This window comes from Paenibacillus residui (genome assembly GCF_042677205.1).
Classification (GTDB): domain Bacteria; phylum Bacillota; class Bacilli; order Paenibacillales; family NBRC-103111; genus Paenibacillus_L; species Paenibacillus_L residui.
In genome coordinates, this window is the sequence record NZ_JBHTIU010000008.1 from 15,365 (window position 1) to 130,707 (window position 115,343).

At 49.7% G+C, this 115,343-nt stretch carries 102 protein-coding genes and 2 pseudogenes (1 of these 104 cut by a window edge); 85 read left to right on the plus strand and 19 right to left on the minus strand.

The window, feature by feature from the left end; all coding sequences use genetic code 11:
- Window positions 1-95 precede the first annotated feature (95 nt).
- From ACFQ03_RS02090 to ACFQ03_RS02100, 3 genes are read left to right on the plus strand one after another with little or no spacing between them, the layout of a single operon-like run.
- Window positions 96-1,412 (plus strand): sugar ABC transporter substrate-binding protein, encoded by a 1,317-nt coding sequence (locus tag ACFQ03_RS02090; protein WP_144938581.1) that lies wholly within the window; start codon window positions 96-98, stop codon window positions 1,410-1,412.
- Between the two features lie 20 nt (window positions 1,413-1,432).
- Window positions 1,433-2,740, plus strand: a complete 1,308-nt coding sequence (locus tag ACFQ03_RS02095) for a sugar ABC transporter permease (protein ID WP_144938578.1) — start codon at window positions 1,433-1,435, stop codon at window positions 2,738-2,740.
- On the plus strand, window positions 2,737-3,573 hold the full coding sequence (locus tag ACFQ03_RS02100) for a sugar ABC transporter permease (RefSeq protein WP_144938575.1): 837 nt from the start codon (window positions 2,737-2,739) through the stop codon (window positions 3,571-3,573). Before ACFQ03_RS02095 ends, ACFQ03_RS02100 begins: the two co-directional genes overlap by 4 nt.
- A gap of 165 nt (window positions 3,574-3,738) precedes the next feature.
- Here ACFQ03_RS02100 and ACFQ03_RS02105 read toward each other — a convergent pair whose 3' ends face one another.
- Window positions 3,739-4,830, minus strand: a complete 1,092-nt coding sequence (locus ACFQ03_RS02105; protein WP_144938572.1) for a Cfr family 23S rRNA (adenine(2503)-C(8))-methyltransferase — start codon at window positions 4,828-4,830, stop codon at window positions 3,739-3,741.
- Between the two features lie 1,319 nt (window positions 4,831-6,149).
- Between ACFQ03_RS02105 and ACFQ03_RS02110 the strand changes: the two genes are divergently transcribed.
- Window positions 6,150-6,620 (plus strand): SRPBCC family protein, encoded by a 471-nt coding sequence (locus ACFQ03_RS02110; protein WP_379285732.1) that lies wholly within the window; start codon window positions 6,150-6,152, stop codon window positions 6,618-6,620.
- A 196-nt stretch (window positions 6,621-6,816) separates the two neighbouring features.
- Here the strand turns inward: ACFQ03_RS02110 and ACFQ03_RS02115 are convergent, their stop codons facing one another.
- The gene (locus ACFQ03_RS02115) at window positions 6,817-7,329 is read right to left on the minus strand and encodes a hypothetical protein (protein WP_379285734.1); all 513 of its coding nucleotides are present in this window, start codon (window positions 7,327-7,329) and stop codon (window positions 6,817-6,819) included.
- Between the two features lie 496 nt (window positions 7,330-7,825).
- On the opposite strand from ACFQ03_RS02115, the gene ACFQ03_RS02120 reads away from it, so the two are divergent.
- The 5 genes and pseudogenes from ACFQ03_RS02120 to ACFQ03_RS02140 all read left to right on the plus strand — a co-directional run bounded on the left by ACFQ03_RS02120 (window position 7,826) and on the right by ACFQ03_RS02140 (window position 13,741).
- The gene (locus ACFQ03_RS02120) at window positions 7,826-8,083 is read left to right on the plus strand and encodes an SDR family NAD(P)-dependent oxidoreductase (protein ID WP_379285736.1); all 258 of its coding nucleotides are present in this window, start codon (window positions 7,826-7,828) and stop codon (window positions 8,081-8,083) included.
- Window positions 8,084-8,964: 881 nt separating this feature from the next.
- Window positions 8,965-10,557 (plus strand): phosphoglycerate dehydrogenase, encoded by a 1,593-nt coding sequence (gene serA, locus ACFQ03_RS02125; protein WP_379285738.1) that lies wholly within the window; start codon window positions 8,965-8,967, stop codon window positions 10,555-10,557.
- Between the two features lie 86 nt (window positions 10,558-10,643).
- Window positions 10,644-11,265, plus strand: a pseudogene (locus ACFQ03_RS02130) (YggS family pyridoxal phosphate-dependent enzyme).
- 21 nt (window positions 11,266-11,286) lie between these two features.
- Window positions 11,287-12,516, plus strand: a complete 1,230-nt coding sequence (locus tag ACFQ03_RS02135; protein WP_379285740.1) for a benzoate/H(+) symporter BenE family transporter — start codon at window positions 11,287-11,289, stop codon at window positions 12,514-12,516.
- Window positions 12,517-12,550: 34 nt separating this feature from the next.
- A complete protein-coding gene (locus tag ACFQ03_RS02140; protein ID WP_379285742.1) occupies window positions 12,551-13,741 on the plus strand; it encodes an acetylornithine transaminase in 1,191 nt (396 codons plus the stop codon).
- Window positions 13,742-13,799: 58 nt separating this feature from the next.
- On the opposite strand, the gene pdxR is transcribed toward ACFQ03_RS02140, so the two are convergent.
- On the minus strand, window positions 13,800-15,230 hold the full coding sequence (gene pdxR, locus ACFQ03_RS02145) for a MocR-like pyridoxine biosynthesis transcription factor PdxR (protein ID WP_379285744.1): 1,431 nt from the start codon (window positions 15,228-15,230) through the stop codon (window positions 13,800-13,802).
- A gap of 229 nt (window positions 15,231-15,459) precedes the next feature.
- Between pdxR and ACFQ03_RS02150 the strand changes: the two genes are divergently transcribed.
- Both ACFQ03_RS02150 and serC read left to right on the plus strand, forming a co-directional pair.
- Window positions 15,460-15,618 carry a hypothetical protein gene (locus ACFQ03_RS02150; protein WP_379285985.1) on the plus strand — a complete coding sequence of 53 codons (159 nt, stop codon included), beginning with the start codon at window positions 15,460-15,462 and terminating at the stop codon, window positions 15,616-15,618.
- Window positions 15,619-15,698: 80 nt separating this feature from the next.
- Window positions 15,699-16,784, plus strand: a complete 1,086-nt coding sequence (gene serC, locus ACFQ03_RS02155; RefSeq protein ID WP_379285746.1) for a 3-phosphoserine/phosphohydroxythreonine transaminase — start codon at window positions 15,699-15,701, stop codon at window positions 16,782-16,784.
- 27 nt (window positions 16,785-16,811) lie between these two features.
- On the opposite strand, the pseudogene ACFQ03_RS02160 reads toward serC, so the two are convergent.
- Window positions 16,812-17,039: pseudogene (locus ACFQ03_RS02160) on the minus strand (RidA family protein); the annotation flags it as partial.
- Window positions 17,040-17,215: 176 nt separating this feature from the next.
- Here ACFQ03_RS02160 and ACFQ03_RS02165 point away from each other — a divergent pair.
- The 6 genes from ACFQ03_RS02165 (at window position 17,216) to ACFQ03_RS02190 (ending at window position 22,304) form a co-directional block, all read left to right on the plus strand.
- Window positions 17,216-17,812: a DUF2268 domain-containing protein gene (locus ACFQ03_RS02165; protein ID WP_379285748.1), complete on the plus strand. Its 597-nt coding sequence runs from the start codon at window positions 17,216-17,218 to the stop codon at window positions 17,810-17,812.
- A gap of 223 nt (window positions 17,813-18,035) precedes the next feature.
- Window positions 18,036-18,185, plus strand: a complete 150-nt coding sequence (gene rpmG, locus ACFQ03_RS02170; RefSeq protein ID WP_379285750.1) for a 50S ribosomal protein L33 — start codon at window positions 18,036-18,038, stop codon at window positions 18,183-18,185.
- A 75-nt stretch (window positions 18,186-18,260) separates the two neighbouring features.
- On the plus strand, window positions 18,261-19,493 hold the full coding sequence (locus ACFQ03_RS02175; RefSeq protein WP_379285752.1) for an ABC transporter substrate-binding protein: 1,233 nt from the start codon (window positions 18,261-18,263) through the stop codon (window positions 19,491-19,493).
- Entirely contained in the window at window positions 19,493-20,608 is a 1,116-nt protein-coding gene (locus ACFQ03_RS02180) for a FecCD family ABC transporter permease (protein WP_379285754.1), read from the plus strand. Before ACFQ03_RS02175 ends, ACFQ03_RS02180 begins: the two co-directional genes overlap by 1 nt.
- Before the next feature lie 12 nt (window positions 20,609-20,620).
- Window positions 20,621-21,433 carry an ABC transporter ATP-binding protein gene (locus tag ACFQ03_RS02185; RefSeq protein WP_379285756.1) on the plus strand — a complete coding sequence of 271 codons (813 nt, stop codon included), beginning with the start codon at window positions 20,621-20,623 and terminating at the stop codon, window positions 21,431-21,433.
- Complete coding sequence (locus tag ACFQ03_RS02190) at window positions 21,411-22,304, plus strand: class I SAM-dependent methyltransferase (RefSeq protein ID WP_379285758.1); 894 nt, start codon at window positions 21,411-21,413, stop codon at window positions 22,302-22,304. Before ACFQ03_RS02185 ends, ACFQ03_RS02190 begins: the two co-directional genes overlap by 23 nt.
- A 130-nt stretch (window positions 22,305-22,434) precedes the next feature.
- Here ACFQ03_RS02190 and ACFQ03_RS02195 read toward each other — a convergent pair whose 3' ends face one another.
- Window positions 22,435-23,442 (minus strand): CobW family GTP-binding protein, encoded by a 1,008-nt coding sequence (locus ACFQ03_RS02195; protein WP_379285760.1) that lies wholly within the window; start codon window positions 23,440-23,442, stop codon window positions 22,435-22,437.
- A 219-nt stretch (window positions 23,443-23,661) separates the two neighbouring features.
- Between ACFQ03_RS02195 and ACFQ03_RS02200 the strand changes: the two genes are divergently transcribed.
- Complete coding sequence (locus ACFQ03_RS02200) at window positions 23,662-24,081, plus strand: (2Fe-2S) ferredoxin domain-containing protein (protein WP_379285762.1); 420 nt, start codon at window positions 23,662-23,664, stop codon at window positions 24,079-24,081.
- Window position 24,082: 1 nt separating this feature from the next.
- A complete protein-coding gene (locus ACFQ03_RS02205) occupies window positions 24,083-25,087 on the plus strand; it encodes a CobW family GTP-binding protein (RefSeq protein WP_379285764.1) in 1,005 nt (334 codons plus the stop codon).
- A 321-nt stretch (window positions 25,088-25,408) separates the two neighbouring features.
- Here the strand turns inward: ACFQ03_RS02205 and ACFQ03_RS02210 are convergent, their stop codons facing one another.
- Window positions 25,409-25,966, minus strand: coding sequence for a hypothetical protein (locus ACFQ03_RS02210; protein WP_379285765.1), 558 nt, complete (start codon window positions 25,964-25,966; stop codon window positions 25,409-25,411).
- A gap of 186 nt (window positions 25,967-26,152) precedes the next feature.
- Between ACFQ03_RS02210 and ACFQ03_RS02215 the strand changes: the two genes are divergently transcribed.
- The 10 genes from ACFQ03_RS02215 to ACFQ03_RS02260 all read left to right on the plus strand — a co-directional run bounded on the left by ACFQ03_RS02215 (window position 26,153) and on the right by ACFQ03_RS02260 (window position 35,696).
- Window positions 26,153-26,746 carry a TetR/AcrR family transcriptional regulator gene (locus ACFQ03_RS02215; protein WP_379285767.1) on the plus strand — a complete coding sequence of 198 codons (594 nt, stop codon included), beginning with the start codon at window positions 26,153-26,155 and terminating at the stop codon, window positions 26,744-26,746.
- Between the two features lie 144 nt (window positions 26,747-26,890).
- Window positions 26,891-27,871 carry a LacI family DNA-binding transcriptional regulator gene (locus ACFQ03_RS02220; protein WP_379285769.1) on the plus strand — a complete coding sequence of 327 codons (981 nt, stop codon included), beginning with the start codon at window positions 26,891-26,893 and terminating at the stop codon, window positions 27,869-27,871.
- Window positions 27,872-27,886: 15 nt separating this feature from the next.
- On the plus strand, window positions 27,887-28,774 hold the full coding sequence (rbsK, locus tag ACFQ03_RS02225; RefSeq protein ID WP_379285771.1) for a ribokinase: 888 nt from the start codon (window positions 27,887-27,889) through the stop codon (window positions 28,772-28,774).
- Entirely contained in the window at window positions 28,771-29,691 is a 921-nt protein-coding gene (gene rihC / locus ACFQ03_RS02230) for a ribonucleoside hydrolase RihC (protein WP_379285773.1), read from the plus strand. Before rbsK ends, rihC begins: the two co-directional genes overlap by 4 nt.
- A gap of 89 nt (window positions 29,692-29,780) precedes the next feature.
- Window positions 29,781-31,208: a C4-dicarboxylate transporter DcuC gene (gene dcuC, locus ACFQ03_RS02235; RefSeq protein ID WP_379285775.1), complete on the plus strand. Its 1,428-nt coding sequence runs from the start codon at window positions 29,781-29,783 to the stop codon at window positions 31,206-31,208.
- Window positions 31,209-31,556: 348 nt separating this feature from the next.
- Window positions 31,557-32,180 carry a PadR family transcriptional regulator gene (locus tag ACFQ03_RS02240; RefSeq protein ID WP_379285777.1) on the plus strand — a complete coding sequence of 208 codons (624 nt, stop codon included), beginning with the start codon at window positions 31,557-31,559 and terminating at the stop codon, window positions 32,178-32,180.
- A gap of 33 nt (window positions 32,181-32,213) precedes the next feature.
- Window positions 32,214-33,851 carry an FAD-dependent monooxygenase gene (locus ACFQ03_RS02245; protein ID WP_379285779.1) on the plus strand — a complete coding sequence of 546 codons (1,638 nt, stop codon included), beginning with the start codon at window positions 32,214-32,216 and terminating at the stop codon, window positions 33,849-33,851.
- 30 nt (window positions 33,852-33,881) lie between these two features.
- Entirely contained in the window at window positions 33,882-34,313 is a 432-nt protein-coding gene (locus ACFQ03_RS02250; protein ID WP_379285781.1) for an SRPBCC family protein, read from the plus strand.
- 115 nt (window positions 34,314-34,428) lie between these two features.
- Window positions 34,429-35,028, plus strand: coding sequence for a hypothetical protein (locus ACFQ03_RS02255; RefSeq protein ID WP_379285783.1), 600 nt, complete (start codon window positions 34,429-34,431; stop codon window positions 35,026-35,028).
- A gap of 32 nt (window positions 35,029-35,060) precedes the next feature.
- On the plus strand, window positions 35,061-35,696 hold the full coding sequence (locus tag ACFQ03_RS02260; RefSeq protein WP_379285785.1) for a LysE family translocator: 636 nt from the start codon (window positions 35,061-35,063) through the stop codon (window positions 35,694-35,696).
- A 228-nt stretch (window positions 35,697-35,924) separates the two neighbouring features.
- Here ACFQ03_RS02260 and ACFQ03_RS02265 read toward each other — a convergent pair whose 3' ends face one another.
- On the minus strand, window positions 35,925-36,278 hold the full coding sequence (locus ACFQ03_RS02265; protein ID WP_379285787.1) for a winged helix-turn-helix transcriptional regulator: 354 nt from the start codon (window positions 36,276-36,278) through the stop codon (window positions 35,925-35,927).
- 134 nt (window positions 36,279-36,412) lie between these two features.
- On the opposite strand from ACFQ03_RS02265, the gene solA reads away from it, so the two are divergent.
- The 5 genes from solA to ACFQ03_RS02290 are packed head-to-tail and all read left to right on the plus strand — an operon-like array spanning window position 36,413 to window position 41,364.
- The gene (gene solA, locus ACFQ03_RS02270; protein WP_379285789.1) at window positions 36,413-37,582 is read left to right on the plus strand and encodes an N-methyl-L-tryptophan oxidase; all 1,170 of its coding nucleotides are present in this window, start codon (window positions 36,413-36,415) and stop codon (window positions 37,580-37,582) included.
- A complete protein-coding gene (locus ACFQ03_RS02275; protein ID WP_379285791.1) occupies window positions 37,582-38,571 on the plus strand; it encodes a sulfonate ABC transporter substrate-binding protein in 990 nt (329 codons plus the stop codon). Before solA ends, ACFQ03_RS02275 begins: the two co-directional genes overlap by 1 nt.
- Window positions 38,568-39,341 (plus strand): ABC transporter permease subunit, encoded by a 774-nt coding sequence (locus tag ACFQ03_RS02280; protein ID WP_222126682.1) that lies wholly within the window; start codon window positions 38,568-38,570, stop codon window positions 39,339-39,341. Before ACFQ03_RS02275 ends, ACFQ03_RS02280 begins: the two co-directional genes overlap by 4 nt.
- A gap of 25 nt (window positions 39,342-39,366) precedes the next feature.
- Window positions 39,367-40,119: an ATP-binding cassette domain-containing protein gene (locus tag ACFQ03_RS02285; RefSeq protein WP_379285794.1), complete on the plus strand. Its 753-nt coding sequence runs from the start codon at window positions 39,367-39,369 to the stop codon at window positions 40,117-40,119.
- 30 nt (window positions 40,120-40,149) lie between these two features.
- Window positions 40,150-41,364 (plus strand): acyl-CoA dehydrogenase family protein, encoded by a 1,215-nt coding sequence (locus ACFQ03_RS02290; RefSeq protein WP_144938542.1) that lies wholly within the window; start codon window positions 40,150-40,152, stop codon window positions 41,362-41,364.
- 84 nt (window positions 41,365-41,448) lie between these two features.
- Here ACFQ03_RS02290 and ACFQ03_RS02295 read toward each other — a convergent pair whose 3' ends face one another.
- Window positions 41,449-43,089 carry a family 10 glycosylhydrolase gene (locus ACFQ03_RS02295; RefSeq protein WP_379285797.1) on the minus strand — a complete coding sequence of 547 codons (1,641 nt, stop codon included), beginning with the start codon at window positions 43,087-43,089 and terminating at the stop codon, window positions 41,449-41,451.
- Between the two features lie 739 nt (window positions 43,090-43,828).
- Between ACFQ03_RS02295 and ACFQ03_RS02300 the strand changes: the two genes are divergently transcribed.
- Window positions 43,829-44,296 carry a hypothetical protein gene (locus tag ACFQ03_RS02300; protein ID WP_379285799.1) on the plus strand — a complete coding sequence of 156 codons (468 nt, stop codon included), beginning with the start codon at window positions 43,829-43,831 and terminating at the stop codon, window positions 44,294-44,296.
- A 74-nt stretch (window positions 44,297-44,370) separates the two neighbouring features.
- Here ACFQ03_RS02300 and ACFQ03_RS02305 read toward each other — a convergent pair whose 3' ends face one another.
- Complete coding sequence (locus ACFQ03_RS02305; protein ID WP_379285801.1) at window positions 44,371-44,748, minus strand: SDR family NAD(P)-dependent oxidoreductase; 378 nt, start codon at window positions 44,746-44,748, stop codon at window positions 44,371-44,373.
- 4 nt (window positions 44,749-44,752) lie between these two features.
- Window positions 44,753-45,532, minus strand: a complete 780-nt coding sequence (locus ACFQ03_RS02310; protein ID WP_379285803.1) for an acetoin reductase — start codon at window positions 45,530-45,532, stop codon at window positions 44,753-44,755.
- A gap of 584 nt (window positions 45,533-46,116) precedes the next feature.
- Between ACFQ03_RS02310 and ACFQ03_RS02315 the strand changes: the two genes are divergently transcribed.
- From ACFQ03_RS02315 to ACFQ03_RS02325, 3 genes are all read left to right on the plus strand, one after another.
- The gene (locus ACFQ03_RS02315; protein WP_379285805.1) at window positions 46,117-46,566 is read left to right on the plus strand and encodes a hypothetical protein; all 450 of its coding nucleotides are present in this window, start codon (window positions 46,117-46,119) and stop codon (window positions 46,564-46,566) included.
- Window positions 46,556-47,152 carry a DUF5050 domain-containing protein gene (locus ACFQ03_RS02320; RefSeq protein WP_379285807.1) on the plus strand — a complete coding sequence of 199 codons (597 nt, stop codon included), beginning with the start codon at window positions 46,556-46,558 and terminating at the stop codon, window positions 47,150-47,152. Before ACFQ03_RS02315 ends, ACFQ03_RS02320 begins: the two co-directional genes overlap by 11 nt.
- A 238-nt stretch (window positions 47,153-47,390) precedes the next feature.
- Window positions 47,391-50,426 (plus strand): hybrid sensor histidine kinase/response regulator, encoded by a 3,036-nt coding sequence (locus ACFQ03_RS02325; protein WP_379285809.1) that lies wholly within the window; start codon window positions 47,391-47,393, stop codon window positions 50,424-50,426.
- 22 nt (window positions 50,427-50,448) lie between these two features.
- On the opposite strand, the gene ACFQ03_RS02330 is transcribed toward ACFQ03_RS02325, so the two are convergent.
- Window positions 50,449-51,963 carry an FAD-dependent oxidoreductase gene (locus ACFQ03_RS02330; protein WP_379285812.1) on the minus strand — a complete coding sequence of 505 codons (1,515 nt, stop codon included), beginning with the start codon at window positions 51,961-51,963 and terminating at the stop codon, window positions 50,449-50,451.
- Between the two features lie 177 nt (window positions 51,964-52,140).
- Between ACFQ03_RS02330 and ACFQ03_RS02335 the strand changes: the two genes are divergently transcribed.
- The 11 genes from ACFQ03_RS02335 to ACFQ03_RS02385 all read left to right on the plus strand — a co-directional run bounded on the left by ACFQ03_RS02335 (window position 52,141) and on the right by ACFQ03_RS02385 (window position 69,529).
- Window positions 52,141-54,624 (plus strand): GH39 family glycosyl hydrolase, encoded by a 2,484-nt coding sequence (locus tag ACFQ03_RS02335; protein ID WP_379285814.1) that lies wholly within the window; start codon window positions 52,141-52,143, stop codon window positions 54,622-54,624.
- Window positions 54,625-54,843: 219 nt separating this feature from the next.
- Window positions 54,844-56,091: a PTS sugar transporter subunit IIC gene (locus ACFQ03_RS02340; RefSeq protein ID WP_379285816.1), complete on the plus strand. Its 1,248-nt coding sequence runs from the start codon at window positions 54,844-54,846 to the stop codon at window positions 56,089-56,091.
- A gap of 27 nt (window positions 56,092-56,118) precedes the next feature.
- Window positions 56,119-58,392: a beta-glucosidase family protein gene (locus ACFQ03_RS02345; RefSeq protein ID WP_379285818.1), complete on the plus strand. Its 2,274-nt coding sequence runs from the start codon at window positions 56,119-56,121 to the stop codon at window positions 58,390-58,392.
- 940 nt (window positions 58,393-59,332) lie between these two features.
- Window positions 59,333-60,304, plus strand: coding sequence for a sugar-binding transcriptional regulator (locus ACFQ03_RS02350; RefSeq protein WP_379285820.1), 972 nt, complete (start codon window positions 59,333-59,335; stop codon window positions 60,302-60,304).
- A 52-nt stretch (window positions 60,305-60,356) separates the two neighbouring features.
- Entirely contained in the window at window positions 60,357-61,295 is a 939-nt protein-coding gene (locus ACFQ03_RS02355; protein ID WP_144932505.1) for a sugar ABC transporter substrate-binding protein, read from the plus strand.
- A gap of 126 nt (window positions 61,296-61,421) precedes the next feature.
- The gene (locus ACFQ03_RS02360; RefSeq protein ID WP_144932503.1) at window positions 61,422-62,933 is read left to right on the plus strand and encodes a sugar ABC transporter ATP-binding protein; all 1,512 of its coding nucleotides are present in this window, start codon (window positions 61,422-61,424) and stop codon (window positions 62,931-62,933) included.
- 5 nt (window positions 62,934-62,938) lie between these two features.
- Window positions 62,939-63,877 (plus strand): ABC transporter permease, encoded by a 939-nt coding sequence (locus ACFQ03_RS02365; RefSeq protein WP_144932501.1) that lies wholly within the window; start codon window positions 62,939-62,941, stop codon window positions 63,875-63,877.
- The gene (gene trpA / locus ACFQ03_RS02370) at window positions 63,874-64,680 is read left to right on the plus strand and encodes a tryptophan synthase subunit alpha (protein WP_379285824.1); all 807 of its coding nucleotides are present in this window, start codon (window positions 63,874-63,876) and stop codon (window positions 64,678-64,680) included. Before ACFQ03_RS02365 ends, trpA begins: the two co-directional genes overlap by 4 nt.
- Entirely contained in the window at window positions 64,680-66,248 is a 1,569-nt protein-coding gene (locus ACFQ03_RS02375; RefSeq protein WP_379285826.1) for a xylulokinase, read from the plus strand. The genes trpA and ACFQ03_RS02375 overlap by 1 nt, the downstream gene beginning before the upstream one ends.
- A gap of 433 nt (window positions 66,249-66,681) precedes the next feature.
- A complete protein-coding gene (recQ, locus tag ACFQ03_RS02380) occupies window positions 66,682-68,829 on the plus strand; it encodes a DNA helicase RecQ (RefSeq protein ID WP_144932496.1) in 2,148 nt (715 codons plus the stop codon).
- Between the two features lie 157 nt (window positions 68,830-68,986).
- Window positions 68,987-69,529 (plus strand): hypothetical protein, encoded by a 543-nt coding sequence (locus ACFQ03_RS02385; RefSeq protein WP_379285828.1) that lies wholly within the window; start codon window positions 68,987-68,989, stop codon window positions 69,527-69,529.
- On the opposite strand, the gene ACFQ03_RS02390 is transcribed toward ACFQ03_RS02385, so the two are convergent.
- Window positions 69,526-70,908, minus strand: a complete 1,383-nt coding sequence (locus ACFQ03_RS02390; RefSeq protein ID WP_144932495.1) for a glycine--tRNA ligase — start codon at window positions 70,906-70,908, stop codon at window positions 69,526-69,528. The genes ACFQ03_RS02385 and ACFQ03_RS02390 overlap by 4 nt on opposite strands.
- A 463-nt stretch (window positions 70,909-71,371) precedes the next feature.
- Here ACFQ03_RS02390 and ACFQ03_RS02395 point away from each other — a divergent pair, with 463 nt between their 5' ends.
- From ACFQ03_RS02395 to ACFQ03_RS02410, 4 genes are read left to right on the plus strand one after another with little or no spacing between them, the layout of a single operon-like run.
- A complete protein-coding gene (locus ACFQ03_RS02395; RefSeq protein WP_144932494.1) occupies window positions 71,372-71,695 on the plus strand; it encodes a winged helix-turn-helix transcriptional regulator in 324 nt (107 codons plus the stop codon).
- Window positions 71,659-72,090 (plus strand): fluoride efflux transporter CrcB, encoded by a 432-nt coding sequence (crcB, locus tag ACFQ03_RS02400; RefSeq protein ID WP_379285831.1) that lies wholly within the window; start codon window positions 71,659-71,661, stop codon window positions 72,088-72,090. Before ACFQ03_RS02395 ends, crcB (ACFQ03_RS02400) begins: the two co-directional genes overlap by 37 nt.
- 2 nt (window positions 72,091-72,092) lie before the next feature.
- Window positions 72,093-72,458 (plus strand): fluoride efflux transporter CrcB, encoded by a 366-nt coding sequence (gene crcB / locus ACFQ03_RS02405; RefSeq protein WP_379285833.1) that lies wholly within the window; start codon window positions 72,093-72,095, stop codon window positions 72,456-72,458.
- Window positions 72,459-72,501: 43 nt separating this feature from the next.
- Complete coding sequence (locus ACFQ03_RS02410; RefSeq protein WP_379285835.1) at window positions 72,502-73,080, plus strand: histidine phosphatase family protein; 579 nt, start codon at window positions 72,502-72,504, stop codon at window positions 73,078-73,080.
- A 117-nt stretch (window positions 73,081-73,197) separates the two neighbouring features.
- Here ACFQ03_RS02410 and ACFQ03_RS02415 read toward each other — a convergent pair whose 3' ends face one another.
- Window positions 73,198-73,983 carry a C40 family peptidase gene (locus ACFQ03_RS02415; RefSeq protein WP_379285837.1) on the minus strand — a complete coding sequence of 262 codons (786 nt, stop codon included), beginning with the start codon at window positions 73,981-73,983 and terminating at the stop codon, window positions 73,198-73,200.
- A gap of 803 nt (window positions 73,984-74,786) precedes the next feature.
- Here ACFQ03_RS02415 and ACFQ03_RS02420 point away from each other — a divergent pair.
- A complete protein-coding gene (locus tag ACFQ03_RS02420) occupies window positions 74,787-75,983 on the plus strand; it encodes a GNAT family N-acetyltransferase (RefSeq protein ID WP_379285839.1) in 1,197 nt (398 codons plus the stop codon).
- Window positions 75,984-76,228: 245 nt separating this feature from the next.
- Here the strand turns inward: ACFQ03_RS02420 and ACFQ03_RS02425 are convergent, their stop codons facing one another.
- Window positions 76,229-77,329 carry a M24 family metallopeptidase gene (locus tag ACFQ03_RS02425; RefSeq protein ID WP_144932486.1) on the minus strand — a complete coding sequence of 367 codons (1,101 nt, stop codon included), beginning with the start codon at window positions 77,327-77,329 and terminating at the stop codon, window positions 76,229-76,231.
- A 227-nt stretch (window positions 77,330-77,556) separates the two neighbouring features.
- Here ACFQ03_RS02425 and ACFQ03_RS02430 point away from each other — a divergent pair, with 227 nt between their 5' ends.
- From ACFQ03_RS02430 to ACFQ03_RS02475, 10 genes are all read left to right on the plus strand, one after another.
- Entirely contained in the window at window positions 77,557-78,690 is a 1,134-nt protein-coding gene (locus ACFQ03_RS02430; RefSeq protein ID WP_379285841.1) for an acyltransferase, read from the plus strand.
- 426 nt (window positions 78,691-79,116) lie between these two features.
- Window positions 79,117-80,034: an ABC transporter ATP-binding protein gene (locus ACFQ03_RS02435; protein ID WP_379285843.1), complete on the plus strand. Its 918-nt coding sequence runs from the start codon at window positions 79,117-79,119 to the stop codon at window positions 80,032-80,034.
- On the plus strand, window positions 80,031-80,810 hold the full coding sequence (locus ACFQ03_RS02440) for an ABC transporter permease (protein ID WP_260981935.1): 780 nt from the start codon (window positions 80,031-80,033) through the stop codon (window positions 80,808-80,810). Before ACFQ03_RS02435 ends, ACFQ03_RS02440 begins: the two co-directional genes overlap by 4 nt.
- A 229-nt stretch (window positions 80,811-81,039) precedes the next feature.
- Window positions 81,040-81,339 carry a LiaF transmembrane domain-containing protein gene (locus tag ACFQ03_RS02445; protein ID WP_144932480.1) on the plus strand — a complete coding sequence of 100 codons (300 nt, stop codon included), beginning with the start codon at window positions 81,040-81,042 and terminating at the stop codon, window positions 81,337-81,339.
- A gap of 43 nt (window positions 81,340-81,382) precedes the next feature.
- Window positions 81,383-82,066 carry a PspA/IM30 family protein gene (locus ACFQ03_RS02450; RefSeq protein WP_144932478.1) on the plus strand — a complete coding sequence of 228 codons (684 nt, stop codon included), beginning with the start codon at window positions 81,383-81,385 and terminating at the stop codon, window positions 82,064-82,066.
- Window positions 82,063-82,461, plus strand: a complete 399-nt coding sequence (locus tag ACFQ03_RS02455; RefSeq protein WP_144932475.1) for a PspC domain-containing protein — start codon at window positions 82,063-82,065, stop codon at window positions 82,459-82,461. The genes ACFQ03_RS02450 and ACFQ03_RS02455 overlap by 4 nt, the downstream gene beginning before the upstream one ends.
- 2 nt (window positions 82,462-82,463) lie before the next feature.
- Window positions 82,464-83,198, plus strand: coding sequence for a PspA/IM30 family protein (locus ACFQ03_RS02460; RefSeq protein WP_144932473.1), 735 nt, complete (start codon window positions 82,464-82,466; stop codon window positions 83,196-83,198).
- 132 nt (window positions 83,199-83,330) lie between these two features.
- A complete protein-coding gene (gene liaF, locus ACFQ03_RS02465) occupies window positions 83,331-83,990 on the plus strand; it encodes a cell wall-active antibiotics response protein LiaF (RefSeq protein WP_144932472.1) in 660 nt (219 codons plus the stop codon).
- Between the two features lie 61 nt (window positions 83,991-84,051).
- Window positions 84,052-85,101, plus strand: a complete 1,050-nt coding sequence (locus tag ACFQ03_RS02470) for a sensor histidine kinase (protein ID WP_144932550.1) — start codon at window positions 84,052-84,054, stop codon at window positions 85,099-85,101.
- Complete coding sequence (locus ACFQ03_RS02475) at window positions 85,085-85,729, plus strand: response regulator (protein ID WP_379285847.1); 645 nt, start codon at window positions 85,085-85,087, stop codon at window positions 85,727-85,729. Before ACFQ03_RS02470 ends, ACFQ03_RS02475 begins: the two co-directional genes overlap by 17 nt.
- A gap of 635 nt (window positions 85,730-86,364) precedes the next feature.
- Here the strand turns inward: ACFQ03_RS02475 and ACFQ03_RS02480 are convergent.
- Window positions 86,365-87,339 (minus strand): cation diffusion facilitator family transporter, encoded by a 975-nt coding sequence (locus ACFQ03_RS02480; RefSeq protein ID WP_144932470.1) that lies wholly within the window; start codon window positions 87,337-87,339, stop codon window positions 86,365-86,367.
- Between the two features lie 956 nt (window positions 87,340-88,295).
- Here ACFQ03_RS02480 and ACFQ03_RS02485 point away from each other — a divergent pair.
- Window positions 88,296-88,742, plus strand: a complete 447-nt coding sequence (locus ACFQ03_RS02485; protein ID WP_379285850.1) for a GNAT family N-acetyltransferase — start codon at window positions 88,296-88,298, stop codon at window positions 88,740-88,742.
- A gap of 500 nt (window positions 88,743-89,242) precedes the next feature.
- Here the strand turns inward: ACFQ03_RS02485 and ACFQ03_RS02490 are convergent, their stop codons facing one another.
- A complete protein-coding gene (locus tag ACFQ03_RS02490; RefSeq protein ID WP_379285852.1) occupies window positions 89,243-89,632 on the minus strand; it encodes a hypothetical protein in 390 nt (129 codons plus the stop codon).
- Window positions 89,633-89,823: 191 nt separating this feature from the next.
- Here ACFQ03_RS02490 and zwf point away from each other — a divergent pair, with 191 nt between their 5' ends.
- The 14 genes from zwf (at window position 89,824) to ACFQ03_RS02560 (ending at window position 107,517) form a co-directional block, all read left to right on the plus strand.
- The gene (gene zwf, locus ACFQ03_RS02495; protein ID WP_379285854.1) at window positions 89,824-91,380 is read left to right on the plus strand and encodes a glucose-6-phosphate dehydrogenase; all 1,557 of its coding nucleotides are present in this window, start codon (window positions 89,824-89,826) and stop codon (window positions 91,378-91,380) included.
- Between the two features lie 222 nt (window positions 91,381-91,602).
- Window positions 91,603-92,667, plus strand: coding sequence for a metallophosphoesterase family protein (locus tag ACFQ03_RS02500; RefSeq protein WP_379285856.1), 1,065 nt, complete (start codon window positions 91,603-91,605; stop codon window positions 92,665-92,667).
- 159 nt (window positions 92,668-92,826) lie between these two features.
- Window positions 92,827-94,410, plus strand: coding sequence for a peptide chain release factor 3 (locus ACFQ03_RS02505; protein WP_379285858.1), 1,584 nt, complete (start codon window positions 92,827-92,829; stop codon window positions 94,408-94,410).
- Between the two features lie 219 nt (window positions 94,411-94,629).
- Window positions 94,630-96,921, plus strand: coding sequence for a helix-turn-helix domain-containing protein (locus ACFQ03_RS02510; RefSeq protein WP_379285860.1), 2,292 nt, complete (start codon window positions 94,630-94,632; stop codon window positions 96,919-96,921).
- Window positions 96,922-97,107: 186 nt separating this feature from the next.
- A complete protein-coding gene (locus ACFQ03_RS02515) occupies window positions 97,108-98,073 on the plus strand; it encodes an ABC transporter permease (protein ID WP_379285862.1) in 966 nt (321 codons plus the stop codon).
- A gap of 25 nt (window positions 98,074-98,098) precedes the next feature.
- Complete coding sequence (locus ACFQ03_RS02520; RefSeq protein WP_379285864.1) at window positions 98,099-98,968, plus strand: carbohydrate ABC transporter permease; 870 nt, start codon at window positions 98,099-98,101, stop codon at window positions 98,966-98,968.
- 111 nt (window positions 98,969-99,079) lie between these two features.
- Window positions 99,080-100,672, plus strand: a complete 1,593-nt coding sequence (locus ACFQ03_RS02525; RefSeq protein WP_379285866.1) for an extracellular solute-binding protein — start codon at window positions 99,080-99,082, stop codon at window positions 100,670-100,672.
- A 201-nt stretch (window positions 100,673-100,873) separates the two neighbouring features.
- Window positions 100,874-101,650, plus strand: coding sequence for a gluconate 2-dehydrogenase subunit 3 family protein (locus tag ACFQ03_RS02530; RefSeq protein WP_144932456.1), 777 nt, complete (start codon window positions 100,874-100,876; stop codon window positions 101,648-101,650).
- A gap of 20 nt (window positions 101,651-101,670) precedes the next feature.
- On the plus strand, window positions 101,671-103,392 hold the full coding sequence (locus tag ACFQ03_RS02535; protein ID WP_379285869.1) for a GMC family oxidoreductase: 1,722 nt from the start codon (window positions 101,671-101,673) through the stop codon (window positions 103,390-103,392).
- Window positions 103,393-103,422: 30 nt separating this feature from the next.
- Entirely contained in the window at window positions 103,423-104,157 is a 735-nt protein-coding gene (tatC, locus tag ACFQ03_RS02540; RefSeq protein WP_144932454.1) for a twin-arginine translocase subunit TatC, read from the plus strand.
- 16 nt (window positions 104,158-104,173) lie between these two features.
- A complete protein-coding gene (locus ACFQ03_RS02545; protein WP_144932453.1) occupies window positions 104,174-104,377 on the plus strand; it encodes a twin-arginine translocase TatA/TatE family subunit in 204 nt (67 codons plus the stop codon).
- A gap of 370 nt (window positions 104,378-104,747) precedes the next feature.
- Window positions 104,748-105,902, plus strand: coding sequence for a glycosyltransferase family 4 protein (locus tag ACFQ03_RS02550; RefSeq protein ID WP_144932452.1), 1,155 nt, complete (start codon window positions 104,748-104,750; stop codon window positions 105,900-105,902).
- Window positions 105,899-106,651, plus strand: a complete 753-nt coding sequence (locus tag ACFQ03_RS02555) for a YheC/YheD family protein (protein WP_379285872.1) — start codon at window positions 105,899-105,901, stop codon at window positions 106,649-106,651. The genes ACFQ03_RS02550 and ACFQ03_RS02555 overlap by 4 nt, the downstream gene beginning before the upstream one ends.
- 143 nt (window positions 106,652-106,794) lie before the next feature.
- Window positions 106,795-107,517 carry an MtnX-like HAD-IB family phosphatase gene (locus ACFQ03_RS02560; protein WP_379285874.1) on the plus strand — a complete coding sequence of 241 codons (723 nt, stop codon included), beginning with the start codon at window positions 106,795-106,797 and terminating at the stop codon, window positions 107,515-107,517.
- Between the two features lie 181 nt (window positions 107,518-107,698).
- On the opposite strand, the gene sspI is transcribed toward ACFQ03_RS02560, so the two are convergent.
- Window positions 107,699-107,905, minus strand: coding sequence for a small acid-soluble spore protein SspI (gene sspI / locus ACFQ03_RS02565; protein ID WP_144932443.1), 207 nt, complete (start codon window positions 107,903-107,905; stop codon window positions 107,699-107,701).
- Between the two features lie 222 nt (window positions 107,906-108,127).
- Between sspI and ACFQ03_RS02570 the strand changes: the two genes are divergently transcribed.
- Together ACFQ03_RS02570 and ACFQ03_RS02575 are read left to right on the plus strand one after the other, a co-directional pair.
- Window positions 108,128-108,787 (plus strand): potassium channel family protein, encoded by a 660-nt coding sequence (locus tag ACFQ03_RS02570; RefSeq protein ID WP_144932440.1) that lies wholly within the window; start codon window positions 108,128-108,130, stop codon window positions 108,785-108,787.
- A gap of 10 nt (window positions 108,788-108,797) precedes the next feature.
- Entirely contained in the window at window positions 108,798-109,598 is an 801-nt protein-coding gene (locus tag ACFQ03_RS02575) for a TrmH family RNA methyltransferase (protein ID WP_379285876.1), read from the plus strand.
- 377 nt (window positions 109,599-109,975) lie between these two features.
- Here the strand turns inward: ACFQ03_RS02575 and ACFQ03_RS02580 are convergent, their stop codons facing one another.
- Window positions 109,976-110,545, minus strand: coding sequence for a hypothetical protein (locus ACFQ03_RS02580; protein WP_379285878.1), 570 nt, complete (start codon window positions 110,543-110,545; stop codon window positions 109,976-109,978).
- A gap of 548 nt (window positions 110,546-111,093) precedes the next feature.
- Between ACFQ03_RS02580 and ACFQ03_RS02585 the strand changes: the two genes are divergently transcribed.
- Window positions 111,094-111,552, plus strand: a complete 459-nt coding sequence (locus tag ACFQ03_RS02585; protein WP_144932546.1) for a MarR family winged helix-turn-helix transcriptional regulator — start codon at window positions 111,094-111,096, stop codon at window positions 111,550-111,552.
- 195 nt (window positions 111,553-111,747) lie between these two features.
- Here ACFQ03_RS02585 and ACFQ03_RS02590 read toward each other — a convergent pair whose 3' ends face one another.
- Window positions 111,748-112,941, minus strand: coding sequence for an MFS transporter (locus ACFQ03_RS02590; RefSeq protein WP_222126571.1), 1,194 nt, complete (start codon window positions 112,939-112,941; stop codon window positions 111,748-111,750).
- Window positions 112,942-113,126: 185 nt separating this feature from the next.
- Between ACFQ03_RS02590 and yunB the strand changes: the two genes are divergently transcribed.
- From yunB to ACFQ03_RS02605, 3 genes are all read left to right on the plus strand, one after another.
- Window positions 113,127-113,906 (plus strand): sporulation protein YunB, encoded by a 780-nt coding sequence (yunB, locus tag ACFQ03_RS02595; RefSeq protein ID WP_379285881.1) that lies wholly within the window; start codon window positions 113,127-113,129, stop codon window positions 113,904-113,906.
- Window positions 113,907-114,261: 355 nt separating this feature from the next.
- Window positions 114,262-114,741, plus strand: a complete 480-nt coding sequence (gene larC / locus ACFQ03_RS02600; protein ID WP_379285883.1) for a nickel insertion protein — start codon at window positions 114,262-114,264, stop codon at window positions 114,739-114,741.
- 89 nt (window positions 114,742-114,830) lie between these two features.
- Window positions 114,831-115,343, plus strand: partial view of a GNAT family N-acetyltransferase gene (locus ACFQ03_RS02605; RefSeq protein ID WP_379285885.1) — the beginning only. The gene runs 2,607 nt beyond the window's last position; 513 of the gene's 3,120 nt are visible here — the first part of the coding sequence; its start codon is at window positions 114,831-114,833; its stop codon lies off the right edge, out of view.

The window sequence follows — 115,343 nt, forward strand, 5'->3', positions numbered from 1 at the left end:
GTTTGCGAAAGAAGCGGCGCATCCTGCCCGTTCAGGAGTCACGTGCGCATAAACACCACATGTAACACCAAATGTAAAAGAATGGGGGTTGTACGATGATTAAAGCACCAAAAGAAAGATGGACATTCATGCTGATCTGTCTGGCTCTGCTGCTGGTGATGACAGCCTGCGGCGGCAATGGAGGGGGCAATCCGCCGGGGAATACGCCTGGGGATACAGGTCCCGGGAACGGGGAAGGCCCTAATGTAGAAGCAGTAGGGGAAGAGGAGATTGCTCCTGAGGAGGGAGCGAAGCTGGTCGTATGGGAAGCAAAGGAGCAGTTGGAGTATATGCAGCAGCTTGCGCAGGCTTTTGAAGCTGAATATGGCATCCCGGTTACGGTCGAGGAACTGGCCGGCGGGCAGCAGGGCGGACGCCTGGCAACCGACGGCCCGTCCAAGCTGGCCGCGGATGTACTGACGCTGCCGCATGATCAGATCGGCCAGGCGGTTAAGGCGGGACTGCTGCTGCCAAACGATCTGTTCGAAGAGGAAACGCGCGCATCCATGGTTGAAGCGGCGCTGGAGGCCTCGTCCTATGAAGGGGTGCTGTACGGCTACCCCAAATCGGTAGAAACCTATGGCTTGTTTTATAATAAGGACCTGATGCCTGAAGCGCCGAAGACATGGGATGATGTGATCGAGTTTGCCAAAACCTATAATGATCCGAAGACGAATAAATACGCGGTCATGTGGGAGTTCGTCGGCTATTACACGTATCCGTTCATCGGCAGCTTCGGCGGATATATCTTTGGCGACAACAATACGAATCCTGAAGATATCGGGCTCAACAAGGAAGGAGCGATCGAAGGCTTCACCTTCTTGCGGAGTCTGCGCGACATTTTGCCAATGAAGGCGGGGGATGTGACCTATGATGTGAAGACCCAGCTGTTCCAGGAAGGCAAGCTGGCTCTGAATATCGATGGCCCATGGTCGGTTGCGGCCTTCAAGGATAAGGTCAACTTTGGCGTCGCACCGCTGCCTGCAACGCCTGACGGCCAGCCTTCGCTCTCCTTCTCCGGGGTGAAGGCGTATTATGTCAATTCGTATAGCCGTTATCCGATCGCTGCGAGGATGTTTGCGCATTTTGCCAGCAGCAAGGAAAATCAGCTGAAAAACTATGAGATGACCGGTGCGATTCCGGCCCATATCGAAGCCGGGGAGGCGCCCGAGCTGCAGAACGATCCAATTATGAGCGGGTTCTTCCAGCAGTTCCAGCAGTCCGTCCCGATGCCGTCGGTAGCCGAGATCAATTCGGTATGGGACCCGCTCAAGGCAGCGTTCATCTCTGTATGGGATGATCCGAACCTTGATGTGAAGCAGACGCTTGATCAGACAGTAAGGACGATTCAGGCGGATATCGATGCGAAATAACATGGAAGGTGGTTAACGGAATGCAGAGCAGAACAAAAGCCGTTATCCTTTCCATCCTCATGATGGGTCTGGGGCAGATCTATAATCGCCAGTATGTCAAAGGACTGCTGCTGCTATGCGGTAATGCGGCCGGGGTATACGGCATAGTGTTTCATCTGAAGGATTACGTATACGGCCTGATTACACTGGGGGTTGAGCCGAGCAGAATGGTCAAGACAGGCAAGCTGACCAAGATGGTGGAGGGCGACCATTCGATCTTCATGATGGTGGACGGCCTGATGGCGGTGCTGGCCCTTCTGCTCTTCGCAGTGGTCTATCTGCTTAATATCAGGGATGCTTACCTGGTCGGGCGCTCGCGCGACCAGGGGGAGCAGCCCCATCATTTCATTGAGTCGCTGCGGGAGCTTAACCGCAAGCACTTTGCCTATCTTGTGCTGGCGCTGCCGGCAGTGTCTGTGCTGTTCCTGACGATTTTGCCGATTATCTTTTCCATCCTGCTGGCTTTTACGAATTATGCCGATCCGATCCTGCCGCCGGCCAATCTGATCGATTGGGTAGGCTTTGACAATTTTGCCAAGATGGTCAATCTGAAGGTATGGAGCACGACCTTCGTCGGTGTGCTGACCTGGACGCTCACCTGGGCCGTAATTGCCACCTTCACCACCTATGTCGGCGGTGTCCTAGTGGCGGTGCTCATTCAACAGCCGGGCATCCGGTTCAAGAAGCTGTGGCGTACAATGCTGGTCATTCCGTTTGCAATCCCGAACATGATTTCGCTGCTTGTGATGCGCAATATGTTCAACAGCCAGTTCGGTCCGGTGAACGGTTATTTGCGGTCGATGGGACTGGAGGGGCTGCCGTGGCTGACGGACCCGTTCTGGGCCAAGGTGACGGTCATTCTGGCCAATATGTGGCTGGGCATTCCGGTCACGATGATTCTGGCGATCGGGGTGCTGACGACGATCCCCAAAGATATGTACGAAGCGGCGGAGGTGGATGGCGCAGGGTCATTCCAAAAGTTCCGCATGATCACGCTGCCGATGGTGCTGTTTGCAACAGCGCCCATTCTGATTATGCAATTTGCCGGCAATATTAACAGCTTCAACGTTATTTATCTGCTGACGAGCGGCGATCCGGTCAACTCCAATTACCAGTATGCCGGCCATACCGACCTGCTCGTTACCTGGCTCTACAAGCTGGCGCTTAACCAGTCACAGTACAGCTTCGCATCAGTGATCGGCATCGTTATTTTCCTGCTCGTAGCGACGTTCTCCATCTGGAGCTACCGCAGAACCAGATCCTATAAAGAGGAGGACATGATCGCATGAACAGACGGGCGGTCGCCAAGGCAAAATTATCAATCAGCTACGCTTTGCTGGTGCTTCTCAGCTGCATCAGCCTGTTTCCGGCCCTCTGGATTATTATGTCCTCGCTCAAGACGGGCAACAGCTTGTTCAGCGATACGCTGATTCCGCGGGAATTCACTCTGGAGCATTACCGCAATCTGTTTCAAAATACGCGTTACCCGTTATGGTTCATCAATACGCTCAAGATTGCCTCGCTGTCCACGGTGCTCGGCACCTTCTTGCTGCTGCTTTCCTCCTACGCCATCTCCCGGTACCGGTTTGCCGGCCGCAAAGCGACCCTGTCCACACTGCTGGTGCTGCAGATGTTCCCGGGCTTTATGGCAATGATCGCGATCTATGTGCTGCTTAATACGATGAATCTGCTCAATTCTCACTGGGCGCTTGTGCTCGTCTACAGCAGCGGAGCAATTATTACGAACGTATTTGTCGCCAAAGGCTTCTTCGATACGATCCCCCGCAGCCTGGAGGATGCGGCGCGCATCGACGGTGCAAGCCATATGAGATTGTTTTTCTCAATCATGATTCCGCTGTCGCGGCCAATGCTGACCTATGCCAGCCTGATGATCTTCAATGGCAGCTTCGTCGATTTTATTTTTGCCGATCTGGTGCTGCGCACAGAGGAGCAGCGCACGCTCGCCGTCGGCCTGTATCAGATGGTAAGCCAGCGGAATTCGACTGAATTTACATTGTTTGCCGCAGGGGCGGTGTTGGTCGCTCTCCCGGTGACGCTGCTGTTTCTGTTCCTGCAGCGCTTCCTGGTCGAGGGCTTGACTGCAGGAGCCTCCAAAGGGTAGCCTCCGCCCAGCTTCTTGGCGTCAGACAGCAACAAGCCTTCCGATCCACCGCAGCGGTGGGCCGGAAGGCTTGTTGGAGTGCGCCCGGCATGGGCTATACTTGGCGGCGAAAGTCCGCTGCAGGCTATTGAATGTGGCTTTCTTCTTTAAGTACGAGCATGGTCGCTAGTTGTCGGAAAAACGCTTGTTCGCTTCATACTGGCCGTACAATTGTCCGCAGGCGGCGTCAATCTCCACACCGAAAGATTGACGTATGGTTGCCTTGAATCCCGCTTGCTTGATTTGCTGGTAAAAAGAACGGATATCATGCTCTTCAGGACGCTTGTAATCGTCCGCTACACCCAAGGCCGGATTGTAACGAATAAGATTTAGGTGATAAAGCTGCTTCAGGTCCATTCTTTTCCTTAAAATCGAAATCAGCTTCTTGGCATGATCCGGCGAATCATTCACCCCGGGAAGCAGGACGTAAGCAATGTATACTTTTCTCCCCGTCATTTTCACATGCTCATCTAATACTTCCAGCACGTCTGCCAGGGGATATTTTTTGTTGATCGGCATCAATTCGCTTCTTTGATCGTCAAAAGGAGAGTGGAGCGAGAAGGTGAGATGAATTTGCGGAAATTGCCGCGTCAGCTTCTGAATTCCCGGAATGATGCCGATGGTGGAAACCGTAAGTCTCCTTTGACTTAATCCGAATAATTCCGGTTCGGTCAATGTTCGGATGGCGGTAAAAGTATGCGGATTAGCCAGCGCTTCTCCCATCCCCATGAAGGAGATGCTGTCCAGGGAACGATTCTTTAATGTGAAATATAAAATTTGATCGGTGATCTCGTCGGCCGTCAGGTTTCGCTTCAATCCGATCGTACCGGTAGCGCAAAAACGGCAGCCGAAGCCGCAACCGGATTGGGAAGAGATGCAAAACGATTCCCAGCCTGCACGGTATTTCATTGCCACAGTTTCTACTTTATCTCCCCCGGACAGTTCAAAGAGCACCTTGTCCGCCTGTGGCGACGATGTTTGCGCAACAGGTTTAATTCCAAGAATGCTGCTGCCGAATTGTTCGACGATTTTCTCGCGCAACCTTTTTGGCAATACGGTCATGTTTTCGAATTGATGTATTTTTTGTTTGAATATCGCTTGCGCGATTTGGGTAAACCTGAATTTCGGCTCGTTCTCGGCATGCAGCAATTGCTGCAATTGCCCATATTTTGTTGCAATCTTTTCACTAGATAACTGATGGAATGTACCTTTGGTCATGAAAACTCCTCCTTATAATCCGCTTCATTTCCCGGATAGGAGGAGGCTCCATACGCCAATAAGATACACCCCTCATGCAAGGGGAATCTAAAGGAGTATCTGAAAAAGCCCATACGTATCCTATCCGGAAAAAAGCGTAAATTAGTTACGAATTTTTTCGTCTGGATAGGATTAGTTGTACATCGTCTTGGGGCTCACCCTTTCTGTTGCTGATGAACGTCAAAAAAGCCTCTTGTCCGCATCATTCCCGGACAGGAGGCTTCATACGCGAAATAGAGACCGCCCCTCATTAAAGGGGGGAGAAATCTCGCAAATGTATACAAAAGCCCATACTTATCCTGTCCGGAAAATATACCTATTCACGAAGCATTCGTGTGGACAGGATTAGTTGTACATTGGCCTGAGTTCATCCTTTCAGTTTGAATTACTAGTCTAATTTATCATAAATCCGGTATGGATTCAAGCTCATAAAACGGTGTCAAAATGGCTATGAAACTCCCGAATCATTCGCCAAAGCTGTTCGCAAACAGCATGGTGTTACTCCAAGTGAAGCCTTAAAAGGGATCAGTGCAAGTTATATTAAACAAAAATCAATCCGAAAAGCTGCTTCTCCTTACATTAGAATTGATTAAACAAAAACACGGAGAACTCAAGATCAACTAAGAACGGAACCACCTAATTATTTGTCGTTAATGGTGGTGACGTTCAGCAAATTACAATTAAACTAATCTGCCCGTTAGCTAAATAAGGCGACGGATCTGTATCCTGGGTTTGGAGTGGGAACGGGGATCTAACTGGATTTCATGCAGCTAGTTTGTGAGCTAGAGGTTAGTTTCGAAAACTACCTTGGAAATCCGTCTATTCCACCGTCTGCTGGTGCCGTTGCAAGTGGAATGGCGCGTCTAACTGTATTTTGTACAGGTAGATTCAAGCGAATGGGCGAAAACGATCAAACTAACTGGATAAACTACAGTTAAAATGGGCAACTTTGGGCGAAACGGCTGTTTTGGCGCAAACTAGCTGTAGGTTTTCCAGTTAGTTTCCATATTTCTTCCGAATATAGAAATCTAACTGTATGAAATCCACTTAGAATATATGGGAGAGTCTAAAAGTTTCATTCATTTTCCATTAAATGTAAGTTTAATGCAGGCAAATCCCTATTAACCACAACAGGAGTGGACGATGGACGAAAGTTAAGTCGGAGGAGCGGATCAGTGACGGAATAGCAATCGATAAGAAATGTAATCTGTTGATCTTGTATAATATAGAGCTAAATAGAGAGTCTCTTCGATTCATTATAATGAAAAGGAACGATGAAGATGAATGACAAATCGAAAAGAACGGACACTGCTTCGAGAAACATTCAGGTGCCTCCGCAAGCAATCTATCGGGCATATATGGACCCGAAGGCGCTCGTTGCCTGGCTTCCTCCGAAAGGAATGGAAGGCCGAATCGATGCGTTCGAAGCTCGGGTAGGCGGGATATATCGCATGACGCTTACCTATATCGGCTCGGACCATCCGACGGGCAAATCTTCGGAAAATGCGGATGTGGCGCAGGGAGAATTCCTCGAGCTCGTCCCGGATAAGCGGATCGTGCAACGGATCGTGTTCGATTCAGAGGATCCTGCGTTCGCCGGAGCCATGATCATGACCTGGCATCTGGACGAGGTTCCGGGCGGCACCGAAGTGACGATTGTGTGCGAGAATGTGCCCGAAGGCATCCGTCAAGAAGATCATGAAGCCGGGATGAGTTCCACGCTGGCCAATCTTGCCGCATTTCTCGAGTGAATATATGGAATGTAAGACGTCTGGTAATCGAAACAAGAGGAAATAGCAGTGTTGAAGGGGAGTTTTTTACGCAGCGTATCGGAGGAGAAGAGTGGAATACCTCGGGCATCATGAATATTTCCAGAGTGATCGCCCTCGCCTCCGATGAATGCGTTGATTACAAAGTTTGGGAAGGCTGTTTATTTTTAATCCGTTGCTAGAACGACAGGGTCGCTATAAATACAGTTACTCCCCATAAGAACAATCCTCCGTAAGTTACCACATACACCCAAACGGCTAACCCCTCAGCGTAGCCTTTTGGAAGCACTCCGAAAAATTGAAGAGCTGTCATGAAACTAATTAGAACTGTCACGATCCCAACTGACCATCCTGATATGATTAATAACCATTTGGGCAGTTTCTCCCCCCAGGAAGTCACGAAAGCTAAAGCAAATAAAGAGGCCAGTATCGCCAAAATAGCTGTGAAGTCTATTCCGACGGTATATAACGTGTATAGAAAAGCAGGTCCTTCCTTTAAAGTATCACCAAACCCCGCCACATCTTGTACAGCTTGTTCTGTAGTAAGTCCTATCGTAAATCCCCATGCCCAAAGCGATTTTAAAATCGCATACGGCAGCAGCGCAAAAGCTGCGACATAGCCCCATCTTTTAGACAAATAAGTTTTATCAGCTATATCTGACTTCATATCTTTCTCATTTGTTATGCTCAAAAGACAATCTCCCTTCTAAACTAAGAAATGAAACCTATCAGTTTTCAATACTACTCAAAAAAACGAGTTTTCAAAATTCTCTATTTTGACACGCTTGATGATCTTGTTTTCTGTTTCAAAAGACCAGCTATCCAGGTTTAGTTCCCTTCCGATAGCTTTCTATATAATGAAGCCCTCGACACTATCTGTCTATTACACTTGTATAAAATAGCATACACTTTATTGAAATATAATTGAACTAAATTAATTGAATAATTGCGGAAATGAGATGATGCTGTATGAAAAAGGGGGATCTGAATGTTCAAAATTGGGGATTCGCCAAATTGAGCGGTATCTTATGTTTGCGAGACGTTGCCAATAAACAAACCGCTCCAAGAAGCGCAGAACATCCGTTAACGATTTGGTGCTAATGTTACCTAAGTCTCTCTTTAGTACATTGAATCGTCGAGGAGCTGTAGCAAGTGCACCGATGAAAATCGTTGAGGGGAAAATCACAATGCGTACGATTGTAATAGCCGGAGGAACCGATGGGATTGGAAGAGAATTAGCCTTACAACTTTTACGTAATGGGGAGCATGTCATTATTATCGGTCGCAGTTCTGAGAAAGGCGAAGAATTGCGACTAGAGGCTGCCCGCTTAGATGGGGAAGACAGATTCTTATTTCTCCAAGCAGATTTAAGCCTCGTCTCTGAAAATATCCGGATAGTCAACGAAGTACAAGCTGTTGAAAATATTGGTCAAGCTCATTTATAAAATAACTGGTCTGCCTGTCCACAAAGCAGTAGAACCCGTTCTTCATTTCATAAAGTCGCCGCCTAAAGGTCCGCTAACTGCTTATAAACAAAACAAGAAATTAGATATGGCTCAAGTTATATTAAACAAAAATCAATCCGAAAGGCTGCTTCGCCTCACATTAGAATTGATTAATCAAAAACACGGAGAACTTAAGATCAACTAAGTATGGGACAGCCTAAATATTTGCCGTTACTAGCGGTACGGCTCAGCAAATTCCAAATAATTTAAGAAGCATGATGGGAGTCCCTTCGCGGACTCTTTTCTCTTTTTACATTTTCGCAACGCCTGGGTTTGGAGTGGGCATGGGATCTAACTGGATTTCATCAGATTGTTGAAAAAGCATCTACGCTCTCGTATCCATCTCTTGAGTAATCAAAATAAAGATACAGATGCGCGAAGGTTGGCGCGAACGAGTGCGTTTTTGTACGAAAAATCGTACAGATAGACATGCGTTGCCGCGAATGTCCTGCATTTGTATGAAATATCGTCCAAACAGCCGTGCACAGCCGTGAATGTCTTGCTTTTGTATGAAATATCGTACAAATGACGAAAATTTCCGCGACCGATTTTTTCAACAGTCTGAGTAGTTCCATCTATTCTAGTCCATCTGCCCCATTCGCTCCAATTTACCTACACAAAATACAGTTAGCCTCATTCATGGATTCTTTTGGATTGCTCGAAAACACCGTTTTTGGATATATATAACCAATCCATCTATTGATATACTAGCATAGTGTTCTTCATCCATGCAATGTGACACAGGCTGAACAATTCCTAAGTACAAGCCCGCAATTTAACTGACGTACAGTCTGTTTGTACATAGAGAAGGAGGAATGTCGATGTTTAAAGTTTTGGTATCGGATCCGATCAGTGATTTTGGATTGCAGCAACTGACGCGTGCTGCGGATGTGGAAGTCGACAAAATAACAGGACTCGGCGAGGAAGAGCTTATTTCCATTATCCGTCCCTATGATGCGCTGCTCGTCCGTTCTCAAACGAAAGTCACTCGGCGTATCGTGGAAGCCGGTGTTCAATTGAAAGTCATTGGCCGGGCAGGGGTTGGTGTGGATAACATTGATTTGGATGCTGCAACGAGCCAAGGAATTGTCGTGGTCAATGCACCCGATGGCAATACGGTCACAACGTGCGAGCATACCTTTGCGATGATGATGGCATTGGCCCGGCATATTCCGCAGGCCTATGCCCAAACCGTTGCCGGGCATTGGGACCGCAAATCATTCCTTGGCGTTGAATTGCGACACAAGATACTCGGTGTGCTCGGGCTTGGCCGAATTGGGATCGAAGTGGCCAAACGCGCAGCGGCTTTTGGGATGACCGTTATCGGCTACGATCCCTTTCTACCTGAAGAAAAGGCAAACAAACTGGGCATCAAGCTGACGACAGTAGATGAAGTCATACGGACAGCTGATTTCATGACCGTTCATACGCCGCTAACGAATGAAACGCATCATATGATTGCGGGACCGCAATTTGACGTCATGAAACGGGGAATGCGGATCGTCAACTGCGCCCGCGGGGGGATTATTGACGAGGCGGCTCTTGTTGAGGCGCTCGACGAAGGGATTGTGGCAGGCGCCGCTTTTGATGTATTTGAACACGAGCCTCCGGCGCCGGATCACCCGTTCTTAAGGCATCCCAAAATAATTGTTACCCCGCACTTGGGCGCGTCTACTTTGGAAGCACAAGAGAATGTAGCCGTTGATGTCTCCGAGCAAGTCATCCATATCCTGCGGCATGAACCGTTTAAAAATGCAGTCAATATGCCGGCCGTTCCGACCGACTTGCTGAACAAATTACAACCCTACTTCACATTGTGCGAACAATTGGGAAAAGCGATTGCCCAGATGACCGATGGCGCCGTATGTCAAGTCACAGTCGAATGTTCAGGCGAACTTGCTGATCTGGATATATCGCCACTAACCCCTTATGTGATTAAAGGTATACTTTCTCACCATCTCGGTGCGGAACAAGTCAATGTCGTCAATGCCATTCACTTGGCGAAGTTTCGTGACATTCATCTTGTGGAGCGCAAATCTCTGTTAACCCAAAGCTCGTCCAGCGAGATTACGATTCGATTAAAGACGGCAATCGAGGAGAGATGGGTGACAGGGTCTGCGCTGCCCAGCGTCGGGGAACGTCTTGTCCGAATCGGTCCCTATCCGGTTGAAATTTCACCTGATGGATTTGTTTTGTTAATTTCACAGAAGGATAGGCCGGGCATCATTGGGCGTGTTGGAACATTGCTCGGGGATAGCGGCATTAATATTGCCACGATGCAAGTGGGCCGCAACGAAGCTGGCGGTTCGGCGGTCATGATATTAAAAATCGATAAAAAAGCACCCAAGAACGTGATGGAATCGTTATACGCAATACCGGAAATTAAGCGCGTACGGGAGATCGCCTTTGATTAATTTAACAATGTGGCGGATAAAGGGATGCAGGGAGCCTAAATTAACAGGATCATTTACAAACGTGGAGTAGAAAGAGGGTAAGAGACATGGGGAATCCAGTTGAAGAGAATCTCAAAACCGTGAAACAGCAGATGAAATTGGCATGCCGAGCTTCCGGGCGCAAGATCGAGGACGTGCAATTGTTGTTGGCGACCAAAACCGTACCGCTTGAAAAGCTGCAAATGGCCATGCAAGCGGGTGCAGCTCTCTTTGGAGAAAACAAAGCGCAGGAACTGCGGGGGAAATTTCCACTTATGCAGCAGTATAATCAGGTGGAATGGCATTTTATCGGACATCTGCAAACGAATAAAGTAAAGGACGTTATCAAATATGTTACGCTCATTCATTCTGTGGACCGTTTGAAATTGGGGCAGGTTTTGCACAATCAGCTCGTTAAAGAAAACAAGACTATGGATATTCTGATACAAATCAATACGTCCTACGAAGAAAGCAAATTTGGCGCTCCGCCGGAATCGGCATTGGAATTGGCTTAGGGAGAAGAAGCTTCCACGGGTAGAAATGGATATCCTCTCCATGGGCATGTCTGGTGATTTTAAGGTAGCCATCGAAGAAGGAGCTACCATCATTCGCGTAGGAACAAGTGTATTCGGCCAACGTTACTTGCCGGACAGTTATTACTGGAATGAAGACGCGAGTCAGGTCGATTAGGGGAGAGGCAGGAGAAAAGATATGAACACAACATCACCTTCGCTGCGCGGCCGTGATTGGATATCGCCGACCATAGCCGCTTTAATATCTGTCATTGTCAACTATGGGGGCACCTTTATTCTCGTGTTTCAGGCAGCAAAAGTCGCAGGCCTAAGTCCCGAAATGACCGCCTCATGGATATGGTCGATCTCCATTGGTGTAGGTATAACCGGGATATGGCTAAGTTATCGATACCGGGAACCAATTATTACGGCTTGGTCAACACCAGGTGTGGCATTTCTCGTTTCGGCATTAGCGGTAACCCCTTATCCGGAAGCCATTGGCGCTTACATTATCTCGGCTCTAGCATTTATTGTTCTAGGGTTATCGGGCATGTTTGAACGTTTCGTCCGGCTTATTCCTTCGGGTATCGCTTCCGGGCTGCTAGCAGGCATTTTACTGCAGTTTGGCATTTCGGCCTTCGGAGGGGTGCAAGTTGACCCATTGCTTGTCGTTATACTGTTTGCCGCTTATGTCGTGCTGAGACGGTTTACATCCCGCTATGCGATTGTAGGCATACTGGCCATCGGACTGGTGCATTTGATCAGTACGGGGAAAGCGGATTTCAGCACGATCCGATTGGCGATTGCCTCACCCGTATTTGTCGTTCCGGAGTTTTCGTTACATGCCATACTGGGCGTTGCATTGCCGTTGTTTATTATTACATTGACGGGACAATACATGCCTGGAATGCTCGTATTGCGGAATGATGGGTTTAAGACGAGCGCGAATCCGATTTTGACCATAACGGGTTTGGGCTCGCTTCTTGCAGCGCCATTCGGCTCGCACGCTTTTAATGTAGCAGCTATTACAGCAGCGATTTGCACAGGGAAGGATGCGCATGAGGATTCGACAAAACGTTATATTGCAGGCATTGCCTGTGGCATTTTCTATATTGTTGTCGGCATTTTTGGCGTGACATTGGCCGCTTTATTTCTGATCCTTCCTGCAACCTTTATTGCAACGTTAGCGGGATTGGCATTGCTTGGCACCATTGGCGGCAGCCTTGCGGGCGCTTTAACGGATCCGAAGGGACGCGAGACCGCATTGATTACATTTTTAGCAACAGCCGCGAATGTGACCTTGCTTGGTGTCGGCGGCGCATTTTGGGGACTTGTCGCGGGTTTGGCAGCACATCTGTTTATTCATGGGAAATTTCACAAAAAGCAATACAGACCGAGTGGAGTGCAACAAGCCGAACAAAAACAATAGGAGTCGGGAAATAATTTATAAGAAAGTGGTGGTTATGCTGAGGAAGAGTTATTTATTTCCTACCTATAATAAATTCCCGCTCACACTGGTGAAGGGAAATCAAACGACACTGTGGGATGATGAAGGGAAATCCTATTTGGATTTTATGACGGGCCTCGCCGTTTGTAATTTGGGTCACGTCCCGGATCGGGTAAAGGCGCGAATTCAGGAACAACTGGAGCAATTATGGCATGTATCCAATTTGTTTCATATCCCGACGCAGGAAGAGCTTGCCGAGAAACTTGCGGCAATCAGCTGTGCGGATCTCGTTTTTTTCTGTAATAGCGGCGCTGAAGCAAACGAAGCGGCTATCAAATGTGCTCGCAGGTATCACCAACGTGTGCTTGGGAATGAGAGATACGAAATTATTACGTTTGAACAATCGTTCCATGGCCGTACACTTGCGACCTTGACTGCTACAGGACAAGAGAAAGTCAAGGATGGCTATCTTCCACTTCCGGAAGGGTTTGTGCATGCCCGCTTTAATGATATCCAGAGTGTAAGAAGCAGGATTACGCAGAAAACGGCTGCTGTCATGCTGGAACTGGTGCAGGGAGAGAGCGGCGTTCATCTTGCGGAACGAGAATTCGTGCTTGAACTGGCCAAGTTGTGCGAGGAAAAGGGAATTCTCCTGATCGTCGATGAAGTGCAAACCGGAATAGGAAGAACGGGGAGCATGTTTGCCTACGAGCATTATGGAATCGAGCCGGATATTATCACGCTGGCGAAGGGATTGGCTAGCGGTCTGCCGATTGGGGCTATGATGGGAAAGGCAAAACTAGAGGGTGCCTTTTCAGCCGGAAGCCATGCATCCACGTTTGGCGGTTCACCTCTTCCCACGGCAGCCGGGCTGGCGACTATTGAAACATTGATGGAGGACGGGTTGTTCGAACGGGCAAAAAAAGCGGGGGCGTATGCCTTGGACAAGCTGGAAAATGATTTAAAAGTTTATCCTGTCATTCGTGCAGTACGGGGGTTAGGACTGCTCATTGGTATTGAGTGTTCGGAACCTGTTGCGCCAATCATTCAGAAATTACATCAGAACGGACTGCTTGTCTTGCCGGGAGGAACCCACGTGATCCGATTGATGCCAAGTTTATACGTAACCAGCGACGAAATAGATCAAGCGGTCCATATATTAGGTCATGTTCTGAAGGAACCGGACGGCAGCACGAATGGACTATAAGTAAGGGTGAAATCGGGCGTATGATGGAAACATGAATGCTTCCGCGGGGATGCCTGTATCATAAAAGCATCCCCGCCAGACGAAAAATGCCTTCTTCAATGGCGGTTTCATCTACTTTAGCAAAACCGAGTACCCATCCTTTTCGATCGCTTTCCAAACAATACTTGCTAAGCGGATAAACCCGGATTCCTTGTTCGAGCGCTAAGTTAGTCGCGGCTTCTTCGTCAAACGATGATTCAGCCTCAAGAAGCATATGCAATCCCGTTTCTACGCCGCTTAATGTGAAGCGTTCACTCAGGCCTGACGTGATGATGGCCTTCGTCATGGCCTCGTGTCTGCGCCGATATACATTTCGAACTCGTCTCATATGACGCATGAAATGACCATGCTCGATAAAATGAGCAAGCGTTAATTGCTCCATAATCGGAAGATGACGATAGGTTAATTCATGGACCTTAGCTAACTGTCGAATGGCCTCTTTGGGACCGATGATTGCCGATATCCGAATACCGGGAGCAATCATTTTGGAAAAACTCATCATATACAACGTGTTCTGAGGTTGCTGGCTGAACAAGGTTGGAAGCGGATCGCCGCGATATCGAAATTCGCTGTCGTAATCATCCTCCACAATCCAAAACCGATGCTCGGCGGCCATGTGCAACAATTGTTGTCTGCGAGGCTCCGACATAATGACTCCGACCGCACATTGGTGCGATGGCGTAACAAACACAAGTTTGGACCCAGTCGGAAGGCGGTCTACGCAAAGCCCGTACTCGTCGACCGGAACGGGGACAACTTGCATACGCCGATACTTCATCGCCATCCAGGCAGCAGGGAAGCCGGGATCTTCAACCGAAACCGTTTCTCCTTCATGTAAAAGGGCTTGGGCGATCAAATCGATGCTATGTTGTGCGCCCGAGGTTAATAGGATTTGATCGGTATTCACATGAACGCCTCGTTCAAGTGACAAATAACGTTGAATCTGTTCTCGGAGCGGCAGGAATCCATAGGCGTCGCCGTAAGCCCAACTGTCCAGGTCTGTTTCTGCGGAGGCCTGTAAAAAGGATTGCCTCCAGTTTCTTTGAAAATGTTCATCCAAATACGGCTCATGAGGACTGAAATCGATCTCTGCTTTTTGATTGTCTTTATCTCCGAACCAACTGTGCAAATGGCCGACTGCAGCGTTTAATAAAGGCAATTCGGGAGGGACGAGTTCTTCGATAATAGCATCCTCTGAAGGGCGGGCCGCATAGGTCCACTCGCTAACTCTCGTCCCGCCGCGGCGAGAGGTTACGGTATACCCGCGGCTGAATAATTCCTCGTAAACAGTCTGTATGGTGGAACGGGAAACGCCAATCAATTGAGCGAGTTCGCGGGAGGGGAGCAGTAATTCGCCGGGCGGCCATTTCCCGGTTGTAATATTATGGATCGCTTGGTCCAGCAGCTGCTGCCAAATGGGACGTTTATCATCCCGGTTCACTTTTAGCATTCGATTCACCTCCAGTATTTCTACTGAAATTATGGATTGTTGAAATCACGTATATATGGATGGTTTATATCAATCCATTGATTGATATACTATCATGACAATCGTCGCTTTAGCAACACGATAGGATTAGATATAACGAATTTTGCATATCTAATCAGAAATTTTTGCAATCGGGAGAATTAACCGATCCCTTCCTCCGTAGGACAAGAATTAACAATTAGGCAACGAAATAACTGATAGAGAGGAACATAATCATGCCGAGTTCAAATCATATGTGGAGAAAACTATTAACAATTCCCTAATATTGGAAGTAGCGCTAATGGATGAAGGGCTGACTGTTGCATCGGGAGGTACAGATAATCATATTGTTTTGGTTGATTTACGCTGATGACGTCCCGTTTTTCTCAATATGAAGAACTTTAATTGTCTGATAGCACGAAAATTCGGTTAATTACGGGGGTGCAATCGATGACTTACGCGTATAATTTCAATGCTGGTCCGGGAGCCTTGCCATCGGAAGTATTGCAAGAAGCACAGGAAGAATTACACAATTTTCAAGGGATCGGTGCATCGATACTGGAAATGTCCCATCGAAGTAAACCGTACGAAGCCATTCATAATGAAGCGCAGCAATTGATTAAAGAACTGCTCGAGCTCTCTTCTGATTACGACGTTTTATTGTTACCGGGGGGAGCAAGCGCGCAATTTTGTATGGTGCCGATCAATTTTTTGACCAAAGGAAAGACAGCAGGGTATGTAAACAGCGGAACATGGTCGGGAAAGGCGTGGAAAGAAGCGCAGAAAATAGGGAAGACCCTCGTTCTGGCAAGCGGGGAAAAAGAATATTTCAAACGGTTGCCTGATCTAAACAACCTGGGTATTCCGAGGGAATTGGCTTATGTCCACCTCACTTCAAACGAAACGATTGGCGGCATACAATACAAGAGCTTCCCTGATACCGGGGATGTTCCGCTTTTTGCGGATATGTCCAGCGACATCATGTCTCGACCCATCGAAGCATCGAAATTTGCACTTATATACGCAGGCGCACAGAAAAATATAGGGCCAGCAGGCGTCACCATTGTCATTGTCCACCGTCCTTTATTGGAGCGTATTCCCGAAGCTATCCCTGATATGTTAAGTTATAACGTACATGCCAAACATAATTCGTTGTTTAACACGCCGCCAGTTTTTTCAGTATATATGGTGAACCTCGTGTTGAAGTGGATTGTGAATCAGGGTGGATTACCGGAGATGGCCGCGCGCAATCGGCAGAAGGCGGATTTGCTTTATCATGTGATTGATACTAGTGGCGGTTTTTATAGAGGATTGGCTCATAAGGACAGCAGATCCATGATGAATATTACTTTCGGTATATCCAGCCCGGAAATCGAAAATAAACTGCTTGTTGAACTGGAACAAGAAGGATTCATGGGATTAAAAGGACATCGAGATGCAGGGCATTTACGTGCTTCCGTTTATAATGCTGTACCTTACGAGCATTGCAAAACATTAGCGGAATTTCTTGCTGATTTCCAAAAGCGGAATGGTTGAGTTTAAATAATGGGAAAAGAGGCTGTAGTGCTCTGACGTTAATTTCTCTGAGTGTAAAACGGTTTGGATATTGTCAAAAGTATTCTTGATTTGTTCGTTCATGTTCTCGGGAATGTTACCGTTTCGATCCGCTCCGATTTGACCAGAAGTAACATACAGCTCGGAATTTCTTGGAATTTTGGTAACATGAGTGTAGCTGCCTACCGGACCATGCATACCTTCAGGGTTTTTTCTTGTAATTTTGGAATTTTCCATTATAAAACATACCTCCGCAATATAAGAATGTTCTGCCGTTTTTGACAATTCATTTTTGGACACACTTCACCCGTAATCATGAATTCTAGAAAAAAACAGCAGTAGAGTATCCATATCCACAAGAAATAAACGCTAAAGATCTTTTCTTCATGGATTGAACACTCCTTTCTTATTGAATGCGAAGAGAAAAAATTTACAGAATTATAAATATATATAGAGGAAATAAGCTTGGATGTCAATATCAATCGGACGCTCCTCCCTATACGGGGATTCCCGGTTACATTATATGCACGCTGGTTCCCAATGCATATACGCTGCCCCGTTTGAAGGCGGCTCTGGCACATGAAGTCAATCACAATGTTCGTTACCAGTACATCCAATGGGACCATACCGTCACCTTGGGCGAGCTGATTGTCAGCGAAGGGCTGGCGGAAAATTTTGCGACTCAACTGTACGGGAAGGAGCTTCTCGGCCCTTGGGTTTCAAAGACGGATGCGGAAACACTGAATAGCCGGATCAAGCCCGTGTTGAAGGAACGGCTGCATATAACGGGTTTTGATCAAATAGCACCGTATCTATACGGCGACGAATTGACCAAACTCCAGAGCTCCACGCCGGTCGGTATGCCGTATTGCGCGGGCTATGCCTGCGGATATTATTTAGTACAATACTATTTACAAAAGACGGGAAAATCGATCATAGAAGCGACCATAACCCCAGCGAATCAAATCCTGGACGAAGTCAGGGAATACTGGAATGAAACTTTGAATTGACAGCATGAGGGATTGTTGTTAAACTAATTAAAACGTAATTATTACGAATAATACAAGCCCATTTTCTGACGAATAGTCAACTGATTCCGCAATGACTCAGGACTGGGTCCAGTTTCCAGGCGAGTTTCCCAATCTAGCAGCGACGGAAGAGTTGCAAACTGCGGCATCCATGAACTGGATGTTTTGACGAATTTCACTTCAATAAAAAGCGGAGGTGTTTGCTATGAGAGTTATTGTTACATTAGCATGTACGGAGACGGGAGACCGTAACTATACGACCACGAAGAACAAGAGAACTCATCCGGATCGGTTGGAGCTTCGCAAGTATAGCCCGCGTTTGAGACGGATAACCTTGCATCGGGAAACGAGGTAATCTTGCCCGGACTTTGGTCCGGGTATTTCATTCTTCATTAATCGTAAAAATTACATATAACGGAGGAGAGGCAAGTTGTTCACCCGAAAATTAGTCAAGACAGGCGGCTTCACAGGCTTGGTCTGCGCAATCATTATCGCACTTTCGGTTACAGGCTGCTCAGCCGACAAGAACGCTCCCGAGCCAGATGTGGTGGGGGAACAGTCCGGGCAATCTGAAGCAGGGGGGCAAGCTGAGCAATCTGCAGCGGGAGAGCAATACGGGCAATCCAATCCGCCAGCAGAGACTGAGCCAACTACTTGGACATTCACGGACACAAGCGGCAAGCAAATTACACTGGGTATTCCGATTGAAAAGGCGGTCGTCATCAATCGAAATACGGCAGAAGCGATCACCCTTCTCGGAGCGGGCGATCGTATTATCGCTACTGGCGACAATACGGTCAAAAACAACCCGTATCTCGGTCTCGACAGCTTGCCGGAAGTCGGGGAAACCGGACAGGTTAATCTCGAAACGATCCTCAGCCTGAGGCCACAGGTCGTATTCGCTTATACGAACCGGCCTGATGAGCGGTTGGAAGAAAAACTGGAGCCTGCCGGTATTAAGGTCATCCGAATGAACAATTTCTTGCCAGATCAGGTCGATGAAGAATGGAAAATGCTCGGCAAACTGTTCGCTCAAGAAGAGAGGGCTGCTCAGTTTCTGGAATGGAAGCACCAAATCGAAAGCATCCCGGCAGAACGGATCCAGTCGATAGATGAAGGCGATAAAAAGAGTGTCATGGCGCTGTCCGCAGGTTTTCTGAATTCCAATGGGGGCTATCGCGTTTTTCCGAGCGAATCGTTAGGCGGCGAGCCTGGAGTAGGTGAAGGCTATGCCACGATTTTGGCTGGGGGTAAAGATGCGGCCGATTTGCAGTGGAATCCGGCTGAAGCCTCTACGACGATCATGGTCGATGAAGAATATGTGCTTACGCGAAATCCGGACGTCATTACGCTGCATGGCACCTGGCTTGGCGGATATGAGGCAGTGGATGCGGAGCCGCTCGAAGAGGCATTTTCCAATATTGTATCGATCTCTTCTATTGACCAGCTAAATGCCGGAAAAAATCGGGAAGTCTATTTCTTCCATACGAATTTTATCGGGTCGGATAAACGATATATCGGGGTGCTGCAGCTTGCCAAATGGCTGTATCCCGACCGCTTTGAGGATGTTGACCCGGGCGCTTACGCCAAAGAGTATTTTGAACAATGGCTTGGCGTTCCTTATCAAGGGATTTGGTATTATTCGTTCAAGGAGAATCATTGATGGAGAAATCAATCCGCCATAACGAGACGCAGTCACTGGAATCGTTAGAGCCCGTATCGCCAGCTCGCCCTATGGCATTCCTGTATCGCAGCAGCTCAATGCGCAAGCTTCTCCTGCTTGCCCTGCTTCTTGTTTTGCTGGTGCTTGTAGCGGCAGCAGCGGTCATGAAAGGCTCGGCAGATGTACCGCTACAGGAACTGTGGGCAATGCTGACGGGAGGCGCTGTAGATGAAATGAACGCGTATATCATGCGTGAAGTCCGCCTTCCGCGAATTGTGATGGCGGTGGTGACCGGCATAGCTCTTGCTGCAGCAGGAGCGATTATGCAGGCGCTGCTGCGCAACCCGCTGGCGGACCCGTTCACGCTGGGCGTTTCCAGCGGGGCTTCGTTCGGCGCAGCGCTCGCCATTGTGGCGGGTGCCAGCGCTTTTGGCATCAATCTTGTCCGTAGCGGTCAATGGCTGATCGCTTTCAATGCTTTTGTATTCGGTTGTTTAGCAGTAGGGGTCGTCTACGGTATCTCGCGCTTGAGAAGCAGCTCCACTACGGTGCTGCTGCTTGCAGGCGTGGCGATCGGCCAATTGTTCGCGGCTGGTGTATCGGCGCTCAAGTATTTTTCCAATAACGAGGCACTCAAAGACTTGATCGTCTGGCTCATGGGAGGCTTTTGGGGAGCTGAATGGGGGGTGCTGCACATTCTTTTGCCGTTATTTACCGTATCGCTGTTCGTACTGATGAAGTATGCGTGGGATTTGAACGCTCTCGTATCCGGTGAGGAAGTAGCGAAGACGCTTGGCGTTAAAGTGAAGAGAATGCGCTGGATCTGTCTGCTTGTGGTGACGCTGATGGCGTCGACCACGATAGCTTTTACCGGAATTATCGGGTTCATCGGGCTGGTGGCCCCCCATATCAGCCGGATGATGATCGGCACGGATTACCGCTATCTGCTGCCATGCTCATGCCTAACCGGTGCGTTGCTTCTGCTGCTGTCGGATACCGTTGCCCGGCTGCTGCTGTCTCCGATTGAGATTCCGGTCGGGATCGTGACTGCCTTTTTCGGCGCCCCCTTTTTCGTTTACTTGCTAATCAAAAAACGTCGGGAGTACTGGACGTAAGGGGGGAGAGCCTTGTTCGTAAACATTGAGGGCTTATCGTTGGGCTACCGTTCCAATATCATCCTGCACAATATTCATATGAGCCTCGGCAAGGGAGAGGTGACCAGCATCGTTGGGCCAAACGGGGCGGGGAAGACAACGCTGCTCAAAAGTATGGCCTCTATCCTTCCGCCACAGAAGGGAGTAGTGAAGATTGACGGTGTGGATGTTCGTTCGATCAGGTCAACGGATTTAGCAAAAATTCAGGCCTACGTTCCGCAGCAAGCTTCATCCGGATTCCCGCTTACGGTCCTGGAAACGGTGATGCTTGGACGCAAGCCCTACATTCGTTGGGGAGTTAAGCGGCAGGATTTGCATATTGTCGAAACATTGCTTGCCGAGCTTCGATTGGAGCACTATGCCGAGCGTTATATGGATGAGCTGAGCGGAGGCGAACGGCAGAAAGTGTTGATCGCCCGCGCGTTGGCTCAACAGCCAAACATGCTGCTGCTCGACGAGCCGACTTCGGCGCTAGACATCCGTCATCAGCTTGAAGTGCTAGAAATCGTCCGCGGTCTGGCGAAGCGTTCCGGAATTCTTGTTGTACTGATTCTGCACGATCTGGAGCTGGCCGCCCGCTATTCGGATGTCGTCTATATGCTCAAGGACGGCACTGTATTTGCCAACGGCACACCGGAAGAAGTGTTTACCGCTCCCAATATGGAGGCTGTTTACGGGGTGCGGATGGAGATTGAACAGGCGGCTCACGGGATGAAAATGACCGCCGTAGAGCCGCTTCAGGTATATCAGAAGGAGGAATTTTATGTATCACGGTGTACGATTTGACATGAATTTCAAACAGCTTTGGCAGGAAGGAATGAAGGACTGGAATGGCGAACTGCCGGAACGAATGACGGATGATAGCAAGGAAGAAGCGTTCTGGGAAACGTTTATTCCGAAAAAAGCGAATGCGCTGGATGACTATGCGGCAGCTATTCGGACTGAGCTTCTCCGTCTCATTGAGCCTGGTGACAGCGTGCTGGAAGTCGGTCCGGGCTGGGGCAATTACACGTTTGCTGCCGCGGAGAAAGCATCTGCGCTGACTTGTGTGGACAGTTCCCGCAGTGTGCTCGATTATTTGCAGGAGGAGACGAGGCGGCAAGGTCTTCCGCATACCCGGTTCATTCACGCCAAGTGGGAAGAGTATATGCCGCCTGCCGAATCCTTTGACGTTGTCTTTGGGATCAACTGTTACTACAGGATGCAGCAGATTGACCGGGCGCTTCTGAATATGAACCATGCAGCTAAACGGCTGGCGATCATTGGACTGACTAGCGGGCCGGAAAAACCGCATTTGTATGAAATCCATCGTCAGCTCGGCTGCAAAATCAAATTTCAGCGGCGGGATTACATCTATTTAACTAACATGCTGTATGAGTTAGGTATCGATGCCAACTGCAAGATTATTGATATACAGCGGACCTATCGCTACGACAGCGAAGAGCAGCTGATTAAGGCCAATCTCGCCGCCATTCAGGATGCAGATTATGACCGCAAAGCTGCGGAAGCCATCCTCCATCAATATGTGATTGAACACGATGGAGGGTATCTGTACACACACCAGTTCAAAGCGGCGCTCTTGTATTGGAGACCGCAAAAGCTCTATGCAAGCGGAGCATTAAAAGTCGAGGGAGCATTAGAAGCTAAAGAAGCCTAGAAGTAGAAAGGGACCGGAATTCGGAGAAACATAGAAGATAAAGGAGCCTGGAAGTTGAAGAGCCAGAACCTCGCAGCCAGTAATGAATAATTACTCGACTGCGAGGTCTCTTCTTTGCTTTGAAGACCGATTAGCCGGCCACACAACCGGCAAACTGTTTGCGGAACCATTCCTCATCCAGATTGCGGCCGATAATCACAAATTCGCTGATTGGTACTTCATTCGGCTGCCAGTCGCGGTCGGGATAAGAGCCAAACAGCATATGAATCCCCTGGAACACAACACGCTTCTTGACTCCCTTGATATTCAGAACGCCTTTGTAGCGGAATGTATCAACACCGTGATCGACAAGCCACTCGTTAATGAATCGCTCCACCTTGTCCAAGTTAAGCGGACGCGTCTCGCGGAAGAAGATCGAGGTGACCTCATCATCATGGTCATGATCATGCGCTTCCTCTTCAAGAAATCCGGGTTCGATCTCCAGTTTCTTCTCCAGATCGAAGGCGCCGATTCCGAGAATTTGTTTGATGTCTATTTGTGCCTGTTGGGTACGGTAAAGCTTGGCAGCCGAATTCATCGTATGTAGGCGCTGTTCCAGCTTTTGGAGCTCTTCTTCGGAAACGAGGTCCGTTTTGTTCAGAAGTAGAACGTCCGCGAAGGCGACTTGTTCCTGTGCCTCGTGGCCTTCGTCGAGATGCTGTCCGACATGCTTTGCATCTACGACTGTGACGATGGCGTCGAGCTTGAAAAATTGGGAGATCTCAGGATCGACAAAAAAGGTTTGGGCCACCGGAGCCGGATCGGCGAGTCCTGTCGTTTCGATAAGCACGCGGTCAAAATCCGCTTTGCGGCCGCCGCCTTTGCCGAGCTTCGCTTCCATGAGCTGGCCGAGAATGCGAATGAGGTCGCCGCGTACGGTGCAGCAGATACAACCGTTATTCATTTCGAAGATTTCCTCATCCGCACCAACGACCAGTTGATTATCGATGCCGACTTCTCCAAATTCGTTAACGATGACCGCGACTTTTTCGCCATGATCGGCAGTAAGTACATGGTTCAGCAGCGTCGTTTTGCCGGCACCCAGAAATCCGGTGAGCACCGTAACGGGAACGCGGGGATCGGCTTGCAAATTTGACATAAGGTTCACTCCCTAATATTATGTTATTAAATCGTAATATTTACTATTAATTGAGTATAATCCCTCCTCATGTCATTTGTCAAACGTTGTAGCGACATGTGATGCTTATATGGTTGAACACAATATGTTTTGCGTATATAATCGTAATAATTACAATTAGAATATTGAGAAACGCTGCCACTCTGTTTGATCATTATTGCTTGAAAGGAGAACATACCCATGTCAACGTGGAATTTGCAAGAGACCCGCTGCCACCTGCTCATCTGCAACGGCGGCAGCTGTACGAAACGGCGAGCTGAAGAGGTGACGCAAGCAATCCGGGATGAAATTTCCCTGCTCGGAGCAGATAAACTGATTCATACGACGAGAACCCGTTGCAATGGTCGTTGTACCGATGCCTGTGTGGTAATCGCCTATCCGGACGGGGTTTGGTACAAGGATATTTCTCCGGAGCTGGGAAGGGAGCTTGTCCGCAAGCACCTTTCGGGAGATCGACTGGACGAACGGCTGGTCTATTCGTTCGATCGCCGATTTATCGCCTCCGGTCTCTCTGTCACTGGTAAAGAAAAGGCTTCGTGGCAGGCAGTAGACCTTTTAAACGATGGAAAAATTTTAGCTGAAAGAAAGAGAGGGTTATAGATTGATAGACAAGGTGCCGGTCATCATTCTATCGGGTTTTCTGGGAAGCGGAAAAACAACGCTGCTTACGAAGATCCTGGAATATTACGCCAAAGGGCGTTTGCGCCCCGCTGTTATTATGAATGAAGTAGGAGATGTCAATCTCGATGGTCAGCTAGTGGATGAAACTATCCCCATGCGGGAAATGCTGAGCGGCTGCATTTGCTGTACGATCCGCGGCGATTTGGGAATGGAGATCCGGAACCTGGTTATGGAATCTTCACCTGATCTGATCCTTATAGAAGCGACAGGTGTTGCCAACCCGTTGGAAATTTTTGAAGCGGTGACGGAAGCGGCCCTGCTAGTGCCTATTGATATCCGGACGATGATTTCGGTGGTGGATGCGGGACACTTTCTCGAGTGGCGGCGGAAGGGGACTGGAAAGACCTATCATCTGATAGAAGATCAAATTCGGTGTGCTTCGCTGCTTTTACTGAACAAAGCTGATCTTGTCAGCGCTGCAGAGCGGGATGAGTCGAAACGTCTGATGGCAGAAATCAACCCAAAAGCATCCATACATCCGACCGTTCATTGTGAAATCAGCGAAGAAGCGCTTAATCAGGTGCTGCTTGAGAATAACAGGCTTTGTTTCGAGGAGGCTCAACAGAAGGATCCCTGCAGCCATTCCGCACATCATCATGATAATGAAGGACATTGTGAACATCACGGTGGCTATGATCATAATCATTCTTACGATCACGTTATGGTTTATACGCATTACTTCGATCGGCCTTTGGACAGCACCCGCTTCGAGCAGATTATAAGCGAACTGCCGGATAATGTATATCGGGCCAAAGGTATTTTTACGGAGGCAGAAACTGGAGAGCGGAAGATGTTTCAATACGCTTACAGACAGTTGGATATTTTTCACATTAAACCGCAAGGCAGTGTTCAGGACGTTGCTGTTTTTCTAGGTGAACAGTTCCCAAAGCTAGAGCTTAAAAGGAAGCTGGAAGCTGCGCTTTGACTTTTGGCTGCAAGGAAAAAGGGACTCATTATTTTCTCAATGGAAGAATGGACAACGAAGGAACTGCTGAAGCGGCAGCTAATCAGCTCTAAGATGATTCTGAACTGATCTATATAGAAAGTAAAATATTATATAGTAATTATTACAGTTAATATATTACTAATCTATTTTTATGAAAAAAACAAGATTGAAGGAGTCTGCACCCAACAAATACATGCCCGTATTATTGAGGACCCCGAAGGAAGCAAGCCGTATTTTATTCCTCATAGTGTAGCAAGAGGAACGAATATCTGAATATCCGGACGAACCGCCTAAATCATTCTAACGACCGGTTGTTGTTTGAGTATAGTGATCGACGGCGAAGCCAAATAGCACTTTTAACATAAATAATTGGCAAGTGATTAACATATACGGCTCGATATTGGGCAGCAGGGGGATACAACCTATGCCGACGGACAGAAGCAAGGCTGCAACAAACCGCTGCGACTGCTTCCCGATCAGCGCGTTCACGATAAACGCTCCTGCTATTGTATACGCCCATACCGCAATAGAATACCCGATTGCAGCGTTTAACAAAACTGCAATAATGACGATGTGAAAATGAATGGCGATGAACACGAGCCGGTTCTTCTTTCTTGCTGCATAAAAATTGCTTGTTGAAGCCGTGAAATTAGCTATACAGCCTGAAAAAATATCGAAAATGAACAATAAAGCCAGGATGCTTCGCCATACCGGCAAATGGGCGGTCATTTCAGGGTACAGGAAATATAACAGTGCAGTCAGCCCTCCGCCAAATAATAGAACGGCGGCAATGGATAAGATATGCTGTTCTTCGCCGAAAATATCATGCAGGATCGATGGAATCCGTATTGGTTTCATTTCTCCACACTCCTCTCAGTATTATGTTTGAGCACGGTACTCCCAAATTACACTAAAGTTTTGTAGTAAATATACTAAAATGCTACATAATTATTATAACTATTCAAAATTGATTTTCAATAGTTTTGTACTGAATTTATTGAATTACTCTAAAATTTAAGTTACACTTCAAATGAGGTGGGGAAGATGAACGGCTTCGAACGAAGAAAGCAGAAAAAAATGGAGCAAATCTTCAATGTCTCCGTGCAGCTTTTTTTCAAATACGGGTTTCAAAAGGTAAGCGTGAATGAAATCGCCCGGATGGCAAACGTTTCGCCCGCCACCATATACAATTACTTTGGAACCAAGGAGCGGCTCTATGCCGATATGCTTGTGAACTGGATGGACAAGCAGTTGGAGCAATATGAAAGCATTCTTGATTCCGAGCTGTCCTTTCTGGAGAAAACGAGGAAAATCATGCTGCTGGAGGCCAAGAACTTAAAGATCTTATCCGGCGAATTTCCTAAACTCCCTGAATCTGACGTAGAAGGGCTGGCGCAAATGCTGGAAAGCTATACAGAGGAAAAGGTAAAGGGGTTTTTCATAAAGTTCGTCGCGGCGGGAAAGCAGGCGGGGCATATTCATCCGGATCTGACGGAAGAGGTAACGATGCTGTACTTCACGATGTTCAAGAACGAGCTCGGCAAGTATTGGGGAGCGGCAGGTGAAGACGGCCAAGCCCTAAATATCGATCAATTAATCGAGTTGTTTTTCTATGGATTGGCCGGGCGGGATGCGTAAAAGATGAAGCCGAATGATATGGAACGATAGCGTTCATTGCATCGCCGCATGCTTCAGTGCCTGTTGGAATGAAATACTTATTGACATATTTAAGAGCATACAGTATATTGTGTGTAACCGGTTACCTATAAGTGGAGTGAAAATATGATTTCTATCAAAGATGTTGCCAAGCATGCAGGCGTATCTGTAGCAACTGTGTCTAGAGTCTTGAACAATAGCGGTTATGTAGGCCAGGATACGAGGATTAAGGTAGAAAAGGCAATTAAAGAGCTTAATTACAAGCCGAACGAGGTAGCGAGAAGCCTGTTCAAGAAGCAGTCCAGCGCTATCGGCTTGATCGTGCCCGATATTACTAATCCTTTCTTCCCCGAGCTTGCGAGAGCTGTTGAAGATACAGCCATTCAGTTAGGATATAATGTAATTCTTTGCAATTCCGATGAAGATGAAAACAAGGAACAAAACTACCTGGACGTGCTGCAGCAGCAATATGTCAAAGGTATTATTGTATCCTCAAATACGATGACAGCGAAACAAATCGAACAGTTGAATATTCCCGTAGTTAGTATCGACCGTGTGATCAGCAAAGGCTTGCCGACGATTGTCGTAGAGAATAAGAAAGGGGCAATGATGGCGACGCGCTTTTTGCAGAGCAAAGGCTGCCGCAGGATCGGCCATATCAAAGGAACCAGCGGCGTAGTCAATGCTGAGGAACGCTGCGAAGGCTACAAGGAAATCGTCGGTGGGGAACCTTGGTTTAAAGAGACATACATCACGGAAGGCCAATATGATATGCAATCGTCCATTCAAGCGACACTGGAGCTTCTGCAAAGGCATCCGGATATTGACGGAATCTTTGCGGCGAATGACATTATGGCGATCGGCGCGATTAAGGCCGCGTATCAGCTCGGTAGAAAGGTACCCCAGGACATAGCTATCATCGGTTTTGACGGCATCAGCCTGTCCAAGGCGACGACGCCCGAGCTGACTACGATACAGCAGCCCATTTATGAAATGGGTGAGAAGGCAACCAAGATGCTGGCGAGCTTAATGGAGCGTCAGCAGACCGTGGAACAGGAGAATTATAAAATATTGGACGTATCGCTTATAGAGAGAGAATCGACCTAAGAAGGAGAGATAGGGATGGAGCGGAAACCCAAAATTACTGTTGTTGGCAGCATCAACATGGACCTAGTCACCATAACAACTCAAATGCCTCAAATGGGAGAGACGCTCCTTGGCAAGCAGTTTCAGATGAATCCCGGCGGCAAAGGAGCCAATCAAGCGGTAGCGGCAGCACGGCTTGGTGCGGATGTTCGTTTGATTGGCTGCGTCGGCAATGACCTTTTTGGTCAGGACATCTTACAGCACCTTAGAAATGAAGGGATTGATGTGTCCGATGTGGAACCGGTTACAGATCGTACGGCCACGGCTACGATAACGGTTTACAACGCAGACAACAGTATTATTGTCGTACCGGCGGCCAACCATCATGTAACCGCATCTTTTGTCGAGTCCAAGCGAGAAGTGATCGCAGATAGTGATGTTCTTCTCGTGCAGTTGGAAATACTACTGGAAGGTGTGCAAAAAGCGGTAGAAATTGCCAAAGAGAACGGAGTTACCGTCATTCTTAACCCGGCTCCCATTCAGGAACTGCCTGCGGAATTAATACGGCAAGTGGACTATCTTACGCCGAACGAACATGAGCAAATGGTATTGATGCAGCAGCTTGGCGAGGACATCAGAGAGAAGCTGATCGTTACGAAGGGAAGCCAGGGCCTGTCGTTTTGGCAGGAGGGCCGGGAACTGAACGTTCCCGCCTATAAAATCGATGTCGTGGATACGACCGGAGCCGGGGATTCCTTTAATGGCGGGTTAGCCGTTGCCCTAAGCCAGGGTATGTCGCTCAAAGCTGCTTGTGATTACGGCAATGCGGTTGCTGCCTTGTCAACCACGAAGCTCGGGGCGCAGACCGGAATGCCGACCGCAGAAGAGGTAGCACAGTTTATTCAAGGAGGAAGAAACCAATGAACAAAAGACCGATTATTATTGACACCGATCCGGGAATCGACGATGCAGTTGCCTTAGCGATTGCCTTGTACAGCGAAAAGCTGGATGTACGCTTAATCACTACCATAGCCGGGAATGTGGGCTTGGATAAGGTTACGTTGAACGCCTTGAAATTGCTGAAGTTTTTCAAGAAAGAAATTCCGGTGGCGATGGGCGCCGATAGACCCTTGATCAAAGAACCGATTGATGCGAGCAATGTACACGGATCAACGGGGATGGACGGCTACGATTTTGAAGAGCCGACGAAGGAACTGCTCTTGAAGGAGAATGCGGTCAATGCCATGTACCGGGTCATCATGGAAAGCGAGCAGCCGATTACTTTGGTTCCGATCGGTCCTTTGACAAATATTGCGCTGCTGCTCAAAGTGTATCCGGAAGTGAAAGAGAAAATTGCCGAGATTGTACTCATGGGCGGTTCAACGGGACGCGGCAATGCCGGAGTTATGGCGGAATTCAACATATATGCCGATCCGGAAGCGGCCAAAATTGTGTTCCAGAGCAATCTGCCTGTCGTCATGGCCGGGCTTGACGTTGGATGGAAGGCGCTCGTGTACCCGGAAGACAGCGAGCAGCTGAAAGACATGAACGAAACCGGAAGAATGATCTATCAACTATTCCAAAAATATAGAGGCGGCAGCATGAAGACGGGATTGAAGATGTACGACAGCTGCGCGATCGCCTATCTCCTGCAGCCTGAAATGTTCACGGTGGCGGACACATTCGTGGATGTTGAGATTCACGGCTCATTAACATCAGGCTGTACCGTCGTTGACTTGAAAGGATATTTGGGACAGGCCGCCAACGCCAAAGTATGTGTCGATATCGATCCGCAAATGTTCAAAAAGTGGTTCATGGAAAGCTTAAGCAAGTGCAACTAAGCTGAACCTTGCTCTGCCGGTTCTTTTTTACCAATGACTACCTGATCTGATCTGTTACACCCAATCTGCATCTTAGGAGGAAACCAGCTATGGGCTCTAATGTAGTCATGTACGGCTCAGCGATTATTTCTGTACTTATCGTGATTTATATGCTAATCAAGAAAATGGATATCAAGATTACGCTTTTTCTGATGGGGATCATTTTGATTCTGGTCGCCACAGCTATGGGCAACGATATCGCCGTCAAGGGTTTCGAATCGACGGGCTCTATATGGCTGGATCCGCTGCAGGTCATCGTTACTCAGTTCAAGCAGACATTCGCGGCTGCGGGCTTCATCATTCTTCTGCTTGGAGGTTACACCGCCTACATGTCCTCCATCGGAGCGAACGAAGTGACGGTCAGCGCTTTAACGAAGCCTATTTCCAAAATAAAGTCGCCTTATATTCTGGTGCCGATCGTATTTTTGTTAGGAAATTTATTGTCTCTCGTTATTCCGAGTGCGTCTAACTTGGCGATCATTTTGCTGGCAACCTTGTATCCGATTTTAAGAAAAGCGGGCATGTCGGCGCTTTCCGCGGCAGCAGTCATCGCTACATCCGCCACGATCGTTCCTACGCCGCTGGGAAGCGACAACGTCGCCATCGCCGAAGAATTGGCCAAGCATGCGCTGTTCGCCAACTTGACGGTAACGGACTATGCGTTCAGATATCATGCTGTCGTATCCATTCCGACCTTAATCTTTATCGCTCTGGTTCATTATTACTGGCAGAAGCGCATGGACAAGAAAGCAAGCCATTTGCAGGCCGACGCCGAAGTGAACCATGAATCCAAGGAAGACATCGAGATCAAAGGCGGCAAGCTGTTCAAAACGGTTTATGCGATCCTGCCGATCTTCCCGATCATTCTTCTGCTGGGTACTTACGCGGTTAAGCTTACGACAGGCAATGCCATAGAGCTCAGCGTAGAGTCGGCGACCTTGGTATCGCTCGTGCTGGCCATCCTCTGCGAACTCATTCGCCACAAAGGCGACAAAAGCGTGCTGGAAAAAACGGAATCCTTCTTTAAAGGAATGGGCGGAGCGGTTCCGATCGTCGCCCTGCTGGTTGCCGCTTCCGTCTTTGTTACAGGGCTGAAATCCATCGGCTTGGTGGATGCGCTGCAGCAATCGATGCAGAACATCCAAGGAAACGGAATGGACTTCGTTCTGCCGCTTATCCTGGTAGCCATTACTGCGCTAATCGTTATTCTTAGCGGCAGCGGCACGGCCTTGATCTTCGCCATGGTGCCGCTGATGGTTCCATTAGCCGATGCAGCGGGCATTAGCCCGATAGCGATCTCGGTGCCGATGGGACTTGCGGGCAACTTGTTCCGTGCGGTGTCCCCGGTTGCTGCCGTCGTGCTGATCGTTGCCGGTACGGTGAAGACGGATCCGATCGCTATTGTAAAAAGAACGTCGGTTCCTATGATCGCAGGCGTGATCTTTATGTTCGTCCTGTCGATGGTTCTCTTTCTCTAAACTGAAATTCATCATAGTGCCATAGTCACTCATTTTCCCTTCATGGATTCGTATGATCGTTAACGAAAACGAAGGGGATGGAGTGATTATGGCATTTTTTTTAAAAAATACAAGAAAGTATAAGTTTTCATCTATACTTGTTCTTATATTTCATCGGTAAACGCGCCCGTCCTAAGGACGGCGATAGCCGTTTATCCTTGCCACATATAGAATTTACAAGTTTTTGCTTCCTTAATCCCATCAAACTCTATTTGGCGATATAAACAACCTTTAAAAGCGGTCGCTCATCCTCGATGAACTAAGATAATTATTTTTTTATTGACACGTCATATTATTAATAGTAATATTATGACTATGAAAAACACGATTAAAAAATCACCCGTCGCTCTAGCCGTACTTTGTTTTCTGATTGAAGAGCCTATGCATCCTTATCGAATGCAGCAGCTTATTAAGGAGAGGGGGAAAGACGAAGTTATAAACGTTCGCCACCGAACGAGTATTTACCAGACGATCGAACGCTTGCATCGGGACGGAGCCATTGCCATCCAAGGCAAGAAGAAAAATGAAGGGAGACCGGATTTAATTGTTTATGAAATCACGGATCTGGGACGAAATGCCGCATATTCATGGATCCGGGAAATGATCTCCAAGCCGGCTCAGGAGTTTTTAGAGTTTCCAGCTGCGGTTTCATTCCTGGCCATGTTAACGCCTGAAGATGTCGCATTGCTCTTCAAACAAAGAATAGACGCCCTTGAAAATACACTTGCCCGACTTCAAGATCAGTTTGAGATAGGGGCATCACTGGGTCTGCCGCGCTTATTTTTACTTGAGGCCGAATATCAACGAACATTGCTTGTCGCTGAAGTGGAATGGCTCCAATCCGTAATCGCCGATATACAATCGCACAAGCTGACATGGAGCATGGAAGAGCTGCGGGAGAAAGCCGAGCAAATAGATAACCGTATGGAGTGAAAAATAAACTAATTTACGAAAGGGCGTAATTAGATGAACAAGACACTAAATAACTCTTCATCATTCGATGAATCGGTTCCTATCCTCGTAGTAGGAGGAAGTTTGGTAGGTCTATCCTTCTCCCTATTTCTGGCCAGGCAAGGAATTAAACCGTTAGTCGTCGAACGCCATCCGGGGACGGCGATTCACCCGCGCGTGTCGAGCCTGACTGCCCGAACAATGGAAATATTCCGTTCGGCCGGCATCGAGGACGAAATTCGCCGTGAAGAGCCCCCTTTCCCTAGGGAATTCGGCGTTATGTTTGTAGAGAGCTTGGCCGGGGAAATGTTTGATAACCTGATGGAAGATATGAGTGCTTACTTTACGGATGCCAGCCCTGTTGAAGGAAACGGCATCGCACAAGATCTGCTTGAGCCGGTCCTCCGGGAACAGGCTGAGAAAGCCGGTGTCGATTTGCGCTACAACACGGAGTTGATCGAATTCGAAACGGATGCGGACGGCATCTCGGCTACGATTCGCGATCGAATCAGCGGCGAAACGCGCCGTGTTCGGTCCGGGTATATGGTCGGAGCGGATGGCAGTAAAAGTGGAACCCGCGCACAATTAGGGATTGGTCAGCATGGAGAAGGTACGCTCTGCCACCTGATCAGCATCGTTTTCGATGCGGACATTCATGACCTGTTTGGTAGACAAAACGCTCATATGTGTTTTCTCGCCAATGATACCGTAAGCGGAAGTCTCGTTCTGTACCCCGGAACTTTCAGGCGGCCTCATATATACCGGTTGGACGTTGTATTTGATCCTGAAGAGGAAACTATCGACGATTATCCGGAGGAGCGCTGCATTGAATTAGTTAGGGCCGCCATCGGAATTCCTGACATCCCGGTTACAATCAGAAAGATATTGACTTGGGAAATGGCCGGCCGTGTAGCTGATCGCTTCCAAGAAGGGCGCATCTTTTTGGTTGGCGATTCCGCACGGGTTCAACCTCCAAGCGGCGGCTTGGGAGGCAATACCGGTATCGCCGAAGCGCAGAACCTCGCCTGGAAGCTGGCCGCCGTCCTGCGCGGTGAAGCCGGTCCGGCTTTGCTTGCTACTTATGATGCTGAGCGGCGGCCCATCGCGGATTATACGGTAGAGCAGGTCATTATGCTTTCCCAGCAGCGCGAACATGAAGGATCGGAAGGGATTACGGTAAACACCCTGCATGTCAATATGGGTTATCGTTATCAAGCCGGCGCAATCGTACCGGAAGCCGACGGGATGAACCTCCCCATGGTACAGCCGCCCGAGTTATGGACGGGACAGCCGGGAACCCGCGCTGCGCACATCGTTCTCGAACGGGACGGCCAACCTATTTCAACGTTGGATCTATTTGGTTCCCGCTTTGTCCTGCTCGTTGGCCCTGACGGACAGAACGCGTTGAAGGCTGCTCAACATGTTAAAGATGCACTCCGTCTTCCGATGGATATTTATCAGATTGGCGGTCATAGGGCTGACTTCAGCAATCCCGGGAACGATTTTCTTGACGCATACGGAATCACTTCCACGGGGGCTATCCTCGTGCGGCCGGACGGGTACATCGGATGGCGAACACCGGCTGCCGAGGGGAATAAGGAAGAATTGGAACAAGTTATCACCCATGCGCTGTCAACCATCCTCTCTCGTTAAATACATTCTAAAAAGGAAAGGAAGATCATCATGCTTACTTTTGAATATTCCGAAAGCTATGAGTATCCGGCCTCTATCGTTTTTGCACGCCTCATCGATCTAAAGGGGCGAGCTTCCTGGATGAAAGGCATTATTGAGAATCGAGTCACTCCTGAAGAACCTGCCCGGTTGGGGACCAACTATTTCGAAAGCGGAAAATATTCAGGCTTTAAGAGCGAAAAAAATATGGTCGTGACCGAGCTTGTTCAGGATCAATTGTTGACCATAGAGACGGTTCCCGGCGAAAAACAATTTTTTCGTGAAACCTACCGTATTGAGCCGATCTCCGAAAAAGCCTGCCGTGTTCATTTCACCATTCAGGTTGACAATGTTCCGAAGGTAGCCGAATTTTTCATGCGCCAATCGATGAAGAAGGAGCAGCCGAAAACAGCGGCCGGCTTGAAGGCCGTGCTTAATAGCTAACCTTAAAGCAGCAGCTTGATCATTGCCTCGATGCCAAGCGATAACGGCTGTGACGGCTCTCGATCGTTGCCATATGAAAATCTCCGTATGATTCACTAAATGGAAGGAGCAAAAAATGAAACAACAAGAAGATCTGCTGGCCTGCCAACTTCAACTGCAGACTGAAGCATCTGCGATTGTGGAAGAGTTGAACCTTGATCAATTGCTGAAGGCAGCCGGTACACCCGTGAAAGTAGGGAGTGCGGCACTTGGTTTAATGGCTTGGAGAGACCTCGATATGACGGTCGTTTGCTCCAAGTTGAACATCGCTGCAATTACCGGAATAGCTTCACAATTGATGTCCAATCCCGGTATCCGGGATTTGAAATTCATTAACGATACCGGGAAATGGAACACCGACCCGGCCTACCCTGACGGTTATTTTCTCGGAATGACGTATGAGTCCGAGAACGGAAACAAATGGGAGCTGGATATTTGGTTCGTAGATGAACCGGAAAAACAACCCGATCTGCAGCATATTCGCACGATGCCCGATCGTCTTACTCCCGCAGCAATTATTTCTATTTTAAGTATTAAAACCGTATGGGCATCACGGGCCGAGTATGGGGAACAAGTGAAAAGCTTCGATATCTATACCGCCGTTTTAGACCATAATGTGCGCACGCCTGCCGAATTCGAGCAATGGCTGCAAGGCCGTAACGATATATCTCTTTGAACGGCCATTAATGCAGAGAAGGGGGAAACCAGATGCCCGATTTTTCTACCTTAATTACGTATGTGATTGTTGTTATAGGTCTATTTTTGATTCCAGGCCCGGCCGTTCTTCTTACAATTACCCGTACCGTTCAGAACGGGCGCAAAGGAGGCATTATGGCGGGGCTCGGCATCGCAACCGGGGATTTCCTTCACACGTTATTTGCTGCCGTGGGGCTTTCCGCCATACTGATGACCTCGGCTCTCGCTTTCAATGTCGTCAAATATGCGGGGGTGGCGTACTTGTTATATCTAGGGATTTGCGAAATGATAAGGAAGCCCTCCGAACCGCAGCTTCCAAAGGTTGAGTCGGCAGGAGCCTTAAAGTCATATGTATCGGCTACTTTGGCAGAGGTTCTTAATCCGAAGACGGCGCTGTTCTTTCTAGCGTTCCTGCCTCAATTTGTTCATCATGAACGAGGTGAAGCCGTAATGCAGTTTTTGATATTTGGATTCATCTTCGTCATACTAAGTATATTGTATACAACCACGATTGTATTAAGTGTCTCTACGCTTGGTAAAATGGTTAAACGGACGGCATGGATAAACCGTTTAAGCCGTTGGAGCGGCAAGCTCGTCGGAACGATCTATATCGGGTTGGGCTTGAAGGTTGCGTTCCAAAGACAGTAATGACGAGAATGGTCTGCAGCTCTTCCGGTTGGTACTTCGAATATAGCTCAAGCATGGCATCGTTCAGCGGCGCAACCGTTCACTCTAACTATAATCAGGGCTATCACCATTTCGGCCGATAGCCTTATTGCGTTGCCCTTCTTGCGACCGTCATTGACGAATTCCGGACAGACTGCCGCACCCCACCCTACAGATCCATCTTGCTGCCGTGAACCTTCCCCAAGCTCTCTATCCTTGCTCTCCTTGAATTTCCTGGCATTTCAGCAACTGCTTGTAGCTCTTGTTCCATTCTATCATGCACTCGATGATCGGGATTAACTGCCGGCCATGCGGGGTCAAGGAATATTCCACCTTCGCGGGGAACACGGGATAGACCTCGCGGTGTACCAGAAGATCATCCTCCAGCTCCCGTAACTGGGTGGTCAGCGTTTTTTGCGTGATGGGCTGCAGCATTTTCTTGAGCTCGCAAAAGCGGATGGTGTCGTTGCGCAAATGCCACAAAATCATTGCCTTCCATTTCCCGCTTATAATCGAAAAGTCAAAATCCTTTTGACATATTGACATTTTTCTGGCCGGGTCCATAGTTTATCCTCCTCCTGTAGTATCCTTTTGCATACCTGGTATCCTAAATGTGCGCTATTCCCAAGTTTACTTATAGGAATTATAATAAAATTAATGTTCAGAAAAATCAAACCGGAATTGAGGTGAAGACCCCTTTGCTCCAGAAATTTGATGTCATCATTGTAGGGGCGGGCTCCTTCGGCATGAGCACGGGCTATCAGTTGGCCAAGCGGGGAGTCTCTGTACTGCTGATCGATGCGCACGATCCGCCCCACAGCTATGGGAGCCATCATGGAACGACACGCATAGTGAGAGGGGCCTATACGATGGGTGAAAGCTACGTAAAGCTTGCCCTGCGTTCGATAGAGCTGTGGAAGAAGCTGGAGCGGGAAGCGGCGGAGGTGCCGGGGACTTTAGGCCATGACCATGCCACTCTCTATGATCCTATTGGTGTAATCAGCATCGGTCCGCGCGGGTCCCGCTTTATCCGGAGCAAAACAGAGAGCTGCATAGCTTTCGGTATACCGTATGAAGCGCTCAATGCACAGCAAATCCAGGAGCGCTGGCCGGGATTTTCCGTGCCTTCTCATATGGAAGGCCTTTATGAGCCGGAGGGCGGCATTCTGTACAGCGAACAGATTATTGCAAGCTATAGAGCGTTGGCCGTTCATTATGGAGCGAAGCTGCTGCCCAACACCAAGGTGCTGCAACTGGTCTCGGAAGCCGGGGAGCCCTTAGTGGTTACAGAGCGCGGCAGCTTCACCGCAGGCAGCGTCCTCGTCAGCGCAGGTGCGTGGTCGGCACGGGTGCTGCCGGAGCTGCACAACATCATTAAGCCGTACCGCAAACCCATTGCCTGGTTCAAAGCACCGAAGGAACGATACGGGAGAGGTCGGCTCCCCGCTTTTATTTTCAATAACGGGGGGGCTGAAGAATACTTTGGTTTCCCGGCGCTTGACGAATCGGGTTTGAAAATAGGCCGGCATGATGGCGGATATCCCGCTTTGCCGGGTCAGCCCGTACCGCCTTTCGGGGCATATGAGGAGGATGAGGCAGAGCTTCGGCATGCGTTGAATCTATTTTTGCCGGAGGCCGGAGAGCTGCTGGCCGGACAGACCTGCTTGTACGAAAATGCTCCCGGTGAAGAGTTTATTATTGATGAGCTGCCGGGCAGAAGCCGTGTCTGGTTTGCGGGAGGAGGCTCCGGCCATGGCTTTAAATTCGCCAGCGGCATAGGAGAAGCGTTAAGCGTTGCAATGCTGAAAGGAAAGGAACACTACCCTCTCGATTGGGACGCTTTTACATTAAAAGGAGTGAATCTATAATGGCAGTGTCAAAATCCGGATCTTCTTTACTTCTTTCCATTATACTTGTTTGTTCTGTTCTATTTTCCGCCTGCTCCAGTTCCAAAGCCTCCGAAGGCCAGCTTGAAGTTGTGCGAATTGGTTACCAGAAAGGCAATACGCTCAACATTTTGAAGGTAAAGGGAAATCTGGATGAGCGCCTGAAGAAGCAGGGAATCAAGATTGAGTGGAACGTGTTTCCGAGCGGCGGCACGGTGCTTGAGGCGCTGGCTGCAGGCAAAATCGACTACGGCAACGCAGCGGATGGATCGGGTGTATTTGCTCAAGCGAGCGGACAAAGCTTTGTTTACGTCGGAAGCGATCTGCCAAACCCCGAAGGCATGGGCATTATGGTGCATAAGGATTCCGGTATTGCCGGCATTGGCGATCTGAAGGGGAAGAAGGTTGCCGTTGTAAAGGGCGGCAATCATCATTATTTGACTGTGCTTGCCTTGGAAAGCTCGGGGCTTCAATATGATGATGTTGAATATGTGTATGTTAAGGATGCATCGGAGGGCAGAGCACTGTTTGAAACGAAGCAGGTGGATGCGCTGGGCTCCTGGGATCCGTTTTTTGCCACGGTGCAAATGGATTTGCAGCCTGTAACGCTTACGGATGGAAGCCATTATTCGCCAAACCGGACCTTCTATTATGCGACCAAAGAGTTTGCAGAAGCGCATCCGGAAATCGTCAAGGCGATTCTTGAGGAAACCGATGTCTCCGACCAGTGGGCCAATGAAAATAAAGGCGAGGTTGTAAAAATGCTCGCCGGGGAGCTCGGCATAGACGAGGAAAGCCTGGCTAAAATGGTCGAACGCAGAACCTATGGCGTAGAAGCCATTACGAAGGAAATTATTGCTCCGCAGCAGCAGTTGGCAGATACATTTCACAAAATCGGTTTGATCGAACATTCCATTGATGTAAGTTCCTATATGCCTGTCGGGAAAGAATGGGTGCCGGATTTGAAATGATGAAGAAGCGTACGATCGTTAATTTTATGCTGCCATGGCTCCTTCCTCTTCTGATTATCGTTATATGGCAGTGGACGGCCTCTATGGAAATTGTATCCGCGAAAATTTTCCCGACTCCTGTTACGATTGCTGAAACCGGCTGGAAAATGATTGCCAATGGAGTATTGGCGGAGCATATGCTGATCAGTCTGCAGCGCGCCCTGATTGGTCTGCTGATCGGGGGAGGAATAGGATTGGCGATGGGGATACTGAACGCCAGTTTTCATTTATCCTATCGCTTGTTCGATACAACTATCCAGATGGTGCGGAATATACCGCATCTTGCTTTAGTCCCGCTAGTTATTATATGGATCGGAATCGGAGAGTCTTCGAAAATCTTTCTGGTGGCGCTTGGCGTTATGTTTCCGGTTTATGTTAACACTTATCACGGGATAAGGAACGTCAGCAATGATTTGGTGGAAATGGGCAAAGTATACGGCTTGAAGCGGCGGGAAATTTTCAGGCATATTCTACTGCCTGGCGCGCTGCCTTCCATTTTTGTCGGCCTGCGCTATGCGCTCGGTGTGATGTGGCTCACGCTCATTGTGGCAGAGACCATTGCGACCAATTCCGGCATTGGCTATTTGGCGATGAATGCCAGAGAGTTTATGCAAGCAGACATTATCATACTGAGCATCATTATATACGCATGCTTTGGTAAAATCGCAGATTTGCTGGCCAAATGGCTGGAAAAAGGGCTGCTTAAATGGAACCAGACTTATCATCCGTAAACATTGGTGGGAAAGGAGTTTCTCTATGACCCGTTCTGCGGTTATCCCGGAAGGAAAAAACGGAGTGCTTATTCAAATTAAGGCCGTAACCAAGTCATTCCAGCAGCATGACGTGCTCAAAAGGCTTGACATCACTTTATATCCCGGGCAATTCACCAGTATCATTGGAAAAAGCGGAAGCGGAAAAAGCACGCTGCTAAAGCTGATTTCCGGGCTGGATGCGCCGTCGGAAGGCGATATTCTGCTGGATGGAGAAGCGCTTAATGGCATTAGCGGCAGCACGACGATGATGTTTCAGGATTCGCGTCTGCTGCCGTGGAAAAGTGTGATAGATAACGTAGGAATCGGTCTGCAGGGCGAATGGAGACCTAAAGCGCTCCATTTTCTGCAGCAGGTAGGACTAGAGAATAAAGCAGATCAGTGGCCTTCTACACTGTCGGGCGGCCAAAAGCAGCGGGTCGCCCTGGCACGCGCATTGGTGCGCAATCCCCGGATGCTGCTGCTCGATGAGCCGCTCGGCGCGCTGGATGCTCTTACCCGGCTTGAAATGCAGCAGCTCATCGAACGGCTGTGGCTGGAGCAGCGGTTTACCGCTCTATTGGTTACCCATGATGTCAATGAGGCCATTACTTTATCCGATCGCATTCTATTGCTTGAGGATGGAGACATTGCTCTTGACATGGACATTGATCTGCCGCGTCCCCGCTCTAGAACGGACTCTCAGGTTGGGAAGTGGGAGAGACAAATTTTGGACCGCATTATGCGGAACTCTTCATAAAAAATGCAGTAAAGTTGAGGACATCAGACTATGGACCGATTAGACAATATGTTTGTGTTGAGCGCGGAACAAGAACGGCGCTTGAAGGCAATCGGCGAGCTTGCGGACGGCTTTGCAGAGGAAGCCCACCGTGTGGATGCCGAGCATGATTTTGCCTATGCGCATATCGAGGCGCTGCGCAGGCTTGGTTATTTCTCGTATACTGTACCGGCTGACGAAGGGGGAGAAGGCATATCCCTGTATGAGTTTGTCCTGTATCAGGAGCGGCTGGCACAGGGGGATGCCTCGATTGCCTTAGGCGTCGGCTGGCATTTGGGGGTTGTTTATGATCTGAATCATAAGAAGCAGTGGACGGAGGCTGCGTTGACCGATTTGAATGAGAAGATTGTCAAAGATCAGCACTTGGTGAATCGCGCAGCGACCGAGAAGGCTTCAGGGAGCCCGACACGCGGAGGCAAGCCGCTGACAACCGCCAAACGGCGGCAGGACGGTTCTTATGTGTTAAATGGCAGAAAAACGTTCACTACGCTTTCTCCTGTGCTGGATCATTTTATTGTTACGGCGAGTGTTGAAGAGGACACGGCCGAATTTCTCATTCCGCGAAATACGGCAGGTCTTCGCATCGAAGAAACCTGGCATACGCTAGGCATGCGCGGAACAGCCAGCCATGATCTGGTGCTGGAGGACGTTGTATTGCCCGAGTCTGCACTGGCCTGTCTGCTTCCCAAGAAATCAGCCTCGGCGGCAACGCCATATTTGCTTCATATACCTGCATGCTACCTTGGCATTGCGCTTGCCGCCAGGAAGGAAGCGATCAAATTTGCTTACAGCTATCATCCCAATTCCTTGCCCGCTCCGATTATCCATTTGCCGAATATCGTTCAGCAGCTTGGCCAAATCGAACTGGAGCTGCATGCAGCCAGACATTTTCTGTATAGTGTGGCGGCAAGATGGGATCGGCAGGTGCTGCCGCCTGAGCGGTTAAATGCAGAGCTGAATGCGGTGAAAGTGACCGCCGTTCAGACGGCCATGTCTGTCGTTGATAAAGCGATGCGCATCGCAGGCGCACATAGTCTTGCATTGGACCATCCGCTGCAGCGGTTGTACCGCGATGTACGATTTGGCTTGCATAACCCGCCTATGGAGGATGCTGTGCTTTCCATGCTCGGCAAGCTGGCCATTTCCGATTACGAGGACGCGTACGGGCGCGGCAATGCCCCCTCAACACGCTCTGAAGGAAGATAGTTCCCGAGATTTTTAAAGAAAGCGCCCGTTGACCGGACCGTGGGTTATACAGTCCGGCAGCGGGCGCTGCCATGGATAAAATGATTAAGGATAATAAGAGCGGAGCGCTTCTTTAATGCCCAGAGGATTTCTGCGAAGATCCTTCGCGCTGAAGAAGATATCCCCTTTAATCTCGGAATAGCGCTTGTTGTATTCCAACTGATTAATAATTTCCTGCGCACTCTGCCAGCCGGCTTCCTTCGTCCCCAGCTTATACGGAGAATGGCCGATGTACAGGTCCACTCCGGTTCCCTTCACCTCTTGCACCCACCAATCCACCAGCTTGTCATATCTGGCGGCCGGAAAGGAAAGGCTCCAGTACAGCTGCGGATTGATATAGTCGATCCATCCTTCCTTGATCCAGGTGCGAACATCGGCATACATACTGTCATATGCCGTCAGCGAGGCCTTCGTATCCGAACCGGTCTTGTCCGTCGACTGGTTGCGCCATACGCCGAACGGGCTGATTCCAAAGCGGACCTGAGGCTTGGCGCTGTTGATCGCTTGTCCGAGATCACGCACAAATGCATTGATATTGCTGCGTCTCCAGTCGGCCTTCGAGGCGATTTTGTCCGGATTATATGTCAGGAAAGTCTGGTCATCCGCAAATTCTGTATTCGACGGATAAAAATAATCATCCAGATGGACCCCGTCAATATTATAATGGTTTACCACTTCCATGATCGCGTCGATAATGTGTTGGCGCGCTTGCGGAATGCCCGGATTGATGTACAGCTTGCCGCCTGCATTGACGATCCAGTCCGGCTGCTGCTTCACAATATGGCTGGAGGCAAGCTGCTCGGTGTTGGTGTCAACGGCGGCGCGGAACGGATTGAACCAGGCATGAAACTCCATATTCCGCTTGTGGGTTTCCTCTATCATGAAGGATAGCGGATCATAATCGGGGGCAAGACCTTGAGTGCCCGTCAAATATTTGGACCAGGGGACAAGCTCCGATGGATACAAGGCGTCTGCGGCAGGACGAACCTGCACGAATACCGCGTTCATCCCTAACTCCTGCAGCTCGTCGAGCAGCTCGCGGAATTCCTCCATCTGCTGAACAGACTTGCCGTAAGAGGCTTGCGACGGCCAGTCGAGATTATAGACGGTTGATATCCATACTCCGCGCAGCTCGCTCTTCTCGCCCTTGCCATCGCTGTCCGGGGCTGCCTTCTCTGATCCCGGTAAGCCCTCTCCGGCCCCGGCAGCGGGGACAGGCGCTTCACTATCGTCCGTAGTCAATGTAATACGCTGATCCTGCTGGTTCCAGCCGACCTTCAGGCCGAGCTGCTCCGCGATAAAGCGAATCGGCACCATCGTATAACCGGATTTGTTTGCGACGGGAGCATCAAGCGCTGCGCTTTGCCCATTGACTATAGCATTCGACAATCCTTGCTTCATAATAATCAGCTTGCCGTCTCCTCCTCTGATCGTTGCTTGCCGCTCCTGCTGATTCCAGCTTACCTCTGCGCCCAATGCTTCGCTTATAAGGCGCAACGGCACCATCGTTACGTACACTTCGGGGACGATGTAGGGAGAGACGTCGCTCTCCAGTCTTTTACCGTCCAATACTATTTCGATTTCCCGGGCAGCGCCGGAAGCTGCGGCGGCTTCAGCGGCCGGTGTTACCCATGTAAGAAGCATAACTGCGACCATTATCCAAACGAACCGGTTCCTTCCTCCCATCCTGCTGGCTTCCTCCTGTTTTCATTTAATCTAGTAAACTTTTCCTCTAACATTAGACGCCGGAATGTAGTATTTGTTGCACATGCAATTGATTTCGTTTGGAGAGTTGTAGAAATCTTAGTGGATTTAGCCCCCGAGGGGACTTATCGCATGGATCGGATTTGGTGCTGCGCAGCGGCATGGGGGGATAATCGTATTCCCGCCTAGTTGCCATTTTGGCCTGGGAGAAGGAAAGCGTCTAGCTTGAAAATCCGTCTATGTTTACTATCTGCCGGTGCCGCGGTCAGAGACATGGGGATCTAACTGTATTTTATGCAGGTAGATTGAAGCGAAAGGGGCGAGGGGACTTGACTAGATGGAAAAACTACATTTAAAATGGAGTATTTTTGCTGATATTCTTCTTTTTGTACGAAATAGATGGAGTTTTTCCATTTAGTGTTCATTTTTTGCCCTGAAGAAGCAAAACTAGCTGTATGAAATCCATTTAGACGCGCTATTCCGCTTGTATGACTCCAGCAGAAAATGGAAATAAATCCATTTTCGAGGTATCTGTCTTATTTTGCGACTATTTAGCCATTGCCGGGAATACGTACAAGGTTGTTCTTCGGTGATGATCTTTTTTATGGGAGCGGATTTTTCCTTTTTTGTATATAATTGGTTTTGGAACCGAATAGCGGGTATGCTGATCCCATTAAGGATATGGAGAGATAATAAGTATCGTCAAAAGGGGTGGGTGTTGTTGAGCAAAAAAAGCATAGGGGAATCCTTGAAAATATTGCTTGTTCTGGCTGGAATTATACTCGTTCTGATCGTTATCCTAGGATTTTCAGTCTACTCGTTACTAAGCTTCAATTTTATCCATATCCGGATTTCATCGATCGGTTCGGTGTTCGCTTTTATGGGGTTAGTCCTGCTGGGGACGGGGGTTTTGGGTATCGTAGGCACCTTGCTGGACAGCTTGAGAAGGCATTTGCTTAAGGAACGCTTCCAATTATCCGTTAAGATCCTGCAGGAGCTCGTGCTGATTGCCGTTTTTGGAGTGATCATTCATACAATTGACCAATGGATCGATGGAATAGAGATCGGGAATGTACTAACGGAAATTTTGTTGACTCTTTTCTTATACGGGCTTATCGCCCTTCTTGGAAAACTGGGCAAGCAAATTCGGAAGCAGGATGCCGAAGAGATAGCCAGGCGCCGCTTATGAACGATAAGCCGACATGCAAAAAAACCGAGGGCTCCCCTCGGTCTATAGTATTCGCGGGAAGAAAACAGATTCCGCTAATGCGCGGTTTGTCCGCCGTCCACGGTGAAGGTTTGACCGGCCGCGAAGCTGGCGGACGGCGAGGACAAGAAAACAACCATTTCCGCGATCTCTTCCGGTTTCGCAGGCCGTCCTGCCGGTACATTGCCGACTACCGTCTTCCGAAATTCGGGGTCGTCCATCCATCCTTTGGTCATCGGAGTCTCCGTTAGTCCCGGCGCAACCGCGTTCACCCGAATGCCCTGCGACGCATATTCGATCCCTGCCGCTTTGGTCAATCCGACCACGCCATGTTTCGCGGCAACGTAAGGAGCCATGAACGGATCTGCAATCAGCCCGGCTACGGAAGCCGTATTCACAATCGTACCGGCAATATTGAGCCGCAGAGTCGGCATTTCGCTAATTGTATACTATGCCGCCGTCAATCATCACCGATTGTCCGGTCATATAATCCGAGTCCGGGGATGCTAGATAGGAAACGAAGTTCGCCACATCTTCCGGCTCTTGAGTGCGGCCTAATGCAATATCTTCTGCAAATTTTTTGAAGGCTTCTCCTTTTTGTAATCCCATGTATCCGACCATCGCCGCATCAATGCGATCCCACATGCCTGTTCCGACAATTCCGGGACAATAGGCGTTGACGGTGATTTTATTTTTGGCAAGCTCCTGCGCGGCGACCTGGGTCAATGCGCGGACAGCAAATTTGGAAGCCGAATAGATCCCGAGCATGGCAAAGCCCCGGTGTCCTGCAATGCTGCAGGCGTTGATTATTTTCCCGCCGGTTTCTTGTTTTTTCATTTGTTCGGCCGCCGCTTGAATGCCGTATAATACACCGAATACGTTCACTTGAAAAAGCTTTTCCAGCTTGGCCGGCTCGACATCCGTCAGCGGCGATACCTGGTCAATTCCCGCGTTATTGACAAAAACATCGACTCTTCCAAAGTGATCGACCGCCGTCTTGACTAAAGTTTTTTGATCTTGCTGCTTGGAAACATCGCCAACGAATGAAGCTGCATTAATATTCTGTTCTTTAAATTCATTGACAGTAGCGTTAAGCACTTCTTCGTTCATATCACTTAAGACGATGGCGAAACCGTCATGTGCCAAACGTTTGGCAATACCTTTCCCGATTCCTTGCCCTGCACCCGTAATGACTGCTACTTTTTGGCTGTTCTCCATTTATCATCATCTCCTGAACCATGGTTACTTATTTCCGTCTAGAATCTGGATGGAATAAACGTATTATGTTCCATTCATCCATCGATTAGTCGTCAATTTCTCTGGAGTGATCGACCGTTCTGACGTCAGGAATGCAGCACAATGAGCAGTAAACGCAGTTGCTTTGATGAGGGACAAAATTGCACCATTGAATAACGGCGTAGCGCGGATTCTCAAGATTCAAGTGGATTCAGGGTTCGACTATGTGTTGATATTATGGATTTTAAACAGCGGGTCAAAACACAAGAAGCAAGTGAATTGTTCGGAATGCGATTGGAAAATTGACATGGTATCGATGGTTTGCTATGACGACGTGATGCCGGGAAAGAATAAACAGACTGATTTAATTCCGAGTAGCCGCTATCGGATTTCTAGTATTTTTCTTAGTACAAGCAATGATATAATCAGGTCATGGACTTGAATAGCGGTGGATCGTGACCACGGCGCAGCTTCCCGTTAGATAGGGGGTGAGCCTTAAGGCCCCCTTTCTTTATGGTGCAACTATTTGATGGAAAACATCGTTTTGAAGGTAGGGGGTGGCGGGTTTGCTTAAAGCAAGGATTCCTATATATATGAGTATGTTGCTTGTACTGATCGCATTGTTCGTTGTTGGGTGCGACGGCCCAAACAACGATGACACGAAGGGGAAGGTTATGAGTTTAACCGGCGTGTTAAAAAGTGATTTTTCAAATGTAAATGAAATCGATGTACAATTCAGTGATGGAAACAAGTTTTCAGTTACTGATTCGAAAACAATCCAAGATATTGTTTCCCGGATCAAGAGCATTGAGGTTCGAGAAACAGATAGTAAAGGCGTCGGGTATTTGTATTTTTTTGATTTGAAAGACGGAAATCAAACGTATCGTTTGGATAGTAATTTGACATTTGGCGGAAAGAATTACGAATCCACTAACGATAATTCAAAAAAACTAAATGATTTTATTCTAAAATTAGGTAGAGACAGAATTCCTGGGTTGCTTCCAGGTGTGCAGTAAGGGCGGGGATGGCACCATACCCTACGTACGCACTACCGCCACCACTGTCCTCGGAGATGATGTCTATGTTCTGTGCTCAGAACTCCAATACGACCAGAATTTCATTTACAGAATAAACCTGAAAACGAATAAGGCCGAGAGGATCGTGAGCTCGGGAGTCAGATGGTTCAAGATTAGCGATAACAAATTGTACTATGTAAAAGACGAGGATAACATGTTATATTCTTCTGCACTAGACGGGACGGGTGAAATGAAACTGTCCGACCATGCCGTGTCATGGTTTGACAGCATCGCCGGCAAAGTATTTTATACAACCGAGAAGGATACGAACCGATTCGAGCTGTACCAGGCCGATCCGAACGGGAAAGATCCGCTTGTATGGAAAACGCCAATAGCCGGCGTGCAAGTGTTGAACGACCGGCTCATCTGCCATGTTGGCGAAAATGATGATTACGGCGTCGTACTGCTGGATGGTTCAGGTCAACTGGTGCTGAAAGTGGCGGATCCGATCTCTCGTGTGCTTACTTCGGATGAAGGGGTTTTACTTAAATCTGCTCGAGATTCCTCGGTCAAATTCATTCGTTGAACGAAAAAACCGGACGAAAAGGCGCTCCTGCCTTTCCCGTCCGGTTTCTTCCATATATGCTCTTCCCCGTATCCACTAGAAAAACGATTCGCGATTCCGAATCCTAAAAATGTACGTCCAAGTTGCGGCTTTCTTACGAATCGTAAAGAATCCCTCGAAAAATCTTTGCTTTCATTGTAACATAGGCGAGAGGAATAGCCGCAAGGAAAGCCCTACGAAAGGAAAGAGGGGGAGGGGTATGAGTAGAACGAAAATTGCAATATACCTCTTTATATTCGTCTTAATTCTAACCGGTATACGACTCGCCTGGTTACAAATACAGGGTTCATCGAGAGCCGTAGCAGTTTCCGGAGGTGTGCTGGATTTAAGCGAGTGGAACAAAGAGCAAGCTCCGCTATTGCTACTGAACGGAGAATGGGTTTTTTATCCCAACGAACTGATCCATTCCAAAATGGAACCCATAACGGAACAAAAACTCGTACAACTGCCGTCAAGCTGGGAAGATGAGCTTCCGGAAGGATTGGGTTATGCGACGTATCGGTTAAGGCTCATGTTAAACCCGGCGTACTCAGGTGCTTACAGCATACGCGTCCCTTCCATTCCGTCATCGTCCGCATTGTACGTGAACGGAGAACGGATTGCCGGGTCCGGCAATCCTGCGGCACGAGAGGAAGATTTCATACCCGGCAACCTTCCGTATATAGGGACGTTTATCCCGGATCAAGGCATTGTCGATATCGTCATTCATGTAGCCAATTACGATAATCACGCTATTAACGGAATTATGCAGCCGATCAAGTTTGGGACGGAAGAGGCGATTCGCAAGGCGTATTCGGTATCAGCAGGGCTTCAAGCTGCGATATTTCTGTTTCTGTTCATGCATGCCGCATATGCTGTCGCCCTATTCGCTATGGGAGCCCGTCATAAAGCGCTGCTTTCTTTCTCTATGCTGATGCTTAGCGCAATGCTGTCTATTATTACGGATGATGACCGCATTTTGTTGGACTGGTTTGGAATTGGTTATCTTTGGGGGTGGAAGCTGTACTACCTATCGTTTCTCGGTGTATCTGTTTTCCTGTTGAAGTTTACCAATGATCTGCTGACATCCTTCGTGCGGCTTGCTCTCTTTACACGCTGGTACGGTATAATTTGTACGATTTATGCAGCTTGCGTCGTGATTTTGCCTCCCGACATATTGAGCTATACGGACCTGCTTCATACCTTGCTGACTCTGGTGCCTTTTGTCCTGGTGCCGCTATATGTTTATCGTGCAATACGGCAAGGCTATCAGGATATGATCTATATTTTGTTCGCAATGACGGCTTTCACCGCAAGTACCCTGTGGGGGGTTCTCAAGACAGCCGGTCTGGTCAGCAGCGACTACTACCCTTTCGATTTGTTGGCCGGGTTTTCTTGTTTGGCCTTGTTTTGGTTCAAGGATTATTTTCGCCATTCTGAGAAAACGGCTAAGCTTACACGGCAATTGCAGGCACAGGACAAACAGAAAGACGAATTTCTGGTCGCTACTTCCCATGAACTGAGAAATCCGCTGCACGGTATAATGAATATGGCACAAGCCGTTATGGACAGCGGGGGAAGTATAGATAATGGGAGCAACCGGGCGCGAATGGAGCTGCTTCTTGCGGTTGGCAAGCGAATGTCCGTGCTGTTGGACGATCTGATGGATCTGAAGCGATTTAAGGAAGGACGCGTACGAATTTATCCGGCCAAACTCCATCTGTCCAATGTAACGGCAGGTGTATTGGATATGATTCGCTACCTCGCCGAAGGGAAGCCGATTGAGCTTAAGAGCGAAGTTTCGGCTTCGTTACCTCCCGTATATGCAGACGAGAATCGGCTCATCCAGATATTGTTCAATCTAATTCACAATGCAGTCAAATTTACGAATGAAGGCATAATCCGAGTTCGTGCTTTCGACAAGGATGGAAAAGTACATATCGAAATATCCGATACTGGAATCGGGATGGATGAGCAGACGGTAAGCCGCATTTTCCTGCCCTACGAACAAGGGCCTTCCGATGAGTCCAGTAAAGCGACGGGGTTAGGCTTGGGGCTGGCAATTACAAAGCAGCTAGTCGAGCTGCATGGAGGTTCACTATCAGTAACATCGACGCCTGGTCAGGGGTCGGTATTCGTATTTACACTGCCGGTCGCTGACATCGAGAATGAGATTCCGGACAGCATGATCGAAGAAAATCCCGCCAGTTCCGTCGCCGCTTCGGCTGAAGCAGCCGCTGCCATGCCGGATTACAAGGGCAGCGACAGGCCGCGTATCCTGGCTGTGGATGACGATCCCGTCAATTTGCGTGTCCTCCAAAGTGTTCTGCCGTCAGAAAGCTATGAACTCGCGACGGCAGTAAGTGGAGCCGAAGCGCTCTCCCTTCTGGAACAAGGAAATTGGGATTTACTGATCGCTGATGTCATGATGCCGGGCATGTCGGGATATGAATTGGCCCGGCGCGTCAGAGAACTTTTCTCGCTTACAGAGCTGCCGATTCTGCTGCTTACGGCACGCAGCCGTACCGAGGATATCGAAGCCGGCTTCCGCGCCGGGGCGAACGACTACGTTACGAAACCGGTCGATTCGCTTGAATTGAAGTCGCGGGTTCGCGCTTTGACGGAGGTCGTCCGCGCCGCGCGCAACCAGGCACGTATGGAGGCTGCATGGCTGCAAGCACAGATCAGACCGCATTTTCTGTTTAATGCACTTAACTCTATTTCTGCATTAAGTGAAATCGACATCCGCCAAATGCAGGCTTTGCTCGAAAGCTTCGGACAATACTTGAGAACCAGCTTCGATTTTCAAAATACGGATCAGCTTGTCCCATTGCAAAAGGAGCTCGAACTCGTCCGTGCTTATTTATATATTGAGAAGGTGCGCTTCGGGAGCCGTATTCACGTCGAATGGAATGTAGATGACAATCTGAAGCTATCGATTCCTCCGCTCACACTCCAGCCGCTGGTTGAAAATGCGGTTCGTCACGGAGTGCTTGCCCGCAAGCAAGGGGGGAGGATTGCGATTACCGTTGCTGACATGGGAACGCATGCTGTTGTGTCGGTACGGGACGACGGCGTCGGCATGGACGAGGACGTCATTCGGCAAGTGCTGCAGAAGAAAGACATGGATGGCAGGAGAAAAGGAATCGGACTCTACAACACCAATTACCGGCTGAAGCAGCTTTATGGCGAAGGATTGCAAATTGTCAGCAATCCAGGCCAAGGAACGACCATCACCTTCTCCGTACATAAATAAAAATGTATTATCACAGCAATTTCTACATTTTAGAGATGGAAACCACATGCTGATCCGGCCGGACTAGTGCAAATACGAAATCGTTGGATAGTTTACGGTAAGAAGAGTTTACGTTCGGATGAACAAGCTTCCTGCCGGCCGGGAAGCTGAACTCTTTCATTATGTTTTCGAACAGCCTCTGCTCTTGTTCAGGGTGATGCTTTCCAATGGAGATAAGCGTATGGGAGCGATCCATGCCGGAAAGAGGGTGGGGGCCCTTATCCGCTGCGATGTAAGGAACCCTTTTGCCCAACTGCCATGGGCCATAGGAGCTTAAGGAAAGAACTCCACTCGGAACATATTGATCGGAAGCCCCCGAAACGGGCAATGCTTGGCTTAATAATGCCTCCTTCTCCAGCGCGGATCTTCCGAATGAAGAAATGCGGCCAAAGTTCCTTAAGACGAATGCCCGTCCTGCTGCCAGAAGCGGATGGGTTATCGCCATGTTTCTAAAAATCATCGCATTGTTGTTTTGGATTTCATTCGCTCCCTCTCTTTGTTCTTTGGAATAATCTTCAAGCAATTTATCGGAATCGGGATGATTCTGCATAGCCAGCGCCAGCCTCCAAGCCAGTCTCCAGGCTCCGAGCACTCCGACCATCATCCCCGCACCGGCCGAAGGGCCCATGGCATGTGCCGCATCTCCCGCCAACAGCCATCTTCCTTTTCGATAATGATCGCTCTGCCCTTGCCCCAATCGGAACGCGCTTGCCCAAAGCAGACGTTTGACTTTGGCATCCGGCAATTTTTCCTTTAATAATCGATGGATAAATTCCGGGCTTGTAGCTTCGCTTCTGCTTTCTTCTTTATTGATTCGGTAAATGAGTCTCCAGCGGCCGGGAGCAAAGTAGAAGAACCCATAGGGACGTTGGGGATCCAATACAATATTTGAGATGTCCTGCGAAAGCCCGCATTTCAATTCAAAATCTGCAACGGCCGAATCCATGCCGTAATCCCTCCATGTTTTTCCGATGTTCAGTTTCTCCCGAATGAGCGACTTGGCCCCGTCACATCCAACCCCCCATGGGGATTCCAGCTCGTAAATCCGATCATGACATTGAACTTTGACCGTTATGGCGTGCTCCGTTTGCCCGATATCGATTACTTTATGCCCTCTGTTAATTTCAACATAACCCGTGGACCGTGCCGCTTCTTCCAAAATCATTTCCGTATCATGCTGCGGCAACTGCAGGGAGAAAGGGTAGGGGGACGCTATGCCTTCGAAAGACCAGCTAAGCAATTTTCCACGGCGGCTTTCAAACTGATGACAAGTGCGAAGAACCCCTTTCTTATAAAAAGGGTGATAAATCCCCAGCCATTCCAACAATTCCAGTCCTCTCGGCATCCATGTGATCGCTCTGGATTCGTCCGGCGAAGTAGCCTTGTCCCGAGCTTCCAGAACGATAGAAGGAATCCCGTAACGAGACAGGGCAATGGATAATGTCAGTCCGACCGGTCCTCCGCCTATGATGATCACTTTGTTTATTGAAGCATTCATTCTGTTCACCCTTCATTTATTTATTAAGTACTTACTAAGTGAAATTTATCAGGGAATGTTCGAGTTGTCAAATCCGCCTTATAGGGTTGACTGTTTTCCAATCGGTCTTATGGTTACAATGAGAATATCAGACTGCTCTATAAAGTTTCGCAGAAGGGGGAGACGATCATTCGTTATTTGTACGAATTTATCAAGCATCCCGACGATTTGCCCGTCAAGCTGTTCGTCAACAGCGTCAATCATGTCCGCTTCCATTGGCATAAAGAAGTCGAAATGATCTATGTGCTTCAGGGCTCGGTTCTGGTCTACGTCGATCAGCGCCAATTCATTCTGCATCAGGACGATATCATCGTAATTAACAGCATGTCGGTTCATCAGATCGAGCGAACGCAGGAGGATAATGTGCTGTTGACCTGGCAGTTTAATCCGGAATGGCTGGGCGGAGATGCTCTGATCGAATGCAATTCCACGGTTCAGAGCGAACGCAACCGCTCGAAGTATGACAGAATTCGCCGCGATCTGGCCCGAATCGTGCAAGAAATGAATAAGAAAGCGCCGGGCTATCGCAGTTACGCAATCGGCCGCATGCAATTGCTCTGCGGTCACCTCGTTCGTTATTTCTCGATCGGAACAATAGAGACCAGCCCGACGGCTTCCGACGATTACAAACGGCTGAACCGCATCCTGCAATATGTTGATCGAAACTACAGCCAGAAGATTACGCTGCAGACCATTGCGGATCAGGAGCATCTGAGCCTGCATTATTTCTCCCATTTTTTCAGCGATAAGATCGGCATACCGTTTCAGAAATATTTGACGCTTGTCCGGCTGGAGAAGGCGCAGGAGCAGCTGATCAACAGCACGAACAGCATTACGCAAATCGCGCTGGATTGCGGTTTCGCCAATGTGAAATTGTTCAACAAATATTTCAAGGAAAAATACGGCTGCACGCCGGGGGCGTTCCGGGAGGCCGCAGCCAAATCCAAGCTACCGGAGACCGCGCGGAAGCCGCAGACGTACGAGGAATCGGAGAACGGCGATTACTATGAAACGGACACGATTCAGGCGATGGAATCGCTGTATCGATATCTGGACAGTCATGACGGCGGCGAAGCCTCTCGCGGTTCGCTGCAGGATGCGGCTGTGACTGTGGCAGAAGTGTCGCTGCATGCCGATGCGCGGGGGACAACGTACGAGAAGCACTGGAACCGGATGACTGCAGCGGGCCGGGCGGTCGAGGGGCTGCGTGAGGATTGGCGCCGGCAGTTCGCGGATATGCAGCGCAGGTTTCCGTTTCGGCATATCCGGTTTCATGGCATTTTCAACGACGAAATGATGGTCTACAACGAAACGCCTGACGGAAAGCCGGTGTACAATTGGTCGTATGTGGACAAGCTGTATGATTTTCTGCTGAAGCATGGCGCCAAACCATATGTCGAACTGGGGTTTATGCCTTCCTTGCTGCGAAGATCCGGCGAGACGATCTTCTGGTGGAAAGGGAATATCGCTCCGCCGGCCGATCAAGCCAAATGGGATGCGCTGGTCCGCGAATTCGTGCGCCACTGCCTTAACCGCTACGGAGCGGAAGAAGTGCGGCAGTGGTATTTCGAAGTCTGGAACGAGCCGAATTTGCCGGGCGTATGTTGGGCGGGGTCGAAGGAAGAGTATTTTGCCTTCTATGAATCGACGGCGCGTGCGATCAAGTCGGTGTCTGCGGAATTGAAGGTCGGCGGGCCGGCCCTCGGTTATGGCTCGCTCTGGAACGACCGATGGACGGAACAGTTCCTGGCTTATTGCAGAGATCGCGATGTGCCGCTTGATTTCTTCTCGTTCCATGTCTATTCCGATTATCCGTACCGCAAGGGGGAAGCGAATCCGCTCACGACAATGATGCCCCCCTCTTTTTATATGGACAACATCAGAAGTGTGAAACAGAAGCTGGAAGCGGAAGGCCGGTCGCATCTTGAGCTTCATATAACGGAATGGAATTTCTCTATGTACGACCGCAACCTGGTCCACGATACGATGTTTATGGCGCCGTTCGTCATTTATCATGCCTTGACGACCTTGGGCAGCATCCACGCGCTGGCGTTCTGGACTTTTACGGATGTGTTCGAGGAAAGTCCGGTGCCGCCTGCGCATTTTTACGGCGGGTTCGGACTGGTCAATCGCGACGGGCTGCGGAAGCCGGGCTATTACGCTTTTCAACTGCTTCATCAGTTGGGAGACCGGATCGTGGCGCAGGGAGATGGATATATCGCAACGACAAGCGATGACGGCCGCCTGCGGATATTGCTGTACCATTATGTCCATGTGGATCATCTGTATACCAGCGGAGACTGGTCGGGCTTATCGGAGACGAACCGGTATTCCGTATTTGAAGAGAGAGGGGATAAAGCCTTTCGCATCACAATCGAAGGACTGGCCGGCCGTTATAAATTGACGAGCTACACGCTTGATCGGGAGCATGGTTCTGTGTTCGATGAATGGGTTCGGCTCGGGGCGCCGGCAGCGATGACCGAAGAGGAGATCGAATATCTCCGCGGGAGAAGCGGTCCGGAAATGACAACGGAATGGATAGACGGACAGGAGCTTTGGCAGAAGGAGCTGGTTTTGCCTCCCCACGGCGTTCTGCTGCTGGCATTCGACAGGCAATATTGAACATAACGCGGTGCCGGCAGGCACCCCGGATACTACCCCCGGATTCGGGGGTTTTTTCTTGCTGTATTAGTCCCATATGCAGGCAATAAGCGGACCGTTGAACAGAAACGGAGAACAAAAAATGCCCCCCAAGAAGGCAAATAAGGACGCGAAAGCGTTCCCAAGGAGGGGTATACTAACGGTAAGTTTTACAGATCATAGTTGCAAAGGGGGATGCTTATGGATCGTTTTATGAAATGGATGACGGAGAAGTTCGCTCCGCGCCTGGAGGCATTTACGAAGAACGTCTGGGTCGATTCGATCCAGGAAGCGATAATGGTTACCTTGCCGATGATTTTCATCGGTTCGCTGATTACCCTGATCTCGATCGTTAAAGATTTTGTTCCGGCCATGCCGGATTTGACTCCGATCACGACATTCAGCTTCGGCCTATTGGGCATGTTTATCGCTTTTCTGACGCCGTATACGGTCATGCACAAAAAAGGAAGAGAGAAAGTGAAGCTGATTGCCGGAGCGACGGGGCTATCGTTATTCCTGATGCTGCTCAAGCCCGACATTAATGAGGACGGGACGATTCAATTTGTTCTGGAGCGCTTCGGCCCTTCCGGGATGATCACTGCGCTGCTTGTAGGTGTCGTCGTAGCCGTCATGATGAATATGTTCAACAACTTCTCGCTGTTCAAGAAAGACACGAAATTACCGGAATTTATCGTTGATTGGTTTGATTTTCTGGTGCCGATCGCCATCGTTCTGACGGGCGGGTGGCTGCTTGTATACCAATTGCATTTTGACATTTTTGCGTTGATAGTAAGTGCGTTCGAGCCGATTCAAGCGGTCGGTCAAAGTCTTCTCGGTATCATTCTGTTCAATTTCCTCGGCGTAGTGCTCTTTTCTTTCGGGGTCAGTCCGTGGGTGATGACGCCGATCTGGTATGCCATCTGGATACCGGCTATCGAGCAGAACGCATCGCTTGTAGCACAGGGCTTGGAACCGGTCAACATCAATACATTCGAAACCTTCTTCTCCGGCTGGATCGGCGTAGGGGGACTCGGAGCAACACTTCCGCTTGTCGTCTGGTTTTTGTTCGCGAAATCGACGAAATTGAAATCGATAGGCAAGGCGACGATCGTTCCGTCTTTGTTCAACATCAACGAACCGGTCATTTACGGAGCGCCGGTTGTTTTTAACCCGATTCTGATGATTCCGATGTGGATCATCGGGCTGGTGACGCCGATCATCGTTTATTTCGCGCTTGATCTCGGTCTCGTGCCTATTCCGAGCCAGGTATTCCAGTTGTGGTATACCCCGATGGGGCTGTCGACGTACATGATGGCGGGCATTCGAGGCGTTATCTTGCTGGCTATTATCCTGCTTCTGGTATTCGCTATCTGGTTTCCGTTCTTCAAATTGTATGATGCGCAAGAATTGAAGAAAGAGCGGGATGAGGCGAAACAACAGCAAAGCTAGAAAAAGAAAGGGATTGGAGAGATAAAGATGAAAGAACAAATTGACCAATGGCTGCAAGCTTTGACTTTGGAAGAGAAGGCGTCGTTATGCGCCGGAGAGAATATGTGGATGACCAAAGGGATTGATCGCCTGAACCTGCCGCCGATTCATATGTATGACGGGACGAACGGCATCCGCAAGACGAACAGCGACGAGGAGATGGGGATTACGACCGAAAATATGCCGGCCACCTGCTACCCTACCGGGTCGGCGATCGGCTCTTCCTGGAATACCGAACTGCTCCGTGAAATCGGCGTCGCCCTCGGCGTGGAGGGAAGATCGATGGGAGTCGAGCTTCTTCTCGGTCCCGGGATCAACATGAAACGGACCCCGCTCGGCGGCCGGAATTTCGAATATTATTCCGAAGACCCCTGCTTATCCGGGGAATTGGGGGCCGCATTCATCCAAGGGCTGCAAAGCCAAGGAGTCGGGGCATCCGTCAAGCATTTCGCCTGTAATAATCAGGAGAATGAAAAGATGGTGACTAGCTCCGAGGTCGACGAGCGCACACTGCGGGAAATTTATTTGAGCGCCTTCGAACGTATTATTAAAAAAGCCGATCCGTGGACGGTAATGTGCTCCTACAATCTGTTGAACGGGACGTATGCGAGCGAGAACGAGCATCTGCTGAATGATATTCTTCGCGAAGAGTGGGGCTATGACGGCGTCGTACTGTCGGATTGGACGGCTGTCAACGACCGGATCCGCGGGCTTAAGGCCGGCCTTGATATTGAAATGCCGGGACCGGCGCATTACAACACGAAGGCTATCGTGGAAGCGGTGCGTCAAGGGTCTGTGAGCGAGGAGCAGCTGAACCGCAGCGTGCGGCGCATTCTCGAACTGGTCTATAAAACTACGCGCGCACAAGCGGAGAATACCGCAAGCGGCATCGATTATCATGCGCTGGCGCGGAAAGCGGCTGCGGAAAGCATCGTGCTGCTGAAGAACGATAACAGCATCCTTCCGATCGATCCGAACCGGACCCGGTCGATTGCCGTCATCGGACGTTTCGCCAAGAAGCCGCGGATTCAGGGAGCGGGCAGCGCGGAAGTGACTCCGACACGGGTGGATACCCCTTGGGAAGAAATGCGGGATGTGGCCGGTTCGACCGTCGACTTCCGCTACGCCGAAGGATATCCGCAGGACGACCGCATCGACGATTCGCTCATCGAAGAGAGCGTGAAGCTGGCAGCGAATTCCGAGCTGGCTCTGCTGTTCGTCGGGCAGCCCGAATATGCGGAATCGGAAATGCATGACCTCAAGGGAATTGAGCTGCCGGAACAGCAAGTGAAGCTGATTCAGGCGATCGCGGCGGTACAGCCGAGATGTGTCGTGGTGACCAGCAGCGGAACAGCGCTCGTCATGCGGCCGTGGATCGAGCATGTGCCCGGCGTCGTTCATGCCTGGCTGTCCGGACAGGGCGCGGGCAGGGCGATCGCCGAGATTTTGTTCGGCCGGATCAATCCTTCGGGCAAGCTGTCGGAGACGTTCCCCGTGAAGCTCTCCGACAATCCGGCCCATATGCGCATTCTCGGCGAGAATGGAAAATTGTACTACCGCGAAGGGCTGTTTATCGGCTACCGGTACTACGACCGCAAAGAAATGGCCCCGCAATTCCCGTTCGGGCACGGCTTGTCCTACACATCGTTCCCCTACTCCGGTTTGAAGGTGGAGCAGCGAGGCCGTGGCGCGCGCGTGTCGTTCAGCCTGGAGAATACGGGGGCTATGGCAGGCAAGGAAGTCATTCAATTGTATGTCCATGACGAGGAATGCAAATGGGTGCGGCCTGTCAACGAATTGAAAGCATTCGCGAAGGTGGAGCTTCAGCCGGGTGAGAAGAAGGAGATCGTCCTCGAGCTGGAGGAGCGGGATTTCGCTTACTACAATACGAAGGACAATCGTTGGACGGCCGAGAGCGGTTATTTCCAGATTGCTGTCGGAAGCTCGTCTAGGGATATTCGCATTAGGGAGCGGCTGTATTTAGATTTCGGACAGGAAGAGACGGCCTTCCACAAATTCAGTCTGCTGAACGATTGGATGGCTGATCCCAAAGCAAGGAAAGTATTGGAGAGCACCCTCGAGGAAATGAACCGGCATGTGACGGAGAAAGTCGAGCTGGACGACGTGTTCCTCGGATTTTGGGGGGATTTTCCGACGATCAAGATTTTTCAAATGTTCGGGCAGCAGTGGCTTTACGAAAAATCTCCGGATCAATTGATCCAAGAGATGATCGAGCGGGTCGAACAGGAGCGTCATTCTTAATAACCAGGGTACTATAACCGATCCCCGTCCCTTTGCGAATGCAAGGGGGCGGGGATTTTTTTCGCGAAAAAGCATCTGCTTGATTGAGCAGAGTCCGTTCCGGCATGGCGAGTGCCTGCCCGGCGGTGGCAACCGTTAGAAAGCGGATCAGACGGCCGATATCCTGCCCGGTAAACAAAGGCAGGAAGCGTGACCGCGTTTAGGAAGGTACCGTTTAGAGCAGGCACAAATTGCTGCGAATCTGCATCAATTTTGAAGCGTTGCGACCACTTTTGGAAAAAAGCCTGCGATAATATAGCAATTTCGGTAAAAAATGCTCCGGTCTCCCACGGAACGAGAAAAAAGATGCATTTTCGCAGGCTTTGCCACGGACAGGAAACCAAACGGCCAAAAGCATGCAGATTTGCAGGCTTTTTAAAATTCCAGGGCTCCCCGCAAAGAGCAAAATAATCTGCTAATCGGAGCCAGGTTCATGAAGAGCGAGCGTGCTTAATGGAAGGTTTAGACGCCGGCTCCGTTGGGGTTGGGGTGCGGACGGAATGCGCTTCGATGGCCAAACGTCACTTTGCTCGGGATATTCCGAGAGGTTGTGCAGAACTTACGCCTAAGATTGAACAGCTTTTCAGCCGATATATTTTTGTGCATGGTTTGTTCCGTATTCCGTTAGTGGAAATGCGACAATCATCCCTGGTCTCGCTTCACCGTAGTTCGAAAGCTGTCCGGCTACCATGCTTCTCCAAAGCGCCCGGAAGAGCCCGCGTCCACTCTTCATTGGGCGGTCTTTCCTGCTTCTAAATCTGTCAGGACACGATAGAAGCGGAAGAAGATGCTTTTAACCGAATCCATAAAAAACATCTTGCACTCCAGATGAAAACGTTCTATAATTCACTTGAACCAAATTTCAGAGTATGAAAATATGTTCAAGGAAGGGGGAGTTGCCATGGTAGCCAAACAAGACGAACGGATTCGGCTGCTGGTCAAAGTAAGTACTATGTATTATTTGGACGGGCTGAATCAGCAGGAAATCTCCGCCCGTCTTGGCATATCCAGACCACAGATAAGCCGGATGCTCAGTGCGGCCAAAGCGGAAGGGATCGTGCAGATTAGAGTACGAAACCCTTTTTCCAAGGAGCAGCAGTATGAGAAGGCTCTTTCGGAAACGTTCGGTATTTCGGACGTGACGGTTCTGCAAACCCACGATAATGCAAATCGGGCGCAAATCGAAGCTCAATTGGGACAAGCGGCTGCGGCCTTGATGGAAACCGTTTTGCGCGATCGGGATACCGTCGGGGTAATGGCCGGGAAAGCCGTCGCTTCCATCGCTGACGCCTTGTCTTATTTTGCGAAGAAGGACCTGGTATTTGTGCCCATGGTAGGCAGCTGGGGAACGGACGGCACGACGTGGCATGCGAATTCTAACGTTCAAACAATGGGAGAGAAGCTGCGGTCCAAATATATGTTCCTCAACGCACCGACGATAGTCGGCAGTCCGGAGACGCGGGAAGCTTTGGTTAAGGAGAAAGAAATCAGCGAAGTATTGCAGAGAGCAGAGAACGCCTCCGTGGCCGTGATCGGGATCGGGCAAATATCGGAAGATGCGACTATGGTGCGGTCCGGGCATTTCAACGAAGAGGAGTTAGCCTCCGTCCGCAATAAAGGTGCGGTGGCCAACATTTGTACGTCGTTCCTGGATGCCAAGGGGAATGTGCTGGATGTGCCGGCCAAGGACAGAATGATCGGAGTGACCGCCGAGCAATTGCGGAATATTCCCAAGGTCATAGCCATGGCCTACGGGGAAGAGAAGGTGGCAGCCATTACGGCCGTGCTTAGAGGCAGATGGATCGATTGTCTAATCACGGACATGAATACGGCAGACCGTGTGCTGGAATATCATCGCCAGCATCGTGCTTAGGTTGCACCAAGCACCGGACAATTAATACATTTCATAAAAAGGGGATATTTCAATGAAACGAATAGTGACATTAGCAACTGTCGTTTTAATGGTTATGGTTTTGGCCGTCGGCTGTGCAGGAAAATCCGGTGATGACGGAACAAAGACGAAAACGATCTCCATCCTGACTCCATATCTGTCTTCCGTTACTACTAATGAAATGGTAGAGTCGCTGAAAAATCAGGCCAAAGAGAAAGGCTGGAAGACCGAGGTTATTGACACGAAAAGCGATATCGGCCAATTGGCCAGCCGCATGGAAGATGTCATCATGAAGAAGGTCGACGCCATTGTTCTGGTCAGCACAGACCCTAATCAGCTGAAAGAGCAAATCGAGCGTGCGGCATCCAAGAACATTCCGGTATTCGGCTGTGATTCCGGATACATTGAAGGAATGGCCATGAATGCAACAAGCGATAACGCTGCCATGTCCAAGATGATGAGCGATTATTTGTTTGAGAAGATCGGGGATAAAGGAAACATTGTCGTCCTGACGCACCGTCCGCATCCTGGCGTGCTGAAGCGGAGTCAGACCTTGGACGAAATTCTCAAGGAGCACAAGGACATCAACGTACTGACCGAGCAGCAGGTTCAGGTTCCGGGACCGATTGAAAATGCGCGTAAGCAAATGGAAAGCATTTTGCTGGCCAACAAGGATGAAAACTCCATTACCGCCGTATGGGCCGGCTGGGATGAACCCGCCATCGGCGCTGCTCAAGCGATTGAAGCGGCAGGACGCAGCAACATTATCGTAGCGGGTATCGATGGAAATAGCCAAGCTATCGAAATGATCAAGCAAGGAACTCCTCTGAAAGCAACCGTTAAGCAAAACTTTAGCGGCATGGCGGAAATCGTCATCGGGCAAATCGACCGTGTATTTGGCGGAGGAGAAGTAGAAAAGACGGAAATGTATGCTCAAGCTACACTTATTACTCAAGAGAACGCCGGCCAATAATCCGATCAGCTTCCTTGGGGAAGGGTTTATACGGTCTTAAACATTTGACAATGGAATGGGGAAATACAGAGCTCTGTATTTCCCCCGCCTTTTGACCGTCGAGAAGTGAAGGAGGGGGAAACTTCGATGGAATTGCTGCGAACGGAACGATTGGGGAAGCAGTTCGGTCAGCATAAAGCTCTGTCGGACATTACGTTCGAAATTCGGCCGGGCGAGGTACATGCTTTAGTGGGCGAGAACGGCGCAGGCAAATCAACCTTTATCAAAATGGTTACGGGCGTCTACAGCATAGATGAAGGAAAGCTGTTCTGGGAAGACAAGCCGGTTGTCATTCAAACTCCTCAAGATGCGGTGAATCTGGGAATTAGCGTTATTCACCAGGATCGTCAACTGATCCCTTCGTTTAAAGGATACGAGAACTTGTTCCTGGGCAAGGCTTATCCCGCTAACGGCCTGTCCCGGAGCGTCAAATGGTCCCAGATGAAGGAAACGGGAGAAACGCTGAAGAAGCGGCTGGGGATCGATCTGGATCTTAATAAAACGGCGCAGGAAATGTCTCCTCCGGAAAAAACGATGCTGGAAATTCTCAGGGCGATGATGCAGGATTGCAAGCTTCTGATTCTGGACGAGCCGACAGCCTCATTGACGGACCGGGAGGCGGAGCTTCTCTTCGAATTAATCGGACGCTTGATCAAGCAAGGCACCTCGATCTTGTATGTGTCCCACCGTATGGAGGAAATCTTCCGTCTATCCCACCGTATCACTGTATTCCGTAATGGACGATATATCGGCACCGTAGCCAAGGAAGAGGCCACTCATGAAAGTCTGGTTCAAATGATGACGGACCAGGATGCCCCGGAACGCACAAGCCGTCCAGTGAAAAAAATGGATGGAGCGAACAAGCTGCTGTCGGTATCGGGGTTGGCTACGGCGGACGGTAAAGTCAAGCAAGCCTCCTTTGACGTTCACGCGGGAGAAGTGCTGGGAATCTTCGGACTCGCCGGAGCCGGCCGCACGGAATTGCTGGAAGCGGTGTACGGCCTTCGTAAGATAGTAGCAGGCACTGTAGCCGGAGCCAATAATGAAGCGGTTCGTCCGGCTCCGAAAACGTCTTTGCAAAGAGGCATCGTCCTCATCCCTGAGGACCGCCGTTCCCATGCGATGATCGGAAGCATGACGATCCGTGAAAATATGACATTACCTGTTATTAAGCGTTTTGCCACCTGGTTGAAGATAAAACACAGGCAGGAAAAACAGACCGTTAAGCAATATATGGAGTCGCTGCAGGTGAAAGCGACCGGGATGGAGCAGGAAATCGGCCAGTTGAGCGGAGGCAATCAGCAGAAGGTAGTTTTTGCGAAAGCGCTGCTTTCCGATCCGAAAGTGTTCCTGTGCGATGAGCCGACCCAGGCGGTGGACGTCATGACCCGGGAAGAGATTCATCGGCTGCTTCAACGCAAAGCTTCCGAAGGATGCGGAGTCGTTTTTGTATCCTCCGATCTTCAGGAAGTGCTGGATATAGCGGACCGCATCGTAGTTATGCATGAAGGAAAGACGATTGCGGAGCTTCCCAATGTGGGAGTGACTCCGGAGCAGGTCTTGCAGATTTGTTATCGACATGGTGAGAAAGGGGCTTGAATGAGATGACATTTGTTAAAGTGATGCGCACTTACGGAACAGTGATAGCAGGTCTTCTCATTGTTCTTGTTTTTAGTCTTCTTAGTCCCGATTCGTTCGCCACACCGGATAACGCTCTCAACATTAGCCGGCAAATATCGTTCCTCGTAATGATTTCCATCGGAGCGACTTTGGTCATGGCGGTCGGAGAGTTTGACTTGTCCGTTGGGGCAATGGCGAGTCTGGGAGGAGTCATGGCAGCCAAGCTGGCCATAGCGGGCTATCCGATGGCGCTGGTATTTACCCTGCCATTGCTGGCAGCTTTAGTCATAGGTGTAATCAATGGCTGGATCGTAACCAAATTTCGGGTGCTTTCCTTTATTACAACGTTGGCTATGGGGACGATTCTCGGCGGCTTCACCTTCTGGCTGACGGGAGGGGCAACCGTCTTTGAAAATATCCCGGCCAGCTTCCGCTATGTGGGACAAACCCAATGGGGCGGCATCCCGCTTCTGTCCATCTTGATGATATTCGTAACCTTGCTGTTCTGGTACATTATGAATCAAACCGCATTCGGGCGCAGGCTCTATGCCCTTGGAGGCAATGAACAGGCTTCCCGAGTGGCTGGGGTTAACGTGAAATGGAACAAAAATGCGGCTTTCGCACTCTGCTCCATCATGGCGGCTCTGACCGGTATGCTTATGGCTTCCCGTCTGGGATCCGCGCACCCAACCGGAGGGGACGGGCTGTTCTTGACCGCCTACGCTGCCGCATTTCTGGGAATGACTGCCTTCAAGGAAGGAGTGCCCAATATTTGGGGAACATTCGTAGGAGCAGCGATTCTCGGAATTGTGGCGAACGGTCTGACCATCCTGGGTGTGCCGACGTTCATGCAGGATGTATTTACCGGGGTGATCGTCATTGCTGCCGTCATACTACAACGAATGGGTCGTGAAGCGAAATGACGGGAAATAAACGCAACAATTTGTGTCTACAGAAAGTTAAGAATAATCAAGAAGGCTTGTTAATCGGATATTTCGCGGCAGGGGATCCGAATCCGGACAAATCTCTGGAGCTGCTGACGGAGACGGTATCCGCCGGTCTGGACATTCTGGAAATTGGTGTCCCTTCGGCCAACCCGGTCTATGACGGGGAAATTATCCAGAGGGCTCACTATCGGGCGCGCCTTAACGGGGCTCCGGAGGAATGGCTGCCTGATTATATGAAAGCATTGCGCGAAAGAGTGGACGTTCCTCTGTGGGCGATGGCGTATCATCGGGATTTCATCGCCAACCATTGGTACGAAATCTTTGTAAAGGAAGGCTGGATCGACGGTCTGGTCATTCCGGATACGACGGATGAAGAGCTGGCCCGACTTCAGGAGAAGGTGGAGCCAAGCGGAGTCGATGTCATCCGTTTCATTAATCCGGGCATGAAGCCCGAGCAGTTGGAAACTATCGCCAAGCAGGCCAAGATTATTTACGCTCAGATGTATGCGGGGACAACAGGAGATCCCTTCTCGACAATAAACAACGCTCATCAGCTGCTGTCCTCCGTATCCCCCTGGTTTCAAGGGATGGCCGTGGCCGGCTTCGGGCTGAAGAACGCCGATAATGTACGGGAAATTATCGAAACGGGCTATGACGGAGCGGTTGTAGGCTCGGCGCTGGTTTCCAAATGCGAATTTCAAGAAAAAGACGGGCTGTATCGCTTAATTTCTGAAATGAAGCAAAGTACGTTACCTTCCTCCAAGGCAGGTGAAGCTTGATGACAATGGAATCAGGCGTTTCTGCAGAACAGGCTGTGAAGGATATCCCCTTCGCGGGGACCGGTGCAGAGACATCGTCCGCCGGGGAGGTAGTGGCCTCCATCGATATCGGAACGACCGCCATTAAGGGTGTTCTGGTCGGACGGGACGGCGTCTTGAGGCATGAACGGACGATTCCGTTAACGACCATGCATCAAGGCGGGTATATGGAGCAGGATCCGGAAAGCTGGTGGACCGCATTCGTCCAGATGTGTCGGGATTGGGACGCGTTAGGCGTCGGCGGAAAGCAAATTCGCTGCGTAGCCTTCAGCGGGCAGATGCAGGATTTGATCGCCGTCGATTCCGACGGGGCACCGCTTCGTCCGGCCATTCTGTATTCCGACAGCCGGGCGGGGGTGCAAGCAGAGTCACTGCTTGCGCAAATTACGGAGCGTGAAATGAAGCGCCGTACGGGAAACCATTTTGACGGGACATTTCCGCTGGCCAAGATGGCCTGGATGCGGGAGCATGAACCCGACAAATATGATCAGAGCCGGTATTTTCTGTTCGGCTCCAAGGATTACGTCATTCTGAAGCTGACGGGGAAAGCGGTGACGGACCCGACGACGGCCTCGACCGTAGGCCTGATGGATGCGGCGAGCCGGCAGTGGGTGACCGAATGGACGGAAGCCCTGCAGATGGATGCGGGCAAGCTTCCGGCCATCATACCTTCGGTCGGCTTGGTCGGCACGGTTACCCCCGAGGCTTCCCGGCTGACCGGACTGAGCACCGATACGCGCGTGCTGGCCGGTGCCGGCGATGCCGGCTCCTCTACCTTGGGGGCCGGAGTGATGGCCGAGGGAGACATGTACGTCTACCTCGGGACGACCGGTTGGGTAGCGGCCGCCGTCGAGCAGCCCATTGAGAGCGCCGGCGGTATTTTCCACCTTGCCCATCCGGCCGGCTCGCACCTGATCGCCATTGCCCCGCTTCTGAATGCGGGCAGTGTTCACCAATGGGCGGTCGGGAATTTCGCAGAGGGTCCGGAGGATTACCGCGGATTCGAGCAATTGGTGGCCTCCAGCCGCCGCGAGCGCAACCGGGTGCTGTTCCTGCCCTATCTGGCAGGGGAGCGCTGCCCGGTACAGGACCCGGACGCAACCGGTTGCTATGTCGGCTTGACCGGCGAGACTACCCGCGCCGACCTCGGTGCGGCTGCGCTGGAGGGAGTCTCCTTCGCGATCCGCCAGGTCAGGGATCTACTGCTATCCGGGCAGAAGCCGGACGCGATGAATGTCATCGGCGGCGGCGGCAAAAGCGAAGCCTGGATGCAAATTCTGGCGGACATATGCTCCAGCCAGGTTCTCGTTCCTGCAGATGCCCAATTTCTACCCGCCCTGGGGGTAGCCTCCCTTGGCTTCGTGCATCTGGGCTGGTCCGCAAATTTTGCGGAATTCAAGGCGGCCTACCTGCAAAAAGGAGAGCACGCCGGTTATGCGGCCAATCGTGAACTGGACGACCATTACGAGGCCAAATTTTCCAAGTACAAGCAGCTTTACGCGGCTCTTCAGCCTGTAATGGTGCCTTGAATGCCTAAGAGATCATCGGATATGGACTAGCCCGTCTTCCGTTTAGCGGAGGGCGGGCTTTTTGCTTGCTAAATGTTCCGGTGTCCCCTGCAAGGCACATGCGATGCGCTTCGAAGGCTGCACATTTGAAGGGAATGTTCCTCCCCTGAACCACGTTTAGAGGAAGGTTTAGACACCGACTTTGTTGGAGTGTGGCCAGAATACACTTCGAAGGCTGCACGTCACTTTGTGGCATTTCATGAAAGAAATCTCTCGTTTCTTCACAGGACCTCTATCGAAAATGATATAATAGTAGAATCAGGCATTTTAGCCCTGAGCTATTTTCCAATATGAACGAAAAGTCCTCCTCAGGGACGGGTCCCGCAGGAATGGATTTGGCCCGGCAAGCCTCTTAGAAGGTACTTATGGGCGCATAGAAAATTGAGGTGTAACGATGCTTCAGCAAGCAGTGCAATTATTGCAGAAAGTATATGGATATTCTAATTTCCGCACAGGACAGGAAGATATTATTTGGGATATTTTACATAAAAGGGATACGGTAGGCATTATGCCGACGGGCGGGGGCAAATCGATTTGCTATCAAATTCCCGCCCTGATGCTGCCCGGAACGACGATCGTCATTTCCCCGCTGATTTCTCTCATGAAGGATCAGGTGGACGCGCTTCACAGCCTGGGGGTATCCGCAACATATATCAACAGCTCTCTAAGCCAGGCGGAGACGGAGGAAAGACTGCGCTTGGCCTCCAACGGCGAATACAAGCTGCTTTACGTAGCACCGGAACGGCTCGATTCCCCCCGTTTTCAATCCTTGACCTATCGGGTAGAGGTTCCCCTTATCGCCATTGATGAGGCTCACTGCTTATCCCAATGGGGACATGATTTTCGGCCGAGCTATTTATCTATTGTTCCCTTCTTGAGACAAATTCCGGATCGTCCGGTGGTGGCTGCTTTTACGGCTACCGCTACGGAAGAGGTAACCCGGGATATCGTGAAGCTGTTGGGCATGGACCGGCCCGAGATTCACGTTACCGGCTTCAATCGTGAGAATCTGTCCCTTTCCGTGCTGAGGGGCGTTAACAAAACGGAATATGTGCTGAACCATATTCATCATCATCCCGATCAGGCTGGCATTATATACGCGTCTACCCGTAAAGAGGTGGATGAGCTTTGCCGGCTGCTTGAGCGCAAAGGTGTAGCAGCCGGGAAATATCATGCCGGAATGAGCGACGAGGAAAGAAAACAGAGCCAGGAGGCCTTCCTGTATGATGAAGTTAAGGTGATGGTGGCGACGAATGCTTTCGGGATGGGGATTGACAAATCTAATGTCAGATATGTCATTCATTACAACATGCCCAAAAATATGGAGGCCTACTATCAAGAAGCGGGACGTGCGGGAAGAGACGGCGAGCCGGGGGAGTGCGTACTGCTGTTCAGCGCTCAGGATATTCAGACTCAGAAGTTTCTGATTGAGCAGTCCGTTTCCGATGCGGAGCGTAAATCCAACGATTACAAAAAGCTGCAGACCATGATTGATTACTGCTACACCCAGCAGTGCTTGCGCAGCTATATTCTCGATTACTTCGGGGAGGAGGCGGCCAGCCCGTCCTGCGATAACTGCAGCAGCTGCAAGAATGAAGGGGAACTGGTGGATATAACGGTAGAGGCCAGCAAAATTTTCTCGTGCGTCTGGAGAATGAAGGAGAGGTTCGGAGCGACGCTGGTCGCCCAGGTGCTGAAAGGGTCCCGTAATAAGCGGGTTACGCAGTTCGGCTTGGATCGGCTTCCGACCTACGGCATTATGAATTCAATGACGGAGAAGGAAATCTCCGATTTGATTCACAAGCTCATTGCCGAGCGGTATCTGGCTATGAGCGAAGGGCAGTATCCGGTTGTTCGGCTGCTTCCCAAAGCGGCGGAAGTGCTGAAAGGCAACGAGAAGGTGCTGCATAAAGTGCCCAAAGCTCCCAAGGCGGCGGCAGATGCCGGGCCTCTGTTCCAGCGGCTGAGGGAGATCCGCAAGCAATTGGCCGATCAGGAAGGAGTGCCTCCTTACATAATATTTTCGGATAGCACCTTGCAGGATATGGCCAGACGTCTTCCTAGAACTATGGAGGAGATGCTGCAGATCAAGGGAGTGGGGGATGCCAAGCTGCAGAAATACGGGGCCTTGTTCCTGAAGGAGCTGCAGCAATCCGCAGACGCTTCCGACTCAGGGGAGATGCAAGCGGAATTCGATTACCGGGCGGGAACGAACGAGAGGAACGGGAAGAAAAGCGCGAATGGCGGCAAAGGCAGTCATCTGCTCACTTATGAAAGCTTTATTCAAGGAAGAAGTGCTGAGGAAATAGCCAGGGAGAGAGGGATGAGTGTAGTAACCATCCAGGATCATATTCTCCGCTGCGCCAAGGAAGGGATGGAGATCGATTGGGACCTTCTGATTCCGGAGAAATATGAGGGCATGATCATCGAGGCAATCCAGCAGCTGGGCGCGGACCGGTTAAAGCCGCTCAAAGAGGCTCTTCCCGATGAGGTCGATTATTTTGCCATCAAGGCGGTAATGGTCAAGCACGAATTTATTTGATCATCCGACTAACACATTTTTGGGTCGAAAAGAATGTCTCGGAGAAGCTGAGGTCAATAACGCGCGAGGAGATAACGCCGACTAAGAAGGCCATTGTTATGCAAGCTGACTGCTGAGGTTAGACGTCAATGCTGTAACGTGCCGTGGAGATACATTTATGTCTTTTGGCGTTAACCCGCCGAATGGTGTGAAAAGACGCGCAAAACTGCAGGTCTTTTTGGGAAAAAGCTGCGCGATGCCTTATTCTAAAGCGAAAATGCAGGTCTTTGGGGCGATTTCTTCGAGATCGCTCCATTTTTATCAAAAAGACATGCACATTTGCTCGTCTTTCGCTCTTTTTTGGGAAAAGGGGCGGATTTTAATGCACTTTTGCTCGTCTTTGCCCCCCTCTGCTCCTCTGTGCTCCTCTGTGCTCCTCTTTGCCCCCCTCTGCTCCTCTGTGCTCCTCTGTACTCCTCTCTGCTCCCCTCTGGCCGCCTTTGCGGGAGACCATGGAGCTGAGACGAATAACCCGATAATTAGAGGTAGCTTTTTATGCCAAGTTGAAAAATGTCCCACCCAATACCACTATGTAGTAAAAAAGGGCTGGCATCGCCAGCCCTTTTCGAATATTCGTTTTCAAATCAGGCCCATCAAAGGGGCGTTTTGTTCCTCTGCAGAGATAGCCCCGCAATGGCTGCAAATTCAAGCCCTTGCCTAGAATACGAGCTTCTCTTCGATATAGGCGCGAAGCTGGTCCACCGGAATGCGCACTTGCTCCATCGTATCCCTGTCGCGAACCGTTACTTGACCGTCCGTTTCCGAATCGAAATCGTACGTAATGCAGAACGGTGTGCCGATTTCATCATGACGGCGATAGCGTTTGCCGATGGAGCCGGCTTCGTCATAATCGACCATGAAATGCTTCGCCAAATCGGCAAATACCTGCCGTGCCCCTTCGGAAAGCTTCTTGGACAGCGGCAGAATGGCCGCTTTGTAAGGCGCTAATGCAGGATGCAGATGCAGAACGGTGCGGCTGTCTCCGCCTTCCAATTCCTGCTCCTCGTATGCATCGATGAAGAAGGCGAGAGTGACGCGGTCCGCTCCGAGCGATGGCTCGATGCAGTAAGGAATGTACCGCTCGTTCGTTTCGGTATCGATGTAATGGAAATCCTCACCCGAATGCTCCATATGCTGTTTCAGATCGTAATCGGTACGATCCGCGATTCCCCAGAGCTCTCCCCAGCCGAACGGGAACAGATACTCGAAGTCCGTCGTTGCATTGCTGTAGTGGGACAGTTCCTCCGGTGAATGGTCGCGCAGCCGGATATTGTTCTCTCTTATACCGAGATCGAGCAGCCATTTACGGCAGAATTCCCTCCAATATTCAAACCATTGCAAATCTTCTCCCGGCTTGCAGAAGAACTCCAGCTCCATCTGCTCAAATTCTCTGGTGCGGAAAGTAAAGTTGCCGGGCGTAATTTCGTTCCGGAAGCTCTTGCCGATTTGGGCAATTCCGAAAGGCACTTTTTTACGCATTGTGCGCTGAACGTTCTTGAAATTGACGAAAATACCTTGGGCCGTCTCCGGGCGCATATAGATTTCGTTCGCACTGGATTCCGTTACCCCTTGGAACGTCTTGAACATGAGGTTAAACTGGCGAATATCGGTAAAATCATGGCTGCCGCAATCCGGACAAGCCAGGTTATGCTTCTTGATCAACTCGGCCATCTCATCGAATGACAGACCGTCGGCAATGATTTCCGTTCCTTGCTGAGCGAGCCCTTCTTCAATCAGCTTATCCGCCCGATGGCGGGCTTTACACTGCTTGCAATCAATCATCGGATCGTTGAAATTGCCGATATGCCCGGAAGCTACCCAAGTTTTGGGATTCATCAGGATGGCGGCATCCAGCCCTACGTTATAAGGGGATTCCTGGACAAACTTTTTCCACCAAGCGCGTTTGATGTTATTTTTCAGCTCCACACCCAATGGGCCGTAGTCCCAAGTATTCGCGAGTCCCCCATAGATTTCCGATCCGGGAAAAATAAATCCGCGATGCTTGGCTAATGCTACAATCTGTTCCATCGATACTGTCATTGATGCTCTCTCCTTTTTCCATCGCTTACAAAGATGTGGGGGCTTGACGGCAAATGAAAAAGCCCTCCTCCCAGTGGCATGAAACATGCCTAGGGACGAGAGCTTGTGCACCCGCGGTTCCACCCTAGTTGACACGCCGTTCCAGGCGTATCCCCTCTTAGAGCAAGCAGCTCCGGATTGCCGTTTCTCTGAAGCTTCTCCCGGGCTTTCACCGCCCCCGGGTCGCTTATGCAGAAGGAGTTCAGATACTATAGATCCATCTCAGCCACATCTTATTAATAATTGTATTGTAATCCATCATACTGATTTTAAACAGGAAATGCAAGTAAACATTGAAGGAATGGGCAATTATGAGAATAGGAATGAACCTGTTAGGTTGTACTTATTTTTTTTCATCGGTAATGGTTTCCCGCCACTCCAGCGCACCACTATGATAAAATAAGAAGAGAAGGAGTTGATAAGCATGGAGGGAAAACAACTGTGTCCTAAATTCGAAGCGGCTTTCGAGCTGCTCGGCAAACGGTGGACCGGTTTGATCATTCATGTGCTGATGGATGGCCCTATGCGGTTTAAAGATATTTCCGATCAAATTCCCGCCATGAGTGACCGGATGTTGTCGGAGCGGTTCAAAGAGCTGGAGGCGGCCGGAATTGTAGAACGCAAAGTTTTTCCGGAGATGCCGGTAAGAATAGAATATGAACTCACGGTTAAAGGAAAAGAATTGAAACCGGTGATGGATGAGGTCCAGAGATGGGCGCAAACTTGGGCAGACGCGAATGGACATTAACCTGTGCCGCTGTTGGGGTGGCCGGTGCGGCCGGCGCCTTGGCCCGATATTATTTAGGGTATGGCATAGCAATGGCAGCGGGAGGACATTCTTATCCGGGGACATTAGCCGTTAATTTGATAGGCTGCTTTATGCTTGGCTGGTTGACTGCCTGGGGGATGAATAGAAGCCTCCTTCCGTTCTGGTTGATGACTGCGGCAGGAACCGGCCTGATTGGCTCGTTTACAACCTTCTCTACCTTTAGTGTAGAGTCGATTCAGCTTCTGGCGGACCGCCAATGGGGGACGGCTGCGATATATTTTCTCTCCAGTCTATGGGGAGGACTAGCTGCTGCCTGGGCCGGTTACAGGTTGGGGAACCTCCGCTCAAACCGCAGAGATCGGGAGGATAGTTGATTATGGCGGGGTTATGGATAGCTATCGGAGGATTCTGCGGCGCCGTCTCCAGATATGTGCTGTCCACTTGGGCTACTCGCAGATTTCCTTCTTCCATCCCTTTGGGAACTCTCTTTGTTAATCTATCCGGTTCATTTTTACTGGGAGTGATTACCGGGATGGGCTTGTCCGGTACTTGGGCGGGAATGCTGTTCGGAACGGGTTTTCTGGGAGCCTACACTACGTTCTCCACGTTTAAGGTAGAGAATGTTAAGCTGATATTGGCCGGCCGACGGAAATCGCTGCTTGTCTACTTGGGATTAAGCTATGGAGCCGGGCTGGGATTGGCCTGGACAGGCTTCATTTTAGGCGCGTTGCTGGTGAACTGACTGGAAGTACATATTAGAATATGTGGACGGCGGGGGAGAAAATATGACAACGATAGGCTTGGTCCGGCACGGAGTGACGGATTGGAATCTGGAAGGAAGGGCACAGGGACAGCATGATATTCCTCTGAACGAGGAAGGTATTCGTCAGGCGCGTCTGCTTGGGGAACGGTTGGCCCAGGAGCATTGGGATTATATCTATACGAGTGACCTCGCAAGAGCGAGCCGGACAGCGGAGATCATATCAGAGGCGATGGGGATGAAGGTGACCGGCTATGATGCCAGATTGCGGGAGAAATCCCATGGAGATTTGGACGGAACTACGGAAGAGGAAAGAATCGAAAGGTGGGGCCCCAACTGGAGGGAGATAGATCACGGTGAGGAAACCCTACAGGATGTGCTTAGACGAAGCCTCAGCTTTATGAAAGAAATTACGGTCAAGCATCCTGAGGACAGGGTGCTGGTTGTCAGTCATGGAGCCTGGATAAGGGCGACAATGGGAGAACTGATCCGCGACCGGGAAATCTCCAAGCTAAGCAATACGTCAATCTGTGTACTGCAGCATACCGAGGAGAATTGGAGCTGCCTTCTCTATAACTGCACCCGGCATCTGGAGGCGAGGTAGAGCCTTTGCTTGAGGCGGCGGATATTCTATCATTTGGCAATCGAATGGAAGCTGTCTTTTGCCGTATCTATAGTATAATAGGAAGAAGCTTGGCCGATGGCCAAGCTTGCAAGAACATTATAGTGCAGAACCTCCGAACACGAAGCGGTGTTCCCAATGTTTCCCAGCGATGCTGTCCACGCGTACCCCGCCGGATTTAACGGAATAAGTATGAAGAATTTTGCCATCTCCGAGGTAGATGCCGACGTGGCTGATTCTCTGTTTGGATTTGTTGATTCCTTTATAAGACGAAGCGGAGGAACCTTTGTAATCCATGAAGAACATGAGGTCACCGCGTTTCAAGTTTCTCCAGTTAGTGGTGGTATGCCCTTTTTTCTTGACATAATCGGCTTGCTTCCTGGAATCGGAAGGCAGGGTGACTCCCAGGGCTTGTTTGAAAGCATGGCGAACGAAATCCGAACAGTCAAAAGTCTTCGTACTGTTCCGGTTGGAACCAAATTCATAAGGGGTTCCTAAGTATTTCATTCCGGTGCTGATCACCTTCTCTACTTTAGCGGAAGAAGAAGTTGAAGGCTTGGACACGGCATTCGCCGAGGAGGTTCCGCCGTTGGACGGCTGGTTCGCTGCACTGACATATTTGGATGAAGAAGAAACATATCCGATCTTTCCATTTTGATCTTTAACTTTATACCAATAGGAGTTAGGCTGACCTACTATATCTAAAGTTTCACCCGGCTTCAAATAACGGATCTGGTTATTTTTCACGCTAGGTTCGGTACGAAAATTCACGCTATTTACGACTTTTAAAGTCCCTTGTCCATCGGTAGCGGCCATCGCTTGAAAAGGAATAGCACTAAGTCCAATCGAAGCGGCAATTATACAAGTTACGACTTTCTTTTTCATTTTCAGCTAGTACCTCCGAATGAATTTTGGTTTTAATGATATCCAAATTTTATTTTTCTTCTAAATTTATCCAGATCAGCAATGATTTAAGTTATCCTCCTCCTAAATTACCAATTGTGGGCTTGCTCCAAAACTATAACACAGGATTTCATGGCAAAAGAGTAGTAGATATTACCAATTGGTATTTTACCAGTTTTCCATTTAACCGCTTTCATAAATCCATAGGCCGAAGGAACTATTTTTGGACAACAAAAAGACTGAATTTTCTCCAATTTTTCGACAGTATATTCCAAAAAATATTTATTTTTACCATAATATTCAATTTTATAGGACTTTAGAATTATTTTTCTAAAAAAGGTTTCAAAAAGGTTAAAATCCATAAGTTTTGGTTCTATTAAGCTATATTTATCCAGATAGATTTTTATCGAATACGTGGTGATTTATTTTCAAACCGCTCCGCTAAGAACTTTGGTTAAATTGATGTTTTACTCTTTTTTTCCAATCTTTGTAACACAAATGTAATTTTAATTTCATGCTTTGTTAATGTTCATCGCCTATACTAAATATCGACCCCCCTTTTTATGATATATATATTTTCTAATAGCCTATAACCCCGTTGGTTGTAGGCTTCTTTCTTTCTGTTTTGGGGTAGCCGGAAGGGCTGTCTCTTTAGGGCGTGGTACGGAACAATTCATGCGCAAGGAAGACTTTGTAAAAACAAATGTCCATGATAAGATTTATACTGTCGGCATATCAAGATCTGTCGAACTTCGGAAGCTTTAGCAGAATAGGGGGATATATAGATGAGGGAAAATATCAGACCATTGACTCAAGCGGAATTGCCTGACAGCATTAAACTGTCGGAATTCGCTTTTCAATATGAACTGAGCCCGGAACAACGTGCAGAGAGAATAGCTTCGGCCAAGCCCGGAGAGCAGTGGGGGTATTTCATCGAGGACAAGCTTGCAGCGAAGATGACCATCTATCCGATGGCGACGTGGATTAACGGCAAGCGGACGAAATTCGCCGGGGTAGCCTCCGTGGCCACTTGGCCGGAATACCGCCGCCAGGGTATGGTGGGGAAGCTGCTCGTCAACGCGTTTCATATTATGAAGGAACAAGGCTTGAGTTTAAGTTGTCTTCATCCTTTTGAATTTTCATTTTATCGCAAATTCGGTTGGGAAACCTATGTGGAGTATCAAAATTATGAGCTTGAATCCAGACATCTGCCCCATCAGTTTACAATAGAAGGGCGAATTGAAAGAACAGAGGACCGGAATCTGATCAAGGCCATATATGAGTCCTACGCGGCATCGTACAACGGTATGCTTGAAAGAACCGACGAATGGTGGGAAAACCGTATATGGAAAAACGCCAAAGGCACTGCAGCGGTTTATTATAACGAGGCTGACCAGCCGGCAGGGTATATGATGTATAAGGTAGCGGACAGCATCATGACTATTCATGAGATGGTCTTTCTGGACGAGAAAGCGAGAGCCTCGCTCTGGAAATTCATCGCGAATCATGATTCCATGATCCGCAAAGTATGCCTGCGAGCGCCATCGGATGATGAGCTTCCTTTTTTGCTGCATGATCCGCGTTTTAAGCAGGAGACGGTTCCTTACTTTATGGCCAGAATTGTCGATGCGGAAGCTTTTGTGAAGGAGTACCGGTTTAATCCTGCAGGCGAGCGGACCCGGATTACCCTTGCATTAGAAGATCGCTATGCGTCCTGGAATCAGGGGATATTCTCAATCGAGATCGATGAAGAAGGATCAGCGCAAGTTAAGCGGTCCGGGCCGTCTGCCGATGAGGCTGATGCCGGCCGGGAGGAAGCACAGCTAACCTGCGATATTCAAACCTTGACCGCGATGTTGGTGGGATACCGCAGACCGGCCATGCTGCATCGCGCCGGGAGATTGCAAGGCACCGCAGAGGCCGTCAAGCTTCTGGAAGATCGGCTTCCTGACCGGACGACTTATCTGATGGACTATTATTGAACCAGGAACAATAAAGAAAAGCTCCTAAACAGGGCCCTGCAAATCCCCAACAAAAAGCAAGAAGACCCCATTCGCAGCAGGAACGGGTCTTCAACCTGGGGAATAGAAACTTTGCTGCTCCAACCGGAGTATAAGATGATAACAAATGGGTTTTCTAATTGTCAGTCGGGAGACTGCAGGATACAGTATTAAGTACAGATAACCCGGGAGCCCGGGACAGGAAATTTTATAATTTCCGATGCTTGTTAACCGATAATGGTTAATTCTTTAGGAAAGGCGGTCAGCACTTCGCAGCCGTCGGCGGTTACAGTTATGTCGTCTTCTATGCGGACCCCCCCCTTGCCGGGCCAATAAATCCCCGGTTCTATGGTTAGCACCATCCCTTCTTCCAGCGGGTCATCATTCCGGTCGTGAACGGATGGATATTCATGGACGTCCAGTCCGAGTCCATGCCCAAGACGGTGCATGAAATGCGGTCCGAAGCCTTGCTCTTCAATATACTGTCTGGCCGTCCGGTCCAGAACGGATAGAGGAGCCCCCGGACGAACCGCTGCAATGGCACGGCGATTGGCTTCCAGAACGGCATTATATATAGTAGATAGTTCGTCAGAAACATCCCCTACGGCGAAAGTTCTTGTAATGTCGGAGGCGTAGCCGTTCGCATAAACTCCAAGATCGAACAGCAGCAGCTCTCCTTCCCGGATTGCTCTATTACCGGGTTGGCCGTGAGGCCGAGCCGATTTCTCGCCAGCCAGTACCATTGTGTCGAAGGCCGGGCCGTCGGCACCCAGCACCTTCATCCGGTATTCCAGCTCGGCAACCAAGTCGAGCTCCGTAATTCCGGGCTTTACGAGCTTCACTCCGTGCTCCAGCACTTGCTCAATGAGGCGGATGGAATGCTTGATCCGCTCCAGCTCGTCGTGCGACTTGATCTTGCGCATTTCCAGGAGCGTCTGATCCACATCCGTATAAGTACGGTTTTCCAAGGCCGCGGCTAAAGCTTCGTACTGATGCACGGTTAGATGCTTCTTCTCCAGCCCGATCCTTCTTATGGAAGCGGGCAGCAGTTTGTTAAGCAGAAGGTAGGGATTATCCGTATCCAGATGGGTATGAATGGTTAACCAGCCGGCAGCCTGCGCCGCCGCTTCGCGATCCAATTCCGGAACGAGCAGCGAAGGTTCTTCCTGCCGAATAACTATAAGTCCCAGGAATCTCTCGTGGGGCTCCGAGGCAAATCCGGTTAAATAATATACGTGCTTGGGAAGAGTAATAAGGATAGCATCCAGCGCCTTCTGGTCCATGTAGGATTGCAGAACATTTAAACGCTCCAGATAAATTGATTTCATAACCTTTCACCGGCTTTCATTCATTTATTGGTGGATCCTTTTATAGGGAGAATACCATGTTCATTATTAAAATAGAAGCAATCCCGAAACTGATCTTATGGAAGAATGTCCGGAACCGAAATGGGCCGAGCCGTGCCGAACCGTGCCGTGCCGAACCTGCCGGATCCTAATGATGGTACTAACATCCCACTCATATTAAATGCTACAGCATTATAGGAGGCCATTATATGGAACAATCTACAGCCATAGCAGCGCCTACGGAAGCTGACACAGGATCTGCCTCCTCATCCGGAAAGAGCGGTAAATCCGCAGGCAGAATCCGTGAGCTGGAGCTGCTAAGAGCCTTTGCCATCGGGGCTGTCGTTATCATTCACGCAACAGCCGGAGCAACTGTGGAGGCGGCGCTAGGCAGCCGGTCCCAATTATTGTACTTGCTGGTGAACCGGTTAAGCCTCTTTGCCGTACCAATCTTTATACTGCTGAGCGGAATTGTGCTGTTCTATCGCTACAGCAAGCACTGGAGCTTATCGGAAGCCATTTCTTTCTACCGCAAAAGGCTCCAATTTATTGTTATCCCTTACCTCTTATGGTCGTTGTTCTATTCCTACTTCAATCCGTGGTTCTACAAAACTGTTCCGCTCAGCGCTTTGACACCGGACCTGCTGCTGGACCAATTGCTGTGGGGAACTTCCAGCTATCATCTTTATTTCATGGTTATCATCATTCAGTTTTACGCTGTGTTTCCGATTCTGATGACGTTGATTCACCGCTTTCCTTCGTTAGGCAAGGCATTGCCATGGATTGGCCTGGTGCTGCAGGCCGGAGCTTATGCCTATCGTTATTACGGCGGCGGTCTGGAGCATGGCGCTTCCCTTGCCGTTACTTATGCTTTCGTCTTTGCAGTAGGGGGCTGGATCGGCTTGAATTACGACCGTTTCCGGCAATGGCTCGATTCGTATTCCTGGGTGGCGACTGCGGCTGCAGTTGCCGTTGGGAGCGCGTATACTCTGCTTCATGTCGTAAGCCGCTACGGGATTAAATTCGGCTGGGAAACGGAGGCGGTTTTATTCCATCTATACGGAGTAGCCGCGGCTGCAGGATTGCTGGTGCTGTGCAGGCACCTGTCGAATTATAAAGGCATCAGCCGGTTTCTGACATCCATTGGCGCAGTCTCCTTCGGAATCTACTTTGTTCATCCTGTGCTCCTGTCGGTCTACCGCGCTTATTGGACCGCCCCGCCAGGAAGCCTATCGTATCTCTGGTTGACTATCGGCGGATTTTTCATTATCTTTACTCTGTCCTGGGGAATTAGCAGGGGAATCAAATCACTTCCCGGAGGCTGGATATTGCTTGGCAGGTAACGGATATCGTCTCTCATCAAGCTTCATGCAAGATATTATTTCCAGTATAATGGACAAACTGAGGCTGTCGATTCATTGTGGGAAAGGCGTACAAAAAGGATGTTGTACTAGTGAAAAGTTCAGCAGCGAAAACGTAACGGACCTGGGAGACCCTATTTCGTCAAAATAGGCGGTTTCTTTAGACTAACGGACTCAGCTGCGCTTATTGCTTGGAATTCTCCTACTTTCGCATGCATTTCTTGGGGATAAGGTCATCCGATTCCGTTAAAATGACCGAAAGGCCATTTTGGAACGATTAAGGTTTCTAGGGTCCGTTAAAACCAAACCATGCAGCATTTTCGCATGATTTTTGGTTGTAAACCATTAATCGGCAGTCTCAAACTACGCGTATGCGGCTCCGTTAAATTCAAATAAAGGGGGCAGGACATGTCCAACGAAACGGTAGTGCAATTGAAGAACGTATCCAAAACCATAAACGGCAAGCCTATTATCAAGAAGCTGTCCTTCTCGGTCCGCCGTGGAGAGATTTACGGCTTCCTCGGGCCGAACGGCTCCGGTAAAACGACGACCATCCGCATGATGGTCGGACTTATCTCCATTACGGAAGGCGATATCTATATCGCCGGCCATAACATTAGAACCGAGCGGAGCCAGGCGATGACCCACGTCGGAGCCATTGTCGAAACGCCCGAGCTTTATGGGTATATGAGCGGGTGGAAGAACCTGATCCACTTCGCGAGAATGAGCCGGAATCCTGTCAGCCGCGAACGGATGATGGACATTGTCCGTCTGGTGGACTTAGAGGATGCGATCCACCGGAAGGTGAAGACCTATTCCTTGGGGATGAAGCAGCGGCTTGGCATCGCCCAGGCTTTGCTGCACCGGCCGTCCATTCTGCTTCTGGATGAACCGACCAATGGACTGGACCCTAGCGGCATAAGGCAGCTTCGTGATTACTTGCGCAGGCTGGCCTCAGAGGAGAATATAGCCATCGTCGTATCCAGCCATCTGCTGTCGGAGATTGAATTGATGTGCGACCGGGTCGTTATCATTAAAGACGGCCAGTTTGTCGACGAACGCCAGCTTCATGGCGAAGCGGAAGACATGATGGTCTACCCGGTCGTGTTCGAAGTAAGCAACGCCGATCAAGCGGCCTTGCTATTGGAAGCCTATGGGGAAGTGAAGAAGAAGGATAACCGGGTGACGATTGAAATCAACCGGGAAACCATTCCGCAGGTAGTTACGCTGCTCGGCAAGGAAGGCATTCTCCTGTACCAAATCCGGACGATGTCTCCAACTTTGGAGGACATGTTCCTGTCCCTTACGAAAGGGGAGCGGCAATGATGGGTTTTGTGTCACTGATCCAGAACGAATGGATGAAAATTAATAGCAAAAGGCAGAGCTGGTTTTTCTATCTGTTTCTTATCACGTTTGTCCTGCTGGCCGGGCTGATCATTTTCTTTTTCCTGAAAAGTCTGGCCGACAATATAGGGGCAGCCGATTTTACTAACTATATGAATACGGCCTTCGGCATTTTCATTACCATCTATATGATGGTCATGGGAGCGCAAATCATAACGGATGAGTACCGCGACGGAACGATCAAGCAGCTATTGATCCGTCCGGCCGGCCGCGCGGCCATTCTGGGCTCCAAATATGTCACGCTGCTTCTTCTGCTTCTGGCTACTTATGCGATTCTCTATGTCTTCAGTCTTCTGCTCGGCACGATTCTTTTTGGAGTCGACAACAGCGGAGCCACTCCCGGCAGCGTCCTGGGCGGCATTCTATACCAGCTTCCCGGTCTTGTATTCTTCGTCACTCTGTCCTTCTTCATGGCGGTTGTCTTCAAAAGTCTGGGACTGGCTATCAGCATCTCGATCGTGGCCAATTTCATCGGCGGGGTACTGACCGGGCTATTGTCAAAGTATGAGTGGTCGAAGTTTATTATCTTCGCCAATACGGATTTAACGGTATACTCCAAAAACACGCTAATCAGTTCAGGAGCCCGTCCTTTCAAGGAAGGGATGACTCTGGGATTTTCCTTGACGGTCATTGTCGTTTATGTCATTGTGCTCTATGTGTTGGCCAACTGGATATTTGCCAGAAGGGACGTCCAATAGATCTGACGGCGGTAACAGCCTTCTTCCGGTTCTCCGGGAGAGGGCTGTTCTGCTATATCGGGAAGCGTGACGATGCGGGTCCAGTGCCGGGTCTGACCGGGGTTCAGCTTGTCCCCCGACTTTGGTCCAGTACCAAAAACCGACGAGGGTCCGTTTTGACGAATCCTGAAATGACCTAGAATAAAGACATGAACAAGAAGAGAAGCAAAAAGAGAGGCGGTGAATTATTATGAAGCTTGACGGTAAAAGCGGTTTTGCCATTCTGCTTATCGGTTGCGGAGCATTGATTCTGTTGAATAAAATCGGGTTTCACATGGGTGGCCTGATGGGATACCTGATCCCGATTGCGATGATCGCTCTTGGATATTTCGGAATTCAGAGCGGCCGCAAAATTCTCGGAGGAATTGTTCTTCTCCTGGGTATCCTCATTCTGATCGGCAAGTTCTCCTGGCTAATCGGTCTGATTATCGCATTTGCGATGATCGCATACGGTGCCTCGATGTTGAAGGGAACCGGCCGGAGTTACTGATGCATGAACGGGGGTTAGGAAATACCGAGAAGGAGGAAGTTCTATGAGCATACTTAGACGAATGCGGGATATTACCGTGGCAACTCTAAACGACAGGCTAGAGCAAAGCGAGGACCCGGTACGCTTGATCGATCAGTATCTCGCAACCCAACGGGAGCAGATTCAACAATCCGAGAGGTTGTACTCCCAATGCGTACACCATGCGGAATCATTAAAGCGGCAATACATGACAGCCAAAGAAGTGATGGAGAAGAGAGAGCAGCAAGCCATGCTCGCCCTGAAGGCCGGAGAAGAGGAAGTCGCCCGGCTGGCATTACAGGAGAAGATGACGCAGGAAGAAACTTATTTAAGATATCTGGAACTGTATGAGAATGCACGAGGCCCGATTGCCGAACTGGAGGATCAACTCCGATCCTTGCGGGCGGACTATCAGGAGGTAGCGGCCAAGCGAAGCTACTATCAGGCCAGAATGGAAACGGCCCGCTTGCAGCAGAAGTTGAACGAACGGCTCAGTGGGGGTGGGGGAACGGAATATACTTACCGGATGTTCAATCGCCTGGAGGAGCGAGTCTCCGATATGGAGATGGTCGCCAGATCGTTGAAGGAAGTCAGGGATGTGACGAAAGAAGCTCTGTACGAGGCAGGAAACACCATTAAGTCGGCATTGGATCAAGAGATGGAGCAATTAAAGCGTAAGCTGGAGAAGGAGGGTTGGACCAAGCAATGAAAAAGTTGTATCGCTCACGCAAAGACAGCAAGCTGTTCGGTCTGTGTGGCGGACTGGCGGAAATGTTGAATGTGGACTCGACTCTGGTGAGGCTCGTTGTGGTAGTCACGGCAGTATTCTCCAGCGGCACCTTGATTCTGCTTTACTTCATCGCCAGCATGGTCGTACCGAAGGAGCCGGACCTGGGAGGACCTACGTTCGGAATGCCCGGCGGGAACCCGCATTCTTACGGCTATAGCGGTCCTTATACCCAATCCGCTCCGAAATATGAGCCGCCGCAGCCGAAACCGTCCGATCTGGATGAGATGATGAAAGATATTGAGAAGAAGGCTTTACAGAAAGAAATCGAAGAATTAAGAGCCAAAGTGGCTAAATACGAGAAGGGAGATGTGTAACAATGGGAGTATTTTCGAGAATTAAAGATATGACGAAGGCATCTATTCATGAAGTGTTGGATAAGGTGGAAGATCCGATTGTAATGCTTAACCAGTATTTGAGAGATATGGAGGAGGAAATAGCACAGGCTGAAGTAACCGTCGCGAAGCAAATTGCCAACGAACGCAAGCTGCGCCAGCGTGTCGAAGAGGCCGAACGCTACAGCATGGAGCGGGAGCGGCAAGCGGCCGAGGCTTTGAAGAACGGTCAGGAAGCGATAGCGAGACAAGCGCTCGAGGAAAAACTGTATTACGATCAGAAAGTGACCGAATATGGCGAAATGCATTACCAATCCAAGAGCCAGGCTGACGAGCTGATGAAGCAGCTCCATGAGATGAAGGATGAGTTCTACAAAATGCGCAACAAGCGCAACGAGCTCGTATCCCGCGCCCAACTGGCCAAGGCGAAGAAGCAAATGTCCGAGGTCGTCTATAACGGAACGATCGGAGGAGGCAAAGCATTGCGCGGCTTCCACCGCATGGAAGAGAAGATCATGCAGCTGGAAGTGGAAGCGGAAATCAGCCGCAAGCCTTATGGCTACACACCGGCAGGCCCCTCTTACGGAACCGGGACCGTTGATCTGGCGAAGAAGCAGGCCGTGGACGAACAATTGAGCCAATTGAAAGAAAAGCTGGGCTTTACCGCAGCCGCTCCGGCGGAAACAGCGGGTGACAATTCGGAAACAGAAGCAAAATAGTATTGACGGACATATCCAATGTGGTATGCTATGGGAGGAAAAGCCATTGGGCGGCAAACGGAGGCCTTATGGCTTTTCTCCACTGTAATTACTTACCTACTACTTGGCATATGACTTGCAGGGGGGTGCGACATGGAGGATCAGAAAACAAACCGAAACCGCAATGCCTATCTTCTTTTTATCGGTGCTGGGGTATTTTTGCTTGTGCAGCATGTATTCGGGTTTGAAGCCATTGTCGCCCTTTTCCTTATTTTTCTAGGTGTTCAATATATTCAATCGGATGCCAAGAAACGAGGCTACGTCATGCTGGCGATTGGCCTGCTGTTCATCATGGGAGACAAGATGACGATTGTCGTCGCCCTGATCTTTATTTTTCTCGGACTCTTCTACTTAAAGTCCAAGCAGCAGCCCAAAGAATCGAATGTCCGGCATAAGCAGCGGATTATAGACAGTGTGAAGTATGATAAAGGCCCCTGGGTTCTGAATAACTTGAGCCAATGGAGTTTGATCGGGGAAATGCATATGGACCTGTCGCTCGCTATCTTCGAAGAGAAGGAAGTGACCGTCGTTCTGCAAGGGGTCATTGCCGATATCGACCTGATTGTCCCCGAGGATGTCGGAGTCTCCATTGAAAGCTCGGTGCTCTTCGGACAGATTGATGTTCCGCATCGTAAAGAAGAGGGAATGCTGAACAAGCTGAGCTGGAAATCTCCGAACTATGACATTTGCGAAAACCGGGTTAAATTTGTAGTATCCTATGTTGTAGCCGATATAGATATTAAGGTTGTCTAAGGATGGATGCATATTTCCTTGAAGAGAGGGGGACTGGAGCTTGAAGAACAGACTAACCAATATGATATGGAGAACTATGGGGGAGTCTATTCTTTTCAGTCTTCTTCTTTTCGTTATTATTCTCTATATTTTGTACACCTACGGATATCTTGACACACCGGAAAAATGGAAGGATGCTATCGTTATCGGTTTTGTTCTGCTGGCGGCCGTCATTGCCGTCGGCGCCGTATTCGGATATTGGCAGGCCAGCCGAATCAGCATGCGGATAGAGCAGTTGAGGGAAATCATGCTTCTGTTTGAAAAAGGAAACCTGTCCCGCAAGGTGCCTCCGCTTGGAGAAGATGAAATCGGCCGGCTGGGAGAACAGCTTAACCGGGTGAGCAAGAAATGGGAGGAGCAGATCAGTTCGCTCCAGAGGCTGTCCAACGACAACGCCCAGCTTGCCGAGAAAGCAAAATATTCGGCGGTCATAGAGGAGCGGCAGCGGCTTGCCAGAGATCTGCACGATGCGGTCAGCCAGCAGCTTTTTGCCATTTCGATGACAGCCACTGCGGTTGGCCGTACACTGGACAAAGACTTCGACCGGGCGAAGCGGCAAATCCATCTCATCGAGGAAATGTCTTCCGTGGCTCAATCCGAGATGAGGGCGCTGCTCCTGCATTTACGGCCCGTTCATCTGGAAGGCAAGCGTCTGGCGCAAGGCTTGATCGAGCTGCTTAAGGAGCTGCAAGCCAAGACACCGATCGAGATTTACTGGGAGATGGACGATGAAATCCAGCTTCCCAAAGGGATAGAGGACCACCTGTTCCGCATCGTGCAAGAAGCGCTGTCGAACACGCTGCGCCACTCCAAAGCAACGAAGATGGAAATCAAGCTGCTGCAGCCTCCGGAAGGAGTGCGATTATCCATCCGTGATAATGGGGTGGGCTTCGTTCTGGACGAGAAGAAGCTGGCCTCCTACGGACTCGTATCGATGAAAGAGCGTGTCAATGAAATCGGGGGCTCGATGAACGTAATTACGGCACCCAACAGAGGAACGCGCATCGAAATCCGCATTCCGATTATGGACAATGAGAAAGGAGAAAGAGTGGAAGATGGAGCAACCCATTAAAGTTCTGCTGGTGGACGACCACGAGATGGTACGCATCGGATTGGCTGCTGTTCTGGGAACGGAGGAAGGAATTGAGGTAGTCGGCGAAGCCAGCAACGGGATGGACGGAATTCGTCTGGCGCAGGAGTATAAGCCCGATGTCGTTCTGATGGATCTGGTTATGGAGGGAATGGACGGGATCGAGACCACCCGCAAGCTGCTGCAGATCTATCCGGATTGCAAAGTAATTGTACTGACGAGCTATTTGGACGATGAGAAAATGTATCCGGTCATCGAAGCCGGAGCCTTCAGCTATTTGCTGAAAACGTCCAGAGCTTCGGAGATTGCTCAGGCTATCCGCGCCGCGGCCAAAGGGCAGCCCATTCTGGAATCTCAGGTGGCCACCAAGATTATGAACCGGTTCCGGCAGCCCAAACAGGAGCAGGCTCCCCATCATGATTTGACGGACAGAGAGATGGAAGTGCTTCGTCTGATTGCCAAGGGGCATTCCAACCAGGAAGTCGCTGACGAGCTGTTTATCGGAATTAAAACCGTCAAGTTCCATGTCACCAACATTCTGGCCAAGCTGGGTGTGGACGATCGGACCCAGGCGGCGATCTATGCACATAAGCACGGTTTGGCGGACTAATGCCTGAGAAGTTCACCAGGGTTCTTTGATGAAAAGGTATATAGCTTTGACTACTCCGGCTTCCCCCGTTACAATATAGTCATGTTAACGGAATGGAAGATTTTCTATTTCCGGACATCAACATCTTCCATCAACGAGGTAGTTTGGCCTCGATCACTCCGGCAGGAGTTCTTTCTTTTATTGGCATGAAAAGCTGGCTCTAATACCGGGTTGTTCATCTCCAGTCCCTGGGCCCGCAAGTACCCGGTATAAGCTTCGAAGGTTATACGTCGCTTTTGTATTTACAGAGCTCCGTTAAGGGCTTTACATACCACATAAGATCTTAAAGTTCTTTACAGCATTGATGCGTCGTAAATAAAGATACTTATTGGCATGGAAAGTTACAACTAAGACCGGGTTATTCATCATCGAAAGTAGCTCCGTTAAGAGCTTTACATTTAATAAAGCGGAGGGGTCTCGCTATGAATTATACTAAAATCGTTGTCATTGCCGTCATTATTATCGTGTCAGTACCCTTCCTATGGCTGGTGCGCAAGAAATACTTCAAGTAAAATCCCATAATGGGCCATCCCTAGGGGGATTTAGAAAAAGAAGGTCCATGCTGGCCGTAAGCAAAGGAAGCCTCCTAGCTCCATTCATTTCCCATCCTTAAAGAAATCTTTTTCATCAGACGGTTGTTCCTCCCCGGATAGCTCATACCATGGATTAAGGTGCACCAGGACCTCATCCACCTCCTCGTGAGCCTCCATGATCGAATGTTTGATTTCTCTGCTGATATTATGTCCTTCCTGTACAGTCATTGTGCCGGGAACACCGATCCGCAAATCCACAAGAATGTAATGGCCGTGCTCACGGGCACGAAGACGGTCTATTCTTTTCACCTCGGGATATGACCGGACAATGCTCTCAAACTGCCTCAGCTTGACCGGATCCACTGTTCTTTCCATCAAAATATCTATCGCTTCCTTCCCCATATCCCAAGCCAGCTTCAGCACCAGCAGGCTGACTATGATTCCCGCAACCGGATCTCCATAGCCGAGCCAGGCAATATTGTAGGCCGCTCCCACCATTCCCAGCCCGATCCCGATGACGGCGGCTATAGAAGCATAGACATCGGCGAGATGGTCATACGCTGTAGCTATCAAGCCTTTGCTGTTTGTCTTGCGGCCCAGCCGGATGGTATAGAGGAACAATAACTGCTTCCAGACAAGCGAAACGGCGGCTGCGGTTAGAGCTATCCAATGGGCGCCTGTTAGCGGCGGGCCAAGCAGCGCCTCGAACGAATGGTAGCCTATCCAAACAGCCGCAATCGCCAGGATGATAGCGACGAGTCCGGCACCGATCACTTCCGCCTTGCCATGCCCGTAGGGATGGTCCTTGTCGGCCGGGCGATTGGAGATTCTCATCGAGCCGAGGGCGGCTGCCGAAGCAATCAAATCCCCCGCATTATGTACGCCATCTGCAACAAGCACCTGGCTATGAAATAACCAGCCCACCGCCAGCTTGATGACCGTTAATAAAGCATTGCTGATCAGACTGATCCAGGCGGCGAATAATGACTGACTCTTATTGTTTGCAGACGTTTTGTGCGGGTCCCCGTGGCTTTCCATTATTTCCTCTCCTTCCGAGAACTGTATTATCCTGTCCGATTGAGACCTTACCGGTTATGCCTTCAACATTCCTTTGATTTAAGCAAGTTCATTAGGGTAATAAAGACCTTAACTGTTAATTTGAATGTTGCCCTCGAATTTTATGTAACATTATTCCCTGAAAGTGAATAGTCCTTGCAGTAAGGGCGCAATATGGATCGAAAAAAGTGTCAGCGGCTCTATTGGACTATTATCCCCTTTGCTCAGGCGGGGGGGGGGGGCTATACGATATTGCGTCGACAAGTAGCTGTAAATTGAAGAAAATCGAGTGCCCTAAGTACAGAAAAACGGGTCAACCGCATGAGTTTAAGGACCCGTAATTGGAGCAACTCGCAATACACCGCATGAGCTCCAAGGGCCTGTAAGTGCAGAGACTGATCAATACCGCAGAGTGCCAAGGGCCTGTAAGTGGAGCGACTGATCAATACCGCACAGACGAGGACCCGTAAGGTGGAGCGACTCGCAATACACCGCATGGGTGCCAAAGACCGGCAAAAGTGCAGGTCTTTTGAAGAGTTTTGGGTGAAATCGGCCAAAGACCGGCAAAAGTGCAGGTGATTTCGGCCAATTGGCTGATTTTTCGATTTTGGCGGCGAAAGACCTGCAGAATTGCTCGTCTTTCCCGGGATTTATCGAATTTTTGCAAAATGACCTGCACTTTTGCTTGTCTTTGAAGCGTGGCATCAGCGGTTTGCGAAAATTAGGTGTTTAGCCGACTATAGCGACAGGAAGATTACCTCGAGGTACTCGCTGTCGCCTTCCACCGAATGGCGATAGAAATATCGTCGCGAAATACTCGGTCATCGCCATAAATTAAGGAGGACAATTTCCACCTGATTGGAATGACGTTGGTCTACAGCAAAGCTCACCTTCATCGCGTAGGATAGAAGAAGGCAGAGAATGCTGGGGGTGAGACGATGCAAATCCGGCCAAGGAACAGGGAGCAGGATGACCGGTACATCTATCGTATGGTGTATGAGGAACTGCTGCCTTATGCCAATGCGGCAAGACCCGATACCAGGATCAGCCGGGCGGAAATTTCACGAAGACTTCAACAAGGAATCGTATGGGTAATAGCTCCCGGTCGTAAGGGGAAGCCGGCAGGTTTTATTTCCTTTTTTCGGCGAGACCGGGATTTGCATATTGACATGCTTGCCGTCGACCGGCACTTTCAGAGCCGAGGTTTGGGAGGTAAGCTGATGGAGGCGGCGGAGCAATATGGATTGGAACGAGGCTGTCAAACGGTCAAACTGTTTGTGGATGAGCCGAACCCTCTCGCTCAGCAATTTTATTTCCGCAGAGGGTATACGGTATCGGAATATTATCCGTCTTACCGTTGTTTTTTGCTGAATAAGCATTTGTAGAATTACTAGAAGAGTACCAGTCTCCGTCTTACACCACTATACACGCAGGTGCGTAATACCGGATCTTAATGGCTAACAATGTTACTCATACCATCGGAATATGCTGAATAGCCTTCGTGTATCCCAATATCGAAGCCATATCATTACGTGTTGTCCGCCGACAACGTTTAAGATACACACGGCTTACAGATAATTTACTACGGATGAAGTTAAAGGTGCACGGGGCTTCCAGATGATCTTCTACTTCTACGGATCATGTTTAAATCGCACCGACCCCAGATAATTTACAGCGGATCAACGGAATAAAAAAAGCTTCTAACGGAGCCTCTTCGAAGACGAATAACCCGGTTTTAAAGGTAACTTTTTATGCCAATTAGAAAGTTTGTTCCACTTTAATGCTTTAATGAACTTAAAACTTTCTAATGTGGTAAGAAAAAACCGGGAATCTGCAAGACGAGAGGACAGGGCCGATTCCCGGTAATCTGAAGAAGCCTGAACTTCTATAGGGGCATAAGGAATAATTGATCAATCGAGTCCGCATCAAGCTCGACCCGGCTGCCGAACGGGTTCGGCGGATAGAACGGCCAAGGCTCGGCTCCCTGATCGAAGCCGACTTCATCGGAAATAAGTCCCGCCGTAAATGCGGGCTTTCCGGAGGCCCTTCTTCCGGCTCTTTTTTTCCGCTTATTCCTGCGGATGCGTGCCGTTTTGCCTTTGCTGCTTGCAGCAGCGGGCTCCACCCATGGAGCGTTATCGTTCAATATTAACTGGCCGTTGTGAACGCCTCCCAGAATACCGATTTGTCGGGCACCATCCTTCATAAGAGCTACAACCGGATACCCCCGGAACGGATGGCAGGTTTCTGGATCGACCGGGTAGATTCTGTACACCTGCTTGCACCTCCTTAGTCAATTCACAATAGTATATTCACCTATTGCGGCAGGCGAATAGACGAATACCGGGGGTGCCCGCCCATTTTATTGTTTCACCGCGATGGCGATTCTTGAGCGGATATGCTAAACTGTTGGAATAGAAACGGGTAAGCTCGTTACATATAACCTCGTAAGGGAAGAGATGAACCATGCTTGAGACCAATCAGGAAAAAGTGAGAGAAACAGGAGTTCTGTTCTTTATTTTCGGAGCGACCGGAGATCTCGCCAGCCGCAAGCTGTTTCCCGCTATATACAGCTTGTTTAAGGAAGGCAAGCTGTCCGACAAGTTTGCGGTCATCGGCTTAGCCCGCCGCGAAAGAAGTCGGGAGCAATTTCATGAAGATGTGCTCCGTTCGATTCAGGAATTCGCTCGGTACAAGGCATCCCCCGACGATCCGGAATGGGGCCGTTTCGTGGAGCATTTTGAGTATATGTCGCTGGACATCAATCGGGTAGAGGCGTTCAACGAATTAAATATAGCGGCGGAAAGGCTGGAGGAGCAGTTCGGAATAGCCGGTAACCGGTTGTTCTATCTGGCGCTGGCCCCGGATTTGTTCGGAAGCGTTGCCCACAATCTGAAGGCGGGGGGACTGCTTCAGACCGCCGGGTGGCACCGTCTCGTTATCGAGAAGCCGTTCGGATTCGACCTGCCTTCCGCGGAGAAGCTGAATAAGGAAATCCGGGAAGTTTTCGAGGAGCATGAAGTATACCGGATCGACCACTACCTCGGCAAGGAAATGGTTCAGAACATCGATGTGATCCGCTTCGCCAATGCGTTCTTCGAGCCTCTCTGGAACAACAAATATATCGCCAACATTCAGATTACTCTTGGAGAAACAGTGGGAGTGGAGGACCGCGGGGGGTATTACGATCACTCCGGGGCTCTTCGTGACATGGGGCAGAACCATATGCTCCAGATGGTCGCCATGATGGCTATGGAACCGCCGAGCCGTCTTCATCCGGAAGATATCCACGACGAGAAGGTTAAGGTGCTTCGTTCTCTAAGACCCTTCACCTCCGCAGAGGATGTCCGCAAGCATGTCATACGTGGACAGTACACGGAAGGACAAGCCAACGGACGGCCGCTGCCGGGATACCGGTCGGAGGATAAGGTGAATCCCGATTCGACAACCGAAACTTATTTCGCCGCCAAGGTCTATGTCGACAATTTCCGTTGGGCGGGAGTTCCGTTCTACATTCGGACCGGCAAGCGACTCCCGGTGAAAACAACCGAAGTCGTCGTCGAGTTCAAAAATATGCCGAAGAACGTATACCACGGCAGGAAAACGGGATTGGAGCCGAACCTTCTAGTGTTCCGCGTGCAGCCTATGGAAGGCATCTACATTAAAATTAATGCCAAGAGACCGGGCTCTGAAGGCGTTATCGTTCCGGTGGCGATGGATTTTTGCCAAAGCTGCCAGGTCGGCTTGAATACGCCGGAAGCGTACGAAAGACTGCTGTTCGATGCGGCCAGGGGTGATTCGACTTACTTTACCCGCTGGGATGAAGTTGCCCTTGCTTGGCAATATGTCGATCAGATCGCTTCGGCTTGGGCTGAGGATGCGAGTGATCTCAGAATGTATCCGGCAGGCTCCTGGGGGCCGGAGGAGGCCCAGGCTTTGCTGGAGCAGGACGGCTTCCATTGGTGGCCTGTCAATGGCCAGCAGGAGTCAGAAGTGGTCTGGGTGACCAATCGCAGCGAATAGGAGAAGGCAGGAAGGACAGGCGACCGCCATTCCTGTTCGGGCCACTTGCGAATAGCAGGTGGCCTTTCTGCATTCCCCGGCGAAATATGGCTTATTTCAGCACCAGCGCTTCAGCCGGCCGGTTATCTATGAAATGCCGGCATATCCAATGAAAAAGGTGCAGGATAAATAAAAAGTGACTATAATAAAAAATACGGATCGTTCATAGAAGGATGTGAGGCCGTGACAAGAAGAGCTTTTTTGAAATGGCTGCTGAGCCTTGGTGCTGTGGCCGCGGCCTTTGGTATAGGATTATGGCGAGGATGGTTTGGCGCAGTCAACCGTTCCTCAGAGCAAGGCGGTTCCTCCGCCTCTCCGTCCCCGGAGCCGGCTCCTCCCGAAGCAGACCATAACGCGGGAGAAACCGGACCGCTGTTGACTCTGCTGATCCTAAGCGATCCCCATATTAATCCCGACCTGCCCGAGCATAGCAAGCATTTGGCTCAAGCATTGGAAGATATGAAGAGGCTGCCTAATCCGCCGGATTCGGTTGTGATTACCGGTGATTTGACCGATTATGGACGCAAGCAGGATTATCAGGAGTTAAGAAAAGTCCTGGGCAGATTCGAGCTTCCCCCTCTCTATGCGAACATGGGCAATCATGATTATTACGATATTTGGATCAATGAGCAGGGTCAGTTCAATCGTGAAGGAATGCCTAACGGCAAGTCGGATGCCGATTCCCGGGAGTCCTTCCTCAACTTTATGGGCCAGGAGAAGCCATATCGTGATGTATGGATCAAGGGGGTTCATCTTATTCTCTTATCTCAGGAGGCATATGTAGAGGAGAGGCCGGAGGTAGGAGAAGGAGCCTGGTATTCCGACCAACAGATGGCCTGGTTTAAGGAGCAGATGGAGCAGCATAAGGACGGCAAGCCGGCCTTCGTCATGATTCATCAGCCGCTTCCGCCCGCCGGGCAGGATGGAGGCTCGCATCGGCTCATTCGCGCCAACGAATTTCGCGATATTGTGAGAGACTGCCCGAACGTATTCGTGTTCTCGGGTCATCAGCATCAGGATTTTACTAACGGCATGAACCATTATGTTAAGGAAACCTTCCATTGGTTCCACAATTCCTCGGTCAGCCGGGTGATGAATCGCCGTTACGAGAACGCCCGGCCGGAGGCGGCACAAGGCCTGTATGTTGAAGTTTATGAAGACCGGGTCTTGTTGAAGGGCCGTGAATTTAGCGACGGGACCTGGATCGCGGAAGCCGATTGGCTCGTGGAACTGGCTCGCGGGGCCTAATAATCACCAGTGCTTCCAGAGCGAGAGCGGCAATAGTTTCTGTGTTCAACTATCCGAAAGCTTGTACAACGCAAGCAATAGAAAACAAGAGATGCATAGCATCATGTGCAAGTCATTATCTTTCGGGACAATTTATATATGGAAAGGGAATAGCACCGTATGACGACTAAATTAAGTCAAGAGCTGCAAACGGAGGTTGACAGAAGAAGGACGTTTGCGATTATTTCTCACCCGGACGCCGGGAAAACGACACTAACCGAGAAGCTTCTGCTGTTTGGCGGCGCCATTCGCCTGGCGGGAACGGTTAAGGGAAGGAAAGCGAATAAACACGCGACCTCGGACTGGATGGAAATCGAGAAGCAGAGGGGAATTTCCGTTACCTCCAGTGTCATGCAGTTTGATTATAACGGTAACCGTGTGAATATACTGGATACCCCCGGCCACCAAGATTTCAGTGAGGATACCTACCGCACCCTGACAGCCGCGGACAGCGCCGTCATGCTGATCGATTCGGCCAAGGGGGTCGAGGTTCAAACCAAGAAGCTGTTTCAGGTTTGCCGCCAGCGGGGAATTCCGATTTTTACCTTCATCAACAAGCTGGACCGGGAAGGACGCAACCCGTTCGACCTGCTGGAAGAGCTGGAGCAGGTGCTGGGCATCCGCTCTTATCCGATGAATTGGCCGATAGGTTCGGGCAAGCAATTCTGCGGGGTGTATGACCGGGAGAAGACACGAATCGAGCTGTTCCAGGGGGACGATCACGATAAGATAGAGGTGCAGCCCGTCAGCGGGTACGACGATCCGGCCATTAAAGAAATCGCCGGTGACTATTTGTACGAAAGGCTGTGTGAAGATCTCGAGCTGCTGGATGTCGCGGGAGATCCGTTCGATATGGAGAAGGTGAAGCAAGGCGAACTGACTCCTGTTTTCTTCGGCAGCGCGATTAACAATTTTGGCGTACAGACATTCCTGGAGAATTTCCTGCAGCTGGCGCCCAAGCCGGAACCGAGGGAAAGCTCCGCCGGCCGCATTGAACCGACGAAGGAGCAGTTCAGCGGGTTCGTGTTCAAAATTCAGGCCAATATGAATCCGGCGCATCGCGATCGCGTCGCGTTCCTGCGAATCTGTTCCGGCAAATTCGAGCGGGGCATGTCCGTCAAGCATGTGAGGGCAGGCAAGGAGATCAAGCTTTCCCAGCCGCAGCAATTTCTGGCCCAGGACCGGGATATTGTAGACGTTGCCTATGCGGGAGACATTATAGGCCTGTACGATCCGGGAATTTTCCGCATCGGAGATTCGTTAAGTCAGGCCACCGAAATAGTCTATGACGAGCTGCCTACGTTCTCTCCCGAGCTGTTCAGCAAAGTAACCGTCAAGAATGCCATGAAGCATAAGCAGTATCAGAAAGGGATCGATCAGCTGACAGAGGAAGGAACCATTCAAGTTTTCCGGACGATCGGCTTCGAAGACACGATCCTGGGCGTGGTCGGACAGCTTCAATTCGAGGTGTTCGAGTACCGGATGAAAGCGGAGTATGGAGTGGACGTTATGCTGCAGCGAATGAACTTCCAGTTCGCCCGCTGGCTTGTCGGTCCCTCGATCGACCCCGGCAAGTTCCGGATTAATTCCCAGCTCGTCAAGGATAAGAAGGATAATTACGTGGCTTTGTTTGAGAATGAGTATGCGCTTCGCACCGCCATGGAAAAAAATCCGGATCTTCAATTTTTGAATGTAGCTCCGTAAATTACTGTGGGGGCGAACGGAAAGGTTTGTCTAACTGCAAGCAAGCGGGAGTTGTCAAACGGCTTGCGAACCTCGGGGAATCCGGTGGAGCCATATTCTTCACCGGATTCATGTCCCGCCGGGGGCAGGTACCTGACCCGACAAGCATGATCGGATAAAATGAAAGCGATAACAATTTGTCTTGTCCGGATCTACAGATAAGCGAGGAGGAGCTGGGGTATGGTTAAACCGATCCGCTTATGGAGGAGAATGAGCTTCAAGAAGAAGCTGCTGGTCTATTCTTTGCTGCTAAGCGTTATTCCCGTCATGCTGCTCGGCCTGATCTCCTCTTACATGGCCGGAAGCAGCGTGCAGGAGGAGGTGGACCGCAATCATCGGATTATTCTTAAACAGATGGAATATCAGATGGATGGTATTTTGAAAAGCCTGGACGCCTCTTCCCTGCAAATTGCCAGTGACCGGACCGTGGAGAAATCAGTCCGGCTCGGGATCTCCATGGATTCGTTGGAAACCTTGGAAACGACATTGGAGATGAAAGAAATCATTCGGCAATACCGCAGCTATAACGGGACGCTCTTCAACGTATCATTGGTGTATAATCGGTTCGGCCAAGTGTATTCCAATCATTACGGAATGCTTGCGCTCAACGATTTTCCCTATTACGAGCTGATTAAATTCGCCAGGCCGATGTATACGGGAGCGACGGTCGTCCCTCCCTATACCTATCCGCAACAAACCGAGTTTCTCCTGCTGCGTCCGGTGCCGATTAATTCTCCGGTTATGGAAGGCTGGCTGCTGCTGCATGTCGACCCGGAGATTATAGAGGAGGTTTTCCAGTCGGTCAGCCTGGGCAACGGGCGAAAGCTGCTTGTAATCGACGAGCAGGGACGCATCGTGCTGAGCAGCAATAAAGCCGATATCGGTACCAAGCTCACCGCCACCAATGATTTGCATCAATTTTGGCAAAATCCTTCCAGCTTTACAGGACCTTATACATACAATAAGCAGCAATACCATCTGTCTTCGGAGAAGTCCTCCTTCAATAACTGGACTTATCTGGCGATGACTCCGTATTCCGAGTTAACGGCCAAATCTGATCATATCCAACGGCTCACCTGGATAACCGTCATCATTCTGATCGGACTCTGGATGTTGATCTCCGTCATCGGATCGCATCGGCTATATTTTCCGATCCAAAGGCTTGCGGGCAAATTCTCCGGATCGGACCGGGAGGCGGATGATCTTAATGCTCTGGACTCCTATTTGGAGAAGGTACTGAGGATCAATGAAGGGCTGCGGCTTCAGTATCAGGAACAGCTTCCCCACTTGAAGGAAAGCGTGCTATTCAAGCTGCTTAGAGGAGAGATGACCGAGGATGAGTTAGCCTTCCATTCGGCGAATAAACATTTGGCGCTTGACGGAAGCCGGTTCTATCTATTGGCTCTGGAAGTGGATCAGCCGGTTAAATTTTGGCGGAAATATCAGACCCGAGACCGCTCGCTGATGATGTACGCTCTGTCCAAGCTGATTCAGGAAATTTGTGAGGAGATGCCGACCTGTGTGACGTTGACTCCCAATCCGGGACAGATCATCTGCATTCTCGGCACAGAACGGAATGATGATGCGACCTGGAGCCGGATCAACGAAATGAGCCGTCTCATCCGGGAGAAGGTGAAAGAATATTTTCAGCATACGATTACCGTCGCCATTAGCGATGCCCAGCCTTCCCTGACGGCTGTCAGCCTTGGCTATGAACAAGCGCTCCAACTGCTTCGTTATCGTTTTGTAATGGGCGGGAATGCGACCATTACCCGCGAGATTGCGGAGAATTCAACGATGCTCCGGCAGTTCAATCATTTTTTCGCCAAATGGCAGAGAAGGATTCTGGCAAGTATTGCCGAGGGGGATATAGAGCAAGCCCGGAACCAGTTCGCGGAAATGATGGAGGACGTCCCTCATTTTATGGCCAATGTGGAAAGCGTGCTTGGCTTGATGGCTTATTTGCTAGGGGAAATCGACCAATGCTTACAGGATAGAGGCTATGATCTTCATGAATGGATGGATGATCAGCTCTATATGAATATTTATTCCGCCTCGTCCCTCGAAGAGGTCCGTCAGTGGTTCTGCAATGAGCTATTCCCGTCCATTCAGCGCGAGATGGAGCAGTCCCGGCAGTCCAAACAGGCCTTGCTGATCAGCCAGGTGATTGACTACATTCATGAAAGATTCGAGACGGATTTATCCCTGCAGCAGGTCGCGGAGCATTTTCACTGTTCCCCCTCCCAGCTAAGCCGCGCTTTCAAGGAAGAGAAGGGGATCAATTTCGTCGATTATCTTATCGACTACCGAATGAACAGGGCGAAGGAATGGCTGGCCCATTCCGATTTATCGATTAAAGAGATTACGGAAAAGCTGCGTTACGCAACGACTCAAAATTTTACCCGTGTCTTCAAGCAGTGCACGGGGATGCCGCCGGGAAAATACCGTGAGCAATTTCGTCAAGGATCTTAGCATCGGGAAGCGCGGGCTGGATTATAGACAGGTATAATACCTTTCTTCCTAATCGGGGAAAGGTTCTTTTTTTGCCTGTTTTGTTTCTTATTTTGCCCTGATTGTATGCAAGAATGGAAACTTCCCGTTTGCCGCCGTTTCTTGTACAGTACGGTTACAAACCGAATGAAAGGAGAGAAGCCGACCATGAAACCGGCTGCAGAATCGAAAGCGCATTCAAGGATGCCCGTTCAATCCCCCGCCGGATGGGGCCGGATGAGGAAGAAGATATGGCAGAGCCGTTATATGTATGTATTTGTGCTGCCGGGCTTCCTTTATTTTATCATCTACAAATATGTTCCGCTGCTGGGGTCTGTCATTGCCTTCAAAGAATACAGCCCATTCCAAGGGTTTATGGACAGTCCCTGGGTCGGCTGGGCCCATTTTGCCAGGATTTTCGATAATGCGGAAGTGGTGCAGGTGCTGATCAATACGCTGGTGCTGTCGTTTCTGCAAATCGCCTTTGCCTTTCCGGTTCCCATACTATTGGCGGTTATGCTGAACGAGGTTCGCCACGAACGATTCAAGAAGCTTATTCAATCGATCGTCTACCTTCCGCATTTTTTGTCCTGGGTGGTGGTTATCGGAATTGTAACGATTTTCCTGCGAAGCGACGGGCTCATCAACGGGATCCTGCAAGCCTGGTTCGGCATGGAGCCGATTCTGTTCCTGCAAATTCCCGCTCTGTTCAAGCCGCTGCTCGTATTGGAGGTCATCTGGAAGGAGTCGGGCTGGGGAACGATCATCTTCCTCGCGGCCTTGGCGGGAGTCAATCCGGAGCTCTATGAAGCGGCCGTAGTCGACGGGGCCAGCAGGCTGCGAAGGATCTGGCATATTACACTTCCCGCGATCCGCAGTACGGTAGTCATCTTGCTTATATTGCGCCTTGGTACCGTACTGGACAACGGTTTCGAGCAGGTGTTTCTGATGCTGAATCCCTATGTGATGGAAGTGGGAAATGTGCTGGATACTTATGTTTATTACAAAGGCATTTTACAGTCGGATTTCAGCTTTGCCACCGCTGTTGGCCTGTTTAAGTCCGTCGTAGGGCTCATTCTGGTGATCGGGGCGAACCGGCTGGCCAAGAGATTCGGGGAAGAAGGCATTTATTAGCAGATATACACCGGGAGGGATACGCATGTTTCACCGAACCGTCGGAGACCGGATTCTGGAGACGGTCAATATCGTGCTGCTTGTGTTAATCGCCGTCAGCATGTTCATTCCTTTTCTGTATATTTTCTCGGTCTCCTTCTCTTCCATGAAAGATTTTCTGGAGAATGATTTTATTCTGTGGCCCAAGGAATGGGTGGCGGACGCGTACAAGTATATTCTCGGCAACGACCGCTTCATCCGGTCCATCGGGGTGACGGTCTTCATAACGGTAGCAGGAACGCTGATGAATCTGCTCTTTACGACGACGATGGCGTATGGCTTGTCGCGGGATTTCGCGGGCCAAAGAACGATCCTTTTCATGGTGCTGTTTACCTTCCTGTTCGGAGCCGGCATTATTCCGACCTATCTGGTTGTCAAAGAGACCGGGCTTCTGGACTCCGTCTGGGCGCTCATTATACCTGTGCTGATCAGCCCGTGGAATCTGATCGTTATCCGCCAGTTCTTCCGCAATATTCCCGAAGAATTGCACGAGGCCGCGATTGTGGACGGAGCCAATCCTTTTACGATATTCGGGCGCATCATCCTTCCGCTGTCCAAGCCGGCGTTGGCCACCTTCGGCCTGTTCTACGCTGTCAGTCACTGGAATTCTTATTTTACGGGCTTGATCTATATCAGCAATCCGGCCAAGTGGCCCATACAGGTGCTGCTGCGCCAAATTGTCGTCGTGAATGACAACACCTCCTTGCTGGAGCAGCAGACCTTGGTTCAGCCGCCCCCGGCGGAGACGATTCAGATGGCCGCTATTTTGTTGGCGACGGTCCCTATTTTGGCGGTTTATCCGTTTCTGCAGAAGCATTTCGCCAAGGGGGTGATGCTCGGTTCGGTCAAAGGCTGACTATTTCATGCCGGCGTTCCGGGAATCTGTCCGATTTATCGATGACGCAACGATTCCGGGATGACAAGAGGGTGGCACAAGATTCGCTCATTATAAGCGGAGGTGGTCGTAATGACTAAAAAGAGATGGATAAGCGCGGGCTCGGTGCTGATGACGGTGGCTTTAACAGCGGCGGCCTGTTCGGGCGGGGGCTCCCAGGGAACTTCCCAGCCTTCCGGGGAGCCCGGGGCAAAGCAGGCGGAAGAGAACAAAATGCATGAGATCAGCTTCATGAACTTCGCGTATACGATTTTTCCTGCGGCGGAGGGCGCCGGAGTCGATGCCATCAAGGAAAAATTCAACGCTCATATCAAATCGCAATTTATATTGCAATCGGATTTTAACAGCAAGCTGTCGGTCGTCATGGCCTCCGGTGACATGCCGGATGTCGTTGCGATCAAGGATCTGGATTCGAATTATTATAAATGGGCCAGGCAGGGGGCTTTTCTTCCGCTGGATGACTATATCGACCAATACGAGACGTTTCGCATGGTTCCCGATGAAATTTGGGATCAAATCCGTGTAGACGGCAAAATCTACAGCATCCCGATGTATGCCCCCACCTATGTGTTCAGCAATATCATCCGGAAGGACTGGCTGGACAACCTCGGGCTGTCGATGCCGACCAATTATGAGGAGCTGCTCGAGGTAGCCATTGCCTTTACGAAGGACGATCCGGACGGTAACGGCAAGGACGATACGTACGGCTTTGCTCTTGGAGAAAATATATCGCCTGAATATATGGCAGGAGCTTATTGGTCCGGAGGTTGGTACCACAAAAATGAGAACGGCGATTATATTCCCGGAATCATCGGCCCCGGGCGTAAAGAAGTGATTGAAACCTTAGCGGCGGCGTACAGGGAAGGAGCGGTGACCAAGGATTTTGCCGTGCTCAACTGGGCGCAGGCGAATAAAGAATTTTATTCCGGCAAGGCGGGGATTTTCATCGGCACTCCGACCGGGATGGTAGAAGAGTATTATACCGGATTGCTGGAAGTGAATCCCGAGGCGCGGCTGGCTTCGATTCCTCATTTCGTAGCTCCCGACGGGAGTCAGGGACGGCTGCTGGGGCAAGGATATTTCGGCCTGTCCACTCTATCCTCGAAGCTGAAGAATGATCCGGAGAAGGTCAAGAAAATACTGGAGATTATGGATTATGGCCGGCAGTTCATCCCGGTGAATGAGCGAACCCCGGACAATGAAGTGTTTGATTGGCTAATGGGGCACGAGGGAGTGGGCTACGAGATGGTGGACGGCAAGGCGGTGCTTAAGCCGGGCTCGGAGAGCATTACGCCGATTCAATATATGCTGCAGCGGCATGAATTTTGGAAGCCGTGGGCACCCAACGATGAAGCGAATCAATACTCGATCGCTTCTTACAACGATCCGAGAATGCAGCAATTTATCGCTGAAATCGAAGAGATGGAAGCGACATACAACAAAACCCCTTATGCGGATCCGAGCCGCGGTATTTTCTCTGAAGCTCAATCTTCCAAAGGAGCCGATTTGCAAAAATATATTATCGGAGAGCAGACGAAGATGATTTCCGGTCAACGCCCGCTATCCGATTGGGATCAAATGGTCAAGGAATGGATGGGACGAGGGGGCGCGGATATCATCAGAGAGATCAATGACGGAATTAAAGAAAGAGGAGCGGCCAAGTAAATTGCCGAGACGAATTCGGGCCAAGCCGAGGTTATATGACCTCGGCTTTTTTTGGTTCATAACAGAATATATAACTCCACTTTGTGGGGGACTGGTAAAAGCGATTAAACGTGTTAAGAAAATTGGCATAAAAAAGCTCATTATGGTGAAACTACCATTACTTATTGATATCAACAAGTTGTGGCAATTGGAGGTGTCAGGATGGCAGAGGAAAAACATAATAAAAGCGCCCCGCGCGATGAATCCAGACGACAGTTCCTGAAATATTCCGGAGCGGCTCTTGGCGGAGTAGTTGCCGGCGGAGTGATTGGCGGAGTGATCGGATCGACAATGACCGCTCCTAAGGAAACGGCACCACAGCAGCCGGGCCAGACGGAGCAGCCGCCGGTCAAGGATTATAATCAGGCGCTGATGTTCCTTAATACGGAGCAATTTCAGTTGACCCAGGCAGCAACGGAACGTATTTTTCCGAAGGACGAGCTGGGGCCCGGCGCTATTGAATTGGGGGTCGCGTATTATATCGACCACCAACTGGCCGGTCCGTGGGGTATGAACGCCAGAGATTATATGATAGGTCCATTCTTCAAGGCAGAGGCGACCCAAGGATACCAATCCGGGTTTAAACGCCACGAAATATTCACTTTGGGGCTGCAGGCGCTGAAAGATTATTGCCAAACGAAGTACAGCAAGGCTTTCGCGGATCTGGACGAGGCCCAGCAGGACGAGGTTCTGACCGTATTTGAAAAAGGAGAAGAAGTCCAGCTTCACGGAATGTCGAGCAAAATTTTCTTTAATTTGCTGCGCTCCTTGACTCTGGAAGGAGCTTATGCCGATCCGCTATACGGCGGCAACAAAAATATGGACGGCTGGAGGATGCGCAATTATCCCGGCAATCAGATGAGCTATGCCGATGTCATCGACAAGGAAGAATTTATCAAGATGGAGCCGGCGAGCCTCCATGATCACATGAGTCACTAACTAGATAAGGGGACATGCAAGTGGCTACTACATTACCAAAGGTACCGATTGTAATCGTTGGATTAGGTTGGATGGGAGGCATCATTGCCTCGGAGTTGACCAAAGCGGGACATAAGGTAGTTGCTTTGGAGCGGGGTAAACCGCGGAAGACGGAAGATTATTTCATGGTGCATGACGAACTGCGCTACGCTCAACGGTATGAGCTGATGCAGGATCTGTCCAGGGAGACGGTTACTTTCCGCAATACGGAAAAAGTGCGGGCCCTGCCGATGAGATCCTACGGCTCCTTCTTGATGGGAGATGGAATCGGGGGCGCAGGGGTTCACTGGAACGGGCAAAACTACCGTTTTCTCCCCTATGACTTTGAGATTTATTCCAAGACGGTGGAGCGCTACGGAAAGAATAAAATTCCGGACGGCATGATTATCCAGGATTGGGGAATTACCTACGACGAGTTGGAGCCTTACTTTGACAAATATGAGAAAATGGCCGGAATCAGCGGTGAACCCGAGCAAAACCCAATGGTCGGCCAGCGCTCCAGCCCGTTCCCGACTCCGCCGATGAAGAAAACCCCGGGAATGAAGCTGTTCGAGGATGCCGCGAGAAAGCTGGGATACAATCCCTATGTCATTCCGTCAGGCAATTTATCCGAAACCTATACGAATCCGGACGGCATTACTCGTGCTGCCTGCCAATACTGCGCTTTCTGTGAACGGTTCGGCTGTGAATATGGCGCGAAGGCGGATCCTATCGTAACCGTGCTTCCCGTAGCCCAGAGCACCGGCAACCTGGAAATCCGCACATTTTCCAATGTGACCCGGATCATTCACGACGGCAAGAGGGCAAGCGGTGTCGTTTACATCAATACGTTAACCGGAGAAGAGTTCGAGCAGCCGGCGGATTTGGTCATACTGGCCAGTTATGTATTCTCCAACGTTCGTCTGCTTCTTCTCTCCAAGCTGGGCAAACCGTATGATCCGGCTTCCGGAACCGGTGTTATCGGCCGAAACTACGCGTACCAGATTACGGGCGGGAATGCTTACGGCTTCTATGATGACAGGGAGTTTAATCTTTATATGGGGGCAGGGGCGCTAGGAAGCTGCTTCGACGATTTCAACGGAGACAATTTCGACCATTCGGACCTGAATTTCATTCACGGGGCGAATATTCGCTTCACCCAAACCGGAAATCGGCCGATCGCCAGCAATCCGACGCCGAGCGGCACTCCGAAGTGGGGCAAGGAATTTAAGCAGATGTCGATCAAATACGCCAACCGCATGCTTGTAGTCAGTATTCAAGGGGCCAATATGCCATGGAGGCATCATTATATGGATTTGGACCCGACCTACAAGGATATATACGGACTGCCGCTGCTTCGATTAACCTATGATTTTGAGAATCAGGATCGGGAATTGGTCAATTTTATTTCAACCAAAACCGAAGCGGTCATGAAGGAAATGAATCCGACCAAGCTGGAAACGTCCAAAGCGATCAGCAACTATGATATCGTCCCATATCAGTCCACGCACAATACGGGAGGCGTAGTGATGGGGGCGGACCCGAGCACTTCTGCAGTCAATTCCTATTTGCAGATGTGGGATGCGGATAATGTATTTGTCGTAGGAGCATCGGCCTTTCCCCATAACAGCGGATACAATCCGACGGGCACAATTGGGGCGCTGGCATACCGGGCTTCGGAAGGCATTCTCAAATACTTGCAGCAGGGCGGATCTCTCGTATAGGGCTCTGTTCTGTTGAAGGACAGGGGTAGAATGGATATAAAAGAAAATCTGGTCGTTCATCTGACCGAGCTACGCAAGAGATTGATCGTGGTCGCGACGGTCTTGTTGGGCGCCATGTGCGCGGGGTTGTATTTATCTCCCGCCATATTGCGCTATGTTCAAGCCAGGCCGGGCGCCAGCGGCATCGAGTGGAACGTATTCTCGTTGACGGACGGGCTGTTCGTCTACATGAAGTGCGCGTTTCTGTTTGCGATCCTGTTCACTCTTCCGGTGCTGCTGTATCAAATATGGGCATTTGTCAGGCCGGGTCTGACTGATGCGGAGGCCAGAGGAACACTTGCATTCGTTCCGGCCTCCTTCCTGCTCTTCCTTACGGGCACCGTTTTCGGCTACTATGTCGTTTTTCCGATGATGGTCGGGTTTATGAAAACGATGAACGCCTCGATCGGGGCAATGGAGACTTACGGGATCGATCGTTACTTTTCCTTCCTGTTCAACGTCGTCTTTCCGATGGGGGTCTCCTTTGAAATGCCCGTTGTCGTCCTGTTTCTTACACGGCTTGGGCTGTTGACTCCGGAGAGGCTCAAGGGAACCCGGAAATATGCTTATGTCGGGCTTGCGATCGTAGGGGCGCTGATCTCGCCGCCGGACTTCATCTCGCATCTGTCCGTGACGATTCCGTTAATTGCCTTGTTCGAAATCAGCGCCGCCTTGGCAGGCCATTACTACAGAAGACTAGCAACACTGTCAACCAATACCCAGTAAAGGGGAGGTTAATCAAATGTTCAATAATGTAGGGATTCCCGGCTTGATTATTATCCTGGCCATTGCCCTGATTGTCTTCGGGCCGGCCAAGCTTCCGCAGCTCGGAAGAGCTTTCGGCGATACGCTGCGTGAGTTCCGCAATTCGACTAGAGGAATGGTCGACGATACCGAGGATAATGTGGTCCGCCAGGAGAAGGACGAACTTAAATTGCTTAAGTGACAAGGAATAAAAGCCGCAGATCCCTGTGATCGGCGGCTTTTTTACCTATAAAATGGCTTGATCTCCCTTGGAATGAAAAAAAAGATGTGTTTTTGCAGGCTTTACCGCGGACACGGGATCAAACAGCCCAAAGCGTGCAGAATTGCAGGCTTTACCGCGGATACGAAGCAAAACGTCACTTTTCTTGGGGTTTTGGGTCTTGGTCATGCACTGTCAGTTGTCCAGTGCATCAGCGGGTATGCACACATATGATATTGGAGTAAAAAAGCTCTATATACCAGTACAGTAAAGGCCGCGTGTACAGGAACGCGAGCAGTGAATCTCTGATACCGGATGCCGTCTCCGATATCGGTTAAGGAGGTGCCGTCTGTTGCATCTGTTAATTATCGCCCCGGAACAAATCCCGGTTCCTCCGGTATTGGGGGGATCGGTGGAAATTTCGATTCACCATATTGCGAAAGAGCTGTCCGCCAGCCATCAGGTAACGATCATCAGCCGCGAACATACCGGCTATCCCGCCTTAACTAAAGACGGAAATCTAACGATCATCAGGGTTCCGGGAGGAAGTCCGGGCAATTATTTAAACCATGTCCTCAGAAGATTGGCCGGCCATACCTTTGACTGGGTGCAGGTAGATAACCGCCCTCTCTTTCTCCCTCGGGTAAAGCGGCAATTTCCTAATACGCCCGTGTCCATTTTCCTGCATTCGCTGACATTTGTTTCCGCCCCCCGAATTTCACGTGAGCTGGCGTTCCGCTGTTTGTCCAAAGCCGATTTGATAGTTGCCAACAGCTTGTCTTTACAGAATAGGCTGAAAGAACGGTTCCCCCGCCTTCACAACAAAATTAAGAAAGTTTGGCTGGGAACGGACTTGAATCGGTTTCGGCCGCCGACACCGGCAGAAAAAATGGATCTGAAAAACCGATACGGGCTAGCGGCATCATTCACCGTGGCCTTCGCAGGGAGACTGATTCCGCGCAAAGGACTTCCCCTGCTGATCCGCGCTATCCGCATGGCGCGAAATGAAGTTCCCGAAATCAAACTGGTAGTGGCAGGGAAGAGCCAGGTGCATGGTTACGGGATGAAATTAAAGAAGCTCGCCCGGCATTACCGGGTCCCGGTCGTGTTCTTGGGGCAGCTGTCGCATCGGCAAATGCACAAGCTGTATTGGATGGCCGATTGCTTCGTCTGTCCGTCGCAAAAGCATGAAGCCTTCGGCCTGGTAAACGTAGAGGCGATGGCTACCGGGCTTCCCTGCATAGCCTCTAATATCGGGGGAATCGGGGAAATTATCCGGGACAAACATAACGGACTGTTGGTCGATCATTATCAGGACTACAGAGCGTTTGCCGCACGGATTGCTTATCTTGCCCGTCACCGGGAATGGGGGAAGCAATTGGGCAAGCAAGCGAGGGAGGATGCAGTCAAGAGGTTTGGTTGGAAAACATCAGCAGGTCATTTAATCAATCTGTATGATCTTTATTACAGGTCCAATGTTAAGTCAAAGGTGGAGGAAGCGCGGTGAAACTGACAGCGAACAAATGGCTTAAGACAACCATCCTGCTGCAGAACGAACAGATTCGCCCGGTCATTCCCGAAACCCGGCGGATGAACAGGGACAGCCTGCAGGAAATGTTGAATAAATACGGTATGGTTTATATTAAACCTAATTTCGGAACCTTCGGTATCGGGGTCATCCGAGTCGAGAAGGAAGAGGCCGAGGGTAGACTCCGGTTTCATTTTCAAAGAGGGAAGCGCAGATGGACGTTCGGTTCTTATACGGATATGTATGCTAATCTGTTAAGACAAACCGGGAAGAAGCGCTATTTGGTTCAGAAGGGAATCAGGCTCTTAAGCCATGAGCAGCGTCCCTTCGATATTCGCGTAATGGTGCAGAGGAACCCGGCGAAGAATTGGGAGACCACCGGGATGATGGGAAGGGTGGCTCATCCTCAGAAGGTAGTAACGAATTATCATAATGGAGGGACGCTTAAGACGGTTGACGTCCTTCTGAGCCGATACATGGGCCCTGCCGAGAGGGAGAAGTATATGGCACGGCTTGCCAAGCTGGGGACGGATGCGGCCATACAACTGTATAAACATTTTCCCGGATTGAAGGAAATCGGGGTCGATATCGCCATCGGCAAAGATTTAGATCCCTGGATTTTGGAAGTTAATTTCCGGCCGGACCCTTATATTTTCAGAAAATTGGCCAACCGAAAAGCCTACTTCAAAATTTTAAGGTATGCCAGGGCCTATAAAAGAATCCGATAGCCTGTCTACTTCGATTTATGCGTCTGAAAAATTTGAAAAGCTCTCTCCATCTATTTCCTTATGAAACTATAAGGGGTCTGGATGTGGTATGATAAGGACAAATTGACGTTGCTTTCAATATAAACGAAATGGGTGGAGAAGAAATGTCTAAGCTGGCCGTTGTCACCGATTTTGACGGGACCTTAATGCAGCAGGATGTCGGAGATTTGCTTATGAAAACAGCCGAGGTCGAGAAGGAACCGGCAGTGGTGGAGGCTTACCGCCAATTCGATGCCGGTCAGGTCGGTTCCATGGAGGTGGCGAGAACGAGCTACTCCTTTCTGGCAGACCGCAAATCATTGGTGGACGATGTGATCCGACAGATAAATCCGCGGGAGGGAGCTGCGGATTTTCTTGACTTTTGCCGTAAGCATGGTATCCCTGTCACGATACTGAGTGATGGAATGGAATATTATATCCGGGAAATCATCCGGAAGTTCGATTATCAGGTGGAGCAAATCATATCGAATCCGATTTATTATACGGAGGACGGAGGGTACAGGCTTGATTTCCAAAATGAAAATGAAGCTTGCAAATGGTGCGGCTGCTGCAAGGCGGACGTGGTGCGGAAATTAAAGCAGGAAGGCTACCATGTGCTATATATCGGAGACGGAACGAGTGATTATTATGGTTCGGGTTTTGCCGATTGGATCTTTGCCAGAGCAAGGCTGGCCGGTTACCTCGAAGAAGCGGGAGAGGCCTACTTTCCGTTCGAAACCTTCCATGACGTGCTGAAAGTTATAGAACCGGATCTGGATAAGTTCCTATCCGGAGAAGCCTCGGGCAAACGGATGGTCCCTAATACTTTTTGCCTGTTTGAAGAATAAATTTATCGCTTCCCGTTCAATGATGAGTGAGTAGAATAGTTTTGAACTTAAACAGGACAATAGTAGACTCTCGCGTTGGGCATGTCGGGTTGCCGACCCAAGGCCCGCAACGCGCGCCAGGAGAGGCGTGCGTTGACCGGGAGTCTTTATTTTTGGCATTTTCGTGTGTCAGGAAAGAACTCTACTGGGGAAGATGATCCTTAAGGGCTTGAACCAAAGTGGAATGGGTAGGTTCATCCGTATTTTTCCAAATAATTTCAAATAACACGCCTAACCCGGGAAGGGCCTGATCCGTGCTGTCAATCGAACCTTCAATCACATCCGTCAGTTCTTCTGTCGATTTGCCCTGTACTCGCTGCACAATAGCCTGCCTTAAGTCGATATTCATCGTGAGAAAACCTCCGTTGTCGTAAGATTCGTCGCGAGCAACCACAAAAGTTGCCCTATCTAAAGGCCGAACCATTTACCATATATAAAAGTGGGGGATGAAGCAAGCCACGAAGCCTGCTTTAGGGGGAATTGTTATTAATATGTCTTTAGGCACCCCCTTTTATGTATGGATCCCTACGGTATGGTATAATTCTAGGAAGAAGCTAAAGGAGCGGTAGCGATGAAAAAACAATTTGCCATTATCGGAATGGGCCGCTTCGGTTCGAGTGTGGCCAAGTCTTTATCGAAATCCGGGTATGATGTGTTGGCTGTCGATTCCAACGGCCAGAAGGTACAGGAAATGAGTGCCTTCGTGACCCAAGCGGTTCAAGCGGATTCCACGGATGAAGAAGCACTGAAGGCGCTGGGAATCCATCATTTTGATGTCGTTGTCGTAGCTATCGGGCAGGATATTCAATCCAGCATTCTGACTACCCTGATTCTCAAAGATCTGGGCATCCAGAAGATTATTGTCAAGGCGCAGAACGATTTGCATGGCAATGTGCTGAAGAAAATCGGCGCGGACAAGGTCATTTTTCCGGAAAGGGATATGGGAAATCGGGTCGCTCATCACTTGATCTCTCCCAACATCTTGGATTACGTTGAATTATCCGATGATTACAGCATCGTGGAGATTAAAGCGTCTCCCCAGATGATCGGCAAAAGTTTGCTGCAGTTGGATATCCGGGCCAAATATCGCTGTAATGTGATGGCTATCAAAACAGGCACCCATATGAATATTGCACCTCATGCTGAAGATGCGATCAAGGAGGACGATGTTCTTGTCGTCGTAGGGAAGAACGAGGATTTAGTCGAATTCGAGAAAACGTTCACGAAGTAACGGAGGCTGTATGACCAACGAAATTACATCAGTTAATAACCTGAGGGTTAAGCAGTGGGCGCAGCTGCTTGGCAGGAAGGGAAGAGACGAGCAGAATAAATATTTGATCGAGGGCACGCATCTGGTACAGGAGGCTTTGCGTTCGAACGAGCCGGTCGAGATGGTGCTTTATTCCATGGAACGCGGCCTTCCGCCGGAGCTCAAGGACAACGATCGTGCGGGGCGGGAGGAATGGATAGCCGTTACGGAAGCGGTGCTTTCCAAAGTGACGGATACCCGAACGCCGCAAAGCGTCGCTGCTATTGTCAGGAAGAGGGAAGAATCGGCCGAAGGGCTGCTGTCGTTATCGGACGGATTGGTCGTTGTCGTGGATGGAATTCAGGACCCCGGCAATCTGGGGACCATCATTCGGGCGGCCGATGCTGCCGGCGCTTCCGGAGTCGTGCTCGGACAAGGCACCGTGGACTTGTATAACCCGAAGACCATTCGCGCCACTATGGGATCGCTGTTCCATCTGCCCGTTGTGCAGGCAGAGCTGGCCCCGCTGCTTCGCAAAGCGGGCGATAGAGGCATTCAACTGCTGAATACTTCGTTGAATGCAAGCAAGACCTGCTACGAAACCGACTTCAGACAGGCGACCTGGATCATTCTCGGCAACGAAGGGGCAGGGGTTTCGGAAGAGGTGAGCCGTCTGGCCAATCATAACGTAATCATTCCTATGCGGGGCCGTGCGGAATCGTTGAATGTTGCCATGGCCGGAACCATTCTTCTGTACGAGGCGCTTCGACAGCGGTCTTTTCAGCAAATATAATTCCTGTCCAACCGACTAAGATAAAATTAGTACCCAAACAATACAAAAGACTGGAGGGGGATCTGTTTTTACTCGATCCTTTCATCAGTCTTTTTTCATCCTCCGCGGCGATCAAAAGCAGGGATTTCTCATCCTTTAAGCATGAACCCAGGTGATCAACGGGTTAGGGGATGTGATGAGTGCTTTGCTCAAGTTTTTTTCCCAAGCTCTTGCTCGGATTTTAAAACACTGATCTCAGCGTTCGCCTGACATTTTATCCTGCCCTTCTGAACACGAATTTTTATCTCATTTCGTTTCTAAATGAGACCTGCTCGTCAAGCGTCTATTTTTACGAATGTCAGAATGCCTATTTTGGTGCCCACTTCTCCAATCTTATTTTAATCTAGCCTTTTATGGTTGGTCGGTCCTACTCCTAACATGATAAGAATGTAAACCATGGCCAATGGTATAACGCTCATATTTTTCAAAAAGAACAGGTAGGCATTATATGCGGATTGTGCTGAATGTTCAACCGAATTGATATCTAAAATGTCGAGGATTGGGGTTAAAGAAAGATTCTCGATGACGATAATAGCTAAATTTCCTAGGCCATATAAGAACACAAGGAATATCACGATTTGAGCAAGAAAGAAGCAGGGCCAATTTTTCTTCAGATGCAAGGAACAAGAATCCCCAAGCCTCTGCCAAAACCTCTTCCGCCACAAACTTGTCAAATTTCCAGTAGTCATAAGGCAAAGCATGAGCAGAAACAATACGATTCTTGTCAATTCCACTAAAATTTCAAATACCATGGGTACTTGAAGCTGATTCCACATTTGATATGCACGGATACAAGACGGGATAAGTGCAAGGATGAGCAGGGAGAGATGGCGGTAAAAAAACAAGACGGAGGAAAAAAGTGTATGGAGACCATATTTTCCATAACGCATAAGATCAGAAAATCCCATAAGATCACCTCGTTTAACGATCAGATTATCTGTACAATGTTTAAAAGATAAATGATACTAACGGGAATAATGAACAGATTTTTTATGCCCAAAACCGCAACTTTTTGAATGGAATCGATAGCTGGAACGTGTTCGAACATTTTTTTAGACATATTCATTGCAATAATTATGACCAAGTTGAGGAACCCGAAAATAAGGCAATAGGTGAGCACATATTGTGATATACTCAATATCCATACCATGCTTTCAATAAAAGCGAAGGTTTTATTCGTGTGTTTGATTATGCTTTGAAAACACCGCATAATAGCTATAGGAATGGAGAGAAGAAATACGATGGCAAAGGTGAAATAAAATGCGTATGACCAGATCAGTACTCGCAATCCTTCCATGGCAGGATATAAAATACTGTTGTAAAAGATGTCCTCGAACAACTTTGTCATTCCTTCCGATTATAAAGCACAATAAAAACAAGGTTTAATTTACCTCCATAATAGAGTATCTCTAATTTGGGGATAAATTCATTATAGGGAGGGGCTATCTGATTGTCAATGAAAAATAATCCTGCGAATGAGCATAATGCAGTCAATTTAGGACAACAATTTAGTCTTGCTTTAATTATGTTCCACCAGACCGTTGCTGAAAAAGTTGGTTTAAATTTAACGGACTACAAAGTGTTAGGGCTTATCCCCGTGGAAGGACTTACTGCCGGGGAGATCGCATTAAAAACGGGGTTATCGACTGGAATGGTTACAACAGTGGTCGATAGACTTGAAAATAAAGATTTTGTTTACAGGGAAAGAGATCCGAAAGACAGGAGAAAGGTTATTATTAAGGCCAATTTTGGAAAAGTGGGAGCTGAATTAGGGCCGATTTTTCAATCGTTTGGACAAGCTATGAGCGAAGTAATGTCTGCTTACAGTCCGGAAGAAAACAAATTGATCCAAGAGTATATTATGAAGAGTACAGAGGTATTTAAACAAGAGACCGAGAAGCTGAACCAAGGATAATATTGCACTACAGATATGGAAACCCGTTGAAAAAAGGCTTGAGGGACAAGGGAGTTCGAGAGAAGGGCAGAGGGGAAAGTTTGACTTTTAAATTCGGAAACGAAACAGCCATCCGACGGATCCATTTTATAACCGAGACAGTCCGGGTTGTGCCCGGACTGTTTTCTTTTTGCCCGAATAGGGCGTTTCGTTTTGTTACAGCTTAGCCTCGCGTTCCGAAAGCTTTGCTTTGGAAGGGATGATTTTGTAAAGGATGAACAGCAAGCCCGACAGCACCGTTAAAGTGCCCGATGCGATAGCCAAGGCTGTGTCCGGGTCGGCCGTCAAGGCGCCGACGGCCGATGATCCCGCCACCACCCCGAGCGAGAAGAAGGCGTAGAACAAGCCGAAGGCCTTCCCCCGGTCCTCCTGGCGGACATGCTTGACCAAGAGCGCGCTGGTCGAAGGGAATATCAGTCCGTAGCCTATTCCGTACACAGCCATAATGAAATATAAACCTCCGAGGCTGGATACTATGGACAGGCTAAGCAAAGAAGCAATGACGATAACCAGTCCGATCATCAGCAGGCGGAAAGGGGGCAGCCGGTCGAACATCCGGTTGGATGGCAGCACGAACACGAGAATCGCCACCAATCCGAAGGTGCTGAGCAGCATTCCGGCAGATTGCGCCGGCAGCTGCAATTCATCGGTTTTGAGCGGAAGAGCGAAGGTAAGCACGCCCATGGCGAACAGAAGGGCGAAAGCCCCGGCATAGGCGGTTACGGCATGACGGTTGCCAAGAAGCGGCTTCCACGCTTTAATGGTTTCCGACCAGTACTGGCGCTCCACTCTTGTCCGCTCCGTCTGTGCTGCCTGCTTCTTGGGTAGCATCGTCCAGGCAATAATCGAGAAGACGGCAAGCAGTGCAGACGTTACAATAAACACCGCATCTACTCCCCACTTCGCTTTAAGGATTCCTCCCAACGCCGGACCTATAATCGCTGCCAGTCCGACGGAAGCGCCAGACAAGGCCATAGCCCTTCCTTGACGGTTCATCGAAGCTCTCGAAGAAGCGAGAGTAAACGCGCATGGTGTCAGAAGCCCCCCTGTAAGACCATGTAAAAAACGAACGGCAATGAGATGCTCCGGAGTATTAACGGTTAGGTATAACAAGAGTACAGCCGCTGTTATGGCCATCCCTATAATAAGCACAACTCTGGCTCCGATACGGTCAATCCATTGTCCTGCAACGACATTGCCGGCTATATTCGATAGCGAGTACATTCCGATTGTAAGACCGATAGCGAGCGATCCGGCTCCCAGGCTTTTGGCATAGGGCCCGATAATCGGAAGCTGTACGAATGTATCCAGGAAGGATACGAGAATAATCAAGTAGATCAGTGCTCTCATCATTTCCTCCAGGTTAAAAAAGGGAGCTGCGGCTCCAATAGTAGGGTTTTCTTACCTATTATAGCAGGTTTGGCGGTTATTGCGGACACTATAAGGAAGTCATCTTGACAACGAGTCCTTCTTTTTTGGCTGCGTAAGGCATAGATTAGTTAGAGGGATATGCCTATATACAAGGGGGGAAGGGGATGCGAAGGCGCAGATGGAGAAGCCGGAATCCGCGTAAAGCAAGCTTGAGAAGAACATTCCTCATCACGATGATTCTAATCTTTCTGTTTACACTGCAAACCTTCGTTTATATTGAGAGGAATCTGAAGCCGCCGCTCTTCCACCTGGCTTCCGTCCGCATGAAGCAGATCGCAACACAATCCATCAACGCGGCCATTACCGACCGGATCTCCCAAGGTACCGATCTCAATAGATTGATTGAGTGGAGATACGATAATAACGGCAAGGTGAGCGGGTTTATGCTAAATTATGCCGAGCATATGAAAATACAGGCGGATGCCATTAATAAAGTTCAATCCGCTCTGACCAATCTGGGAAGCATCCCCGAGCATATTCCGTTGGGGATGGCCATGAACAGCGCGATTATCGCGTCCTTCGGTCCGGATATTCCAATTCGGCTCGTTCCGCAAGGAAGTGTTCAGGTGGAGCTGAGCAGACGCTCTGAAAATGTAGGGATTAATATGGTGCTGGTGGAGGTTTACGTTCGGGTGATCGCCGATGTGGCCATCATTATTCCGTTCGATTCGGAGCATGAAATCGTTGAGACGGAAATTCCCATTTCCTATGTTCTGGTCGTTGGGGATACTCCGATGTATTATGTGGACAGCAAAGGAAATCCTCTGGGCGGATCACCTCCTCTTCCGCCGAGCGTTACGCTTCCTGTACCGCAGCCCAGCCAGGCAGGGACAGCGGAGGGCGGGACGGAGCCGGTCACTCCCGAATCGGCCAACAAGCTGTAACAGGGTGCTGGCCTTCTGGCCGTTTAAGCAGTATGGGCGGAATATACAAGAAACGGCGGGGTTCTTTTTCGCAGTATCATTCTTCCTTGCCCGTTCACGCAAATAGTGCTGTTAATTTGCCGTTAGGGCTTTTTCCAAATATTTCCCCAGGGGTGCCATCTAAAGGTACTCCTGTTATTTGTTTATGGGCATTATTTTCCCGATGAAATTAATAATTGTCACACAGACATGACCTCAAGGAATGTTTAATCTGCTTTCGGTTCCGGAGGCAGCATTTACATAGTAAGCCGGGGAAGGCTATAATTTGGGAAAAAGCGATCGTTACGGGTCGATGGGACAAAGGATGGCTGACAGAATGAAGAAATTCGATCATGGGCAAGAGCACCGGGATGATGGGATGGTGCTCATTCAAACGAATCTGGACGATATGAATCCGGAGTACTGTCCCTACATCACGGACAGGCTTCTGGAGAAGGGAGCGAACGATGTCTACTGGATTCCTATTCTTATGAAAAAAGGGCGTCCCGGCCTGATGTTAAATGTATTAACGGACGGACTCTTATTGTCGGAAATAGAAACCGTCATCTTCGAGGAAACGACAACGCTCGGATTGCGATATATGCCCGTATCCTGCAGCAGACTCGGCAGAAATTTCGAGAAGGTTTCCACTCCCTGGGGGGCTATTACGGTAAAAACCGGGTATAAAGCCGGAAAGCTTGTGCATTTTGCCCCGGAGCATGAAGATTGCGCCAAAGCCGCGCGGGAACACGGAATTCCGATCAAACAAGTATACGAGTACGTCAGGGCGATCTATATCAGTCAAAAATCGTTGTAACTAAATTCTCCTCTTACTCCTGATAAGGGGCTAAGGTATAATGGTAATAATTTGAAAAAAATATTACTATAACCAAAGAGGTGAATATCGTGAACGGGAACATTCGGATAGTTGAATATGAACCGCATTATGCCCGGGCGATTGCTGAAATGTGGAATGCCAGCACAGAGGGCTGGGGAGGAGGGACGGCTAACCGAACGGAGGAATCCATCCTTCAGGAGCATGCCAATTCGACTCTGCTGGCCGCTTTCCTGGCCTTGGATGAAGACAAGGTGGTAGGCTACTGCAGCTTCGCCCATTATCGTAATGATGAGGGAGCTTTATATATTCCGCTTCTTAACGTAAGGCCTGATTATCATGGGCGAAAAATAGGGCGGGACCTGGTCCTGAGCGCGGTGCGAAGAACGATCGAGATGGGTTGGCCGAGATTGGACTTGTTTACTTGGGCGGGGAATACGAAGGCTGTTCCGATGTATAAAAAGTGTGGATTTTTTTGGGAGAAAAGGGAAAACGCCACTCATTTGATGAATTTTATTCCGACTGTTCTGCAAACCGAGGCTCTCCAGCCTTACTTCGAGACCATGGATTGGTATGAGGACGGG

Coding starts and splice junctions, on each gene's coding strand:
- ACFQ03_RS02450 (WP_144932478.1), top strand. CDS start 81,383: ATGAGCATACTTAGACGAATGCGGGATATTACCGTGGCAACTCTAAAC.
- ACFQ03_RS02505 (WP_379285858.1), top strand. CDS start 92,827: ATGACGACTAAATTAAGTCAAGAGCTGCAAACGGAGGTTGACAGAAGA.
- ACFQ03_RS02475 (WP_379285847.1), top strand. CDS start 85,085: ATGGAGCAACCCATTAAAGTTCTGCTGGTGGACGACCACGAGATGGTA.
- ACFQ03_RS02180 (WP_379285754.1), top strand. CDS start 19,493: ATGGAGAAATCAATCCGCCATAACGAGACGCAGTCACTGGAATCGTTA.
- ACFQ03_RS02410 (WP_379285835.1), top strand. CDS start 72,502: ATGACAACGATAGGCTTGGTCCGGCACGGAGTGACGGATTGGAATCTG.
- ACFQ03_RS02265 (WP_379285787.1), bottom strand. CDS start 36,278: ATGGACCCGGCCAGAAAAATGTCAATATGTCAAAAGGATTTTGACTTT.
- zwf (WP_379285854.1), top strand. CDS start 89,824: ATGCTTGAGACCAATCAGGAAAAAGTGAGAGAAACAGGAGTTCTGTTC.
- ACFQ03_RS02375 (WP_379285826.1), top strand. CDS start 64,680: ATGACAATGGAATCAGGCGTTTCTGCAGAACAGGCTGTGAAGGATATC.
- ACFQ03_RS02280 (WP_222126682.1), top strand. CDS start 38,568: ATGATGAAGAAGCGTACGATCGTTAATTTTATGCTGCCATGGCTCCTT.
- ACFQ03_RS02415 (WP_379285837.1), bottom strand. CDS start 73,983: ATGAAAAAGAAAGTCGTAACTTGTATAATTGCCGCTTCGATTGGACTT.
- sspI (WP_144932443.1), bottom strand. CDS start 107,905: ATGAATATCGACTTAAGGCAGGCTATTGTGCAGCGAGTACAGGGCAAA.
- ACFQ03_RS02455 (WP_144932475.1), top strand. CDS start 82,063: ATGAAAAAGTTGTATCGCTCACGCAAAGACAGCAAGCTGTTCGGTCTG.
- pdxR (WP_379285744.1), bottom strand. CDS start 15,230: ATGCTAAAAGTGAACCGGGATGATAAACGTCCCATTTGGCAGCAGCTG.
- ACFQ03_RS02190 (WP_379285758.1), top strand. CDS start 21,411: ATGTATCACGGTGTACGATTTGACATGAATTTCAAACAGCTTTGGCAG.
- ACFQ03_RS02100 (WP_144938575.1), top strand. CDS start 2,737: ATGAACAGACGGGCGGTCGCCAAGGCAAAATTATCAATCAGCTACGCT.
- ACFQ03_RS02240 (WP_379285777.1), top strand. CDS start 31,557: ATGACTATGAAAAACACGATTAAAAAATCACCCGTCGCTCTAGCCGTA.
- ACFQ03_RS02525 (WP_379285866.1), top strand. CDS start 99,080: ATGACTAAAAAGAGATGGATAAGCGCGGGCTCGGTGCTGATGACGGTG.
- ACFQ03_RS02295 (WP_379285797.1), bottom strand. CDS start 43,089: ATGGGAGGAAGGAACCGGTTCGTTTGGATAATGGTCGCAGTTATGCTT.
- ACFQ03_RS02290 (WP_144938542.1), top strand. CDS start 40,150: ATGGACCGATTAGACAATATGTTTGTGTTGAGCGCGGAACAAGAACGG.
- ACFQ03_RS02110 (WP_379285732.1), top strand. CDS start 6,150: ATGAATGACAAATCGAAAAGAACGGACACTGCTTCGAGAAACATTCAG.
- ACFQ03_RS02485 (WP_379285850.1), top strand. CDS start 88,296: ATGCAAATCCGGCCAAGGAACAGGGAGCAGGATGACCGGTACATCTAT.
- ACFQ03_RS02325 (WP_379285809.1), top strand. CDS start 47,391: ATGAGTAGAACGAAAATTGCAATATACCTCTTTATATTCGTCTTAATT.
- ACFQ03_RS02310 (WP_379285803.1), bottom strand. CDS start 45,532: ATGGAGAACAGCCAAAAAGTAGCAGTCATTACGGGTGCAGGGCAAGGA.
- crcB (WP_379285833.1), top strand. CDS start 72,093: ATGGCGGGGTTATGGATAGCTATCGGAGGATTCTGCGGCGCCGTCTCC.
- ACFQ03_RS02305 (WP_379285801.1), bottom strand. CDS start 44,748: ATGCCGACTCTGCGGCTCAATATTGCCGGTACGATTGTGAATACGGCT.
- ACFQ03_RS02105 (WP_144938572.1), bottom strand. CDS start 4,830: ATGACCAAAGGTACATTCCATCAGTTATCTAGTGAAAAGATTGCAACA.
- ACFQ03_RS02260 (WP_379285785.1), top strand. CDS start 35,061: ATGCCCGATTTTTCTACCTTAATTACGTATGTGATTGTTGTTATAGGT.
- serA (WP_379285738.1), top strand. CDS start 8,965: ATGTTTAAAGTTTTGGTATCGGATCCGATCAGTGATTTTGGATTGCAG.
- ACFQ03_RS02350 (WP_379285820.1), top strand. CDS start 59,333: ATGGTAGCCAAACAAGACGAACGGATTCGGCTGCTGGTCAAAGTAAGT.
- ACFQ03_RS02570 (WP_144932440.1), top strand. CDS start 108,128: ATGAAAAAACAATTTGCCATTATCGGAATGGGCCGCTTCGGTTCGAGT.
- ACFQ03_RS02530 (WP_144932456.1), top strand. CDS start 100,874: ATGGCAGAGGAAAAACATAATAAAAGCGCCCCGCGCGATGAATCCAGA.
- ACFQ03_RS02585 (WP_144932546.1), top strand. CDS start 111,094: ATGAAAAATAATCCTGCGAATGAGCATAATGCAGTCAATTTAGGACAA.
- ACFQ03_RS02435 (WP_379285843.1), top strand. CDS start 79,117: ATGTCCAACGAAACGGTAGTGCAATTGAAGAACGTATCCAAAACCATA.
- ACFQ03_RS02460 (WP_144932473.1), top strand. CDS start 82,464: ATGGGAGTATTTTCGAGAATTAAAGATATGACGAAGGCATCTATTCAT.
- ACFQ03_RS02545 (WP_144932453.1), top strand. CDS start 104,174: ATGTTCAATAATGTAGGGATTCCCGGCTTGATTATTATCCTGGCCATT.
- ACFQ03_RS02275 (WP_379285791.1), top strand. CDS start 37,582: ATGGCAGTGTCAAAATCCGGATCTTCTTTACTTCTTTCCATTATACTT.
- ACFQ03_RS02165 (WP_379285748.1), top strand. CDS start 17,216: ATGCGAAGAGAAAAAATTTACAGAATTATAAATATATATAGAGGAAAT.
- ACFQ03_RS02440 (WP_260981935.1), top strand. CDS start 80,031: ATGATGGGTTTTGTGTCACTGATCCAGAACGAATGGATGAAAATTAAT.
- yunB (WP_379285881.1), top strand. CDS start 113,127: ATGCGAAGGCGCAGATGGAGAAGCCGGAATCCGCGTAAAGCAAGCTTG.
- ACFQ03_RS02560 (WP_379285874.1), top strand. CDS start 106,795: ATGTCTAAGCTGGCCGTTGTCACCGATTTTGACGGGACCTTAATGCAG.
- ACFQ03_RS02360 (WP_144932503.1), top strand. CDS start 61,422: ATGGAATTGCTGCGAACGGAACGATTGGGGAAGCAGTTCGGTCAGCAT.
- liaF (WP_144932472.1), top strand. CDS start 83,331: ATGGAGGATCAGAAAACAAACCGAAACCGCAATGCCTATCTTCTTTTT.
- ACFQ03_RS02430 (WP_379285841.1), top strand. CDS start 77,557: ATGGAACAATCTACAGCCATAGCAGCGCCTACGGAAGCTGACACAGGA.
- ACFQ03_RS02385 (WP_379285828.1), top strand. CDS start 68,987: ATGTCTTTTGGCGTTAACCCGCCGAATGGTGTGAAAAGACGCGCAAAA.
- ACFQ03_RS02285 (WP_379285794.1), top strand. CDS start 39,367: ATGACCCGTTCTGCGGTTATCCCGGAAGGAAAAAACGGAGTGCTTATT.
- serC (WP_379285746.1), top strand. CDS start 15,699: ATGACTTACGCGTATAATTTCAATGCTGGTCCGGGAGCCTTGCCATCG.
- larC (WP_379285883.1), top strand. CDS start 114,262: ATGAAGAAATTCGATCATGGGCAAGAGCACCGGGATGATGGGATGGTG.
- ACFQ03_RS02355 (WP_144932505.1), top strand. CDS start 60,357: ATGAAACGAATAGTGACATTAGCAACTGTCGTTTTAATGGTTATGGTT.
- rbsK (WP_379285771.1), top strand. CDS start 27,887: ATGGAGCGGAAACCCAAAATTACTGTTGTTGGCAGCATCAACATGGAC.
- ACFQ03_RS02520 (WP_379285864.1), top strand. CDS start 98,099: ATGTTTCACCGAACCGTCGGAGACCGGATTCTGGAGACGGTCAATATC.
- trpA (WP_379285824.1), top strand. CDS start 63,874: ATGACGGGAAATAAACGCAACAATTTGTGTCTACAGAAAGTTAAGAAT.
- ACFQ03_RS02210 (WP_379285765.1), bottom strand. CDS start 25,966: ATGAAACCAATACGGATTCCATCGATCCTGCATGATATTTTCGGCGAA.
- ACFQ03_RS02090 (WP_144938581.1), top strand. CDS start 96: ATGATTAAAGCACCAAAAGAAAGATGGACATTCATGCTGATCTGTCTG.
- ACFQ03_RS02390 (WP_144932495.1), bottom strand. CDS start 70,908: ATGACAGTATCGATGGAACAGATTGTAGCATTAGCCAAGCATCGCGGA.
- ACFQ03_RS02095 (WP_144938578.1), top strand. CDS start 1,433: ATGCAGAGCAGAACAAAAGCCGTTATCCTTTCCATCCTCATGATGGGT.
- ACFQ03_RS02255 (WP_379285783.1), top strand. CDS start 34,429: ATGAAACAACAAGAAGATCTGCTGGCCTGCCAACTTCAACTGCAGACT.
- crcB (WP_379285831.1), top strand. CDS start 71,659: ATGGGCGCAAACTTGGGCAGACGCGAATGGACATTAACCTGTGCCGCT.
- ACFQ03_RS02195 (WP_379285760.1), bottom strand. CDS start 23,442: ATGTCAAATTTGCAAGCCGATCCCCGCGTTCCCGTTACGGTGCTCACC.
- ACFQ03_RS02345 (WP_379285818.1), top strand. CDS start 56,119: ATGAAAGAACAAATTGACCAATGGCTGCAAGCTTTGACTTTGGAAGAG.
- ACFQ03_RS02220 (WP_379285769.1), top strand. CDS start 26,891: ATGATTTCTATCAAAGATGTTGCCAAGCATGCAGGCGTATCTGTAGCA.
- ACFQ03_RS02250 (WP_379285781.1), top strand. CDS start 33,882: ATGCTTACTTTTGAATATTCCGAAAGCTATGAGTATCCGGCCTCTATC.
- ACFQ03_RS02510 (WP_379285860.1), top strand. CDS start 94,630: ATGGTTAAACCGATCCGCTTATGGAGGAGAATGAGCTTCAAGAAGAAG.
- rpmG (WP_379285750.1), top strand. CDS start 18,036: ATGAGAGTTATTGTTACATTAGCATGTACGGAGACGGGAGACCGTAAC.
- ACFQ03_RS02330 (WP_379285812.1), bottom strand. CDS start 51,963: ATGAATGCTTCAATAAACAAAGTGATCATCATAGGCGGAGGACCGGTC.
- tatC (WP_144932454.1), top strand. CDS start 103,423: ATGGATATAAAAGAAAATCTGGTCGTTCATCTGACCGAGCTACGCAAG.
- ACFQ03_RS02340 (WP_379285816.1), top strand. CDS start 54,844: ATGGATCGTTTTATGAAATGGATGACGGAGAAGTTCGCTCCGCGCCTG.
- ACFQ03_RS02120 (WP_379285736.1), top strand. CDS start 7,826: ATGCGTACGATTGTAATAGCCGGAGGAACCGATGGGATTGGAAGAGAA.
- ACFQ03_RS02140 (WP_379285742.1), top strand. CDS start 12,551: ATGCTGAGGAAGAGTTATTTATTTCCTACCTATAATAAATTCCCGCTC.
- recQ (WP_144932496.1), top strand. CDS start 66,682: ATGCTTCAGCAAGCAGTGCAATTATTGCAGAAAGTATATGGATATTCT.
- ACFQ03_RS02365 (WP_144932501.1), top strand. CDS start 62,939: ATGACATTTGTTAAAGTGATGCGCACTTACGGAACAGTGATAGCAGGT.
- ACFQ03_RS02215 (WP_379285767.1), top strand. CDS start 26,153: ATGAACGGCTTCGAACGAAGAAAGCAGAAAAAAATGGAGCAAATCTTC.
- ACFQ03_RS02200 (WP_379285762.1), top strand. CDS start 23,662: ATGTCAACGTGGAATTTGCAAGAGACCCGCTGCCACCTGCTCATCTGC.
- ACFQ03_RS02470 (WP_144932550.1), top strand. CDS start 84,052: ATGATATGGAGAACTATGGGGGAGTCTATTCTTTTCAGTCTTCTTCTT.
- rihC (WP_379285773.1), top strand. CDS start 28,771: ATGAACAAAAGACCGATTATTATTGACACCGATCCGGGAATCGACGAT.
- ACFQ03_RS02425 (WP_144932486.1), bottom strand. CDS start 77,329: ATGAAATCAATTTATCTGGAGCGTTTAAATGTTCTGCAATCCTACATG.
- ACFQ03_RS02445 (WP_144932480.1), top strand. CDS start 81,040: ATGAAGCTTGACGGTAAAAGCGGTTTTGCCATTCTGCTTATCGGTTGC.
- ACFQ03_RS02515 (WP_379285862.1), top strand. CDS start 97,108: ATGAAACCGGCTGCAGAATCGAAAGCGCATTCAAGGATGCCCGTTCAA.
- ACFQ03_RS02245 (WP_379285779.1), top strand. CDS start 32,214: ATGAACAAGACACTAAATAACTCTTCATCATTCGATGAATCGGTTCCT.
- ACFQ03_RS02580 (WP_379285878.1), bottom strand. CDS start 110,545: ATGGGATTTTCTGATCTTATGCGTTATGGAAAATATGGTCTCCATACA.
- dcuC (WP_379285775.1), top strand. CDS start 29,781: ATGGGCTCTAATGTAGTCATGTACGGCTCAGCGATTATTTCTGTACTT.
- ACFQ03_RS02590 (WP_222126571.1), bottom strand. CDS start 112,941: ATGAGAGCACTGATCTACTTGATTATTCTCGTATCCTTCCTGGATACA.
- ACFQ03_RS02135 (WP_379285740.1), top strand. CDS start 11,287: ATGAACACAACATCACCTTCGCTGCGCGGCCGTGATTGGATATCGCCG.
- ACFQ03_RS02480 (WP_144932470.1), bottom strand. CDS start 87,339: ATGGAAAGCCACGGGGACCCGCACAAAACGTCTGCAAACAATAAGAGT.
- ACFQ03_RS02575 (WP_379285876.1), top strand. CDS start 108,798: ATGACCAACGAAATTACATCAGTTAATAACCTGAGGGTTAAGCAGTGG.
- ACFQ03_RS02420 (WP_379285839.1), top strand. CDS start 74,787: ATGAGGGAAAATATCAGACCATTGACTCAAGCGGAATTGCCTGACAGC.
- ACFQ03_RS02395 (WP_144932494.1), top strand. CDS start 71,372: ATGGAGGGAAAACAACTGTGTCCTAAATTCGAAGCGGCTTTCGAGCTG.